The organism is Peribacillus deserti, from assembly GCF_016909175.1.
GTDB lineage: Bacteria > Bacillota > Bacilli > Bacillales > DSM-1321 > Paraperibacillus > Paraperibacillus deserti.
In genome coordinates this window covers 1-115,343 of record NZ_JAFBFI010000007.1, presented here as the reverse complement: position 1 = coordinate 115,343, position 115,343 = coordinate 1, and the positions used below count along the sequence as shown (strand labels likewise).

The following is a 115,343-nucleotide window of genomic DNA, read 5'->3' as shown; positions in this document are numbered from 1 at the left end:
TGATCAAGAAAGTAAGCAAAACCAGAAAATACAGCTGGCCAGCGAGCTTAACGATTTGAAGGCCTTCATAAATAAAGAAACCGGGAAGATGGATTTATCCAGAATAAAAAAGGAAATAGAAGAGCTTGCCTACTATAGTAAACAAAGAGTATTTCTTCGCTTTAATGACTTTTTTAAAGAATCGTTTAATCCCGCAGCCTTAAAGGACGATGGAAGAGACATGAAACAGGCATTGAACATGGCTCTTAAAAGCTTGCTGCTTTCGTTGGGCTTTGACTTCTCGCAGGAGATGCGGGCAACATCATTGCGGACAGAAAATTATATTAATAAACTGCTGAATGAGAAATATAGCAATTGGATATCCCGAATAAAAGAAAACCGGCAGGCGGTAGAAGCAGCTGCTTTTAGTCCTTCATCGTTTGATGTCTTAGAATTTAAACCTGCATTTGAAGGACTGAATGAAGGGAGCTTTAAAAGAGAACTATCTTATTTTAAGAACCCTAAGAGCTTTTTTGAAAAGAACGAGAAAACAAAAATGAACAGCGCTCTTCGTGATTCCCTTGACCAACCTGCATCTGAATATATATTGAAACATGGCAGCAGGCTTTTCGATTATTACGGGCAGAAATATGTGCAAACGCAGGATGAATTAAAGCAGAAGCTGATAAGGGAAGTTGAAGATATTTATAACGGATACAAGAATGCTCTAGATGACACCGGAAATGCTTCAGCTTATGAAGATTGCTTACAGGAGCTATTGAAGCTAACTGTACCGAATTAATTCTGGGGGGATTTGGAATGAAGTTTCTGATGGAGATTGAAGAACTTTTTGAGAATCTTGATCAATCCGAAATAAGAGTTGTTGATTGCAGGTTTACCCTGGGTCACAGGGATCAGGGTGAGTCAGCTTATAGGCTTAGCCATATTCCGGGTGCTGTCTATTTTCATTTAGAAAAAGATTTATCTGGTGAAGTAAAAGATCATGGCGGCCGTCATCCCCTGCCTGAGATGAGAAAGTTTGCTGAAAAACTTAAAACAGCAGGGATTGGCAATAATGACACCCTGGTTGTTTACGATGGCGGCGATTATGCTTTTGCGTCCCGATTTTATTGGATGATGAAGTATGCCGGGCATGAGAAAGTGTATTTGCTGAATGGCGGTTACCACGCCTGGGTGCAGGCCGGATATCCTGTTACTTCTGCAGTTCCCCAATATGCGGCCAAAGAATTTACTTTGGATCTGCAGGAAGACTTGCTGACAAATTATGAGACGATTAAACAGTTCACTGAAAAAAAAGCAGAGCTTATTTTAATAGATTCCAGAGAAGAAAAAAGGTTCCGGGGTGAAGAAGAGAAAATTGATAAGGCTTCGGGCCATATTCCAGGAGCGATTAATAAGGTCTGGCTCGATGCAATTGCAAATAACCGATTTAAATCAGCCGAAGAGCAGAAGGACAGATTTAGAGGAATAGATAAAAACCAAAAAATTGTGGTCTATTGCGGTTCGGGTGTAACGGCAGCACCTAACTATATTGCTTTAAAAATGGCAGGCTATCAATATGTGAGTGTGTATATAGGAAGCTTTAGTGATTACATTTCTTATGAAGGGAACCCTATAGAAACCGATTCCTGATTTTTGTACCTTTATAATTTCACAAACTATCTATACAGGTTAAAAGGACAAAACGAAAGCTAGATAGATCCCATTTGGCTGAGAGGCGTTTCTGGCGCAGTATAAGGCAGCAGCAATAAGAAAAAATATCCCCTTTATGATGTAAATATGTGTTAAAATAGATAGTGCCGTCTATTATTTAACTATAAAGAAACTGCCAGGCTGCCTTCTGTATGGATGGGCGGACGGCAGTTTTTAAAATTTATAAAGAGGTGTAAGGTATGGAAAATCGATTTATTGAAATAAAATCTGAGGAAAAGCTGCCTTCCCTTATGCTGGTTGACGGAATGGCATTGTTATTCCGTGCTTTTTATGCGACTGCTATGAGCGGACAGTTTATGATAAATTCTAAAGGAATGCCTACTAACGCGATCCAGGGATTCTTAAAACATCTGTTAACAGCAGTTAACCATTTTCAGCCTTCTCATGTTGCAGTTTGCTGGGATATGGGCAGCAAAACATTCCGATCTGAAATATTTACAGAATATAAAGCCAATCGTCCTGAAGCTCCTGTAGAGCTGCTTCCACAGTTTGATGCTGTAAAAGAGGCAGTAAAAGCTTTTGATATTCCTAATATAGGGCTGCATGGATACGAAGCGGATGATTGCATAGGGACCTTAGCAAAGGAAGCGAAAGCGTCAAGCAGGGTTTTTATCCTTACAGGCGACCAGGATCTTTTGCAGCTGATTGAAGAAAACATTTCAGTAGTTCTGCTTAAAAAAGGTTTTGGCAACTATGAAGTTCACGATACACAGTCTTTTCTTGACTGGAAAGGTATAACACCAAGGCAGATGATCGATTTAAAAGCATTGATGGGTGATCCTTCAGATAACTATCCTGGAGTTAAAGGGATTGGCGAGAAAACGGCACTTAAACTTCTCCAGGCTTATCAAAATATCGAGGGAATCTTAGAAAACCTTCTTTCTCTGACGAAAACGCAGAGAGAGAAGATTGAAGCTGCGGTTGAGATGCTTCATTTATCCAGACAGCTTGCCGAAATCAAATGCGATGTTCCGGTTGCTTGCCCGCTTGAACATGCCAAATGGGAATACAACAAATCCACGGTGGCCGAAATGTTGAATGACTACGAAATTAGAGGGATGCATAGATATTTAGCCTAAAACAGGAAGCAGGGATGATATATATCAGCCCTGCCTGCCGTTTTATATTCTTGTATTGTCCTTTTTGGCAGCGTTCTCAAGTTTTGTCTTAGGATCATGAGCCCTCTCGTCCTCAGCATAGCCCTGTGGGGTTACACCAAGACTTGCTTTTCCACGGTTTTTGTTATTTTTTTTAGTCATTTTATCCACCTCCTAAAACTTATTTATTCCTTATTTGTACTTTATTATGATAGATAGTGGAGCTGGTATATTATTCTCGAAGGGATTCACTCCAGAATGAAAACAGTTGAAGATTATTTATATGATCTAGAAGCAAAAGGCTTCTGCTTTGCCGATGACGCTATTGGCTTTATTTATTTTGGCAAGCATTATACAAATGCAAGTGATACTATTGTAAATATAGCCATTGAAATAACACTTAAAGCACAAAAAGGATTTGATGGGAGCTTTTACATCTCCCTGCTGGAATCACTTGTTCAAAATAAGATAACTTCTAAAAGAAGAGCAACAAACTTTGCTGTTGAACGAAAATTAATTTAATACATAAAGAAACCGGGAAAAGGGATTCCCGGTTTTTTAATATTTTATTTACATAAGATCCTTTGCTGGTCAGCCAATAAGAGCAATTTCATACCCCTCGAAAATATCTAATATGCCCATAATATTTGGATTTCCCCTCCTAAATGGTAAAGTACCCCCATAAAATATAGGATGAACACTTCAGAAGAAGGGATTACCAGAAAAAATGGTGTAGTGACACCTTAAAAGTAGCCTAATTAAGAATTGTTCTCTAGCTCATTTATAGCCGTTGACTAAATGAGCGGGTACTTTTCGCTGGCCTTTGCCATTAGCCTGCTATTTTTACCAAACGGGTTTTGGCTTTTTTAAGTCTATTCTTAGTTGTCAGCTGATCTTTTACGTGGGCTTTCTAAAATACTGCTGTCTCTTGGCTTCTTCTTTATAGGAAGCTCTGATAAAATGATCCCTGAAAATATCAGGATACAGCCAATGATGGCATAAACAGATAAGATCTCATGAATCCATATATATGATGTAATGGCCGCAAATACCGGTTCAGTTGAAAGCGTAAGAGCAACTCTTGTTGGCGAAGTGAATTGCTGCGCATGAGTCTGAACGAGGAAGGCCGCCGCTGTTGCAAAAATACTGGTTATAAAGAGAGCCTGCCATACCTCCGGGCGAAATAGTGTCGAAAAACTAAAATTATGTGCGGGTTCTTCAAAAAACAAACCGCACACAATTGAAAGCAAGGCCACAACGGAAAGCTGAATAATCGTCAGCGGGAAGACCGGGTAATCTTTTGCATATTTACCAGTGGTCACCACATGCATGGCAAAGCTGAAGGATGCGATTAATATCAGCATATCACTTTTTGTGAAGCTCGCTTCCCCGAGCATGGTCATCATATATAGGCCTGCAGTTGCTGCGATCACTCCAGCAGCTGTGTTTATAGAAGGCATTTGCTTCATCAGGATCAGTGATAGAATTGGTACAATAACTATACTAAGGCCTGTTATAAAACCAGCTTTTGCAGGGGATGTGTATAAAAGGCCAATCGTTTGGAGTGCGTAGCCTAAGAAAAGCCAGAAACCAATCTTCATCCCGGCTGATAAAATATCTTTGGAAAATAATTGGAGTATAGTTTGTTTTTTCAACAGCTGCCAGATGATTAAAAAAATGGCTGCAATAAGAAACCGAATGGCATTAAAGCTAAAAGGCTCCAGATGGCTGATTGCATTTTGAACCAATACAAAAGAAACTCCCCATATTAGTGCTACCAGCAGAAGGGAGATGTCGGCGTATAGTGACTTTTTCATGATGAAGATTCCTCTAATTCTCCAGGATGGCTTTACGTGCTAATGCGTCGGCTTTATTTTCACTTCTCGGGACCCATTTAATAAAAAACAAATTGAGCTTCTTAGATAAGGTTAAGGCCTTTTCGAGCAGGGGAGTATATTTTCGGTTTTTTACAAACTCATTCTCCATAGAACGAAAGATAAGATCAGAGTCTGTTCTAAAAGATACAAAGCTGTATTCTCGTTCAATACAGATTTCCAGGCCCTTTATTAAAGCCCAATATTCAGCTTCATGATTTTCCATTATTCCAAGGGGAATGGAGAAAATTTCTGTCTGGCCCTCATTTTTAATAAAGATTCCTGCTCCGCTTGGCCCAGGGTTGCCTGCACTTGCACCGTCAATATAAATTTCAACCAAAGTGAGTCATCCTCCTATGTAAATTCTGATTAGAGTGTAACATACTGGCCGAATGAATAACATTTCTTGTCTTTTGAAATCATTTACGCTAAAAGGGTTAAATTAATAGAAACAGTGATATATAAATGAGATATGCAAAAAAGCTCTGTTAATTGTCCCGGAATGAGGAGGCCTGAATATGAAAGTGATTATTCATTGGAATTATAAAAACCCCAAAAAAGGAAATGCCGTCTTTCACTCAGATTACGTCGGAGCAGATGATGCCCTAAGGATCACCGACGATCTCGAAAAGTCAGGGAGGGCTTTTGAGTTTGAATTTGAAGACGAATCAGGAACGGTATGGTCAAAAAAGGAATTGAAAAAGCTAATGGAAGAGATTGTAGATGAGCCTCAGGATATCACTGTATATTTTGATGGAGGTTTCTTAAAGGAAGAAGGTTTAGCCGGAGCAGGTGTAGTCATATACTTTACACAGAGCAGAAAAAAGTGGAGAATAAGGGCCAATAAAATACTTGAAGCTCTTGAATCTAATAATGAAGCAGAGTATGCTGCTTTGTACTATTCTCTGCAGGAACTTCAAGAACTTGGAGTCCGTAATATGCCTTGCACTTTTAAAGGGGATTCTCAGGTTGTGCTGAATCAGCTTTCAGGAGAGTGGCCATGCTTTGAAGAGAATTTAAACAGGTGGCTCGACCGGGTGGAGCAAAAAATACGTGAACTTGGGATTCATCCAACATACAGTGTAATAGGCAGAAAAGAAAACCAGGAAGCTGATAAACTGGCTACTCAAGCCCTTGGCCGTACCTTCATATCAAGTAAAATAGAGATAATTTAAAGTATAAGGAGATAATTTATGGATCGGAAACAAATATTTTCTGAGGTAGATGAGATTTTGGAATCTTACTGTGCAGGATGCTTTCTAAAGTCCCATCACAGAAAAGAAAAGGGAAAAGCTTATGCCCATAAATTTTGTATTTCAGAATGTACGGTGGGTGAAAAGCTGAAGGAAGCAGGAAAAAAGCTCCGTACAGCAAAAATATAAAATTTCAGGGTTTTATGGCTTGAAGGTGCTTACTAAAATGGCTTCTGCAATTATATGCAGAAGCCACAGAGTGTAGACAAAATCAATTTCAAACAAACTTTGTCGCGAAAAATGAGGTTTGTCAATTTATTTCTTGCATATATGGTGGCTTTTCTTAAAGTTAAGCACTATATATTGAGGGTTAAATATTATTAAAAAAAATAGCTGTCGACTTTGTCGACAGCCTGTGGCTTCTGCAATTATATGCAGAAGCCATTATTTTTTTCCTAATGTTTGTCTCCGTCAACGTATTTCCCATGAGATGGAACTGCAATCTGATCAAATTGCGCTGCTAAATCCTTTAAGCCTGCTTTCAATTCTTCTCCGAACACAGGCATTCCATGCCCTGTAACAGCTGTTTCAGGTTCTAGCTCCGCAAGGGTTTTTACAGATTGTTTTGCTGCTTTCCAGTCCGTTGTAAGATACCTTGGCGGCCCCGTTATTTCCTTCTTCTGTGTTAGTACTTTATATAGTTCATCCTGACGTACTGTAACAAAGGCATCTCCGGCTATAAGTGTCCGGTCTGCCACTCTAAAAAGCGAGATATGGCCGGGGGAGTGGCCGGGTGTATGGATCCATTTCCAGTCAGGCAGTTCAGGCACATGCCCATTCTCTGGAACCATTTGTACCTTCCCGGATAAATCTATGGCTTGGTTTGGAAACATCTTAGACATTTTTGCTACCATGCCCCCTTCTACAGTCGGATCCGGCTCTGGATAATTCTGTACGCCGGTTAAAAAGGGAAGCTCTAAGGCATGAGCATAAACAGGCACGTCCCACTCGCTTAGCAAATCCCCGAGCCCTCCCACATGATCAAAATGTCCATGGGTGAGTACGATGGCCTTTGGGCAGGTGTTTTCCCCAAACAGATCCCGGGCCGCTTTCATTATTTCATCACCGGACCTTGGCATGCCGGCATCCACCAAAACCCATTCGCTGCTTGAAGGGTTGACTTTAACGAAAAATAAGTTAACAACCTGGTTTGTATAAGAGAACACGTCAGGCACTACGGACTCAATCGTCCCGCTTGAAATGGATGTTACAGGTATAAATCTTTTTAAAGGTTCATCAGTCATAAAAGCTCCTCCTTTTATAGAAAGCATATCTATTCAATTTCCCTATTTTTACGGTAAATATGCAGCGCTGGCCCAATCCGAAAGAAATTATGCCGTTTTTACTTGTTTTTAAAATGAATGTCAAAATTCGAGGTTTATCTACAAAAAAACTGGGTATTTAACAATTAGACACACGCGTGCGTAATAGCACAAAACAAAAAATATTGTCGGGGGTTTTTGGTGAAGATGAAAAAGAAAAAGAAAAAGAAATTATCCATTTTATTATCTGCAATTATGCTGATAAGTTTGATCCTGTCTGGCTGTTCTGGACAAAATTCTTCTGGATCCGCTGCAGACAGCAACGGGAAAGTTACCTTGAAATTCTGGTCTTTCTGGGGTTCTGAAACAAGAAGACCTGTCATTGAGAAAATGATTGATGATTATAATAAATCGCAGGATAAAGTGGTTGTGAAACACACGTTTGTTCCATGGGGAGATATCTGGACAAAAAACCTTGCGGCTGTTGCAGCTGGCAACCCGGCTGACGTCGTCGTTACTGATATTAACGATGTTTCGCATAGAGCGAAGAATAACCAGAGTACCGATTTATCGAAGTATTTTGATGACAATATGAAGGATAGATTTTATCCGCATTTATGGGATACCGTTCTATATGATGGCAAGCCTTATGCTGCGCCGTTTAATACAGATACCCGCCTCCTTTACTACAATAAAAAAGCCTTCAAAGAGGCCGGCCTTGATCCGAACAAGCCGCCTCAAACATGGAAAGAGCTTGAGGAATACGCTAAGAAGCTTGATGTTAAAAAAGGCAGCAGCTATGAAAGAATCGGCTTTTACCCGCTCTGGGGCGGTTATGGGGCTCCGAGCTGGATGAGAAACGCAGATGAAGGCAAAAACTTCTTTGATGGAGATAAGCTATCTATTAATACACCAGCAAAAGCAGAAGCTCTAACCTGGCTCGCTGATTGGAAGAAACGCTACGGCAAGAAGACCATTGAAAAATGGGATGCAGAATTTGCGAACGGCCAGACAAATCCATTTGTAGCCGAAAAAGTAGCTATGTACACAGATACAGGAACATTCTATACCCAAATTCGTGATTCAGGAAAAGAATTAGATTTCGGAGTAGCGCCTATCCCTGCTTATAAAGAAGGAGCCAGAAACTGGAGTGATGGCGGAGGTTTCGTTCTTGAGGTGCCAAAAGGATCTAAACATCCGAAAGAAGCAGCAGAATTCATCAAGTATTTGACTGATGTAAAAGCACAGAAGTACTGGGCAGTCAAAAACTATGACAATGTTGCAAATAAAGAGGCCGCAGAAAGTGTTGCTGAAGGTATGAAGGGGCAGGAGAAGATGGTTTATTCCGAATCCCTGAAAAATCTTAAAGATACACAATTAGCACCGATACCAATTAACTACCCAGATTTCATGAGCAGAATTAACCCGCAGATAGATGCAGTAATGCTGGGTAAATCAGATGCTAAAGCTGCATTGAAAAAAGCTGAAGCTGACGTCAAAAAGATTAAGAGAAAATAAAGAGAAAATAATGGAAAGAAGGGGAAGTCTTAGCGGCTTCTCTTTCTTTTAACAAATTAGGGGGAAAGAAAATGCAACAGCAAGGAGCTAGGGAAAACATACTGCATGGAATTGACAGCGGCACGGAAACTATTTCCGGAAAGCCTGTATCATTAACAAAGACTAAAACCGCTGAAAAGCATATAACCTTGGCCGTCAATAAAACAGCTGGAAAACCTGTATCAAAATTAAATCGATTTAAGTCAAAATCCTTCAGAGAAAACCTCATAGGGTACGGTTTTATATCTCCCTGGCTAATTGGATTCTTCTTATTAACCGCAGGGCCGCTTCTATTTTCCCTCGTTGTAAGCTTCTCGGATTATAATATTACTTCCGAAATGACTTTTACGGGCCTGGACAATTATAAAAAAATGTTTACCGCCGACGACTTATTTTGGACTTCTCTTTGGAACACTGTGTATTTTGTTTTATTTTCAGTTCCAATGACAACCGCGGGAGCTATTTTCATTGCAGTTCTTCTTAATTCAAAGATCAAGGGAATGAAAATTTTCCGTACAATCTATTATTTGCCGGCTGTTTTATCAGGGGTAGCGGTATACTTCCTATGGATGCAGCTGTTAAGCCCGGGAACAGGCCTTGTTAATCTAGTTCTTAGCTGGGTGGGAATTGAAGGGCCGGCATGGCTGTTTGATCCAAATTGGACAAAGCCTGCATTAATTTTCATGAAGCTCTGGAGTGTAGGAGGCGGTATGCTCTTATACCTTGCTAGTTTACAGGGGGTGTCAACCACCTTATATGAAGCAGCTGATTTAGATGGAGCAAACATCTTTCAAAAGTTCTTCCATATCACTCTGCCAATGATTACACCTATTATTTTCTTTGACATTATCACTAGTACGATTGGTGCTTTTCAAATTTTCCAGGAAGCCTATGTAATGTCGAAGGACGGAGACGGTGGCCCGGCCCATTCACTACTATTCTATAATCTTCATATGTGGAACAATGCGTTTGAAGTATTTGACATGGGTTACGCATCAGCCATGGCATGGGTATTATTCATCATTATTATGATTCTTACGATATTTAATCTGAAGTTCGGAAAACGCTGGGTCCATTACGAGGGAGGAGACAACAAGTGAAAGCAGCCGCAGAAACACCTAAATTCTATCAGACTATGAAATTTAGACGACGTATCAAAAATAGCATCATTTTATTTTTCCTGCTTGCAGGAAGTATAGCCTTGCTGACTCCATTATGGTGGATGATTTCCACCTCCCTAAAATCACCGGAAGAAATAGCGCAATTCCCGCCCACGTTTATTCCGGAGAAGTTTCACTTTTCTAATTATGTAGAAGCTTGGACTACCGGCCCTTTCACCAGATGGGCATTAAATTCTGTGTTCCTTGCAGTTGTTGGCACGATTGGAAGTGTTTTTGTCAATTCATTAGTAGCTTATGGCTTTGCGAAAATGAAATTTAAAGGATGTAATTTCTGGTTTATTGTGGTATTATCAACGATGCTGCTGCCAGGATTTGTTACAATGGTCCCGCAGTATATGCTTTTTTCTAAACTGGGCTGGATCAATACCTATCTTCCACTGCTTGTACCATCATTTTTGGGAAGTGCATTTTTCATATTCCTTTTAAGGCAGTTTATGATGACCATTCCAAATGAATTTATTGAAGCAGCGATTATGGATGGTGCCGGCCATTTGAAAATTTGGTGGCATATTATGCTGCCGCTGACAAAACCTGCACTTATTACTGTAGCTATTTTCTCTTTTAATGGTTCATGGAATGACCTCCTAGGACCGCTGCTTTATTTGAATGAAGAAAGTTTATATACCATTCAATTAGGTTTACAGACCTTTAAAGGTTCCGTACAGACACAATGGAATTACCTGATGGCCATGTCAGTTATGATCCTGCTGCCAACGGTGCTAATCTTCTTCTTATTTCAAAAGTTCTTTATTGAAGGATCCAATATTTCTTCAGGTACTAAAGGATAAAAATAAACAAACAGTATTTTCAAAAACGGAGTGAGTTCATCACTCCGTTTTTTTGATTTGATGTTAAAATAGAAACAGAAAATCAGAAACAGGAAGTGCTTCAATGACAAAAGTAATCATAGCTGAAAAACCATCGGTCGCCAAAAATATTGCCGATGCTTTAAAAATAAAGAACCGGAATGACGGATATTATGAAGGTCAGAATTATATTATTACCTGGGCTTTTGGACATTTGCTTCAGCTCTTTGATGCAAAAGACTATGACAGCAGAATGGCACGCTGGAAGATGGAGAATTTCCCGTTTATTCCTGGCAATTTTCAATATAAAGTCAAATCCAGTCCGAAGAATAAAGATTACAAGGATCCAGGAGCGGTAAAACAATTAAACATTATCAGCAGCCTCATTAAAAGAAACGATGTAGATGCAGTCATTTCTGCCTGTGATTTTGACCGGGAAGGCCAAATTATTGGAGATACCATTATTGATTCTATCCACACACATAAGAAGGTATATCGGCTTCTGTTAAATGAATGGACACAGGAAGAAGTTCTAAAAGGGCTGAATAGCATTATATTAAATAAGGAAATGAAGCCTCTGAAAGATGCCGGGATCAGCAGGCAGTGGGCTGACTGGATTATTGGCATTAACTTAACGTCTGTGGCAACCTTAAAATACCAGTCTGGCAGAGGACAGGCTCTGAATGTGGGACGGGTATTAATGCCTACACTAAAAATTATTTATGACAGGGACAAGGAAATCGAGAGTTTCGTTCCAGAAATTTATTATAAGCTGGGTGCAGTTTTTGAAACCCGTGATGGACAGAAATACGAAGGGAATTATTTTGAAGACGGTGAGGATAAATTCAAAAGTGATGAATCTCTTAAAGCTATAGAAAAAATCCTAAAGACAGAAACCGGATTTGTCTCCGATAAAAAGGTAGAAAAAAAGAAAGAATATCCTCCGTATTTATTCAATCTTACAGGGCTCCAAGGCTATATCACGAGTAAATTTAAAGGATGGACCTCTGATAAGGTTCTGCGCACAGCACAGTCTCTCTATGAAAAAAAGTTTATTACCTATCCAAGGACATCCAGCACTGCATTAGAGGAAAGCCTTAAAGGGAGAACAGCTAAAGTATTAGACGTTATGAAAAAAGGGCTGCCATTTGAAGAAGAAATTAAATTTACAGCATCTAAAAGAATATTTGATAATTCAAAAGTCGAAAGCCATAGTGCTATTATTCCTACCTATGTAGTGCCGAAAAAAATCACAGGGGATGAGCAGCTTGTATACACAGCCATCAAGAATCGATTTCTTATGCAGTTTATGCCTATTGCGGAGTTTGAAGAAACAAAATTAACAACTAAAATTCATTCAAACGAAATAAAAGGTGAATTTATTTCTAAAGGGAGAGTCCAGCTGGTAGAAGGGTGGAAAAAGCTGGAGAATACCGAAATGAAAGAAATCATACTTCCGCAGGTTAGTGTTAGTGAGGATGTTGCGATACATGAGTATAAGATTTCTCAGCATAAAACTACCCCTCCTAAACAGCATACGGAACGAACCCTTTTAAGAATAATGGAAACGTGCGGCAGGAAGCTGGATGATAAAAGCGAAGAACGTGTTAATGCAATATTAAGCGGGTACAGCATAGGAACGCCTGCCACAAGGGCGGATACGATTAAGAAGCTTAAGGATATAGGTTATATAGAATACCATAATAAAAATTTAGTCTGTACAGAATTAGGCAGAAGAGTGGTTGAAACACTGCCAGTCACAGAATTATTTGATTTGGATTTTACCGGAAAGATTGAAAAAAAGCTTTATGATATAGAAAAACAAAAATATTCGAGTGAAGAATTCTTAGAATTCATTAAGAGTTTTACCTTTACAGCTGTCAATAAGTTAAAAGCAGAAGAAACGGTAGTCTTGAAAAAAGTTGACTCTGTTAAAAAAGAGACAGAGGTATTAGGGAAGTGCCCTGTCTGCGGCCATGGTATTATAGAAGGACAAAAAGGGTTTGGATGTTCTAATTGGAAAAGCGGCTGCAAGTTTGTGATTTGGAAGAACGATAAGTATTTGGCAGCAATGAAGAAAAAGCCGACTAAAACAATGGTGAAGGCACTATTGAAAAATGGAAAAGCTTCAGTTAAAGGACTAACCAGCAAAAAAGGAAAGAAATTCAACGCCATCTTAAAATACGAGAAAAACCCTGACAATGCTTACTTTACCTGGAAGATGGAGTTTTCGGATTAGAATTTTAGAAGCATAAAAATATCCTCCCCTTGCCAAGCTAAGAAAAAGTGAGGGGAGAAATTATGGAATTCTTTTTTGGGCAAGATCAGCTTTCTATGTTTCAGTGGATAATGCGAGGTGTGATCGGGTATCTTTTTTTGGCTGCTGCAACAAAATTTATGGGGCAGAGATTTATATCCCAGCTTCGATTTATTGACTTTATTACGGCTTTAATAGTTGGAAGTATAATAGCAAAGCCTTTAGGAAGCTCTGCCGAAGGAATGGCAGGGCCTTTTATAACCACTGCTGTTATTTCGGTTCTGTATTATATCAACACGCTTCTTACTTTGAAATTTAATCCATGGCGAAAGCTTTTTGAGCCTAGTACTTTAATATTAATAAAAAATGGCAAAATCAATATAGCTAATTTAAAGAAAGCAAAAATAACGATGGAATACCTGCTTTCGGTGCTGCGAATGCAGCATATTTACTCTATAGAAAACATCGGAATCGCGCTATGGGAGCCAGGCGGTGCCATCACTGCGTTCCTGCACACTGAATATAACCCAGTATCTAAGAAAGATATGAACATTCCAACCGAGCCATTCAGACTTACTAAGATTGTTATTAAAGAAGGTCTTATAAAAGAAGATGCCCTGGAGCTGTTCGGGGTAAGCAGGGAATGGATTGAAGATCAAATGAAGAACAATTACAAGGTGCCTATCAAAGAGGTTATCCTGGCAACTCTGGATGAAGGGAAGACTCTGAAAGTAATTCAAACCACGGCAGACAAAGTGTAAATAGAAATACGCCAGACACTTTTTCTTGTGCCTCCCGAATAGGTATAGTAAACTTTTAATGATATGTGTTTGATTTGGGAGGATAATGTATGCCTACACCGAGCATGGAAGATTACATAGAGATCATTTACAAGCTGATAGAAGAAAAAGGATATGCGCGGGTATCTGATATCGCAGAAATGCTTTCTGTCCATCCTTCCTCTGTAACGAAAATGGTTCAGAAACTGGATCTGGAAGGATATTTAATATATGAAAAATACCGGGGCCTCATATTAACGCCTAAAGGGAAAAAAGTCGGGAAAAGATTAGTGTACAGGCATGACCTTCTTGAACAGCTCTTAAGAATAATAGGGGTAAAAGAGGAAAATATTTATACAGATGTTGAAGGGATCGAACATCATTTAAGCTGGGATTCTATAGACAGAATTGGCGATTTAGTCCAGCTGTTTGAAGAAAATCCTAAAATTATATCTGATCTAAAAGGAATTCAAAACAAAAATGAAGAACTAAACAATTAAGCTGCTTATGCAGCTTTTTTCGTGCTCTTACAATAGAAATCAAAGAAGTATCATTTTCTAGGGGGTTGAATCATGGATTCTGCTGATTGGCTTAAACAATTAGAAACCAGCTGGGATTCCTTCTCTGACAGCTGGAGCAGAAATGCAGAAAGCATGTGGGAAAAGGGGAGCAGAAAGGAAATTATTCCCTTTATTAAGCAGCATATACACGAACCTGGAAAGGTATGTGATCTAGGCTGCGGAGAAGGATATGGCTCCTGGAAATTAAGCCAGGAAGGATTTCATGTAACTGGAGTAGATATTTCAAAAGAAATGATTGATAAAGCAAACCAAAGGGCTGAAAGCTTGAGGAATCTTCACTTTGTTCAGGCGGATATTGGCAGACTTCCTTTTGAAGACGCTGAATTTGATGGTGTAATGGCGATTAACTCCTTTGAATGGACACAATCCCCTCTGGAAGTCCTTAATGAATCTAGCAGAATCTTAAAGCCTGGAGGATATGCGATTATAGGAATCCTGGGCCCTACAGCTGCACCAAGGCAGGCGCACAGCTATAGAAGGCTCTATGGAGAAGCAATTATTATGAATAGTATGCTTCCATGGGAATTTGAAAAGCTCGCATGCGAAAACGGGTGGATAAAGAGAGAAGAGATAGGTGTAGAGAAAAAGGGAGCAAAGTTAGATAAAATGGGATTTTTATCAACCGAACTTAAGCAAGCGCTTTCATTTATGTGGATTTTTCTGCTTGAAAAAAAGTAACGACATTTTTGCTTTGGAATAAAAGTACCTGATGATTATAAAACAAATCACTAGAGACAGTATTCGTTTACTTTCATGAAGTTCTATGGAGAGCGCCAAAACGACACCTAGCTAAAAACAAATTTATTATGAAAAGGACGGCAAAGGGAAAACTATCTCCATAGAGAATGTATAGATTACGATGAAAATTCTCTTTGGTGATAGACTTAATCGCCTCAGTGTGCAGGATGATGTTATTTCCACTTTAAAGAATGTACAATTTAAAGTCCCTCAAAGCATTGAGGGACTTTAAATACTCAGTCATCTTAATCCCATTTATAAGGAGTTTCCTGGTAAACATAATAATTGAGCCAGTTAGAAAATAATAAATTTGCATGGCTTCTCCAGCTTTGTACCGGCTTATTAGCCGGGTTGCCTTGCGGAAAATAGTTATGAGGAACCTGAATAGGTACTCCTTTCTTCAAATCACGTGCGTATTCTATTGCAAGTGTGTCCGCATCGTATTCTGGATGTCCAGTTACGAATATTTTTCTCCCGTCTTTCGATGCTGCCAGGAAAATTCCCGCTTCCTCTGATTGGGACAATACCATCAGATCAGGGTGATTCTTCATTTTTTCTGACTCAATATCTGTATGCCTGGAATGAGGAGCAAAAAATAGGTCATCGAAACCCCGGACCAATTTTTCAGTTTTATGTAATAATGTATGAGAAAATACCCCGAAGCATTTTTGAGACAATGACAGCTTGCCAATTCCGTAGTGAAAGAATAGCCCGGCCTGAGCTCCCCAGCAGATATGCAGACAGGATGTAACATTTGTATGGGACCATTCCATAATCTGTTTTAATTCCTCCCAATAATCTACAGCTTCAAATGGGAGATTTTCCACAGGCGCCCCTGTGATAATTAATCCGTCAAATCTTTTGTCCTGAATATCGCGGAACGTTGTATAAAACTGTTCCAAATGAAATTTGCTTGTATTCTTGGCTTCATGGGTTGCCATGGTCAGGAATGACACATTGACCTGAAGCGGGGTATTTCCCAGTAAGCGCAGGAGCTGAGCCTCCGTTTTTTCTTTTTCAGGCATTAAATTTAAAATCAGTATATTTAGAGGACGGATATCCTGCTGGTTTGCCCTTTCAAGATCCATGACAAATATATTTTCATTTTCGAGTATTTCAGCCGCCGGCATTTGGCGGGGGATTTTAATTGGCATTTACACCCTCCTAAAAAATGAATATTTACATTATAAAAATAATTTTGTATTTACTGCAATATATTTTCAAATTAAGAAGAAAAAATTTAGAATAAACAATGGCCATATATTAAGTAAAAGTTTATTTCAAGGAGGACTTTTTATGGATATACAAACAAAAAAGATGAAAAGCGATATCGACATCGCTAATGAATCATACATAAAACCAATAATGGAAATTGCAGATGAACTGGATATCTTAGATGATGAGATAGAACTCTATGGCAAGTATAAAGCCAAATTGTCGCTTAATATTCTTGAAAGGCTTCAAAAAAAGCCAGACGGAAAATTAATTTTAGTAACAGCTATTAACCCAACGAAAGCTGGTGAAGGGAAAACCACTGTTACAGTAGGTCTTGCCGATGCTTTTACTTCTCTAGGAGAAAAAGCAATGATTGCGATGAGGGAGCCTTCCTTAGGGCCAGTAATGGGCATTAAAGGAGGTGCAGCCGGCGGCGGATATTCACAGGTTCTGCCAATGACTGAAATCAACCTGCATTTTAATGGAGATATTCATGCCATAACAGCCGCAAATAATACTTTAGCAGCTCTAATTGATAACCACCTGCATCAAGGCAATACTCTTGGAATCGATCCGAGAAAGATTGTATGGAAAAGGGTAATGGACATTAATGACCGTGCACTCAGAAATGTGGTAGTGGGACTTGGAGGACCTATGCAGGGAATTCCCCGTGAAGACGGCTTTGATATTTCTGTCGCTTCTGAAATTATGGCAGTTGTCTGCCTGGCAGAAGACCTTCAAGATATGAAAGAGAGACTGGCGAGGATGGTTGTTGCCTGGACCTATAATGACCAGCCGGTAACAGTTCAGGATTTAGGTGTGGAAGGCGCTCTTGCCCTGCTGTTGAAAGATGCAATAAAGCCTAATATTGTCCAGACGATCGCACATACGCCTGCCTTAATACATGGAGGTCCGTTTGCAAACATTGCACATGGCTGCAATAGTGCGATTGCTACACGGACTGCACTTAAGCTGGCAGATTATGTGGTAACAGAAGCGGGCTTTGGAGCAGATCTAGGCGCAGAAAAATTCTTGAATATAAAATCGAGAATTGCAGGATTAAAACCTGATGCTGTAGTAATCGTTGCGACAATAAGGGCACTTAAGATGCATGGCGGAGTCAATAAAAACGAGCTTAGCAATGAAAATATTGGCGCGTTAAAGAAAGGAATCGAAAATCTTAAGAAACACAGAGATACGATTTCATCATTTGGTCTCCCATATGTTGTGGCTTTAAATCGTTTTGTTACAGATACTCAATTAGAGCTGGAAATCTTTAAGGAGTTAATGGAAGAAGAAGACATACCCTTTGCACTCACAGAGGTCTGGGAAAAAGGCGGTTCAGGCGGAACAGACCTGGCCGAATCCATTAAGCTGCTCATCGACGAAAAGGAAAATAAGTATGCTCCTTTATATGAATTAACTCACGGTCTCGAAGACAAGATAACAATCATTGCAAAAAAAGTATATGGTGCAGAAGCAGTTGATTTTACACCTCAAGCCCGGAAAAAATTAGTAAAGTTTATAGAACAAGGCTGGGACCACCTGCCGGTTTGTATGGCTAAAACGCAATACTCACTCAGTGATAATCCAGAAGCTTCAGGCCGTCCGTCCGGTTTCACAATTACTATAAGGGATATGAAGCCTTCTATAGGTGCCGGATTTATTGTTGCCTTAACCGGAGAAATCATGACCATGCCGGGGCTGCCCAAACTTCCTGCAGCACTGAATATGGATGTAACAGAAGACGGAAAGGCGATAGGCTTATTCTAAGGGATTAGTGAGTCCCCTTTAAGAAATAAAATTCCGGCAGCTGTTTAAAAAAAACCAAACAAGAAGCTGACCCTAATGTAAAATAGGTGATAGGATGTTTGACCCAACTGCATTTGAAAACATGAAAGTTGTACTAGAAGGATTAATCTATGACCGGGATTTCGACGGGACTATTCTAGTGACGAACCGATGCGAATCTATAGATTTATCGAGGTTATCTCGATCTTTTCAAATGGAAATGAAAATAAGAGAGAATTCACCGGGACAAAATTCTACGATTAAGTGTCTGATCACGCTTACTGCTTCCCTGGAGAATTTAAGTGCAGAGCTGCTCAAATCTCAAAATGAGGCATTGGCTGGATGCCAGGTAGAAACTTCCTACCATTTATCCGTAAAAAAGGAAGCTGAACCATATATCAGTAGCTTATTCCACACCCTGTCCAACATATGGGGAGAAAACCGAGAAATCGAAATAAGGGAACAGCTTATTTATAACAGCCCATATCAGTTTAAAAGGGAGATAGAAGCACGAGTATTGTTTGGACGACTGGTAACTGAAGATCAGATTCCTGATTTCAGAGGACTGGTGGACCATTCTATTTCTTCAATAAAGCAGCTCAAGGAATTTTATAGCTCTAATACCTGAAATTATTAAAAGGAGTGATACGCTTGAATAACATCTATCGTTTTGAGGCTAAAAGTATTACTGGTGAAAGCATTTCAATGGATTCTTATAACAACCAGGTTCTGCTCATCGTAAATACAGCCAGTAAGTGCGGCTTCACCCCTCAGTACTCTGAACTGGAACATCTCTACCAGACATATAAAGACCAGGGATTTACCGTCCTGGGCTTTCCATGCAATCAATTCATGAGCCAGGAGCCAGGTGACGAACTCGAAATCCAGTCTTTTTGCAAACTTACCTACGGCGTCACCTTTCCTATGTTTTCAAAGGTAGATGTAAAAGGCGAAGACGCACATCCTTTGTTTACCTACCTTGCTGAACAGGCACCGGGTGTCCTTGGTTCCAAGGCAATAAAATGGAATTTCACGAAATTTTTGGTAAATAAAGAAGGGCAAGTGGTAAAAAGATTTGCACCGCAGACAAAACCGGCTGAAATAGAAGAGGATATTAAGAGTTTACTATAGAACCTAGGCAATAGAGAGATAGGGAAAGGAGCAGTTCTATGAAAATAGCTTGGGTTACCGACAGTACAGTAAGTCTTGATGAAGATTTACTGCGTAATGAGGATCTTTATGTTATTCCGCTTCATGTGCTTTTGTCTGGAAAGGAATACCGCGATGGGATTGATCTTGCACCTTCAGAACTTTTTGCCCTTATGAAAACAAAAGGGGCAGTCCCGACGACATCTCAGCCTTCTATAGGAACTTTCGTAAATTTGTATAACGATCTAAAAGAAAGATATGATTGTATCATTTGCTTTCATGTTTCCAGTGCACTTAGCGGGACCTATTCCGCAAGTCTTCAGGCAAGCCAGATGGTTGAAGCCAGAATACATGTAATTGATTCCTTAATACTTACTTATCCTATGGCAGCACTAATAAAGACAGCAATGAAAATGGCTGGTGAAGGAATGGATATCAACGATATTATAGATAGAATTGATTCCATCAAAGAATCGAATCATACCTATGTTTTAATCGGCAGTCTTGAACAGCTGCATAGAAGCGGACGGATGAGCGGTTCTCAATATTATATTGGGAATATGCTTAACATAAAGCCGATTATATCCATAGAAAATGGCAGGCTTATAGTGAAGGAAAAAGTCCGCAGTGAAAAAAGAGCAAAACAAAAAATCCTTTCCTATCTTCAGGCCGACATGGAGAAGCATCTTATTAAAGAGATATATATTTTATATGGATTACATAAAGAAGAGTCTGATTCTTTTAGGGAAGAAGTTAGCCGCATGTACCCAGAGCTCTCTGTTAGTTCCTACCCTCTTGGAACAACAATAGGGGTTCATGCTGGTGAAAAGACAATTGGAATCAGCTGGTTTAATCATATGTACTGAAAAAAACTAGTGAAAGCTAGTTTTTTTTATTGCTTAGGCAGCCGAGTAAGTATTGTTTTAAGCTTGTAGGGGTTTCATGTTAAACTAAGAGCACAGATAAAAGGAGTCATGCAATGATGAATCAACTAATACATGAGTGTGAAGCTTTTGTAAAAGAACAATTACAGCATGATGCTTCCGGCCATGACTGGCATCATATTCGCAGAGTGCGGAGCCTTGCCATTCAAATTGCGGAAAAGGAAAAATCGGGAGATCCTTTTTTAATAGAGCTGGCCGCCCTTCTGCATGATATTCCCGATGAAAAGCTAAACGAAAGTGAAGAAGCCGGGTATGCAAAGCTGAATCGCTGGTTCAACGGGAGAGATGTACCTGACACATTGGCCCGCCAAATTGAGGATATAATCCGAGCTATTCCCTATAAGGGAGGAAATAATGCAAGGACCTTATCGATTGAGGCCAAAATCGTACAGGATGCGGACAGGCTGGATGCTATTGGAGCGATTGGGATTGCCAGGACTTTTGCATATGGCGGAAAAAAAGGCCAGCCTCTTTATAAACCCGATCTAGCGATCAGAACCGATATGACTCTAGAAGAATATCGCAACGGTAAATCGTCCACACTGCATCACTTTTATGAAAAACTTCTAAAACTAAAAGATCTGCTTCATACAACAGCTGCCAAACAGCTTGCAGAAGAACGGCAGGAATTTATGGAAGCTTTTCTTAAGCAATTTTATAAAGAATGGAATGTATAGCATGAAGGTTTATTCTTATACAGATTTAACGAAACACCAGGGAGAAAAACTCCTTTTTTCAAATATAGATTTTTCAATTACTCAAGGAGATAAAATTGGGGTAATTGGAGTAAATGGCACAGGTAAATCTACACTGCTGCATATTATTGGCGGTACCGAAGAAGGAGACAGCGGAGCCAAAGATCATCCAAATGATTATAAAATCTCTTTGTTGGAGCAGGATCCATCCTTTGATGAAAACACGGGGCTGCTTGATTACATGTACAGTAGTCCGTCGGAAGTATTTGAACTGATCCGTGAATACGAAAAAGCTCTGGAACGGCTTCAAACATCCTCTGATGATAGGGCAGTCCAGGAAAAGGTCATGATGCTGCAGCAGAAAATGGATGCAATGGATGCCTGGGATGTTAGTGCAAATTCAAAGGCGATTTTATCTAAACTCGGTTTGACTGATTTCAACAAAAAATTAGGAGAGCTTTCAGGAGGTCAAAAAAAGCGGGCAGCACTGGCACGCACTCTTATAGAGAATCCAGACCTGCTTATTTTAGATGAGCCGACCAACCATCTTGATTATCAAAGCATCCGCTGGCTTGAAGATTACCTAGCAAAGTATCAGGGAGCTGTATTGTTCGTTACACATGACCGCTATTTTCTAGATCGTGTTTCAACTAAAATCTGGGAGCTATCAGGCGGAAATTTGTACGAATACCTTGGGAATTATTCAAGCTTTCTCGAAGGAAAAGCGATTCGAGAAGAAAATGAAAGCTCACAGGCATCGAAAAAACAAAATCTCTATCGAAAAGAGCTTGCCTGGATTAGAAGAGGCGCCAAGGCAAGATCAACTAAACAAAAGGCTCGAATCCAACGGTTTGAAGAGTTAGAGGGAACAGTCAATAAAAATTCGCAGCAAAGTTCCTTAACAATGGACTTGACCGGTACCCGTCTTGGAAAAAAAGTTATAGAGCTAACTGATGTTACTAAAGAGTATGGAAAACAAACCGTTTTAAAGGATTTTTCCTTTCTGTTTAAACCTGGAGACCGAATTGGAATCGTAGGTAAAAACGGTACAGGAAAATCAACGCTCCTAAATATTATAGAGGGTCAAATCACCCCAGATTCAGGTTCTATAGATAAGGGTCAAACCGTAAAGATTGGCTATTATAAACAGGAGAACGAAGATATGGACGGGAATATGAGGATGATCGCGTATCTTCGTGAAACGGCTGAAGTGATCTCTTTAAAAGACGGATCATCTATATCGGCAGCACAAATGCTGGAAAGATTCTTGTTCCCGATGAATACTCATGGAACACCCATCAGAAAACTATCTGGAGGAGAAAAGCGCAGATTATACCTGCTGAAAATTTTAATGTCATCTCCAAATCTCCTCCTTATGGATGAACCTACCAATGACCTGGATACCCAGACCCTGACAGTACTTGAGGATTTTATCGATAACTTTTCTGGAGTTGTGATAACCGTATCCCATGACCGTTACTTCCTGGATAAATGTACTGAACAATTATTTGTTTTTCAAGGTGAAGGCAGAATTGATAAATACTACGGCTCATACAGCGAATACTTGGAAGAAGAAGCTGGACAAAAGGCAAAGGCAAATGCTCCTATTTCTTCTCCAGTCCAAGAATCAAAGCCAAAACCAAAGAAGAAGAAATTGACTTACAGCGAACAGAAAGAGTGGGACGGGATTGAAGGTCGAATGAATGACCTTGAAAACCGGATCACCGAGGTTCAGGCGGCCATGGCCGGCACTGGAAGTAATTTTGAAAAAGCCAATGACTTAATGAAAGAGGAACAAGCTTTAAATCAGGAACTGGAAGAATTAATTGAAAGATGGACCGAGCTGTCTGACAAGCTGGAAGGAAACGAATAAAAAAGGAGGTATAAGCGTTGAAAATTAAATCCATTGAACCCACTCCAAGCCCTAACACCATGAAGATTATCCTTGATGAAGAACTGCCATTTGGGAAAAGCAATAATTATAAAGAAAATAATGCAGCGGATGCACCTGAAATCATACAGCAGATTCTAAAAGTGGATGGTGTAAAAGGTGTCTACCATGTAGCTGATTTTCTGGCTCTGGAACGAAACGCAAAATATGACTGGAGAGACATCTTGCAAAACGTCCGGTCAGTATTTGGCGAAAGTGAAAACAGGGCGGAAAATCAGGAAGTCACACAAGGCTTTGGGGAAGTCGCGGTTCAAGTCCAGATGTTTAAAGATATTCCCATGCAGGTTAAATTAAAGGATGCGTTAACGGAAAAACGATTCGGCCTACCTGAACAATTTGGCAGAGCCCTGGCTGCGGCCCAAACGGAAAATGACAATGTAGTCCTTCTCCGTAAATGGAAGGATTTCGGCTCCAGATACGGAGAACTCGATGAAATCGGAAAAGAAGTAGTCGATGAACTGGTTTCTTCCTACACAGAGGCAAGATTAAATGATTTAGCAGAAATCGCTATACACCCCGAAAAGAAAACAGATATCCAGAATAAGCGTGACAAAAAGAAACTAACGCTTGAAGACCTTAACCACCCAGATTGGGAACACAGATACCGTGCGCTCGAAGCGATGGATGACCCGTCTGAAAATGATATACCGCTGCTTGAAAAGGCCCTGCAGGATGAAAAAGTATCTGTCCGCAGGCTTGCAGTTGTTTATTTAGGGATGATTGAAAATAAGCAGGTGCTGCCTGCCTTATATCTTGCACTTAAAGATAAAACCGTGACAGTGAGAAGAACAGCAGGAGACTGTTTATCAGATCTGGGCTTCCCAGAGGCTATGGATGAAATGGCTGAAGCTCTTAAAGATAAAAACAAACTTGTCAGATGGAGAGCAGCTATGTTCCTCTATGAAACCGGAGACCAAAGTGTCCTGCCAGCCCTTAAAGCCGCTGAAGATGATCCTGAATTTGAAGTGGCTCTGCAAGTAAGAATGGCAATAGACCGCATCGAAAACGGAGAAGAAGCCAAAGGATCGGTTTGGAAACAAATGACCGAGGCGCGTGGAAAATAGCACGCACCACTTATATGGTGAAAAGAGAAGGAGAGATAAGGTGATGACTCGCTTTATCTCTCCTTTTTTTTAGATAGGAAGAAAAAACTGCTGGACGGAGCAGGAACAATTTAAAGTAAAGACAATTTGATAAATACGCCTTAAACTCTTCATTTTACAAGTGTGCAGCACACCTTAAGAGGCCTTTTTGTTGCAGGTGACTCGCCTTAATTATTTTTGCAGGCTATTCCGGAAACACTGCTGGTACTTGAGAAGGATAACAAAGAAACATAGGAGCACTAAATAAAAGAGGCGGCTGCAGCTGCTAAATAATTATCATGTTTTAGCTGAAATATGAGTGCTTGCCCGCCTCTTTTAACTTACTGATTTCACTCAAGCCAGCTATTCTTGCATAAGCCAGGACTGTAGCTGCGCAGGTAGGCAAGCTGCCAGTTATTGATGTGATTTTTTCTTTACCAAATAGGCAATTTCCCCCTTAAATTTGAGCTATGTTAAAGTACACTGTTGGTTTTTTGCACTATGTTGATTGTAGCGAAAGGTGCGAGACTCCTGCGGGATAAGCGGGTCAAGGGAGACCCCACAGGCGCAAAGCGCCGAGGAGGCTCCCGGACCGCCCCACGAAAACGAGTGCCTGCAGTGGAAATCAACAGTCACGTTTAACAGAACTTAAATTTTAAATCCCCTCTTAAATTTCAACTTTCACTCTTAAATTTGAAAAATCCCACTTAAATCACATTCTACACTCTTTAAATCGCCGCTTTTAAATTTTCAAATCTTAAAATGTTGTAAACCTCTAAAAATACATTAAAGAAACGATGGAAATATCAATATCCTTTCGCTTTTTTGGTAGTAGCTATTCTTGAGGAAACTAACAGCAGTTTTGGATAAGAAATAGCTTTCACAGAGTGAGTAGCTGGTAACCATTCTTGGATTAAAAGCCAGCGGACAAAATCCGCTTCCTACAGCAAAGAAAGATTTCGTAACCTCAAATACCTAAGTAAAACCAGATTGCGGGTAATTTTAAATTGAACTTACTTCGACTATGGCCGAATTCCAGAAGGTTGAGAGCCAATTTCAAGAATTAATCTTTCAATCCCAAATCTTATCAATATAAAGAGATAACATAAAAATAATCTAAATTATGTGAAAATTGTTGAAATTTACTCAATCTAATACTATAGTGGTAAGAAAAACATTAAGGGGAGACAACCATGCCAAAAGATTTAAGAATCCGAAGCAAAGTTTTTAGTGAAAGTGAAACCAAGATGCCGAATAGGGCGATGCTTAGGGCTGTTGGTTTTTCCGATGAAGATTTTAAAAAACCGATGATCGGGATAGCCAGCACCTGGAGTGAGGTTACTCCATGTAATATACATATTGATGAATTAGCTAGGAAAGCCAAGCAGGGAGCAAGAGAAGCTGGCGGAGCACCTATGATCTTTAATACCATTACGGTATCTGATGGTATTTCAATGGGCACTGATGGAATGAGATATTCATTGCCGAGCCGTGACTTAATTGCTGATTCGATTGAAACCGTCGTTGGCGGGGAGAGCCTTGATGGGTTTGTTGCAATCGGGGGATGTGATAAGAATATGCCGGGCTGTATGATGGCCATCGCAAGAATAAATCTGCCGGCCGTTTTTGTTTATGGTGGTACGATAAAGCCTGGGAAATTAAAAGGAGAAGACATTGATATTGTATCTGCTTTTGAAGGGGTAGGGCAATTCAACAGCGGATCGCTGGATAAAGAAGGCTTGCATAAGATTGAATGCCATGCCTGCCCGGGGTCCGGTTCCTGCGGCGGAATGTATACCGCGAATACTATGGCAAGTGCTATTGAAGCCCTCGGAATGAGTCTGCCGGGCAGCTCTTCCAACCCAGCTGAAACACCTGAAAAGCATGAAGATTGCTTCCAGGCTGGACAAGCTGTTTATCAATTGCTGGAAAAAGATATTTATCCAAGGGATATCCTCACAAAAAAAGCTTTTGAGAATGCAATTACGGTTGTTATGGCACTGGGCGGGTCTACTAACGCCATTCTTCATTTGATGGCCATCGCCCATTCAGCTGAGGTTGATTTATCCCTGGACGATTTTAACAGACTTCAGAAGAAGGTCCCGCATATTGCCGACTTAAAACCGAGCGGCAGATATGTTATGCAGGATCTTCATGATGCTGGCGGAGTTTCAGCAGTAATGAAGGAATTGTTAAGAGCAGGGCTTTTGCATGGTGATTGTTTAACGGTAACCGGGAAGACCCTCGCGGAAAACCTTGAAGAGGCACCTGAACTGAAGGAAGGGCAGAAAGTCATCCACCCAATTAATGCTCCTCTTCGAGAAACAGGGCATCTGGTCGTGCTGAAAGGGAACCTGGCTCCAGCGGGCGCAGTTGCAAAGGTATCTGGACTGAAGGTTACAAACATGACTGGTCCGGCAAAGGTTTTTGATGATGAACCGAGTGCAGCTGAAGCGATTCTAAACGGGGATATCCAGGCCGGTGATATCGTGGTCATTCGTTATGAAGGTCCAAAAGGCGGACCGGGAATGCCGGAGATGCTGTCCATTTCAGGTATTTTAGTCGGGAAAGGACTTGGAGAATCTGTTGCATTATTAACAGATGGACGTTTCTCGGGTGGTTCTCATGGATTTGTTATCGGGCATATTGCCCCAGAGGCGCAAGCTGGAGGGCCGATCGCATTTATTAAAACAGGGGATGTTATCACGATCGACAGCGAAACACAAGAACTGACAGTTAATCTTTCAGAAGAGGAGTTTGCTGATAGACGATCAAAATGGACTGCGCCTCCCCTAACGTCAAGAGGTGCTCTGGCCAAGTATGCGCGATTGGTTTCCTGTTCCTCAGTAGGTGCGGTTACGGATTACTTTGAAGACCAAAAGGTTTATGAGCCTCAAATAACTGTGAAGTCATAAATTCGATTCATTGATATCCCTGCCCTGAATATAGTATCCTAAGGATATTAACATTCCGGGAGGGATTTTTTTATGTCTATGGCATATGAAGAATATATGAAGCAGCTGGTAAAACCAATGCGTGAAGAGTTAAGCAGCCAGGGATTTAAAGAATTGGTTACTCCAGAACAAGTGAAAGACTTTATGAACCAGAATGAAGGGACTGCGCTTGTTGTAGTGAACTCAGTCTGTGGCTGTGCTGCAGGTCTTGCAAGACCCTCTGCCGTACAGGCAGTCGCTCAAGCTGAGAAGAAACCTGAAAAGCTGGCTGCCGTTTTTGCTGGCCAGGACAAAGAGGCAACGGCTGCCATGCGTGAGTATTTCACTGGAATCGAGCCATCTTCCCCTTCAATGGCGTTAATAAAAGGAAAAGAAGTGGTACACTTTATTCCGCGTCATGATATTGAGGATCATTCAGTTGAAGAAATAACGGCTAATCTGCTACAAGCATTTGAAAAACATTGTAAGTAAAAGAATGCGCTGCATTCTTTTTTTCTTAGGCTCTTTTTTTAAAGATTGTTGTTATTTAATAAGTTTTACAAAGTCATATCATTGTTAAATAAGGTTGAATTGAGCGTAAGGTGCGAGACTCCTGCGGGAGCAGCGGGACAGGTGAGACCCCGCAGGCAAAGCCGAGGAGGCTCCCCGCCCGCCCCGCGGAAAGCGAGCAATCTGGAGAGGAAATCAACCCCTCCTGTCCGATTGCAACAAAGTTTGCGAAAACAGCCTTTTCTTATTACAAAGTTTCCTTCCTTTAATGAGGGGAGGGGGTCCTCAGTTTAATAAGGAAAAAAGAATCTTAAGGAGATAAAATATGCTAGTTACGACTGGAGGCAGAACCGATAAAGAATGGATGGAAACAGCCATTCAAATTGCTGCAGATTTAAAGGTTCCATTTGTTCCGAGAAGGAAAAGATCCATTGCCGCGATGCAGCAGGAATATCAAGAAGACTGCCTGGTAGTGGGGAAGAATAGAATTGAACTGTATGAAATGACTCAAGATTCTCCATTTTTCTTCCATCCTAATGCAGCTATGCTTAGATTAAAACGGATAAAAAAGGGTGAAAACGATCCTCTCATAGAAGCAGCAGATTTAAAGGCAGGAATGAGTTTCCTGGACTGCACACTTGGCCTTGCTTCTGATTCTATTGTTGCAAGCTTTATTGCAGGCGAAACAGGGAGTGTTTCGGGAATAGAAGCGAACCCAAATCTTGCTTTTATTGTGAAAAGAGGTTTGCTGCAATGGGATAGTGCGAATACCGATTTTAATAAGGCAATGAGGCGGATTAATATACAGAGCGGCAATCATGTAGAAATTCTTAAATCGATGGATAGCAAAAGTGTGGATGTTATATATTTTGATCCCATGTTTGAGGAAACGATTAAGGAATCAAATGGCATTCGGGCTCTTGCGGGCCTTGCCTTACACGAGACTTTAACAAATGAAGCGATTCACGAAGCTAAGAGAGTCTGCTCTAAAAGAGTGATACTGAAGGATCATTTTAAAAGTCATCGCTTTAATGAATTTGGTTTTAAGGTTTTTAAAAGAAAGTCATCCAAATTCCATTTTGGAGTGATCGAATTAAAAGAGTAAGGCATGAAAAAATCCCTGTCACTTAAATGACAGGGAAAACCACTTTCAAACCACTTAATCAGTAACTGATAGAAAACAGAAATATAGCAGCATTAAAATGCTTAATGCCCCAATTGCAAACTCCATGAGTATCCTCCTGACTTAGGCATGCAAATATGTATATTATTTGAAATGTGCTTATAGCCTTTTCTTCTTTTTTACCAATTTTCTAATTTTTAAAACCTTTTTTCTCTTTCTTGGTTTATAATACAAGTATCTATCAACCAGGCATTCATTTTATTCTTACATCTAAACAAACCTTTATATATTAATCAAAGGAAGGAGATTCTGTATGCAGTTTAAAAAGTGGATAAAAAAGAGTCTCGTCATCCTTATTTCACTGCTTACGTTCGGTACCATTACACCAGCGGAATTTCATTGGCTTGATGAAGCCAATGCAAATAAAAGACAGGATAATGACTCATTCGCTCACAGTAATAGAAAAGCAGAAATTGAAGCTCCTAAATACTCTAGGGAACAAATTCTGCAATCTTTTAACGGACAGGCAGAGATGGTGAGCTACAAAAAATTTGGAGATAAAATTAGGCCAAAGATTGAAAAAGAGTTCAAAGAGATGATCCTCCCAAAAATGGAAGAAGCTATTGGCCAGCTTTCCATGACTCTTACGGATGAAGAACTAAGCCAGCTTGAGGTGACTGAAAACCCAGCAGGCGGCAGCGGCGAAAGGATCTTTAACATTACCAATAACATTACGGGTAAGCCTGTGATAAAGTTCCACGTCCGCAGAGAGCAGCCTCCGCTTGAGGGTTTCTGGTTTAATTTTCATTACCATACTGCTGCCGACCAATTTATGTCCCACCATGATCTCGGTAAAATCTATTGGGACAAAAATACTCCTCCGAATTGGAGAGCCTCTTTACATTGAAAAAAGGATACATGCTCACAGCAGCATGTATCCTTTTTTCTTTCTAAAGAAGATTTTGGATGGCAGTTTGTAAAAAGTTCTTTCACGTTTGTGGACTGTCTTTGGAACACAGCAATAGTTTGTAAACAACCGTAAAAGCGGCAAAAAAAATAGCAGGCACACCTACTGTTACATATAAAGGCCGGCCAGTGGCAAGCAGCATAAGACTAAAAAGCACAGAGAACATCATTAAATCAAGATAAACGAAGATATTGGATTCCCATACACCGAATACCTCTCTAATTAAATCCGGATGGCGCTGCAGCACTTCTTGTTTGTTATATATTCTCATATGATCACCTTTATTTGTCGAGTATTCAATTATATGAAACACAAGGTGAAGGTGACACAACGATTAGTAAATTGGGTTCCTTTCCACAAATTGCAGCGAGTGCCGGGGTAATCTCTGTCTTCTTGCTATGCTATAATTAGTCTCATCAAGGTGTTCGACAGCCTTTTCCTGAGGTGGGGAAATCATGAGGAAAATCCAGACTTTTTCTGCAATATTTTTGATATTTTTTATTTTAGCCGGTACAGCCCTTTATACAAGAGCTGCTGTCACAGAGGATGGGAAAACCTGGGCTGAGCTTTCGCAGAATCATGAACTTCAATTTGAAACACCATTGAATTCTGCTTCCTATTTAAAGGGAATTTTCTTATTCCCTAAGGGGGAGTTTGATAGGAAGGAAGCTGCAGCTATCATAATGCGGGTCGATCATATTCCTCCAAGGTTACTTGAAAAAATAGTAGAACATAAGATTAAGATAAAGCTTTTCAATGGAAAACTAACAGATAATCGTACAGCAGCCGATTTAAAAGGCAAACTCCCCAGGGGTTATGGTAATGCAGAAACAACATGGGATGATGTTCCCGGCCTTGGCGGTTCTAGAAATGTGTTAATTAAAATTGGCTTCAGTGAACGCGGAAATAACCATGGATCTGTGAATTTAGAGCTGCATGAGCTTGGGCATTCAGTGGATGCAGTTGTTTATGAAAAGCTTAGAAACGAAGCTTCCTTTAAAGCGATCTGGGAAAAGGAGAGAAATCTATTGTTTCCCGACAGCCGTTACCTAAACACGTACCCGGAAGAATATTTTGCTGAAGCATTTGCCATGTTTTATAAACGAAATTTCAAAGGTGCATCTAAAACAAAGAGCGCCTCTAACCTATGAATACATTAAAAAATTACAATAATAGTATGGTAAAATAGTAGAAACTAAAAAGGGTAATGTTGAGTTCCCTTTTTTCAGCTTGAAAGGAGAAGCAAATGAGCGAGAGCGAAAAAGTATATTTGGATTTATGCCAATATATATTACAAAATGGCGTAAAGAAAGAGGATCGGACAGGAACAGGCACTATTTCCACCTTTGGGGCACAAATGAGGTTTGACCTTGAAAAGGGCTTCCCTCTATTGACAACAAAAAAAATTCCGTTCAGGCTGATTGCAAGCGAGCTTCTCTGGTTCATTAAAGGTGATACTAATATTCGATATTTGCTAAAACACAATAATAATATTTGGAACGAATGGGCCTTCAAGGCCTGGATTGAAAGTGATGTATACACAGGTCCTGATATGACTAATTTTGGATTAAGGGCTCAGAACGATCAAGAGTTTCACCTTCTCTATCAGGAACAAATGGAGCTTTTCAAGAAACGGATTTTGGATGATGCTGATTTTGCAGCCCAATTTGGAGAATTGGGAAATGTATATGGGAAGCAGTGGAGAGATTGGACTGCTTCTAATGGTCAATCCATTGATCAGCTGAAGGAAGTTATCGAAACTATTAAGACAAATCCTTCCTCCAGGAGGCTTATTGTGTCTGCCTGGAATCCCGAAGATCTGCCAAACATGGCGCTTCCGCCATGTCATACCATGTTTCAGTTTTACGTAACAGAAGGCAGGCTGTCTTGCCAGCTTTATCAGCGGAGCGGTGATGTTTTTCTTGGAATTCCCTTCAATATCGCGAGCTACGCCCTATTAACTCATTTAATCGCCCATGAGTGCGGTTTGAAGGCCGGAGAATTTATTCATACACTTGGTGATGCCCATATTTATTTAAATCATCTAGAACAAGTAGAAGAGCAGCTTAACCGGACGCCTAAAGCACTTCCTGAACTGCTGCTAAATAAAAACGTTACCTCAGTTTTTGATTTTGAAATGGAAGATATTAATATTGAAAATTATTTGCCGCATCCTGCTATAAAGGCCCCTGTGGCAGTGTAACAGGAATTATATATAAGACTATCGACCAAAAACTCAGGATCCTCTAAAGGAACCTGAGTTTTCTTTCTACACTTCTATAATTTGACTAATTTCTGCCCTAAAGGTGAACAATTACATAGCTTCTCAAAAGTATTGTTCCTGATATTCTTTAAGCTGCTTAAGCATTCCATGGAATTCTTCGGGGGTACAAAATTGCTCCTCGGTGAAATTTTGCTTAATCCAGTCTATCAGCTCATCTGCTGTATTAAAAAACTCACCGCTCGTATCACTTTTCCTTACCATATACCGGCCATTGTCTTCGTCTAAGGTTACCTCAACCGGGATTGCACAATCTAAAGCGCATAATAAAAATTCCATACATTCTCCCCCATTTCTTGATTTGTTGTCTAGAGTTTCCTATCTCTCTTTCACTGTATAAGCAGCATACTAAGAGACCGAGTTCTTCTAACCTGTTCTATAATATTTCTAAAATCACTCCTAATATACAGAAATTGATAAGTTAATTAAATTTTTAGAAAAATCAGTTGATTTATTTGTTTTGCATGTTATAATTTACGGATTAATAAGACTATATTAGTTTAAAGTAATGAAATGAAATGGGAAATGAGGAGAATAAATGAACCAAACGGCTGAAAAGAGGAGATTACTGCAAGTGGAGGACATTCTTATAGCACACCAGAATCTAAAAGATATCGTGGCCCATACACCCTTGCAAAAGAATGACCGCCTCTCCGAAAAATACGCCTGCAATGTTTTCTTAAAGCGGGAGGATATGCAGCATGTGCGTTCATTTAAGCTCCGGGGTGCTTTTTACCATATGAAAACACTGACCCCTGAAGAGTTAGTCAATGGGGTGGTATGTGCAAGTGCAGGAAACCATGCACAGGGAGTTGCCTATGCATGCCGTCAATTAGGTGTTCACGGGAAAATATTTATGCCGGCAACCACACCGCGGCAGAAGGTTAACCAAGTCTTGATGTTCGGTAAGGAAGATATTGAAGTGATTCTGACAGGAGACACTTTTGATGACTCCTTTGATAAGGCGGCCAAATGTGCAGAAGACGAAAACAGAGCTTTTATACATCCGTTTGACGATGAACGAGTCATGGCCGGACAAGGTACTGTTGCTGTGGAAATACTGAATGACTGTGAAGAGGAGCTTCATTATGTCTTCGCTGGAATCGGCGGCGGAGGGCTTATTGCTGGAGTTAGTACATATCTGAAAAGCATTACCCCATTAACTAAATGTATCGGGGTAGAACCGGAAGGAGCAGCTTCCATGAAGGCAGCTTTTAAACAGGGGAAAGCTGTCGTTCTTCCAGATATAGATAAGTTTGTAGACGGTGCAGCGGTTAAGTGTGTGGGCAGAAAAACATTCGAAATAGCGAGGCAGAATGTTGATGATATCATTGTTGTACCGGAGGGAAAGATTTGTTCCACGATATTGGAGCTGTATAATGAACATGCGATTGTTGCAGAACCGGCAGGGGCTTTATCTATTGCAGCACTAGAATTATATAAAGAAGAAATTAAAGGGAAAAACGTAGTCTGTATTATTAGCGGCGGGAACAACGACATAGGGCGGATGCAGGAAATTAAAGAGAGGTCATTGCAATATGAAGGCCTCCTATACTACTTTATAGTGAATTTCCCGCAGCGTGCAGGAGCACTCCGGGAATTCCTGGATGAAGTGTTAGGGCCTACCGACGATATAACAAGATTTGAGTATACAAAAAAGAATAATAAAGACAGCGGACCAGCCCTGGTGGGAATTGAGCTTAAGAAAAAAGAAGATTATCAGGGGCTGATCCAGCGAATGAGCAAAAAGAGCTTTCCTTATACAGAAGTTAATAAGGATAGCAATCTATTTAACTTATTGATTTAGATTGATAATTTTTCATGGTTTCGTTACAATGTAAAGGCAGGATCATTTCAGAAAAAATGATCGGTTACTGGTCTTTTGGCAAGCTTAAATAAAATAGTATACCTGAGTTAGTTTTCATCTAAAGGGGATGTATCCATGTTTTCAAACATTGGTGTACCAGGATTAATATTAATTCTTGTACTAGCTTTAATTATTTTCGGACCGAAAAAACTGCCGGAAATTGGACGTGCTTTTGGAGATACCTTAAGAGAATTCAAAAAGTCTACACGTGAACTTACCAGTGATGTTATGGACGATATAAAAGAGGAAGCTAAGCCTCGTAAGTAAGCAGCGTCAGCCGTCGGCATAACTCACGCTGATCATTAGGTGAATGGACTTGTTCCGGTGGTGGAATGAATGAATATTGTCCATGTTAGGAGTATACGTACAAGCGGCTGGGTGTGAGATGAAGCGATCTTACACCTTTTTGCAGTTATTTTAGACGCTTTAGTTTATTAAGGTTTGGTCGAATTAGAAAGGCGTGACCTCGTGATGCAAGATAAAGAACAGCACCTGGTTGAACATTTAGGGGAGCTTAGAAAACGGATTATTATTGTAGCAGCTTCATTTATATTGTTCTTTATACTGGGCTTTGTCTATGTAAAAGATATTTACCAATGGTTTGTCCGGGATTTGGATGTGAAGCTGACTGTTCTTGGTCCCAGTGATATTGTCTGGGTATATGTTTCCCTGGCAAGTGTTATCGCTGTTGCGGCTACGATTCCTGTTTTTGCTTTTCAGCTCTGGCTCTTTGTCAAACCTGCTTTAACAGCCAAGGAAAGAAGGATTACATTAAATTATATACCTTCTTTATTCATTCTTTTTATACTTGGTTTATCGTTTGGCTATTTTGTGATATTCCCAATCGTATTCCAATTCTTAATCGAGTTAAGCGGTGATATGGTCGTTACCCTCTTTACCGCCAGCAACTATTTTACTTTTATTCTGCATATGACGATTCCTTTTGGGGTTCTTTTTGAATTGCCAGTTGTTGTGATGTTTTTAACGTCCCTTGGTATCATTAATCCTTTTGTGCTTTCCAAGATCAGAAAATATGCATACTTTGTCTTAATCGTCGTGGCGATAACCATTACTCCGCCAGAAGTGACATCTGACATACTTGTTTCTATCCCTCTTCTTTTACTGTATGAGATCAGTATTTCTTTATCTAAAATTGTTTATAAAAGAAAATTAAAAAAACAGCATGAAAATAGAGTCCCGTCTGCTGCTGAGGAAGGCGTATAATTTAACCTTTGTATTCTTGCACCTCTAATCAGAGGTGTTTTTTTGGTTCTTTTTACCTAATTTCAAAAATAATCTATTTATTAAGCAGAATATGACATGATTAGACCTTTTCATTCGTGTATAATATAGTCAAACGGTGAAAAAGAGGATTGATATTTTGCTATTTAAAAGCCTGGAGTTCAAAAATGACATTGGACAGAAGGTAAAGATTATTGATATTCCTGTATTGGAGGAAGATAGCACCTTTCATTTTATGATTTCAGCACGCTTGGAAGTATTCATCAAAACCGTTTATTATGAAAGTAAATGGACCAGGAACTATTCTTTTAGAGAGTATTTGAAGAAAGAATTAAAATGGCCGGTTTACCAAAAATTATTCCAGAAAAATGAATTAAAAAATAATGCTTAAAAGGATCCGTAACTGGTTCCTTTTTCTTTTTGCAAAAAAGATAGGAAAATAGATGTAATAGACCGAATTTTGGCTGTATATCCTTTGAAAGTAGTTTGATTCCCGTCCTTGAGAAGGTATAATAAATAGAAGTGTTTTGAACAGGGATGTGAACAGATGCAGAAAATAAAAATAGTCACCGATTCCACGGCTGATCTTTCAGAGGAAATAGTTAGGAAGTACGATATAGAGGTAGTTCCTCTTACCATCTCCATTGATGGGGAAACCTTTATAGACAGGGTGGATATTACACCGTCAGAATTCATAAAAAAAATGGAAACATCAAAAGAGCTGCCTAAAAGCTCACAGCCATCCCCAGGTTCTTTTCTAGAAGTTTATAATCGGCTTGGGAAAGACGGAAGTCATATCATTTCGATACATATGACAGGCGGGATGAGCGGGACGGTCCGTTCAGCAGAAAGCGCTGCCACTATGACAGATGTCAAGGTAACGGTCCTGGATTCAAAGTTTATTTCCAAGGGATTGGCTTTTCAAGTGATCGAAGCCGCTCAGATGGCTGAAAAGGGACATCCTGTAGAGGAAATAATGGACCGCCTGGAAAAAATAAAAGAAAATACAAAGCTTATAATTATGGTAGATACGATGGAAAACCTGGTTAAAGGCGGCCGGGTTGGCAAGGTGAATGCGTTTCTAGGTTCGTTATTAAATATTAAGCCGATAGCTTCTCTTGTGGATGGAGTGCTGGAGCCTATTACAAAGGCTAGAAGCCATAATCAGGTGATTAAGTATATGACCAAACTTTTTGTTGAAGACTTCAATACCCATCATATTATCGGGGCAGGAATAGCCCAGGTTGAAGCAATTGAGGCAGCATCAAAGGTTAAAGAAGCGATTATTAAAAATACTGGCTTTAAAGATATTTCCATTGATTATACAACTCCTATTATAAGCACCCATACGGGAAAAGGGGCATTTGCATTAATTTATTATTACGAATAATAAGAAACGGCTTTTAAGCATAACATGTGCTGAAAAGCCGTTTTTTATAGTCTTTACTTTGGCATGGGAGTTGGTGTCGGCTTCTTAAACCCTTTTTTGTAGCGGTCTTCGATTATTTTGCGTACCTCAGTGAGAGACTTGCCTTCTTTAGATTGTAAGATAGCTGTAGAGGCAGTATCCAGACAAATACCGCACATCGCAGCGTGATTATCCCATACAATTGAGCCATCAGCGTGATTCTCGTACACAAAGCATTGATAGGTATCCATATGGCCAGCAGATTCCCCGCATCCGCAATAGCAGGGAATGAACTTCAGAATATTTTTATGCTTTGCAGCATTTAGGTAGATCTTTCTAATATGTTCGGGCTTACCATATAAGAAATGAGGCAATATCTCTGCCGAAGGCGTTTTTTCTTTGATATCTGCAATTCCCTTCCTTTCATGAAAATGGCAGTCTTTTTGTGAATTCTTCACGACAGCTGCTTCGGCTTGGGGAATACTGTCAGGCATTATTAAACAAAAAGAAAATAAAAGGAAAAGCGCCTTAATAATATTGTCTTTATTCATATTCTTCTCCATTCTGTAGAGTTCTCTTTATCTTCTAATAGGCCGCCTATTTTTATGTATGGGGTGTCTTTTGAAAAAAATTGTATAATCAGTGACAATGGTTTTAACTAAAACTTTCTTTTGCTAAAATAAAACAGAATAAGTAGATTAAAGGGTGGACTCAATGATAAGAAAAAACCATATCGCAATAATCATTTTACTATTAACCACTTTCTTGCTTGCTTCTTGCGGTCCTAAAGAAGTGCCAAATGCCAGGAATTGGCCGGTTGGAGATTTTAAGGCTGTAGACCAGGAGAACAAGGAGTTTACAAGGAAAGATTTAAAAGGAAAGATCTGGGTTGCGAATTTTATTTTTACTAACTGTACAACGGTTTGTCCGCCCATGACGGCCAATATGGCTAAATTACAACAGGAACTAAAAAAAGAGAAGCTTACTGATGTGCAGCTTGTCTCTTTCAGTATTGATCCTGAAATTGATTCCCCGCAAGTTATGAAAACTTATGGACAGAAGTTTAACGCCGACCATGAAAACTGGCATTTTATTACGGGCTATTCACAGAGCTTTATTGAAAAATTTTCAGCCGACAGTTTTCATATGCTTGTAAAAAAGCCTCAAAATGAAGACCAGGTTATACATGGAACAGAATTTGCTTTAGTGAATGAAGAGGGAAAAGTTATTCAAATGTATAAGGGAAATACTGACTTCCCTCTTGAAACAATAATTGAGCATGTAAAAATTCTTAAAAACAACTGAGCAGGCAGAAAATAGCCTGTTTTTTTTGTTTTTAATTTTTAACAGGGCTAACGTACCGATTATTATTCTGACATACCAGCAGATTTTTACTTCGTTCAGGTCTTGATTTTTCAAAAAGGTTTGAATTATTTTTTTCGTGTTATAATAAACATAATTTAAAGGCGGGTGAGGCTATGGTAAAAAAATTCACCTATCTTTTGTTCTGCTTGCTACTTCTGAGTTCCTGCAAATTAAAGGAAGTCGGCTTTTTTGAAATGAAAAAGCAGCCAAAGGAATCAACTGAAAACCGTCAACTGATAAAAGAGGATCAGCCAGCCGGGCTTATGAATGAAGATATAAAAATTACAGCAGCTGGTGATTCTTTAACGCAGGGAGTGGGAGACAGCACCAAAAATGGAGGTTACCTTCCCTATCTGCAAAAAGATATAGAAGAAAACGGCATGATCCGCCCTCAAATTTATAATTTTGGTGTTAAGGGCCATCGGACAGAACAATTGCTGAAAAGGCTGAACAAAAAGGAACTAAAAGACTCGATTCAAAAATCAGATGCAGTTATCCTCACTATTGGCGGAAACGATGTGATGAAAGTTTTCCGGGAAAATATAACCAATCTTAAACTTCAGGATTTTAACCGCGAAAAAGAAGCTTACCGTATGCGCCTTTTTCAAATCTTAGCCAAAATAAAGGCAATCAATAGTGAAGCTGAAGTTTATATCGTCGGATTGTATAACCCTTTTTATAAGTGGACTTCGAACGTAAAAGAATTGAAAATGATCTTGGATGAGTGGAATAAAGCAACTGAAGAATCTGCTAATGAGTTTAGCAAATGCTACTTTGTAAAAATTGAGGATATTTTTATTTCCACAAAAGAGGAGCTTCTTTTTCAAGACGATTACTTCCACCCCAATGACCGCGGCTATGAGCACATGGGAAATAGAATATACCAGGCTTTGAATCAGTATACCTTAAAGAGATTATTACTTAACTGACTTTCAAAGGGATAGGAGAGGTTATGCAGAAAAAAGATAAGTGGAAAATCTTATTTTTCCTTCTCCTGAGTTTTGTCATACTGACTCTGGCTTCACTGTTAATCCTAGTAAACCTGCCTGTTAAAGATAATAAAGATATAAAAAATATCAACAGAGATGAAATTGCAGGATTTAATATTCAAACGAATAAAGAAGATTTAAATGTTTTAATCAATCGTTATCTGAATCAAGAAGGCTTCAAAGGATCCATTAACTACGATGTGCTGCTAAAAGATGATGTAGAGCTGTATGGCACACTTCCAGCTTTTGGAAATGATCTAGAGCTTAAATTAACTTTCGAGCCAAAGGCATTAAAGAATGGTGACTTATTGCTGAAACAAAAGTCCATTTCCGTTGGACAAATGAAGCTTCCGGTTTCTTATGTGTTAAATATAGTAAACAATAGGTTTAAGACTCCGGAATGGGTCATTATCCAGCCAAATGATAAATTAATCTATGTGTCTCTTCAAAATATGGAGCTTGATAGCGGCCTCCAAGTTAAAGCAAAGAAATTTGATCTTAAACATGATGATATTTCGTTTCGATTGATGGTTCCTCCAGAAAAGTAAAAACCAAAAATCCTAAACAGATTTTTGGTTTTTTTTTTATGGATTAATAATTAATGCTTCTAATTCCGGATTGCCTTCTGCTAACCCTAATATAAGGATGGTGTAGGCTGTATTAGGATTCATCCGGATATTGGGAAGCGGCAGGACAACAGTGCTTGTTCCAGTAAGCCTGACTTCCAAATCAACAGTCATGGGTGTTAGCCCGACATAATCCGTCATTTTTCTAAACGTTGCATTGGGGAATATAACATCACCGTTTTTCACGGCAATATCTACAGATGGCGCATCCGGGGAGAAGTGAGCAATTCGTAATTTTGTTTCACTGGAAGGAACAAACAAATGATCTTCAATAGGCATTAACCGCAGGTTTGCGCCCGGACCAATTGCTGCCAGAGTGTAATATCTTCCGCTTTCAATATTTACTTTTCTGCTAATAACAGTCGATACCATTGTGCCGGCAGGATACATATCAATTTGATATCTGCCCGTCGGCAGTGATAAATAGTCACTCACATGCTTATATGACACATCCCTCAGCGTCCGCATTCCATTAATATATACATCTACGCTGGGGCTGTCGGGTGATGCATGTATGACTCTGACTCTTGCGGCCGCAGGGCGCATTTCATTTCCATTACCTAAATTCTGAACGGCTTTCTGAAGGTTGCTCAAGTGTTTGCTATAATATTGAACATGCAAATTAGGATTTGTATATTTATAGTAGTTCGCAAGCAGATCATACTTAGCAGCTTTTTCAAAATAATGATCGGCATTCCTCTTTATCAAAAAAATCGCTCCTCTCTTTGTAATGCCCAGTAAAAAAGGTACCTGTATATTTCAAGATTATCTACAGTCAATTTTTATCACTTACATACCATATGCATCGTTATTTGGGCTGGTGCTGGAAAAAAAGAGTTTCTTTTTTTGAAAACTTGTATATAATAAATATGTAATATTCTAAAAACTTGAATCGAAAGGCGGGATGTATGATGAAAACATTATTTGTTACCACAACGAATACAAGTATTTTCATATGTGCAGCCCATGCCAACTTCAAGGGATAAGTCTCTTTCCTGATTGAAATAGTCAAACCATGGGCTGCCTACAGTCCATGGTTTTTTTATTACATTATAATCAGGAGGAAACACATTGAATTCCATCTTAAAAAGTATCCATGAGGAAGCATTAGCCGAATATGAGCTTCATTATAAAAAGGAATATACAATAGGACGTGTAATCACCGAATACAAACATATTTATAGGGTGTTGACTGCAAATGGAGAATTTTTATGTGAACTATCTGGCAGATTCAGATTTAATTCATGTTCTCAAGAAGATTATCCAGCCGTAGGGGACTGGGTTGTACTCAGTGAACGAAGTAGAGAAAGTAAAGGCACCCTGCACGCGGTACTTCCCCGGAAAAGTAAGTTCTCACGGCTTAAAGCAGGTACAGAACCAGGCGAGCAGATTATCGCCGTTAATGTTGATTATATATTTATAGTCCTTTCATTAAATGTCGACTTTAATATAAGAAGGCTGGAAAGATACCTGATTTCAGTTTGGGAAAGCGGAGCATCACCAGTCATCGTTTTAAATAAAGCAGATTTATGCGAAGATATTGGCCAAAAGCTGATCGAGTTAGAGGCCGTAACGTTTGGAGTTCCTATTATGGTTATGAGTGCGTTATTCGAAGAAGGCCACGTGAAAATTCTAGAATTCCTTAAAGAAGGTAAAACTGGGGTGTTCACAGGTTCCTCTGGAGTAGGTAAATCTACCTTAATAAATGCTCTTGTCGGTGACAGCATACAAAAAATTGGCAGCATCAGGTGTGATGATGATAAAGGAAAACATGCAACCACACACAGGGAATTATTCATATTGCAAAATGGAGCTAATATCATCGATATTCCTGGAATGAGAGAGTTTGGACTTTGGGAATCGGAAGAGGGTCTTACTGAAAGCTTTAAAGATATCGAGGAGCTGGCAGGCAGCTGTTATTACAGCGATTGTCAGCATAAACAAGAACCAGGCTGTGCGGTGATCCATGCAATCGAAACAGGCACTATAGAAGAAGGACGTCTGAAAAATTATCAGAAGCTGCAGAGGGAAAAAGAATATCTGGAACGAAAAACGAATAAAAGCCGTCAAATTGCCGAGAAAAATAAATACAAAAAGCTGAATAAAGATCTAAGAAATAAACCTTATAAAAAGCGATAGCCTCTGGGAGTGAAGAAATTCACTCTTTTTTTGTTCCTGGGAAAGTTTTTGAGCATATAGGTTTACTCTAAAAATAATAGGCTATAAAATTTCAGATAAGGGAAGATTGTAAGTAAGGGACCCGAATGAAAGGGCAGGTGATGACTGTGGAAAAAGCCACTTTTGCAGGAGGCTGTTTTTGGTGTATGGTAAAGCCTTTTGATCAGCAGCCAGGAATTGAATCAGTTACATCCGGTTACACAGGCGGACATAAGGAAAATCCATCATATAGAGAAGTTTGTTCTGAAACGACGGGACACTATGAAGCTGTCCAAATCGTGTTTGATCCAGAGATATTTCCATATGAAAAATTGTTAGAGATCTATTGGATGCAGATAGATCCAACAGATCCAGGCGGTCAGTTTCATGACCGGGGCCAGTCTTACCAGACAGCGATCTTCTACCATAACGACACACAAAAAAAGCTTGCTGAAAAGTCCAAAGAAAAATTAGCTGCAAGCGGCAAGTTCAACAAGCCTATTGCAACAAAAATTTTAGAAGCAAAAGAATTTTATTCTGCCGAGGAATATCATCAGGATTATTACAAAAAAGAACCTTTGCATTATAATGGATACAGACTCGGCTCAGGACGGGCAGCTTTTATCGAGCATCATTGGGGGAATCAAAATGAACCAAAATAAAGAGGATTTAAAGAAAAAGCTGACACCCATCCAGTATGAAGTGACTCAAAACAACGGAACGGAGCCTCCATTTCAAAATGAATACTGGAACCATAGAGAACCGGGAATGTACGTTGATATTGTTTCAGGGAAACCTTTGTTTTCTTCACTGGACAAGTTTGACTCATCATGCGGCTGGCCAAGCTTTACTAAGCCTGTTGAGGATGAAGAGGTGAAAGAGCATGCCGATTACAGCTACGGAATGACCCGTGTGGAAGTTCGAAGCAAAACGGCTGACTCTCATCTAGGCCATGTGTTCAATGACGGACCCGGACCATCGGGCCTTCGCTATTGTATCAACTCTGCAGCGATCAGATTTATTCCCGTTAGTGAGCTCGAAAAGGAAGGGTACGGAGAATACCTGAAATTGTTTGAAAAAAACCATTAAGTCAGTCAGCGGAAGGTGATAGCATGTTTAAGAAATTATTTGGAAAAAAAGAAAAAAATCAAATTAAAGAAGAAGTATTAGCAGCGCCGGCAACAGGTAAGGTTGTTCCTCTTGATCAGGTCCCAGATCCGGTTTTTGCTGAAAAAATGATGGGGGACGGCCTGGCAATAGATCCATCAGAGGGAGTCATTGCTGCTCCAGCTGATGCGGAAGTGCTCCAGGTATTCCCTACTAAGCATGCGGTCGGCTTAAAAACAGCAACAGGCGCGGAAATATTGATTCATATCGGTTTAGAAACAGTTTCCATGAACGGAGAAGGATTCGAAACACATGTTTCAGCCGGTGATAAAGTAAAAAAAGGGCAGAAACTTGTTTCCTTTGATTTAAATTTAATCCGTGAAAAAGCAAAAAGCACAATTACTCCTATCATTGTTACCAACGGAGACTCATTTGAAGAACTTGATAAAACTTCAGAAACACAGGCTGTTTTAGGAGAAACCAACTTAATTACTTTGAAGGTTAAATAATAGCGAAAAAACCAGCCGGATATGGCTGGTTTTTTTGTTTTACTTTTTTGAGGTCATGCCGCCTGAAAGAACAAACTTCATGGCATCCTCTGGTTTAATATCAACGACTTCCACATCTTCCTTAGGTACTAAGAAAGTAAATCCTGCTACCTGGAAGGTTTGAGGAATATATACTGCAACATGCCCATTCAATGGTTGATAAAAAGTCTCAAGATTTTCTGAAGTGATAAAACCTATACTTTTCATTTGAGTCCCAGGGAGAGTGACCATAACAACCTTCGAAAAGGAAAGAATGGACCGTATCTTTTACCACTGAATAGATGGTCTTTACAATGGGTATCTTTTCGAGCAGGCGGTCGATTAACTTAATGATTTTTCCTGTTACGAACTGAGTGGAAAGCCAGCCTAGGAGGGTAATTAAAATCAAAGTAACCAAAAGACCGATTCCAGGAATATAATCTTCCTTAAATAAAGGCCTTAACAGATTGCCAAGAATACTGTCTAGAAAAGTAAAGGATTTGTAAATAACAAAGCCCGCGACAAGAATGGGGACAATCGTCAATACCCCATTAATAAAATTTTTAAGTATGGTTTTCATGTTTTACTCCTATATTATTTTTCGTAGCTTCCCGATAAGATAGAAGAAACTCGAAAGTACGCATCTCTGCTTTTATTAGCAGAAGGTTTTTCACCTGTAACCTCAAAGCGTACAGTGTGCGGTCCGTCTGATAAACCATTTGCAATGTACTGTATTCTTTCCCGTTTAAATGGCCACCAGGTATTCATCTTGGCCACAAAAATATTATCCACATACACGTTAACATAACCGCCGTCCGGCCCTCTGAGCAGTTTTACTCCAACTAAGTTTCCAGTAAATTCATATTCTGCTGAACTGCCAGCCTTTTTGCTCGTAAGATATCCATTTTTAGGATACAATCCGTTCTGCTGTCTATAGCGTGAGTTCACCTTCAATTTTAGTTCCCGAGCTTCAGGACTGATAGGTTTATTTAATTGAGCGATTGTTTTGTTATTCTTTTTATTGTTCTTGAGTAAATGATATAAAGTATCTGAGTAAAGAGAATAACCCTGGCCATTTGGATGGACGTTATCTCTAGTAAGCTCTTGATTGCTTTTACCGCTGTTCTTGAAAACAGGTCTCATATCTGCATTAGAGGCACCATAATGAGAGGAAAGGTCTTGAATTTTATTAGCAAAATCCTCAAATGTAAGACAGCTTTCTGTTATGGTAATGATTTCAGCAGCAGGATATTTGGCCTTACTCTGCCTGATTAATGACTCATACAGAATTCCAAAATCTCTCTCATTCATATACTTTCGATCATTTTCACCGAACACGATAAAAATAAGGTTAACCTGGTCCATTATTCTTTCGTTCTGCAATTTATACAGTCCCTCTAATGATGTAGCACCGCTTTGGACCAAAAAATCCCCCTTCATGCTGACACCATGCTGCTGGCTCATTTTCTTTTCGAGCTGTTTAAACCAGCGTCCATTTGGAGTTTCTGCACCAGAACCGCGACCAATGCTGTCCCCAATCACTAAATATGTAATGCGTTCTTTTTTTTCAATCTTTTCATATACAGATTCGTTTTTTTCAGAACCATAAGAGGTATTCAAAAAAAATAAACTGAACGAAAGGGCTGACAAAGTTAAAATAAAAATAAGGATGGTTGAAAAGTTCTTGGTCTTCAAATTCTTTCCTCCGTTATTTATATAAATCACACGACAAGAGGAACACACAAGAAACAAATAATTAATTATAAATACTATATTAACCCTTTTAAATTAAAGATAAAAGATGAATTTTAACATTTATTAATGAAAGCGTAATAAATGTCATATTCCGTAAAAATAGCAAAACTGGGCGAATGCACATACACACCTGTGCCCTCTTACATATTGTAAAAATGTAAACAGAAAAAGACGAATAGGAGTGAATTACATGTATTATGGTTGCGGATATGGCGGATACGGTTACGGCGGAGGCGGCGGCGGCGGTTTCGCTGGCGGATTTGCTTTGATCGTAGTTTTATTCATCTTATTAATTATTATTGGTGCTTCTTTCTCTGGAGGCTACTAAACCAACAAAGCTGCCGGAACCAGCAGGCTTACGGCGGAATAACAATTATGGAGAAAGCTGCAACAGAGCTGCCGAGTCTCATTGGCAGCTTTTTGTTGTGAAAATTTATATTTGGATTCAATATTCCAAGGGTAGTCCAAACCTAAACCGTATATTCAGTATATTCTAATTAAAAATAAAGCATGTTCCAGGATTGGTTATTGTAGAAGATAAAAGAAGTTTATATAGTAAAACACGAACATTGTTTTTATTTAATTGATAAAAGTTCGTATTTTTATTGACGAATTCTCTGCTCTTTGATATATTTTGTTAGGGATAAAAAATATATCAAGTTCTTCTTAGGAGGAAACGTTCATGAAAACGAATTACGATGTTATTGTTGTAGGAGCTGGTCCGGCCGGTATCTTTACATGTTATGAGCTGAATTTGAAAATGCCAGAAGCTAATATTTTATTAATTGATAAAGGTCACGACATATATAGAAGAAATTGTCCAATTCTTCAAAAGAAAATTGAAAAATGTCCTCCGGCTGTGGGAAGAAAGGAATTTGCAGGCTGTCTGCCCGCTTGCTCCATTACCAACGGTTTCGGGGGTGCGGGTGCCTATTCTGATGGAAAATTTAATATTACGAGCGAATTTGGAGGCTGGATGACTGACTATTTGTCCAATTCACAGGTTGAGGATTTAATTAACTATGTCGATGAAATCAATCTGAGCCACGGTGCTACAGACTCCATCACCGATCCTCTTACAGATGAAGTGCGTGATATTGAGCGCCGAGGCTATGCTGCAGGGCTTAAACTGCTTAGGGCAAAGGTCCGCCATTTGGGTACCGAGCAAAATCTAGAAATACTTAAGAGTATCTTTGAGTATTTAAAAGATAAAGTGGATATGGTCTTTAAAACAGAAGTGGAAGATTTAATAACGGAAAAAACGAGTGAAGGTCATATTATCCGCGGCATTTCCCTTAAAAATGGAGAGAACGTTTCTGCAGATAAAGTGGTAATCGCACCAGGACGGGACGGATCCAAATGGCTGACAGGCCTCATGAAAAAACGCAGACTGAAAATGCTCAACAATCAAGTGGATATAGGTGTGAGGGTAGAGACATCCAATATTGTTATGGAAGAGATCAATAAACATCTATATGAGGGTAAATTTGTTTTCAATACATCTGTCGGAACTAAGGTCCGTACGTTCTGTTCCAATCCCTCAGGACATGTTGTAGTTGAAAATCATTCTGGAATTATGCTGGCAAATGGGCATGCTTACAAGGACCCGAAATTAGGAAGCGGTAACACAAACTTTGCACTTCTTGTTTCTCACACTTTTTCAGAACCATTTGATAAACCAAACGAATATGCTCATGAAGTTTCCCGTCTAGCCAATGCACTATCTAACGGCGGACTGATCGTGCAAAAATATGGCGATATTTTAAAAGGACGGCGCTCCACTGAGAAACGCATCAAGGAAGGTTTCCTTGAGCCAACCTTAAAAGAAGCAGTACCTGGCGATCTCGGACTTGTACTTCCTTATAACACGTTAAGAAGCTTAATAGAAATGACCGAAGCCTTAAACAAGGTTTCACCTGGACTCGCGTCCGAGCATACATTGTTCTACGGAGTGGAGGCTAAATTTTATTCTGCACGCCCGAAACTGAATGACCGGTTCGAAACAGAAATTTCCGGACTTTATGTTGGCGGAGATGGCGGCGGTATCACCCGAGGACTTGCACAGGCCAGCGCCTGCGGAGTCTGGATTGCACGTGACATTATCCAAAAAATCAATAAACCTGTTATTGCTGAACCAGTTATGGTTTAGGTTAGAAGCTCTTTATATTTAGGAAAAGCGCTCGAATTGGCTCAACCTTAAGTGACACTTATTATCTCGATATCAGAGGTAATGGGTGTTTTTTTATTGTGGATAAGGTGTGGGAGAGAGTATTTGAAGTTACGAGGGAATTTAGGCATGCTGTGACTTTCATTTGGAGAGGCAAAAAATTCGCAGCTGAAGGAGACAACCGGTTTGAAGGAGTACGAACTATGGGGAAATGACTCAATAATAGACGAACGGATATCTATGAAGAATACCCTGTGACTAAGATATCTTAAAGAATTATTTTTATGCGATCCTGAAACTTTTCAGGAATAGCAGGATCAGCATAAGTGTCAAAGGTAAGCATGAATACCAGCGAATAAGCATAAGTTTAAAAGATAAGCATTAATCTAATAAGTCAAGCAAAGAAAACCAAGACTTAAGCATAAATTCCTCAAACTTAAGCGTAAATCTTCAAAACCCAAGCATAAACTTTAAAAACTTAAGCATAAACCGCCAAAATATAGCCTCAAGTTTGATTAACTTACGTATATGAAGCCATAATAAGAACCTTTTCACCCTAAAACCTCTTCTATAGCCACTTAAGAATATAATTTAGCCACCTAAAAACACGATTTAGCCACCTAAAATGCTTTTCACACCGCCTAACCAGCAATTAACAATCTCTGCCCCAGTATATCTGACTCCATCTGACTCCATCTGACTAGATGCATTGCCCTATATTAAATTTATGCGGTCCAGCTAGCTTGAATTTAGTTTTTTTTTAAAAGGTTCATTCATCTGGAAGCTGCTATTGAACTTTTAGCAAGTACACCTGCTCCAGTTAAATCTAATTAAATCAACTGCCGTATAAACCTCTAATATAAACATAAGATTGCGATTGGCCAGGATAAAATAACGATTTAACCACCAAACAGCTTAAAGGCAAACAACAGGGCCTTTTCATCAACACTCTGCCACATACACTTCAAATTAAGGATTGCATTTTTGTCAAATTAACTCCTTTAAAAAGGATTACATTTTTGCCACCCGTAAACTCATATTAATCAAATATTTAATTTTCCACAAAAAAGAAGGATTCAGCCACCAAATGCACCATTCAAGCAACCAACTACTAACACGGCAGCAGTTAGGTTCAGCTTTAAGTATCCTCTTCACCCATAAAAAAGCATAATTAAAAATTCGCAGGTTTTTAGCTGCATGCATATGCTACACCATGATAAAGGCACAGTCATGTGATAAATACCTGGGAGGCCGATAGTATGAACTCTAGCTTGTTTAAGCCTAACCGCCATTGGAATTCTATTGAGTTGTGGAAAAATGTTACTGAGGAACAATGGAACAACTGGCTGTGGCAGTTAACAAATACTGTCAGAAATCTTGAGGATTTACAAAAGGTTATTCAATTAACAGATGAAGAGATTGAAGGAGTCAAGATCTCGACTAAAACGATACCACTGAATATTACTCCCTACTATGCATCTTTAATGGATCCTGATGATCCAAGATGTCCTATTCGGATGCAGTCGGTTCCTGTGTCAAAAGAGATTCATAAAACGAAGTATGATATGGAGGATCCTTTACACGAAGATGAGGATTCTCCTGTACCCGGCCTGACTCACCGATACCCGGATAGAGTCTTGTTTCTGGTTACCAATCAGTGTTCCATGTATTGCCGCTATTGCACGAGAAGAAGATTTTCCGGGCAGATCGGCATGGGGGTTCCAAAAAAACAGCTGGATGCGGCTATAAATTATATTAAGGAAACACCTGAAGTCCGTGATGTACTGATATCCGGCGGAGACGGACTGCTCATCAATGATACTATCCTAGAGTATATTTTAAAAAATCTTCGTGAAATACCGCATGTTGAAATTATCAGAATCGGAACGAGGGCTCCTGTTGTTTTTCCTCAGAGAATAACTGAAAATCTGTGCAGCATTCTTAAGAAATATCATCCTGTCTGGCTTAACACCCATTTTAATACTTCCATTGAAATTACCGAGGAGTCGAAACAGGCCTGTGAAATGCTTGTAAATGCAGGGGTTCCAGTCGGCAATCAATCTGTTATTCTGGCAGGAATTAATGACAGCGTTCATATTATGAAAAAACTGATGCATGATCTGGTTAAAATCAGGGTCCGTCCTTATTATATCTATCAGTGTGATCTCTCCGAAGGTATCAGCCATTTTCGTGCTCCTGTTTCAAAAGGGATCGAAATTATTGAAGGGTTAAGAGGGCACACATCTGGTTATGCCGTTCCAACTTTCGTTGTGGATGCTCCTGGAGGAGGAGGGAAAATTTCTCTTCAGCCTAATTATTTAATTTCGCAAAGTCCATCCAAAACCATATTACGAAATTTTGAAGGAGTGATTACTTCTTATCCAGAACCAGAATCTTATACTCCGGGGAAAGCAGAATCCTTTTTTGAAAAAGTATATGGCAATCAACAAAGCATTAATTCCACTGCCGGTATAGCCGGAATTAATACAGACTTGCATTTTAATTTAGTGCCAGAGGGACTGGATAGAAACAGCAGGAGAAAGAAATATGAGGAAAATCCAGGACACACCTCCTTAAAGGATAAGAGGGGAAAAAGAGATGAACTAAAAGAAAAAAAGTTTCTTTCTCAGCAAAAGAATTTTCAGGAAACCAATATGAATGAAAAATTGAATCTGCCTGGAGGGGAAAAGGAATGAGTTCTGAGTGTGTTTGGTGCAATGAAAGAAGCATTGTTGACATAGAAGATCAGGTATACTGGGAGCTTCCCGATGGCTCACGTTCTATTGAAATAACAGCAACTCCTTCTCTTTTTTGCTCAAGCTGCCATGCTGTTTACCTGGATGAGAAGCTTGCTGCAGATTTAGAAGATCAATTGTTCTTAATAGATCGAAATGAGCTTAGTTCCTCGATAAGCTTCAGTAAATTGATGGCACTGCCGAAAATGTTGAAGAAGAACTATTTCAACTTTAAATCGGAATAGGAATTGGTATTTGGTCAATAAATAAAAAAGATGAATGATTATAACACCTGCCAATAAAAACTGGCAGGTGTTTTTCATTTTAAATAAAATCGAACTTAATACATAATGATAGACGGTTATAAATTGTTAGTTATATGATAAAAACAGAAAATAACACAAGGGGATTTGTGAATGAAATCTTTTTATCATTTTTTGATGAGGTATAGACAGCCAAAGGACTTGGATGAAATAACAAAATTCGCTAATTCCGCATACAAGGATCATAGCTTTCCAAAGCAATCCAGTGATTATCACGAGATAAGCAATTATCTAGAGCTGAATGTACATTATCTAGAGAGTATGGCTGTATTTGACAGGGCATGGGATCTTTATCTGGAAGAGGAACACCTGTAAAAAATATTATATGGTTAACACCGCGCTCGAGATAAAACTTATAGCAAAAAAGGGTTGATTGGAAGGGTTTATGCCTTCTTATCAGCCCTTTTTTATGTACAAGTATAGAGAGGGATTGTTGTCTATTTCTATGACGCACAGCTTAGAGACTGCATATAATATCCTAACTAATCAACCAAGAACTGTCTTGAGAGGATGGCTCTAATGGCTAATGAAAAAAAACCAAAATTCAAGATTGGAGACACTGTTGTCATCAATATATATGGAACAGTCGGGAAAATAACTGATTTAAAGCTTATGGATGGTGCCTATGTCTACGAAGTTAATCACAGTGAAGGACTTTATTTGGAATCCTCTCTTGAACACATATCAGACTATCAAGGAGAGATTGTTACCGAGTCCGAGCAGATTGATATAGTTTATAAATACTTCTTTGGTGACTTAGTCCAAGTGGACGGCTATGGTACAGAGTTGTTTAAGATCGTGGGATTTAGGACAGAAATATGGAGATATAAAGAAAATGCGTGGGAGGATGTCATTTACGAACTCTCTAAAATCACAGATGGTGAGTGGCTCGAGGCTCACGAAGATGAATTATCCCTCATAGCGGATTATGAAACCGCTGATACCTATATCCAAAAACTCGGGTTTTTGTATCCCATTTCCAAAAAAACAAATAAGGTAGAATTAAATAAAGCCCCTGCTGTTGCCAAGAAAAGTGAGAAAGAATGGCTGGATTGGAAAAAAGAAAAGGCGTTATTAATAGATGGTCTGCTTGACTTGTATAATGATTATAATTCCTTATTTCTATCCTTTAAAGATGAGGAGTATAAAAAGGTCATGCAGCTGGTGTTAAAAAAAATCCAGACCGTAGCAGATGAGATGTATAAAAAAACAACGTGAGACTCTTGGGATATTTCTGGTCAAGAAAGCTTGTATAAAATACTGGTATAAAAAACCTATACCATCATACATCTAAAACAAGGGGGCGATTCAGATGCGTGAAATTGAAGTATTTATTGATACGGAAGAAATCGCAGAATTCTTTTTTCATGAACTGGTGAAAAGAGGATTTGTTCCTTCCCAGGAAGAACTAGAAGAGATTGCAGACATTACATTTGAATACCTGATTGAAAAATCAATCATTGATGAAGAGGTTGAAGAATAGCCCCGTATCATGCCAGGAGCCAGCGGGAAAAGCAAAAACGGCGGATTTCCGTCGTTTCTTTAGTGTAAAAGAAAAATATTTTCGATAATTGAAACCTATGAGAATCATAGCCGTAGATAAACAAAGGAGTGAAATATATGTTTAAGAAAATATTAAAAAGTCTGTTAGGCGGCAAGTCGAATAGCCATTTTTCCTCCAGCGATAAATGGAAGCATAAACATTCCTATAAAAAAGAAATTGGCTATGGAGCTAAGCATTATAAGAAAAAGAAGCACTCCAGCCTGTTCTCCAGCTCAAAAGGATTTTTCAGCAGCTGAAGGTCCTCCTGAGCTAACATGAATTTTAAGAATATGCATCCGTTTAAAACTCTTATGCCAGAAAAAATCCTCGAAAAGCGATTTATCAAGGAACTAGAAAAACATCACAGCTTGGTGATTATGTCTGAAGCAGGTTCTGGAAGTTACGGGAAAGCGTATATCATACAGAATACAATCAACCAGGGGTCTTTTGTCTTAAAGCGGCTCAGAAAACGGAAATGGAGATCTAATGATGCGCTGCTGGCATTCCAATTAGAACAAAAGATTTTACAAACACTCAGCCATCCTGCGATTCCAAAATTTGTATCGAGCGGTGAATTATTAGGGATTCCCTTTTACATCATGGAGAGAAAGTATGGCTATACCCTTGAGGAAAACCTATTTACTGAACAAAAGGTCTTTTCTGAAGAGCAGTCTTTCCATCTCGCCTGTAAGCTGTTAAAAGTAATAACGTATATGCATGAGAAAGGAATTGTCCATAGGGACATACGTATTCCTAATGTCCTGTTGCAAGGCGATTCGATCAGTTTGATTGATTTTGGGCTTGGCAGTTTCATCGATAGGAACGAGGAATATGACTGCAATCAACATCCGAAACAGAGTAAAACCTATCTCAGCGATTTATATTGCCTTGGCCACTTTTTACTATTCTTATTATATTCAAACTTTAAAGGTGACAGTTGCTCTGGCCGAAGCTGGGAGGAAGAATTAAACATCAGCATGAAATCTAGAGAAATTATTAAAAAATTATTATTAGCAGCAGAACCATATCCATCAAGTAAGGCAGCTCTGGATCATGTAAACCGTCATATACAAATTCTTCGGGGGGATAAAAATGGCATTATTTAATAAAATGCTGGCGAGCATAGGCATCGGAACAGCAAAAGTGGACACCAGACTTGATTCTGACCGTTATCTGCCAGGACAGACTGTACAAGGGAAGGTAGAAATAAGAGGAGGATCAGTTGAGCAGAAAATTGAAGAAATATATCTTACTTTACATACCACTTATATAAAGGAACAGGATGACAAAAAATATACTCAAACAGCAGCACTAGAGAAACTACGGTTGAATGATCCATTTACGATAGCACCCGGCGAATTACGAACCATGCCTTTTTCCCTGGTACTCCCTAATGATACACCCCTTACCTATGGACGCACAAAGGTATGGATTTCAACAGGTTTGGAAATAAAAAACGCCGTAGATCCTTCAGATGAAGATTTCATTCAAATTCTCCCGGGGCCGATTGTACATGCAGCCCTGCTGGCACTGACAGATTTAGGGTTTAAGCTTAGGCAGGCAGAGTGTGAAGCCGTTTCATATAAACTGAATCATCATCGTCCATTTATTCAGGAATTTGAATTTATTCCAGTGACTGGGCCTTATCATGGAAAACTGGATGAACTTGAAATAAGCTTCCTTTCAGTCTCAGAAGAACGTGCAGAAATCCTTCTTGAAGTAGACCGGAAAGCCAAGGGGCTCGCAGGACTATTTGCTGAAGCAATGGAGATGGATGAAACAATGGTACGCGCTTTCATTACAAAACAGGATATTCCACAGATGAGAGAAAAACTAAATCAAATAATCAGCAGGTATATTTAATAAGTGTGAAAGACCTTTCTATAATGGAAGGTCTTTTTCATAAAGACTATTTTTCAATGGCCTTTCAGACGGCGGTGTGCGACAAAACTAGTGCTTTTTTGATGAAGGATTCGACGACCCCTTTATGTAATAGTATGTACTAGAATGAATAAAGGGGCTGAAAAATATGAAATGGCTGCAGCTGGTCTATCATAGCAGAAAAAAGTATGACATAACGATATTTCAGACACCGTTATTTGGGGAAAACAAAGGCTATCGGCAGGTTTACAGATTAACAATTGGAGGACATTCACACCAGGATGTGATCAAAAGGGTATTTTCTACATTTAATGTGCTAGACCGCTTGCCAAAGGATTTTAAAGCAAGATACATATTTACAGGAGATATAATATTAATTGATGAAGGATTGCGCGGAATGAGCTATTACCAGCTTCAATCTGGAGGATGGGTGAAAATTAACAGAATGCAAGTTTGCTGAAATAGCCGCCGGATGGCGGTTTTTTTAGTGACGTCCCAATAAGGATGTGGTTCATCAGGTTCCTATTTAATATTAATTCACTCATACACTAAGTTTCCTTTTTAGGAGTGTATATTAATTGTACTGGATTTTAAAAATAAGCTATAAACGTTTTAATTGACGATGAAAATTATGGTATACTAAATCAGTCGTCAGACCTTTTAAAATAGGAGGAATCTCATATGAGTATACATATTGGGGCAAAAGAAAATGAAATTGCGGAAACTGTCCTGCTGCCGGGTGACCCGCTTCGTGCCAAGTATATCGCAGAAACTTTTTTAGAAGATCCGAAACTTTATAATGAAGTTCGAAATATGTTTGGATACACGGGAACATATAAAGGAAAGAAAATTTCTGTACAAGGAACAGGTATGGGAGTTCCATCTATCTCTATTTATATTAATGAACTTATGCAAAGCTATAATGTTCAAAATTTAATCCGTGTAGGAACTTGCGGAGCTATTCAAAAGGATGTAAAAGTCCGGGACGTTATTTTGGCTATGACTGCCTCAACAGACTCTACCATTAACAGAACGATATTTGGCGGTTCTATAGATTATGCTCCGACTGCTGATTTTGATTTATTAAAAAAAGCTTATGATCAAGGGGTAGAAAAAGGACTCGCCATAAAAGCAGGAAATGTTTTTACGGCTGATTTATTCTATTCAGAAAACCCGCAATTTGAGAAATTTGCCAAGTTCAATATTCTAGCTGTTGAAATGGAAACAGCAGCGTTATATACTCTGGCTGCCAAATTCGGCCGCAAGGCGCTTTCTGTATTAACAGTAAGCGATCACATTATTACAGGTGAAGAAACGACTGCTGAAGAACGACAAACCACTTTTAACGATATGATTGAAATTGCACTAGAGGCAGCAATTAAATAACTTCTTTCAAAACGTATCCCTGTTCAAAAATTGACGGGGATATCTTTTTGTTTAGCTTTGTTAAACCTGCCTGTTGATTGGAGCGAGAGGCACTCGCTTACCACGGGCGGGTCAGGGAGCATCCTCTCACGTTTACGCCTATGGGGGCTCCTTGACCCTTTTCTGCGATAGGAATCTCGCGCCTGCAGGGAAGATCAACATAGTGCAAAAAAATCAACACTGAACCTCATAGACTTTTGTTTAAATAAATATTAATTCGGGAAAAACGCTAGGAATCAGGTGAATGTATACCAAAAAGGAGTGGTTCCTTTATTCTATCTCACTCATGTTTTCATTTTTTACATACGTGTTAAAATGGTAATACTGCTAAGAATGACGAAAGGTGTCTTTAATGATGAAAAGAAAATTAATAACTTTTTCCCTATTGGGTTCCATATTCCTTGGCGGCTGCCAGGCAGGAGATCTGCCCTTTATGAAGAAAAATAAAGAGGAACAAGAGGAAAAACAAAGTAAATCGAAAACTGATCAAAAACAGGAAGACCTCCAGGCAAGCAGTGAAATGACGATTCCTGAAGGCTCTTATAATGTAACTAAAGAATTGAATGGGAAAAATGTGATTCAAAACTCTAATAATCTTCTTATTCTAGTGAACAAAGAATTTACACTTCCTAGAGATTATGCTCCCGCAGATTTAGTTAAACCTAATGTCAATTTTTCATTTCGAGAATCGGACGAAGAAAAATCATTTCTTAGACAAGAAGCAGCCAAAGCTCTTGAAGATATGTTTCAGGCAGCATTGGCAGATGGCATAGAACTATACGCGGTATCCGGCTACCGCTCTTACCAGCGACAGGAACTTTTGTTTGAAGCAGAGATTCAGCAGGTAGGCCGGGAAAAAGCTGTACAAGCTGTGGCATATCCAGGAACAAGTGAACACCAGACAGGGCTTTCCATGGACATATCCAGTAAAAGTTCAGATCTCCTGTTAACAGAATCCTTTGAATCCGTACCGGAAGGAATCTGGCTGGCGGAAAACGCCTACAAATTTGGCTACATCTTGCGGTATCCGAAAGGGCAGGAAAATAGTACAGGCTATCAATACGAACCATGGCACTATCGATACGTAGGAAAAGAAACAGCCAAAAACCTGCACGAAAAAAACTACACACTCGAACAATACTTCAAAACAGGAAAAAAAATATAAAATTTGATACAATAAGAAAAACGCAACGCCTTGGGGTGCGGTTTCCTTCCCATGGACTGATGGCTTATGACACGAGGGAGTCAGTTGGACAATAAGAAAAGCGGAAAACGGTCCGGGGCAAAGCGGATGTGCCTCTCGAGCAGGAGCGAAATATCTTCTTTGATTCTTTTATTCAAATGCAATTAAAAACAAAGACAAATAATATGGCACTAAGCTAGACGCACGGCATTTCAGCGGGCGCCGCAGCTGAAAACATATCATATGATAACTGTCCCTGAAAGTGGTGAAGGAAGTGGAACACGAAGAAAAACAGCAGGAAGATCAGCAAGAACAACCAGAGCAGAAACAAGAAAGTCACTCGAAATATATTCGAATGAAAAAGTTCCCTTTTATTATGGGGATATTTTTGCTGATTTTTGTTACAGCAGGCATCACATTGCTTGCCTTAACCTTTGGTGATGAAAAACAAGTTCAGCCAATAAGCAGGGAACGCCAGGAATTTGAAAAATTATATTCAACTTATGACACGTTAAACAAGGATTATTATACTAAAATTGATCAGGAGAAAATCATAGACGGTGCGATTAAGGGGATGATTAGTTCTCTTGATGATCCTTATACGGATTATATGGATGAAAAACAAGCAGAAAGCTTTCACGAGAATATATCATCGAGCTTTGAAGGTATCGGAGCAGAAGTCCAGCAGAAGGATAACCAAATTACGATTGTGTCTCCAATAAAAGGTTCCCCAGCGGAAAAGGCTGGAATCAAGCCGCGTGATATCGTTTTAAGTGTAAATGGCAAGAGTCTTGAAGGAATGAGTGCTAATGAAGCTGTTCTGTTGATCCGCGGGAAAAAAGGTACGAAGGTTAATCTGGTTATTCAGCGGGAAGGCAATACACAGCCCATTAATGTGACGATTGTCAGGGACACGATTCCGATTGAAACAGTGTATGCAAAAATGATGAAAGACAAAATTGCCCGAATCCAAGTCACAAGCTTCTCAGAAAGAACGGGCAGTGAATTGGAACAATCTATGAAAGAAATGAAGGCACAGGGGATGAAGGGAATGGTTCTTGATCTCCGTCAGAATCCAGGCGGTTTATTGGATCAGGCTATGAAAATTGCAAGTCTCTTTGTGCCAAAAGATGAGATAGTGTTCCAGGTTGAATACCGCAATGGTAAAAAGGAAATTGCTAAATCAGAAAACACAGGCGGAAAGCCCGAGTTTCCGGTTGTAGTATTAGTAGACGAGGGCAGTGCCAGTGCATCTGAAATAGTGGCTGCTGCTTTAAGTGAATCAGCTGATATACCTCTGGTTGGAGTTAAAACATATGGTAAGGGTACTGTTCAGACAACTGAGCAATTTAAAGATGGCTCCAACGTGAAATATACCATGGCTAAATGGCTTACTCCTGATGGCAATTGGATTCATAAAAAAGGCATTAAGCCGAACGTTGAGGCGAAGCTTCCTGAATATGCGAATCTGCCATTTATCTCACCTGATAAAGCTTTACGCATTAACAGTTCATCTGAAGAAGTAAAAGCTGGAGAAAAAATGCTTGCCGCCCTAGGATACAAACCAGGTACTGTGGATGGATATTTTGATCAAAACCTTCAAGGAGCTGTTAATCAATTCCAGAAGGATGTGAAACTGCAGCAGACTGGTACCATAGAAGGCAAAACAACTATGGCATTAATGGATAAAATAAGAGAAAAAATTCAAAAACATGATGTGCAGCTGGATAAAGCAATCGAAACAGTCAAGAAAGATTTATCCAAATAACGCTTGTTTTAAGACTCTGTCATTTGATGACAGAGTCTTTTTATTTCTGAGTTTCTCATATAAGAGGATGAAAACTTGAGGGCAGCAGGTATTTTCTTAGAGCAGATTTTTCAAGAATGCAGGCAAGTGACATGATCAAAACCCTTCTATGCAGCACTGATGTTTAATTTCGAGTCATTCAAGCGGTTGATGAGGGACAAAATGCCTTAAGTGGAGAAAAGTCCTTCATCCGGTTAATGAAGGACAAATATGCCTTAAGTGGATTAGAGAAAAGTTCTACATACAATGATGAAGGACAAAAAGCCTTACGATTAGAAAAAAGCCCCTCATCCAGCAGCGGCTGACCCCTTTTAGCAGCAATTAAAATCTATATTACAAAAAAGTATAGAAGGTATGGTACTATTTAAAGATAAATGAAGAGCTAAAGGTGAATAAATGATGAAAAAAATAGATGTATTTATATTAAGCGGTTTTTTAGGCAGTGGAAAAACTACATTGCTTGGCAATATTATTAAACAGGAAAAAGCAGCTGAAAGGCGGATTGCGGTCCTCATGAACGAGCTTGGCCGGATCTCGCTTGATTCGTACTTGATTGAAGAGGGAATCCCATTGAAGGAGCTGTACGACGGTTGTATTTGCTGTACTCTGCAGGATAAGGTGGAGGTTCAGCTTCATGATTTATTAGCAGATCCCAACCTGGATGCTATCTATATAGAGACCACTGGAGCAGCACATCCAGTTGAAGTTCTTGATGCCATCATGTCTCCTCTGTTAGCTGATAAACTAAATTATAAAGGGATCCTGACGGTGGTTGACCTTCTTCGCTGGAGCAGCAGGGATACTTTAAGTCCGCAGATCCGTCAGCTGCTGCTGGAGCAAATTTATCATGCGGATCTCATTCTGCTAAATAAAACCGATCTTGTGAGTGAACTTGAAGCAGCACAAAGGCTGTTTGAAATTCAATCATTAAATTCGAAAGCCTCTATATTACTAACGAAGAATGCGGAAATGTCTTTAAAACAAATTAGTCAAATGAATTTACATCCGAAAGAAGAACATTCCATGGCGAACATGGGTCATCAGCTCAAGCTGCAAACCATTTTATATGAATTTACAAATGAAATCAGCCAGACATCTTTTGAAGACTGGATTAAAGAGCTGCCTCAAACCGTTTACCGGATGAAAGGTTTCATACAGCTAAAGCAATATCAGAAACCTGTATTGTTTCAATATTCATATGGGACTCCTTTATATATGCCTCAGGAAATGAAGCTCCCGTTAAAACTGGTGATAATAGGAGAGGAATTAGATACTGAAAGAATTCATCAAAACCTTCAGAAGATAGAAAATCAATCCTGAGCTTCTGAATAGCAGATAGTTTGTGATTTTTTAAAGTAGGGAATAACTGAAATATGCTCTATAAAAGGAGGTATTCTTGTATGCCCTGGAATAAAAATGACTACCCGAATTCCATGAAAAATCTAGATGCACCTGTAAGGGAAAAAGCTATTGAAATAGCAAATGCCCTTTTAGAGGAAGGCTATGAAGATGGACGTGCAATCCCAATTGCCATTGATAAGGCAAAAGAGTATGTTAAAGACCATGAAGCTTCGAGCAAAAAGGAAAAATAGTTTTTCAAATATATTTCAATAAATATAGATCCGGCTATTGGCCGGGTTATTTTTTTGTTACTATTAAGAGAAATATCATTGGGCTTTTTGAAGGGAAGATAAATCTTGAGGAAAGATAAAATAAACGAATTAGTTGCCTATCATAGGAATTTTTATAGAACGATAAGAAGCGAGCTTCAGCACATATATGGAAATGCGATTAATGGAAATGAATTTAGTGTGTTAAGATTTTTATATATTGCAGGACCCCAAAAGGCATCAGCTATTTCCCAGGATCTGAAAGTATCAGCCAGTCACATCACCAATGTGACCGATATACTTGTCAAAAAGGGGTATATTACAAGAAAAAGAACGGATAATGACCGCCGTATCGTCAAAATAGCTCTAACTAAAGAAGGAGAAGAGCTATATCAGGAAATGGCCGAAAAGAGGTCAGTTTACTTTAACGATCGGTTTAAAATCTATTCCGAAGACGAACTTAATACTTTTATTCAATTATATAAAAAGATGGAGCAGTAGTCAGTTGTTTAATTAAGTGCTCCCAAATATAAACGCTGCTCGCAAAATACAACTACGATTTTTGTTGAATCTAAAAAAAGGCCTGTCTGCTGATCAGGCCTTACATTGTATTCAAGGCTGCTGTTTCATAGCGCCAAAAGCGGCAAAAGTGGCTTCATCTCCGACTGAACCGCATGTTCCGCATTGAATTTTAAATTGTGGTCCATTGTACCGGAAATGAAAGGGACTAAGATTCTCGCTTGCAATCTCTTCCAGCAGGTTTCCGGAAACAGGGTCGATTTTTACATACGAAGGAATTTGTTCAATGAAATTAAAGCGTGATCTGTTTGTTTTACAATTTGGACATCTATATGGCCGCGGCATAAGCTACCTCCAAGTGTCTTTTTAACTTGTAGTATTTGTTTTTAGGGACAGAGATATGCACTAACAAAATAAATTGGATTGGAGAAATAAAATGGAAGAAATGGGATCCTATAAGCGACTATTAAACAGCTACTTGTCTCTTTGGAATAATCGCAGCTATCAAAACGGCAGCGGGAGTGAGGAAGAACAACTAGTGGAATTGGTGAAGCGGGAGTTATTAGATGAGAATTCCCATCCAAGAATTAGAAAGACTAAGCACGAGAAATTCTATCTAAGTACCTCAAGAATTATTGAATCTGATTTAGATGACTCTGCCAAGGTAGCATTAATTCGGCTGTATACAGAACTATTCAATGACATTTAGACTGAAGGACAGGACAAAAAAAGATCTTTTATCAGGAATGCCCTTATTCTATTATGAAATATTCTTTATCTTTTGTAATATAAATGAAATATAGATTACAGGAGAGGCTCCTTTAAAAAACTGTCAATAGTAGTTTTATAGCAGGTATTGGTATAACCTCTATAACTGTCCAATATAAGATATTTTTAAGAAATAGGCCAAGATTAACCAAAGTTAGTAAAACCCTTTATATTAAAGGGTTTTTTTGTTCTGTGTAAATAGTCCGAACTATAATATACCCATATATGATCGATTTCAAACCAATTGGTAAAGAGTGGGGCAAATATTACATAAATTCCGTGTTATGATGATTTTGCAAGAGAGACAAACAAATATACAGCACCTAAGGGAGGAAATAATAGAATGAAAAAGAAATTCCTATTATCAATCGCAGCAGCTGCAGCTGTTACATTTTCTGGAGCAGCAACTAAACAAGCGGATGCATCTACAATTACTTATGCAAAACCAACAGTTATGCAATTTAATAACTATCAAGACTTTAATAACTATGTAAAATCTTATCTAGCAAAATACAATGTTAATTGCAACATTGCACCAGCACCAGCTAAGCAAGCGGCACCAGCACCAGCTAAGCAAGCGGCACCAGCTAAGCAAGCGGCACCAGCGCCAGCTAAGCAAGCGGCACCAGCTAAGCAAGCGGCACCAGCGCCGGCTAAGCAAGCGGCACCAGCTAAGCAAGCGGCACCAGCTAAGCAAGCGGCACCAGCACCAGCACCAGCTAAGCAGGCAGCACCAGCACCAACAGCTTCTACTGGACAGTTAAGCGCTTATGAGCAAAAAGTGGTTGAATTAACAAATGCTGAACGTTCTAAGCAAGGACTTGCTGCACTAAAAGCTGATGCAGAACTAAGTAAAGTAGCTCGTGTTAAATCTCAAGATATGCATGATAAAAACTACTTCGATCACAACAGCCCAACTTACGGATCTCCGTTTGATATGATGAAGAAATTCGGCATTACTTATAAATCAGCTGGAGAAAACATTGCTCAAGGGCAGCCAACTCCAGAAGAAGTAGTAAAAGCATGGATGAATAGCTCAGGCCACCGTGCTAACATCTTAAACAGCGGTTATACTCACATCGGTGTAGGCTATGTAGCAGATAAGCACTACTGGACACAACAATTTATCTCAAAATAAGCCTTATTTAAAGAAGGACTAAGTCTATGATATGGACTTAGTCCTTTTTCTATCCTTCAGATACATCAATCTGGGAAAACTGCAGATCCTGGCTTTTTTGTATTCTGATTTCTAGGATGCCTTCTTTATATACGGCATGAGCTCCTTTTTTCTTAACAATTGCAGGCAGAGTGATTACTTCCCGTTCCTTCTTGCCAGGCAGCCCTTCCAAGAACACTTGATTTGAGGTGTGAAAGATTTTTATCTCTTTTAATTGATCTGCATCTTTTACTTGAATTCTAATAAAGACATGTTCATGGGTTTCAAATACAGCTAAACCTTTATTGTTACCGATCATAGAAGTTCCAGGCGCAGGAGACATAAAACTGAAGGCAGGGTTTGTTGGTTGTTCTGAGAAAAATTTTTGGGTCTGAGGAATAAATTGGGAGAAAAATTTTTCGATATACGGTTCCATATCGTTTAAATTCAATTTTCCCAGCATTTCACCAGCATTCTTGTTAAATGGAAAAAGCAAATTCCATGGAGACATCGTTGTTCTCCTTCCTATAACGTAAGCAGATTTAGTTATACATCATATGCAGACGCCTGCCCAATCGTTATTATAATTCTTGCTGATCACTCTTCTTTTAAAAGTAGGCTCAGTTAAAGCTCAATGTAGGTTTAGGCACTATGTTGATTGGAACGGAAACGCGAGACTCCTCGAAAATGTAGTCGCATTTACTTCGTGCGGTGTTAATTCGAGGAAGCTAATTCAATGTCATGCGGGAAAAGCGAGTCAAGGGAGACCCCGCAGGCGCGTCATGCGCCGAGAAGGCTCCGAGACCGCCCGTGGAAAGCAAGCACCGATCGAAGTACAGGAAACAAATGATAAATAAAGAGCCTGCCTAATGGGAGGCTCTTCTTATGATACTTTCTCTGTCTCGGAGTATTTCCTGCGCTGAACAGAAATGAGCCGGAAGGAAAGGGTAGTAGCTCCAGCTGCAAGGCCGGTAATTAATCCAATCCAATAGCCAAAAGCTCCAAATGGGGTATAGACTGCAAATAGGTAACCAGTCGGCAGGCCGATGACCCAGTACGAAATTAATGACATAAATAAGGTTACATTAACATCCTTGTAGCCTCTAAGTGCTCCCTGAATGGGCGCCTGAAGAGCATCTGACAGCTGAAAGAACAAAGCGAAAATTAAAAAATGCGAGGTCAAGCGCAAGACTTCCGGGTCATTGGTATAGAGTGAAGCGATTTGTTCCCTTAAGGCAAAGAGGACAATGCCGCATAAAAAGGCTAAGCCAACTGCAGTGCCTATTCCAATATAAGCATATTGCACCGCATCTTTTATCCGTCTGGCCCCCGCTTCAAACCCTACAACAATGGTTAAGCTCATGGATATAGATAAAGGAATCATATAAAGAAATGAAGCAAAATTTAATGCAGCCTGGTGTGATGCGATAATGGTAGTGCTATAGTTGCTCATCAACAGTGTGACTGCTGAAAAAATGCTTGTTTCAAAGAAAATGGAAAAACCAATCGGTACACCGATTTTTAAGATAGAAAGCCATTCTTTAATTGAAATGGGATAAAAAACTTTTAATACTCTATATGAAGTGAAAGGTGTATTGCGATAAATAACTAGTATGGCCACAATAGTAATAATCCAGTAAGTAATGGCGGATGCATAGCCTGACCCAACGCCGCCAAGCTCGGGAAAACCAAAGTTTCCGAAAATAAGCACATAGTTCAAAACAACATTAATAGGCAGTGAAAGCATTGTAATGAACATAGAAACCTTTGTCTGGCCAAGAGCGTCCATATAGGCTCTTAAAGCGTTATAAACAAATAGGGGCACTATCCCGTAAGATAAGGCACACAGAAAATCGTGGGCAATAGTTCGGACTTCATTGGTTAATTTCATAACATTTAGAACTGGATTAAGAATAAGCGAACCCGCCAAAATGACAAAAAGGGCCATGAAAAAGGAAAGATAAATTCCCTGTGTGACAGAATAGGGTACATCCTTATATTTTTTTGCACCTACCTGCTGAGCGACTATAGGTGTAATCGCAAGCAAAATTCCACTGAGCCCGGTAAAAACCGGTGTCCACAATGAGCTTCCGATCGCTACACCCGCAAGATCGGAGGGACTCGCATTTCCTGACATCATCGTATCGAAAAAAGTCATGGAAAACAGACCTAGCTGCGTTAATAAGATTGGCAGCAAAATATTAATAAACTGCCTTATTTTTTCTTGTCTGGTGAATGTCTGGATCATAAATTACCTCTATTTGATAAATTTGCATGAATGAGAACGATTATAGCACAATTTTCTTGTTTTAAGCGATAAAATGTATGTAGATAAGTATTCAATAACTATTAAAAGTGGGTATAACATGAAAAGAAAAATTGTATTTACAGGTGGAGGGTCTGCCGGGCATGTGTCAGTAAATGCTGCCTTAATTCCAGAATTCCAGAAAAAGGGGTGGGACATCTTTTATATAGGATCTTACGAAGGAATCGAAAGATCCATCATTAACACAAATTTTCCTGAAGTGAAGTACCTTAGTGTACCTGTCGGAAAATTAAGGCGGTATTTTGCCTGGAAGAATCTTAGTGACCCTATACTGGTCATCAAAGGATTTCTAGAGTCGAGAAGTATTTTACAAGAAATAAATCCTGATTTTATTTTTTCAAAAGGAGGATTTGTTTCAGTACCAGTAGTCTCTGCAGGCAGATCTTTAAAAATTCCGGTCATCATTCATGAATCAGACTATACACCTGGCCTTGCAAACAAACTGGTCTTTCCTTTTTCAAAAGCGATATGCACAACCTTTAAGGAAACCGGGCAGTTTTTAAAAGGCAGTAAGAGCCTCCATGTTGGCGCTGTCCTAAGAGAAGGCATTTTCCAAGGAGAAGCGCGTAAGGGTCTTGAAATATGTGGATTCACTGGCTTAAAGCCCATTTTAGCTGTAATGGGGGGAAGCCTGGGCTCAGCTAAAATAAATAAATTGATCGAGCGTAATCTTCCAGTGCTTTTGGAAAAGTATGATATTATTCACTTTTGCGGGAAGGGAAATATAAATGAAGCACTGAGACAAGCCGGATATGCACCTTTTGAATTCGTCAACAAAGGTTTGTTTGACTTAGTTACTGCTTCTTCAGTAGTTGTTTCCCGTGCAGGGTCTAATTCTATTTTTGAATTCCTTGCACTAGAAAAGCCGATGCTTCTAATCCCGCTGAGTTCAAAAGCATCGAGAGGAGACCAGATTATTAACGCAAAAAGTTTTGAAAAGGCCGGTTATAGCAGGGTCATTGAGGAAGAACAGCTAACAGACGAATTGTTTTTGAAGGAAATAGCTTATCTTGCACAAAATAGAGAACAAATACAAAATAGGATGTCTCGGAATAAAGAATTTAAACGTTCAAATGAAATGTATGAGCTGCTCGTAAAGCAGATTGACAAAATCTCAGCAGCTCAATAATAAAGAGGGGGGCCGGCTCAGCGTTAAAATCCAAGATTCTTTCGTGAAACCAAGCCAATCCAATCCTGCGCGATAAATCCCATTCTTAGCTAAACAATAGTTATTTTTTTCTTCCTTCTATCATAGTCTCATAATAGTCAAGCTGATAGGGGGAAGCAGTATGGCATATACATATTCAAAAGGCTGGTTTATTCAACAATTAAAAGAAATGGGTGTTTCAAAACATCCTGTGGAAAGAAAAAAACTGGAGTTGTACCGAACGCACATTCTGAGAAATCTGTACTCAGAGCTGGGAGAAAAAAAGAGACAGGATTAGAAACCGAAAAAAGGGCGGTATCGAAGTTCAAATGACTTCAATACCGCCTTTTTGTTCTGGTAAAACCATATGTTCTTGTTATGCTTCAAGAAGCTGCTGATCGGAATCTCCAGCTTGATTATCCTGCCGCAGCATGTGGAAAGTATATAAATCCTTGGAGATTTCAAATAGATCAAATATAACTTCAGGAGAGTTTAATTTATCATATAAATGTTTACGAGTTTCGTTAGCCAGCATAGCATAAGGAAGTTTCTTAGCTGCATGTACAGAGCGCTGGTTAAGCTTCCGGATTCTTAGAAAAATATGGTCCACTCCGAGTTCATAAAAAACTTCGTTGAAGAAAGCTTCTTTTGCGAGCTTGTTGTATCCTTTGCCGTGGTAATCTTTACCTAGCCAGGTGCCGAGAAATCCGGCGTTTTCTTCTATATCGAACAGAGAAATGGTCCCGATCGGGGTACCCCATTCATCTGTAATGGTCCGGGAAATCAGCTCGCCGCGTTCTTCTGCTTCAATAGTTTGCTTTGTAACGAATAAGTATTCGTCATACGATTGGACTTTTTGGCGTACAAACGGGAAAACATCCGGATGGGTCATTAATTCATAAAGAGCATGGCAGTCTGTTAACTCTCTTTTTTTAAGCATTGAACAATCCCTCCGTCTTCTGAGGGCAGATTTTGCTCTTTGAGCCCACCCTCGAAATTTTTCAACAAATTCAGCATTAAAAAATTTCGGGGTGGGAATCGAACCCACTAGAACCGGACGCACCGATGGCTCACCATTTGCCTTCCCTAGCGAGGCATGATTAACGAACAAGCGTTAATTCGCCTCATAAATCGGACAGTTAACTGTCGGTGTAAGGCATAAAGTAAAATACCATACGAACGTATAATACTAGAAAAAAGTAAAAAAGAAAATAGGAATTTTAACTATTTTTTTCGTCAAATTTCATTTTCTTTTTTAAAGACGATTCTGCCATCTATCATCGTGAATAAAGGCTTGGATAGAAAATGGAAGGGATGGTGGGACCATAGGGTAAGATCAGCATCCTTTCCCGGTTCAATGCTTCCGATACGACTTTCAAGACCCAGATTTTTGGCAGGAAGAATCGTGATTCCCTCTATAGCTTTTTGTTCGGACAGCCCTTCCCGTACCGCAATGGCAGCACATATATTTAAATAGTGAATGGGAGTATAGGGGTGGTCTGTAGTTATCGAAACCTCTACACCATGCTTAGTCAAAATATCATAAGTACTCCAGCTTTTATTTTTCAGCTCTACTTTAGACCTTCTTGTCAGGGTAGGGCCGACTGAAACCATTAAGCCGAGCGGAGATAGTTCTTCAGCAATCAAATGCCCCTCTGTACAATGTTCAATTCTTAAGTCTAAGTCAAATTCTTCGGCAAGGCGGATTGCAGAAATAATATCATCAGCGCGATGGGCATGTATCCTGACGGGTAATTCCCTTTTAAGGGCCTTCACTAAAGGAGCTGCCCTCATAGAATCAGGATTGTCACAATACTTTGCTGCATTGAACGTTTCGCGCAACATCCCCATGATTCCCATTCGGGTAATGGAGTCTTTATTCGAATTGCTATGAGTCCTTTTGGGATTTTCCCCCAGTGCAATCTTAAGTCCGGCAGTTTCATTTATAATCATGTTTTTAATATTTTTGCCAAATGTTTTGATAACCGAAGTGGTGCCTCCTATAACATTTGAGCTGCCTGGCATAACATGAGCAGTAGTGATGCCGTATTTGATAGCTTCAGTAAAAGCTTGATCAAGAGGATAAACTCCATCCAAAGCCCGGATATGGGGAGTCATAGCTTCAATAGATTCATTAGCATCATTGCCCGCCCAGCCGGTGCCTTCATCATATAGCCCTAAGTGGGTATGGACATCAATAAACCCAGGAAACAGATAAGCCTTTTTGCAATCAATGAATTCGATGGACGGGTCTAAAACCTGTTTCTCCAATCCAAAACCAACATCTTTGATAAGTCCATTTTCTATCAGGACATCAGCCCCCAGAAGCGGCGGGCTGGTTACCCCATGCACAAATGCATTTTTTAATAATATTTTTTTCATACAGGCGTCCTCTCTGTGTAGATTAACATCAATGAAGATCTGATGCGGAAATTTTAAATATGCAAATCAACTGTGACATATATTAAACAGTACAAAATAAAAAAAGTTTACTTAAAATAGTAGTTTATGTGACAGTTCCTCTCTCAATAATTCTAGTTAATCGACATAAATCCTTTTACAATGGCAAATTGATATAAAAAAATTCACAAGTAAGAATTGTTAAGCGTGAAATTTGTTGGAATTTTTGTTGTTTCATTTATTGGAAATGACGGTATAAAAAGGTTAAATACTAGTAGATAAAATTTTTTCCTTTTCGATTGAAGCATAAAAAATAAAGGGAGTGTTTAGATTATGGTAATCAAAGCTGGAAGCTGGAGAATGCTGACTCTTCAAGATAAAATGTTTATACTGAGAGCAATTAGTGATCGGTCCAAGCGAAAAAAACAGGAAGGAATGGAGAATTTATGACAAGTTAAAGGTGACTGATAAGTCTAATTGAGGGTTTATCGGTCATCTTTTTGCTTGTGCCGCTACAACTCCAATATGTTTTGGGTTCAAATCGTTTAATCAGCTTAAATGGATTGCCGGCAGCATTTAACCATATGTGCCAGAGATATAATGATATCCAGTGAGGAACACGATTTGGTATGTATGTAGAAAAAAGAATGTCCCTGGCTGTGTCTAAGGCGGTAGCTTTTAACCAGTTAACTTCTTTATGTATTCAAGTGAAAATAGGTGGTGCCGGCCTTAACGAAAAAACACGCCTTCTGCTGTATTTGCACTACGAAGCGCTGCGTAAATCTGTTATTTATCAGTGCTGGGCACCCACAAATTGTAAAAAATGGATTCAAATCTCCTCATAAAGTGACTAGACCTGCTTCTTAACCACGGCTAATCTTTCCCCTGTCAAACTCATCCTTCTAAAAAAATTTTCTGCACATATAATCTTTTCTTCCACACTATAAATAAAAGAAGTAGTTTTTTTTATGCGGAATAAAAGGGGCTTTTTAATGAACATCCAAAATTATTATAAAACTTCCTCAAGAATTAATTTCTATACCTCATGGGTTTCATTAGTGTTTGCTGCTGCATTTTTTGTGTTGCATATAACAAAAATAATCAACGGAAATATCCTTTATATAACCGGACCCTTTCTCCTAATAAGCTTAGCAGCTTTTTGGCGTTCTAGAATAAATGAAAACAGAGGAAGAGAACTTTACTGTTATTCTTCGTCGTTAGGTTTGTTTGAAGAAAGCAATATTCTATTAGCCTTCATGCCTGCACCTACCCTTAGAATCCTGCTTTTTGAACCTGGAGGAAATGTAATAGGAGAAATTAGAGATATGAATATGAAAAGCTATTTGTGGTTCATACCATATCCATTCACCGGGCTTATTCCAAGGCGGTATGGCCTTTATGACAGCAATGGAAGTCTCATTTCAATGTATACAGTGAAGGGGATTTTTACTGAAAAAATGGTCATCCAGAATAAAAATGGCGCAATTATTGGAATATATAAGGAGGGAGCACCCGAATCTGCCTTTAAGATGCAGGGGATGGTTTTTGATAGCAGCCAGAATCCATGGATTCCTCTTAGGACAGAAGCGTGGCAGAACGGTTTTACATTGGAAAATTGTGACGGAAAGAAAATTGGTTCTTTGCAAAAGGGGATTATGCCGCTGGAATGGGGAGCTAGATTTAAAGAACCTAATACACCGGTCTTAAGGTTCCAGGAGCTTGCGGAGGAATCAGAAAAAATTGCAGCATTTGGTATTTGTGCTTCTATTTTTAATAGTGAATCAAACTGAATGCGTTTTGCTGTCCTTTTTAATATATTATTTGGTATAATTTTAAAAAAAACAACAGATGAGGTTACTATGTCACTCTTAAAAGAAATATTAAATCATAATGAACAATTCGTAGAAAAGAAAGAATATGAAACATTCCAGACAGACAAGTTTCCAGATAAAAAGCTTGTCATTTTAAGCTGTATGGATACTCGATTGGTTGAATTGCTCCCTAAAGCTCTGAACTTTAAAAATGGGGATGTTAAAATAATAAAAAATGCAGGCGCTGTGATCGCCCATCCCTTCGGATCTATTGTCCGTTCATTGATTGTTGCCGTGTATGAGCTTGGAGCTGAGGAAATTATCGTAGTAGGCCACCATGACTGCGGAATGTCAGGGATGGACCCGCAAAGAACTATTCAATCGATGAAGGAAAGAGGAATTTCCGAAGATACCCTGAGTACCCTCGAGCACTCAGGTATCAATCTGCATACATGGCTGGAAGGGTTTAAAGATGTAAGCCAAAATGTTGCTCATAGTGTTTCCATTATTCAAAATCATCCTTTGATGCCTAGAGAGGTGCCGGTCCATGGGCTTGTTATCGACCCAGGTACTGGAAAACTTGATGTAGTAGTGAATGGGTATAAGTAAAGAATTAAGCCAGGGACCGATGTAATCTGTTCCTGGTTTTTTATGTATGGGGTTAAGTTGTTACAAACTAATAGTGAAATTCATAAGATTAAAATATTCATCTTTAATTAACGGCAGTTTATAGGATAAACAATAGTTAGGAACTTTTTTAGCGCATTTGTGCGGTTTCATGTAAATTGCTTTAGCATAGACGCAGTCCCTGATTCATGAGGATGTGAACCATTTTATAGGTGTTATTTTAATGTAAAGGGGCAAAATTATCTTTGGAGGGGTAATTGGATCTTTATGCGGGAAACAAGCGTTATTTGGGGATTTGGATTGGAACCCCTTGATCCCAATAACAAAACCCCTAAAGATTCGGTAAAACCTTTTCACGCCTATTACTGCTAAACCTTTATAAATAGTATGCAAGCTGCCAGCCCATGACTTATAAGAATGGTTTTTGAGGTTTGATATACCGCCGCAGTTCAATAACGAGCATCTTCAAGACTGAACCTGGGAGCCCTATTCCACTTAAGTCCTCAGGAATAGGATATATACCAAATTCATTTAACTTTACCCTGATTTTGCCTTTCCATAAAAGCTGCTTGTCTTTTGTATAAATTCCCGTCTTCACAGCTGCAATTTTTGTTATTTGATCTTCTTGTAGATTGGAAATCTCCTCAATAAAGAAATCAAATAAATAAGTGGAATTTTTCCAGGTGGAATACACTTTCAAACAAACACACTTCCTTTTCGAAGGGAGTTTTTTCTTTTATAATAGTATCATGAATAGAGATTAGTAAAATAATTGGATGTAATAAGCCATAATTTTATGACTGCTCATATTATGGAAGATACCGGAGGAGAGTTTTTATGAATATTGAAATAATAAAATGCCATGGATCGGGGAACGATTTTATTCTTATAGATGAAATGGACACTTTACTGCCTTTGACGGAGGACGAGAGAGCAAGTCTGGCGGTAGCTATATGCAGCCGGGGCAGTGAAATTGGAGGCGACGGAATTCTATTTGTACAAGGCAGTGCCCATGCTGATGCTAAAATGCGAATTTTTAATTCAGACGGTTCTGAAGCTTCCATGTGCGGAAATGGACTCCGCTGTGTCGCCAGATATGCATGTGAGAAATTAGGCAGTGATAAACTGGTCATTGAAACAATGAAGGCAGATTTAGAGGTAGAAAGAACGGAAGATATATTTGATGGAATTCCCACCTTTAGAGTGGAAATTTCACCAGTATCCTTCCAGCTGAAGGATTTGCCGCTTCATTTAGAACAGGACGTTTTACTTAACGAGAAAATACCCCAGCTTTCCAATGACCTGTATTTTACAGCAGTTGCCGTTCCTAACCCACACCTCATCGCCATTGTGGATCAAGGAATCCTCGCTTCGGATGTCCAGGAAACCCTTTCGATTGGGGTAAACAAACCAAACACATTGTTCCCGGACGGTGTAAATGTCAGCTTTGTTCGCCTGCTGGAAAAGAATCATATTTTTGTGCGAACGTTTGAGAGAGGTGTTGGGTACACCAACGCGTGCGGAACGGCCATGTCAGCTTCCAGCCTTGTTACCTGCCTGCATGCAGGGAATGAGCCTGAAAAAGAAATCTCTGTTTATAATAATGGCGGAAAAGTGAAATGTGTGGTTCACCATATGGATGGAGAAACAAAAATAGATTTAATCGGAAATGGCACGTATGAATACAAGGCAGCCCTTCAGTTCGATTCAATGGATTTCACTTCAGTGGCAGTTCTTAATAAAGAGGAATTTAATACAGAAAAGGAGCTGTATGCCAAGCTGCAGGATGAGGTTGCTGCCTATTTAACTTCCTTTAACTAATTAACTTTAAAAGGCTTAACACAGAAGTTGTCATCTGGTTAAGCCTTTTTAAGCGGTTGGCTATGTTAAAGTTCATTGTTGATATTCGTACTATGTTGATGGGAGATAATGGCGCGAGACTCCTGCGGGAAAAGCGAGTCAAGGGAGACCCCACAGGCGTTTCACGCCGAGGAGGCTCCCGGACCGCCCGCGGAAAGCGAGTGGCAGGAACGGAAATCAACAGGCTAGTTTAACAGAGCTAAGCGGTTTTATAATTTGCCTCCGGATTTTAAAAACTCGATGATGTCATGGAATGGTTGTTTTCCCCTCGCTTCATCATAGCCTTTAAAAGGACAGCCTGTTGTTCTGATCCGGTCTGGAACGGTTTGGATCGTATAATTACGAATATCTAGATTTTCATTTACTTCATCCCAGAAAAGCGGGGTAGCTACACCCCCAAAACTATTTGCCCTGGCTGAATAGGGAGCAATAATCGTTTTGCCTGGTGCATGCTGTACAAAATCAAGATAAAGCCGGTCTTCTCTTTGTTTTTTCATGCGTTCGACCGTAAACTCATCAGGATACATATTGATTAAAATGCTGGCTAAGAAATTAGTAAACAACCTGGTATCCTTATAGCTGAAAGTATCCTTTTGCAAAGGAATATGCAGCTGGATTCCTCTATTACCGGATGTTTTAATAAAAGAAGTTAGATGAAGCGAATCCATTACTCTCTTGATTTCCAATGCAGCTTTAACAGCCAGCTTAAATTGCTCAGGCTCTGCCGGGTCCAGATCCAGAACTAGCTCATCTGGATTCCGGCTTCCAGCTTCCTGGAATGGTATATGAAATTCTATGGAAGCAAGGTTTCCGAGCCATAATAATGTATCCATAGTATCACAAATAATATATTTGATATCCCCCTCGATGGTGGTTTTAACAAAAGCTGGTGCATAATCAGGGACATTTTTTTGGAAAAACCTTTCCTCCAAAATTCCGTCAGGGTACCTGATAACAGTCAAAGCTTTGTTTTTGCAAAATGGCAGAAGCCAGGAAGATACTGTTTGCAAGTAGGCCAAAAATTGAACTTTTGAAGCTCTTAATTCTTTGCTGTCCCAGAGCAGCTTTCCGCGGTTTGAAACTTTAATTTTTTCAGGAAAATGATAAGAATCCTCAATAAAGGCCTCCCAGGTACAATCCTTTGGTTCTGTGTCGAGCAGGAACGTTTCAAAATGCGGTTCCCTTAGTTCGTTTTCATACAAATGCAGGTATTTTACCGCCGCACATATTGATGGAGGTAGATAGTAAAAATCATTGTCTTCATATTGAAAGTTGCTTTTAAATATAGTCTCCAGTGTTCTTTTTTGTTCCTTCGTAAATCCGTCTTTTACAGTACCAATAGCGACTGTTTTCGATTCTTTGTAAAGTCCTATTTGAAAATATTGATTAGATTTATGATAAGCAAGAAAAAAACAGGATACCGTCTTTTTATTCTTAATCTTTACCCATTGGGAACTTCTTTTTGCCGAAATATACCTGCTGTCTTTGTGTTTAGCGATAAGACCTTCCCCATCATATAAAAGAATATTCTCCCACAGGGCATCGGCGTTTTTTGTTGCAGGAATATATTGAATGATTTTCTCAGATAAGGGCTCAGGCTCAAGAGGCCATTCTAAACTGCTGAAAAGGGTTTTCAATATGGTTTTTCGTTCGGAGAAAGGCAGCGAGGTCATATCTTTACCGGAAGTCATTAGGACATCGAAAACCATAAGGCGGCATGGAGAAACTTTGGAAATGGCATTTATTTTTGTTTTTGTACGTATTCTCCCTCTCAGCTGAATACTTTCAAAATGACCCTTTAATTGATTTTCCAGCCAGACTAATTCGGCATCAAGAGAAAGGGGAAGGTATGGTTCTAACAGATCTTTATTTTCCATAATAAAATCGGCCAGCTCCGGAAATTGCGGCATGAGCGGCTTGTTATTTCTGCTGGTTAGTTCAATGTTATCCATGGAAATATCTAAGATGGCACGAAAACCATCATATTTCACTTCATAAAACCATTCTGGCCCCTTTGGGATTTCTTGGGCCGGAGTAAGAAGCATCGGTTTCAATCTCCTTCTTCCTTTCTATCCATATTACCTGCTGGGTATTTTTTCTACCAGCGGCTTTTCTGTCAACTGTTCCATGCCTTACATTGATATTAGAATCTCCAAAAATAATCAATCAATGATTACCAATATTGTGCTCGTATTCTTCCTTGAACAGAGGAAACATTAATAAAAAACAGCGCAGGTGAAAAGAATGCATACAATATGGAAAGGAAGCATCAGCTTCGGACTTGTTAATATACCGATCAGATTACATTCAGCTACAGAAGATAAAGACATTTCGCTCCGGACACTTCATAAAGAGTGTCATACTCCAATTAAGTATGAGAAGGTGTGTCCAGTCTGCAACAAGCAGGTTGAAAAAGAAGAGCTTGTAAAAGCGTATGAATATACAAAAGGGAAGTTTGTTGTGGTAGACGATAAAGAGCTGGAAGAGCTGAAAAAGGCAAATGAAACGAAAGCAGTGGAAATTGTCGATTTTGTCAAAATAGAAGAAATCGATCCTATCTACTTTATGAAGAGCTATTATCTATCTCCCAATGAGGGAGGAGTTAAAGCTTATACATTACTTCGTAAAGCTCTTCAAGAGTCGCAAAAAGTCGGGATTGCAAAAATTGTGATCCGCTCTAAGGAACAGCTGGCAGTAGTCAGGGTATTTGAAAACACACTCCTGATGGAAACCATCTATTTTCCAGATGAAGTAAGGTCTGCAGGAGACGTACCCAATGTTCCAGCTGAGGAGGATATATCAAAAAGAGAGCTGGACACCGCAATCATGCTAATAGACCAGCTCACCACTGAGTTTGAGCCGGGCAAATATCATGATGCTTACCGGACAGCTTTAATGGAACTTATTGAATCTAAGAAAAATGGGAAGACCGTCACACCTAAAGAACGAGATGTTCCAGAATCAAATGTTATGGACCTTATGGCAGCTTTACAGGCTTCCATCGACAAAACGAAAGGCCCCGCAAAAAAACCAGCAGCAAAGAAAAAAAGGGCCGCACCGGCCAAAGAGAAGAAAAAAGCGTAGCACTCAAAACCCGGCATCTGCCGGGTTTTATTAAGTATGTGCGGACTCATAATATTGGACTCCCCTTGTGTTTTAAGGTATATTTCAGGGACTGAAAAAACAATGGACAGGTGATCACATGAATGAACAGAAGAAGTCTATATTAACAATCAGCCAAATTCTATACATTCTATTTGCGGCAATCATGATTATTGGATGTTCGGCCATTTTTATTGCAATAAGCAAAGAGTTAAACCGGAATGAACTCATCTGGTTTGATCAGCAATTTATTGATATGATACAAGGAATGATCTCGAATGAGGCAACTGTCATTATGAAATTCTTCACTTTTGGTGGATCTGTTTTATTTATTAGCATTGGTGTTCTTATACTTTTCATTTTGTTAATATGTTTAAAAAAGCCAAGGTACGCTCTTTATTTAATTCTATCATCTGGACTCGGCGGTCTGTTCAATTACTTTTTAAAATGGCTTTTCAAACGGGAAAGGCCGAGTATCCTGCCATTAATTCAGGAGCATGGCTTCAGCTTTCCAAGCGGACATTCAATGGGATCCTTTATTTTTTATGGCTCATTGGCCGTAATTGTAGCAAAATTATCACACCGGAAGGCGATGAACTGGGCAGCTGGAATTTCTTTTGCCATTGTTATCCTGTTGATTGGAATAAGCCGGATCTATCTAGGTGTACATTATCCCAGCGATGTGATCGCCGGGTTTGCTGCCGGCGGAGTGTGGCTGACAGTCTGCGGAGTGGGGCTGAATTATTATGAATTCCGCCAAAAAGTCATACATAACAAAATAGCCGTACTGCGTCAGAAATAAATAAGAATCCATACAGCTGTCTCTCTGGCTGTATGGATTTTTTCTGCAGCTAGAATAAATGACTTGTTTATGTAATAAAGGGTAATAAGAAGAAAAAAGCTCTTATTCAAAAAACTGGCTTTTTCATTCTTTTTGGGTTTACTTATATTAATAGGAATTATTTCTAGGGAGGATAAAGAGATGGAAAAATACATATTATCTCTTGACCAGGGAACGACCAGTTCGCGAGCAATCGTTTTTAATAAAAAAGGTGAAATCGTCCATATTGCGCAAAAAGAATTTACACAGCATTTTCCTAAGCCCGGCTGGGTAGAGCATGATGCCAATGAAATATGGGGTTCTATTCTTTCGGTTATTGCATCTGCTCTATCTGAATCCGGCATAAAGCCTCAGCAGATTGCGGGAATCGGAATCACCAATCAGCGGGAAACTGCGGTCGTATGGGATAAAGAAACAGGCCGGCCTATTTATCATGCGATTGTATGGCAGTCAAGGCAGACAAGTGACATCTGCAAAGAACTGAGAGACCAAGGATACAATAGTTTATTCCGGGATAAAACAGGATTATTAATTGATGCCTATTTTTCCGGAACAAAAGTAAAATGGATACTTGATCATACGGAGGGTGGCAGAGAGAGGGCGGAGCAAGGGAAATTATTGTTCGGGACCATTGACAGCTGGCTGATCTGGAAACTTTCCGGAGGGGCAGCACATGTTACCGATTATTCTAATGCCTCTAGAACTCTGATGTATAATATCTATGACTTGAAATGGGATGAAGAACTGTTAACAATTCTGGATGTTCCCCAGTCCATGCTGCCCGAGGTTAAACCCTCCTCTGCAATTTATGCGCATACAGATCCTCACCATTTCTTTGGTGAGAGTATACCTATTGCTTCAGCAGCTGGAGACCAGCAGGCGGCCTTGTTCGGCCAGGCTTGTTTTGAAAGCGGAATGGCTAAAAATACATACGGTACTGGCTGTTTTATGCTGATGAATACAGGAGATAAAGCAGTGAAGTCTAATCATGGACTGCTGACCACTCTTTGCTGGGGGCTTGATGGGAAAGTTGAATATGCATTAGAAGGCAGTATTTTTGCAGCAGGATCGGCCATCCAGTGGCTGAGAGATGGTCTGCGTATGCTAAAAAATTCTGGAGACAGTGAGAAATACGCAATTGGGGTCGACTCTTCGGATGGAGTTTATGTAGTGCCTGCTTTTGTAGGACTTGGGACACCTTATTGGGATTCAGAGGTCCGTGGAGCTGTATTTGGGTTAACCAGGGGTACTTCAAAGGAACACTTTGTCCGTGCCACGCTTGAGTCTCTTGCCTACCAGACAAAGGACGTATTGAGCGCAATGGAAGCAGATTCCGGAATCAGCCTTAAAAAGCTGAGAGTGGATGGCGGAGCAGTAATGAATAACTTTTTAATGCAGTTCCAAAGCGATATGCTGGGCGTACCTGTTGAAAGGCCCAGAATAAGTGAAACAACAGCACTGGGAGCGGCTTATCTTGCAGGTCTGGCAGTCGGATATTGGGAAAGCAAGGAAGAGATATCAGAGCAATGGAAACTGGATAGAGACTTTGAACCGGTTATGACGGAGGAAAACCGCACAAACCTCTATTCAGGATGGAAAAAAGCAGTGAAGGCAGCAATGGCATTTAAATAATGAATAACTCGGACCACATGCAGGCAGACTTTTGCAGCCAAAATGTGGTCTATATTTTTATCTTCCAGGAATAAATTAGGCATAAGTTAGGGTAAAGTCTAGTAGAAGTTTTCAGGCGAGGGAGAGGTTTGATGACATTTACCAATACAAAAAGAGCAATCATTCAAGACCAATTACAGAAAGAACATTTTGATCTGTTTATTATCGGCGGTGGTATTACAGGTACCGGTATTGCCCTTGACGCAGCGGCAAGGGGTATGAAAGCCGGCCTCGTCGATATGCAGGATTTTTCTGCCGGAACCTCAAGCCGTTCAACGAAGCTTGTACATGGCGGTTTACGGTACTTAAAACAATTTGAAATAGGAATGGTTGCAGAAGTAGGCAAAGAGCGTACGATTGTTTATGAAAACGGTCCTCACGTTACCACACCTGAAAAAATGCTCCTCCCGATCTATAAGGGCGGAACCTTTGGGAGGTTCACCACCTCAATCGGCTTGAGAGTGTATGATTTTCTTGCAGGAGTAAAAAAGCTGGAGAGAAGGACCATGCTGACGAAAGGGAAGGTGCTAAAACAAGAACCCCTCCTTAACAGTGAACATCTCAAAGGCGGCGGATATTATGTGGAATACCGGACGGATGATTCAAGATTAACAATAGAGGTTGCTAAAAAGGCAGTAGAAAAAGGGGCGGTACTATTAAACTATGTAAAAGCAATTGAATTTTTATATAACGAAAAAGGAGTAGTCAAAGGTGTTGTGCTAGAAGATCAGTTAACAAAAAAAAGGTATAAGGTATTTGCCAGGAAAATCATAAACGCTTCTGGTCCATGGGTGGATCTTATAAGAGAAAAAGATCATTCTAAGCTTGGCAAGACTTTGCAGCTTACAAAAGGTGTTCATCTGGTGTTCGACCAGAGCCGGTTTCCTTTAAAGCAGGCCATCTATTTTGATACCCCTGATAAGAGAATGATATTTGCCATACCGCGCCAGGGCAAAACATATGTGGGCACAACTGATACCTTCTATGAAGATGATCCGGTCTCTCCGGAAATAACTGAGATAGATGTACGATACTTACTCCAATCAATAAACGGTATATTTCCTAGTCTTAATTTATCTAAGGGAGATATAGATTCCGGCTGGGCTGGAGTCCGGCCGCTCATCCTCGAAGAAGGCAAAGGGCCATCCGAGATTTCCCGGAAAGATGAAATTTGGACATCTGATTCAGGACTGATTACAATTGCCGGAGGGAAACTCACCGGCTATCGGAAAATGGCCGAAACGGTGGTTGATTTTGTGTCTGCAGACTTAAAAGCGGAAGAAGGCCTCGTTTTTGGCGGCTGCCAAACCAGAAATCTGCCTATTTCTGGAGGGGATTTTGGCGGCTCATCCAAGTTTAAAGCTTTTTTAGATGATCAGGTAATAGCAGGAGTAAAAGCAGGACTGATGCCGGAAGATGCCAGACAGATTGCCTCTGTTTATGGAACCAATGCAGCAGCATTATTTGAAATTATTTCAAATAGAGGCCATGAAGACGGAAAATATCAATTACCGCTGAATATATATGCCCAATTAATATATGCAGTCGAAAAAGAATGCATTGCCAATGCAGTAGATTTCTTTTTAAGAAGAACAGGAGCCCTGCTCTTTAATATTTCCCTCGTGAAGAAATGGAAAGGAAATGTGATAAGGGCCCTGGCCGATATTTTTCATTGGTCAGAAAAAGAAAAAAGGCTGTATACATCACAATTAGATACAGAGATTGCAAAAACACAAATCGCTTTAGGATTTTTGAGTAAACAAACATAACGATTGGGTGTAGTAAAACTATTTCAAAAATATTGACAATTTTATTATGGAGGGTTATTATTTTCCTCAAGCAACCAAAACAAAATAAAACTCTTATCAAGAGTGGTGGAGGGACTGGCCCGATGAAGCCCGGCAACCATCAAGCATTTTGCTTGAACGGTGCTAATGCCAGTAAATCGTTATTTAGCCGATGAGAGAAAAATGCTATTGTATTCAACCAAAAGCGTTCTTCTCTGAAGGACGCTTTTATTTATGGAATGCAGCCAGAAAAGATTAGAAAGAGAGATGAATGGGATTGAAAATTGAAACTTTACTTGTAAGATCAGGACTTCAAAAGGATCCTACTACTGGATCGATCAGTACACCTATATACCAGAGTGCGACCTTCAGCCATCCGGAACTTGGGAAAAGTACAGGCTTTGATTACTCAAGAACGGCTAATCCGACCCGATCAGCCCTTGAGGAGGCGATCGCTAAGCTTGAAGGGGGACACCGAGGATTTGCCTTCTCTTCCGGTATGGCAGCGATCACATCTATACTCTTCTTGTTTAAACCAGGAGATCATTTAATCGTTTCTGATGATTTATACGGAGGAACTTACCGCCTGCTCGAAGAAGTGTTCAGCCATTACGGAATATCAGCTTCGTATATTGATACATCTTCATCTGACGCTATCTCGGAAGCCATAACCAGTTCAAGTAAAGGCATTTTTATTGAAACGCCCACTAATCCGCTTATGAAAGTTACGGATCTTGAGCAAACATTAAGAATTGCCAATAAGAATGGGTTAATTTCCATAGTAGATAATACATTTATGACGCCATATTTACAGCAGCCCATCTCATTTGGTGCCGATATCGTTATGCACAGTGCTACAAAGTACCTTGGAGGGCACAATGATGCAGTAGCTGGGCTGGTCGTAACAGCTTCTCAAGAGCTTTCAGAAAAAATGGCAAAAATTCATAACGGTGCAGGAGCCATTTTAGGACCTCAGGATTCCTGGCTCATACTAAGAGGATTAAAGACCCTTGCAATCAGGCTTGAACGGCAGCAGGAGAACACTCAAAAAATTGCCGAGTGGCTTTCAGAGCATCCATCTATAGAGCAGGTATACTATCCAGGCCTGAAAGATCATCCGCAATATGAAATCTCTTCAAGGCAGGCCAGCGGATATGGCGCTATGCTTTCCTTTACAGTAAAGAATACAAAGCTAGTCCCTATGATTCTAAAAAACTTGCAGGTAATCAGCTTCGCAGAAAGCCTTGGCGGAGTAGAAAGCTTAATAACATACCCGGTTACACAGACTCACGCAGATATTCCTGCGGAAATCCGCGAATCCAGAGGAATTACCGATAAGCTTCTACGACTCTCAGTCGGAATCGAAAATGCAGATGACCTGATTGATGACTTAAGAACGGTCCTTGAAGTACCAGCAAATATAGAAGCAGTGAGAACTTGAAGGATTATTTTTAGGTGGAACTCATTGTTATTGTTTCGAGTGACGGCAGCTCATAGAGAGCACTCAAACGGGATTCAAGAGAAAATATGCTGCCATTATATAAAGAGTTCCGTTTTTAGATGATAATTTCGACATTAGAAAAGACGTGTGAATGGATACACGTCTTTTTCTTTATTAAAAAGCTTCTTCTATTTATAAATTTTGCACTAAGTAATAGGCTTTATTGAACTAACTAACGGTGCCGGATTGTAAAAAAAATTGCCAATAAAGTTCAACCATACATTAAAGTGCATTTTGTGAAATTAAGAGAATATAGATATTTATATATTGGGAGGGGTAAATCATGGAACACGAATTAAAAGAGGTTATCAAGAAGTGTGACAATGCAATAAAGCGGGAAGATTTTGATGCACTGATAAATTACTATACTGATGATGCAATTTTAGTTGTAAAGCCTGGAATGATTGCACGAGGTAAAGAAGAAATCAAAAAAGCATTTATTGCTATTGCAAAATATTTCAATAATAGTCTTGTACCAACACAGGGAGAAATGCTTATTTTAGAAGCTGGAGACATTGCGTTAGTTATTTCCCAGACTCTGCTTGATGCCGATAAAAAGCAATCGGACTATTCTATGGATCGAAGGGCAACATATGTCTTTAAGAAAAATCCACAAGGTGAATGGCTTTGTGCAATCGACAACTCTTATGGTACAGACTTAATCAATGAGAAGTCAGTATAGATATAGATTATAAATATAATTGCATGAGCAGTTATGAAGCAGCTTTCTTCTTATAACTTAATAAATCTTTTACCTTTTCCCGGGCATGAATATTTCATAAACAAGCAGACGCTGATCGACGTATAGTTTGACATAATTATTGTCTTATAAAAAACTAACAACTCTCCACAATTTTTGTAATGTTGTCAGCCTATCATTACTGTTAATATGAGGAGAACCTATAAAAGCGGACCCCTATACATGCAAAGTGTCAGTTTTTTTCCGCATAAAAAAATCGCTCGTAAGGAGCGATCATTGAGGAGTTTTACCTAGGTTAATCAATATATAGGCCGATTTTTAAATATTCAGACTACATATTGTGAGTTGATTCTAGCATAACCCTTAAAATAATACAAGAAATTGCATCTTATTTAGTTTTAAAGAGCTGGAAGCTGCGGATACCGTGGCAAAAAAAGTAATCTACATGTACCGGAATGCAGAATAATTGTATCGTATAAAAAAATAATTGCCTCATATAAAAAAATAATTGCATTATATAACAAAATAATTGCGCCAATGCTATTTTGTTAGATAAATATAGAGATATGATATTTATGAGCAGTTTTTCAGAATAAATGAGCCAAAATTTAAAAAATATGAACCGTCTCGGATTGTGCAGGTTTCATATATTCCGCAGTTGATAAGATTGCTCCCTAACGCCGATAAAGCCCAAAACCTATATATTTACTAACATTGAATGATATTTTACCAATTCTTCTATGTCAGACCTCCCTTTATTTACCACTAACACCCTGGCCGCGTTATAATATGATAAAAACCTGATCGGAGTGTAAAAGTTGAACAGTAAAAACATTATTTCTCTCCATACTGGCAGACCTCAGATAAGAAAATTTAGTGACTATGTAATGAAAACGGCGATCGGCAAAGAAGCCCAGGACTTCGCGGAATTAAGGGTTGAAGGTTTTTCGGGGGATGGACAGGCTAATTTAAAACATCATGGCGGCCCGGATCGGGCTGTATGTTTTTATCCGTTTGAGCACTATTCTTACTGGGAAAAGATGTTTGAGCAAGCATTATCTCTGCCTGCTTTTGGGGAAAATGCTACGGTGTCAGGTATGCTTGAGGATGATATGTATATAGGAGATGTGATAAGCATGGGGGATGCGGTTGTTCAGATTTGTGAGGGCAGAATTCCCTGTGCTACGGTATCGATGCAGAACAACCAGCCTAATTTTCTGAAAAAGCTGTTGGACACCGGATATACCGGCTATTTTGCCAGGGTATTAAAGGCAGGAATAGTTGAAAAAGGGTCAGAGGTTGTTTTGCTTGAGCGAAAGCAGGAGACCGTTTCCGTTCTGTATGCGAACTTAGTGATGTTCCAGGATCGTGACGGAGAACAAGGGGCAAGAACAGTTCTAGAGGCTGAAGGGCTCTCGGATGAATGGAGAAATAAGCTCCAAAAAAGAATTCTGTAAAGATGAAAAACCTCTGAAACTATACTACCGCTGACAGTACTAGCATAGGTATAGTGGAAAGGAGGTTTTATATGTACAGAAAGAATTACAAAAGCAAACTTACCTTTCTTAGAGGTAAAGGACCTCTGCCTGCACGGCTTGTATTTTTATATTCGTTTATTCTCTTCATATGCTCTTGTCTATTTTCCATTATTCTGATTGACAGAGCGATAGAACCGATTATTATAAACATTGCCAAAAGCGAGATTAAGAGAGTTTCATCTGAAGTGATAAATGAATCAATCGATGAAAATATCGCAGAGCATGATATGGAAGACCTTATAATAGTCCATTTCAAGGATGAGGGTAAAACACCAGCCTTCAGCTTTAATCCGAAAATTTATAACAGTATACGGTCCTCTACAACGAAAGATATTCAGAGGAAACTGGGGATTAACGAGGATCAGCAGTTCTATGAAGGACAATCAGATAAAGTGGATTCCGATCAGTTTAAATCCTTGGTTTACCATATTCCTTTAGGCGTGGTTACCCACAATTCTTTGCTTGCCAATCTTGGCCCGAAAATTCCGGTGAGAATGTCGTTAATCGGCAATGTAGAGCCAGATTTTAAGACTAAATTTACGGATGCCGGGATAAATAATACGTACCTGGAGCTGTTTGCTCATTTTAAAATTAATGTTCAAATCGTTATTCCTTCTTATTCAGAGAAAATGCTTGTCGAGCAGCAAATCAGCTTGGGAGGGATATTTGTACCTGGAGATGTTCCTGATTACTATAGTGAAGATGGAGGGAAAACCCCCGCTCCGGCTATTGTGAAACCTGGCAGTCCAAAAAAATAAAATTCATACATGATTTGCCTTGATAAAAGGCAGGAATTAATGTAAATTAAGATAATAAGATTTTTGAATAGTTTGAAACTTCAGTGATAACATTGGATGTATCGCTTCTGCTGGTGCTGCCGGACGCAACGTTCCCAGGGCTTTAGCGAAAAAAATATAACATCTTATCCAGAGAGGTGGAGGGACTGGCCCGTAGAAACCTCAGCAACCAGCCATTAGGCATGGTGCTAAATCCAGCAAGCTTATGCTTGGAAGATAAGGAGATGCCTTGGTGAAAAGCCTTCTTCTTATAGAAGGCTTTTTTTATTCCGCTTAGGTCTGGTGCATCTCCATCAAATGGAGGCAGATAAAATGAATTTTAAAGAGGAAATACAAAAAAGAATCCTCGTTGGCGAAGGGGCGATGGGGACGCAGTTATATTCACACGGAATTGACGCCTGCTATGAGGAATTAAATATCCTGAATCCCGAACAGGTTGAAAGGATTCATGAAGCATATGTCAAAGCTGGAGCAGATATTCTGCAGTCCAATACATATGGTGCCAATTATTTTAAACTAAAGAGATACGGCCTTGAAGACGAGGTAAGCAGAATTAATAGAAAAGGGATTCAAATAACGAGGAAAGCTGCAAAGGAAAATACCTTTGTATTCGGAACGATAGGTGCCACTAGAAGCTTTCGAAAATCGGACTTAAGCCTTGATGAAATTAAACGGGGCTTTCGTGAACAGCTATATAGTCTTCTGATGGAGAATCCTGATGGGATATTGCTTGAAACTTATTATGACTTTGAAGAGCTACATGCCGTCCTTACGATCGCCAAGAGAGAAACCGCTTTGCCGATTATTTCTAATGTTTCTCTGCATGAAATTGGGTATTTGCAAAATGGAATGCATTTAGGGGAAGCCTTGCTACGGCTGCAAGATGCCGGTGCGGATGTAGTGGGTGTGAACTGTCGTCTTGGCCCGCATCATATGCTGAGTTCCTTAGAGGAAGTTCCGATTCCGGATCGTTCTTTTTTAGCCGTGTATCCAAATGCGAGCCTGCCGGATTTTGAAGATGGGAAATTGGTATATCAGGCAAATCCTGATTATTTCGGCCAAAAGGCCCTGGAATTAAGATTAGAGGGTGCCAGAATTATCGGAGGCTGCTGCGGGACGACCCCTCTTCATATACAAAGCGTCAAGAAGGCTGTCGAAGGGCTGGAGCCAATAGTTAAGAAAAAAGTCAAATATAGAAAAATTGAGGTGAATGAGCTTCAAGACCGCAAGCCTGAACAATCACTCAGCAAGCAGGCATTAGAAAAACGGACAATTTTGGTTGAGCTTGATCCACCAAAAAAACTGGGCATTGCTAAATTTATGGAGGGTGCAGAAGCACTGAGGAAGGCGGGTGCTGACTCTGTTACGCTGGCAGATAACTCACTTGCTACACCTAGAATCAGCAATATCTCTTTAGGATCTCTTTTAAAAGAGAAAAGCAATATTAATCCAATGATTCATCTTACCTGCAGAGACAGAAACTTAATCGGCCTGCAGTCACACTTAATGGGTTTATCCACACTCGGATTAAATGAAGTGCTCGTTGTTACAGGAGATCCATCAAAAATCGGGGATTTCCCCGGCGCAACATCTGTATATGACCTTTCTTCTTTCGATTTAATAGCCTTAATTAAGCAGTTTAATGAAGGTCTGTCGTATTCAGGGAAGCCATTAGGTCAGAAAACAAACTTTAATATATCGGCGGCTTTCAATCCTAATGTCCGCTATTTACACAAAGCTGTAGAACGAATGGAAAAGAAAATTTCCTTTGGTGCGCAATCTTTCCTCACTCAGCCGATTTATTCTGAAAACCAGATTGATGAAGTTTATGAAGCTACCAAACATTTAAAAACACCTATCTTTCTAGGAATTATGCCGCTGACAAGTTCTAGGAACGCTGAATTTATTCATCATGAAGTGCCTGGTATTACACTTCCAGATTCTGTTCGGAAAGCAATGGCTTCTGCTGGAGGAGATCCTGCGCAGGCAGCTAAAGAAGGAATCGCAATTGCGAAGGCCTTGACTGAAAAAGCAATGGAAAAATTTAATGGAATATATCTAATTACACCGTTTTTGCGATTTGAGCTAACTGCCGAAATAACAAAGCATGTGCATAAAATAGATGCATCCAGAAGAGTAGAGGTGACTGTGAATGACTAGTAAAGATGTTAACAGCCGGTTAAAAGAAAAAATATTAATCCTCGATGGGGCGATGGGAACTATGATTCAAGATGCAGACCTATCAGCTGAGGATTTTGGGGGAGAAGAATATGAAGGCTGCAATGAATACCTTTCGTTGACTTCACCTCATACAATAGAAAAAATACATAAGGCGTATCTCGATGCTGGAGCCGATATCATTGAAACAAATACCTTCGGTGCGACAAGTATTGTTCTTGATGAATATAACCTGGGGCAGAAGGCTTATGAATTAAACTTTGTATCAGCCCAAATTGCAAGAAAAGCAGCAGATGAATTCACATCTGCTGACTTCCCGAGGTTTGTAGCAGGTTCCATAGGGCCGACAACGAAAACTCTTTCTGTTACGGGCGGTACTACCTTTGATATTTTAGCTCAGTCTTATGAGGAGCAAGTACAGGGGCTCATAAAAGGGGGCGTCGATCTTCTTCTTGTTGAAACTTCACAGGATATGCTGAACGTTAAGGCTGCTTTTTTAGGGATTAAAAGAGCGTTTGCTGACAATGGCAGAGAGCTTCCCATTATTATTTCCGGAACCATTGAACCAATGGGTACAACCCTGGCTGGCCAGTCCATTGAAGCTTTTTATCTTTCGTGTGAACATATGAAACCGGCTGCTGTTGGATTAAATTGCGCAACGGGTCCAGAGTTTATGACCGATCATATCCGAAGTTTATCCACTATTTCCAAATCAGCAGTCAGCTGTTATCCGAATGCGGGCCTCCCGGATGAAGAGGGTCATTATCATGAATCTCCCTCTTCCCTTGCAGGAAAAGTAAAGCAATTTGCTGAAAAGGGCTGGCTTAATATCGCAGGCGGCTGCTGCGGAACTACCCCTGCCCATATTGAGGCAATGGCAGATGCACTAAAAGACATCACACCAAGAGAAATCAAGGCAGAAGGCGGCCAGCATGCTGTTTCTGGTATTGAACCGCTTATATACGATGAGTCTATGAGGCCGCTGTTTGTAGGCGAAAGAACAAATGTAATCGGATCACGAAAATTCAAAGAGCTGATCCGCGAAAAGCACTATGAAGAGGCTTCGGAAATTGCAAGGGCTCAAGTAAAAAAAGGTGCACATGTAATTGACATCTGCCTGGCTGATCCTGATGGCGACGAGCTTGGTGATATGGAAGTATTTATTCAGGAAGTTGTCAAAAAAGTGAAAGTACCACTCGTGATTGATTCCACAGATGAAGAGGTCATTGAGATGGCTCTTAAGCATTCTCAAGGAAAAGGAATTATTAATTCTATTAATTTAGAAGATGGGGAAGAACGGTTTGAAAAAGTCATCCCATTGGTTCATAAATATGGCGCTGCCGTTGTGGCGGGTACCATTGATGAAATAGGAATGGCTGTTGATGCCGAGCGGAAGCTTGAGATTGCTGCAAGGACATTAGATATTTTAGTCAGCAAATATGGGTTATCGCCAAGCGATATTATTTTTGATCCGTTAGTTTTTCCCGTTGGAACGGGAGATGAACAGTATATCGGGGCAGCAGCAGAAACAGTAAATGGCATTAAGAAAATAAAGGAAGCTTTTCCTGAAACGCTGACCATATTGGGAATCAGCAACGTGAGCTTCGGTCTACCGCCGAGAGGCAGAGAAATTTTAAATGCCGTATACCTGTACCATTGTACGAAGGCAGGACTCGATTATGCTATTGTAAATACCGAAAAACTTGAACGCTTTGCAAGTATTCCTGAAGAAGAAATTAAACTGGCTGAAGAGCTTCTTTTTCAAACATCTAAAGAAACTCTTCAAAAGTTTACTGATTTTTACAGAGATAAGAAGGCTGAAAAAAAACAAGATAATAAAAAACTTCCGGTTGAACAGCGGCTTGCACAATACATTATTGAAGGAACGAAACAGGGCCTTGTAGAAGATTTAAACGAAGTGCTGTCCCGAGGTGATGAACCGCTTGAAATTATCAACGGTCCGCTAATGAGTGGGATGAGTGAAGTAGGGAGGCTGTTCAATGACAACCAGCTGATCGTCGCTGAAGTTCTTCAAAGTGCTGAGGCGATGAAAGCAGCAGTAGCACACCTTGAGCCATTAATGGAAAAGTCCGCTCAAAAATCAGTGAAGGGTAAAGTGCTCCTGGCTACAGTTAAAGGGGACGTTCACGATATCGGAAAAAACCTTGTAGACATTATCTTAACAAATAACGGCTATGATGTAGTGGATTTAGGGATAAAGGTGACTTCCCAGCAGATTATAGATGCGGTAAGAACACACTCTCCTTCTGTAATCGGCCTCTCAGGACTGCTTGTTAAGTCAGCTCAGCAAATGGTGCTCACTGCCCAGGACCTTAAACAGGCAGACATAAACCTTCCGATCATGGTTGGTGGTGCAGCGCTGTCGAGGAAATTTACAGATTTTAAAATTGCTCCGGAATATGAAGGGACTGTGCTGTACGCAAAAGATGCTATGGATGGCTTGAGCCTTGCCAATACCCTTCATGATGAGGAAAAAAGAGAGGCTCTCGTTTTACAGGTGAAAGAGAAACGACAGCAATCTGCAGGAGGTGCTGCGACGGCTGTCCTTGTTCGTAAAGAAACAACTATAAAAAGGTCTGCAGTAACTACACAAAACCCGGTAGTAGTTCCACGAGACCTCAAGCGCCATGTTCTAAAAAACTATCCGCTAAAGCAGATTATTCCCTATATCAACAAACAAATGTTGATTGGCCACCATCTCGGATTAAAAGGGAAAGTTGATGAGCTGATAAAAAAGAAAGAAGAGAAGGCGCTCTTCCTGAATGAATTAGTTGATTCACTTCTTCTGAAGATGTCACAAAGTCCTGAGTATACAGTCAATGGAATCTACCGGTTCTATCCTGCTCAAAGCGAAGGAAATAAAGTTTACATTTACAATCCGGAAAATCATTCCGAAATTCTGGAGACTCTGGATTTCCCGCGTCAGCAGTCCCAGCCTTATTTATGCCTGGCTGACTATGTTAAAAGCGTAAAATCAGAAAAAATGGATTATATCGGCATGTTTGTGGTTTCAGCAGGAAAGGAAATAAGATCATGGGCATCCCGCTGGAAAGAGCATGGAGATTTCCTGAAGAGCCATGCAATCCAGGCAGCTGCGCTTGAAACCGCGGAAGCATTTGCAGAAAGAATGCACCATGTAATGAGAGACGCATGGGGTATACCAGATTCTATTGACATGACTATGAAAGAAAGATTTTCAGCCAAATATACAGGACAGAGATATTCATTCGGTTATCCCGCATGTCCAAATTTAGAGGACCAGGAAAAACTGTTCAGGCTGCTAAAGCCAGAAGAAATAGGCATAACACTTACAGATGGTTTCATGATGGAGCCTGAAGCGTCTGTTTCTGCTTTTGTAGTATCACACCCAGAAGCAAGATATTTTAATGTGGACAGGTAAGTAATACAAATGCTCATGGAAATCCTGGTGCGCAGTCAAATGCATATTGCTTACTTTTATGGTCAAGGTTAAACTTCGGCGTATGAATCAATAGTTAAAATTTATAGTTACAGGAAGATGGACTGTCGAAACAAAAGCAGGAGCTATTATAAAGATTTTAACTTAAAGTATGATTTATTAAGCAGAAACCTAGATCTTGTAGTTAAAAATAGTGTGGAGATGCAAAAAATGATTTCTTGACCAAAGCAGCTGACAATGAGGATGACTTTTAAAACCGATAACAACCTCTACAAGTAATAAATTAATTGTTTTTTAGAAAAGGAGCCTATTAGGCTCCTTTCAGAGTGTAGACAAAATCAATTTCAAACAAACTTTGTCGCGAAAAATGAGGTTTGTCAATTTGTTTCTTGCATATATGGTGGCTTTTCTTAAAGTTAAGCACTATATATTGAGGGTTAAATATTATTAAAAAATAGCTGTCGACTTTGTCGACAGCCTGAGCAGAGGAATTATCCTCTGCTTTTTGTCTATATTTTACAATCTTTCTTGTTTGATAAGAACTTATATATTCTTCAGTATCTTTGCTGGGTTTCCTGCGACAATTACATTATCGGGTACATCTTTCGTAACAACAGAACCAGCAGCAATAATTGAATTATCACCGATTGTGATTCCAGGTAGGATGACACAACTACCACCAATCCAAACATCATTTCCAATCGTAATTGGAATGGCATAACCACTCTTGTTCCTGTCTTTTGGTTCGATTGAATGACCAGCCGTATATAGTCCAACATTTGGACCAATCATACAGTTGTCACCAATCCTTACTTCAACCATATCTAAAATCGTACAGTTATAACCAGCATAGAAATTATCTTCAACGCGAATGTGATATCCTAAGTCACAACAACAAATAATAGAAGACCAATTCATATGAGAATTAGTCTTCAAATTGAATTGCTATTTTTAATTTTTGTACTCGAAAACCGAACCCTTTATTTTCCAAGGTCCCTTTTTTTAATTGCTATTCGCAAGTATTGCGAAATTCAATCTTGTACTAAAGCTAATTACTTTAATTTGTTAAAAACACTCAAACATCCATCTTGTAGAATGCAAAATGTATTCTCGGGATTACAGTTTCTCTATGAATTATTATGCTCTCTTCATATGAGCCTGATTGTGCAATAGATTTTTAGTGTTTTTTTTAATAAGATTTTACTATAAAATGAAAAAATAATACCTTTGGCTTCCAAAACCCACAGGGAACAGAGAACAAAATAGAGGTGGCCAATGAATACGAGACAAAGACAGATTATGCATTTACTATCGGAAAAAAAAGATAAAGAGTTTATTACAATAAATGAAATCGCAAAAATGCTAAATTGTTCGGATAAAACTGTAAGGAATGATTTTAAACAAATTGATGACTGGCTAAAAAAAGAATTTCAAGCAACTATTATTAGAAAACCGAACATCGGGGTCAGAATCGATATTTCCAAAGATGAGAAAAAGAGACTGTTGTCCCTTATGGAAGATGGAAAAAGAAACAATCATGGAAATGACATAAATAGAAAAATAAAAATATTATCATGGTTAATAAAAGATGATAAAACTTTGTCTCTTCTTGATTTAAGCGAACGGTTTTTTGTCAGTAAGCACGTAATCAAACAGGATTTAAAAGAAATAGAATCCTGGCTGGAATTATTCGACCTCTCGATTGAATCCAGAAAAAAAGTAGGTATTCGTCTGATTGGTGATGAAAAGCATAAAAGAGCGGCTCTTTCGCGCATACACCACTTAGGAAAAGATGAAAAATTAAAAGATTTGTATGAAACTTGGTTTGCGAATTACGAAATAACCAACGTAAAGCAGCAAATAAAAAAGATAGAAAAAGAATTAAATAAAGAATTTACAAAGGAATCTATTAATAATTTAATTTTACATCTTCTGATCACTGTAAAAAGAATCAAAGAAAAACAGATCATTAGCATGACAAAACATGATTGGAAATCCTGAAAAGTAAAAAACAGTACGAGGTAGTAAAAAAACATTTAAACGAACTGGAAAGAACATTTGTTATGAGGTTTCCAGAAACAGAAATAGGCTACTTCTTGTTGCATATATTGGGATCAAAAGAAAAAAATACTTCAATCCCGAAACACGGCGATTTACCGCCAAAAATGTCTTCTTTTATAACCGCCCTCATTAAGAAAATGTCCTATCACACAAATGTTGAACATGAAAAAGATGAACAACTACTTCAAAACTTGGCCGTTCACATGCAGTCGGCATTCGAGAGAGTTGAACATGGACTGTATTATAGAAACCCGCTTTTAAACGACATCAAAAAAACATATCCTTATATGTTTGATACACTTTTTCATGTAACTAAGGAAATTGAAGAGATTGTCGGATTTGGTTTTCCTGAAGACGAAATCGGTTATTTAGTGCTTCATTTTGAAGCTTCAAAAGAACGCCTGAATAAAATTAATGGAAAAAATAAAAGAGCCGTGGTTGTATGTTCATTGGGAATCGGGATGTCCCAATTGCTAACAACAAAGATGGAAAGAAAGTTCCATTCATTGGACATTATTAACTGTGTGGCAGCGGAAGATCTAGATGATGCGATAACAGAGAATCGTCCTGATTTTATCATCAGCACCATCCCCTTAAAAGGAATTGACCTGCCTGTTGTCACGGTTTCTCCCTTGCTTCCTAAAGAGGAGGAAGAAAAAATTAAAGCGTTCATCTCTGGCCTCGAAGCCATACAAGTATCGAAGTTCGCCACTCTGAAAAAATATGTGGATGAAGATTTGATGTTATTAAAAAATAAAGTGGAAGAACCTAGTGAAATTTTAGAATCACTATGTAAATTACTAGAAGAAAAGGGGCATGTGAACAAAAAGTACATAATCGATGTGCACGAGAGAGAAAAAATAGCCCCTACAACCATTGGAGGAGAAATTGCCATTCCCCACGGCCATCCAAAAAATGTCCTAAAACAAGGGGTAGCAATGGCGGTATTGAAAGAACCTGTCCTTTGGAAGCGGGAATATGTTTCCGTTGTATTCATGTTAGCCATAAAGGAAACAAAAGGTGAAGACATCAAGCATTTGTTTGAGGAAATAAGTTTTTTAGGAGAAAACAAAGAATTAGTAGAACGATGGAAAGTGTTGGATTCAAAAGACGGAATTTTCCGCAATATGCGGTAAAAATCCGTCTCTTTTTTTATGGTTTTGTGCCGTACTATATAAATACAAGAACATCATGAAATATACCAGAGAGGGGGGCGAAAAAGATGCTTCGATCAAAACTGACGGACGAAATGGTTCAATTTATACAAGGTGCAAAAGACTGGGAAGAAGCCATACGTGTTGCTTCTGAACCATTGTTAAAGCAAGGGTACATTGAAGCCAGATACGTAGAGGCGATTATTTCTAATGTAAAGAACTTTGGGCCTTACATAGTATTGATGCCTAAAGTAGCCATGCCTCACGCCAGACCTGAAGATGGGGTAAATCAAATGGGGATCAGTCTCTTGTTAACAGAAAAAAGTGTTTCCTTTGACGAGGAAAAAGCGGCGAATATCTTCTTTGTATTAGCCGCCGATGATGAATCTTCACACTTAGATTTACTAAAAGAAATTTCGGAATTTCTTACAAACGAAGAAAAAGTCAGCGCGCTTTTATCAGCAAAAAAATATGAGGATGTAATCAAATTACTTTAGGAGGGTATATTAATGAAAATTTTAGCGGTGTGTGGAAACGGATTAGGAACGAGCTTCATGCTTTCATTGAATGTTAACAAGGCTTTGAAGGAACTCGGTATTGATGGGGAATGCAAGAATATGGATCTTGCGAGTGCCAAAACAGAGAGTGCTGACTATTACATCGGATCACCTGAAATCATGGAGCAATTGAACGATGGAAAGAAAAAAGTCATCAGTGTAGTCAATATGGTGAATCTGAATGAAATCAAAGAAGTATTAAGGAAACAGATTTTGGAGGTGAAATAATATGTACGATTTAATTATGAAGGATATTCTAGGTACGCCTGCCATTTTAGTTGGATTGTTTGCCTTGTTCGGTCTCTTGCTTCAGAAGAAAGGGATTGCTGACGTTATCTCAGGAACATTGAAGACTATCATGGGATTCATCATTTTAGGAGCGGGCGCGACCGTATTGATTGGTTCATTGAACCATTTTGGTTCGATGTTCGAAAAAGCGTTTAACATTGAAGGAGTCATTCCGAATAATGAAGCGATCGTGGCATTGGCACAAAACAGCTTCGGAGCCGAAACGGCCATGATTATGCTGATAGGGATGCTCGTGAACATCCTTCTTGCCAGGTTCACAAAATTCAAATACATATTTTTGACAGGCCATCACACCATGTTTATGGCATGTTTACTTGCAGCGGTTCTATCCACATCAGGATTAAATGGCTTCGCTTTGGTTGCTATTGGTTCATTGATTCTTGGGGCACTCATGGTATTGCTTCCAGCCCTTTTGCAGCCAACTGTCAGAGAAATCACAGGAAGTGATGACATTGCTGTCGGTCATTTTGGTTCAATTGGCTATTTTGCGGCTGCTAAGATCGGTAAATTAACTGGAAACAAAGCAAAATCAACGGAAGAAGTGAAGGTTCCAAAATCTCTTGGTTTCCTTCGCGATTCATCGGTTGCGCTTGCGTTAACAATGACTATTATGTTCTTTGTTGTGGCACTTGTGGCAGGAAAAGATTTCATCGAAAAAGATTTGAGCGGAGGTACAAACTTCCTTGTGTTCTCTCTCTTGCAAGCTATCACATTCGCAGCTGGAGTATTCATCATTTTAGCGGGTGTGCGGATGCTGATTGCCGAGATTGTTCCTGCATTTAAAGGGATAGCCGATAAAGTGGTGCCAAATGCAAAACCAGCACTGGATTGCCCGATCGTTTTCCCGTTCGCTCCAAATGCCGTTATCATAGGTTTCTTATCCAGTTTCGTAGCGGGTCTAATCAGCATGTTCCTTCTTCCAGTATTTGGTTTGGCTGTTATCGTTCCAGGGTTAGTGCCGCATTTCTTTACAGGTGCAGCGGCTGGTGTATTCGGTAACGCAACTGGGGGTAGAAGAGGAGCTGTTATCGGTGCATTCGTAAACGGCTTACTTATCAGTTTCCTTCCAGCCCTGTTGCTTCCAGTTCTAGGGTCGCTAGGATTTAAAGGAACAACATTTGGTGATTCAGATTTCGGTGTTGTCGGAATATTGATCGGTTATATCATCAAACTGTTTTCTTAAAAAGAACACTCCATCTGGAGTGTTTTTATTTTTGTTAACGATGGAACATAAGCGATCGAACGTAGAGTAATCTAAATAAATCGTAGATGCTTTTTTTACCGTAATTTTTTTTAATGTTTCATAGTTTTTGAATATAAATCCTGCTATTAATAGGCTTACAATTAAAATTTTATCGTATATGACAGAGAATGTTGGAATTATTACGATTTTTTATGGAGAATTTTTCAACTTGAGTTATGTTAAAGGTATATTTAAGAACCCGTTATAAATAGTAAAATATATTATAAAGAGGCAGGAAAATTAATGTTCATTAGCCTTTTCAAGAGGAAGAAAGACGAAAAAGAATCTGGAGGAAATAAATCCATTGGCACAAGAGGAGAAAAGGAACGAGTTGCCCTTAGAAAAGGAGAAATCGGAGAATATAAAATTGACATACAATTAGCCCAATTTCCTAAGAGCTACTACTATCTGAATGACATTCTTATAAAAAATTCGAAATCATCTTCGGGGTATTCCCAAATCGACCATGTGGTCTTCACCCCGTACGGAATATTCGTGATCGAGACGAAGAATTACCAAGGGACAATATACGGGGCAAAGGAGCGCAAAACATGGATTGTGAATGGAAAATTTAAGATGATGAATCCGCTTATGCAGAATTTCGGCCATATCCAGGCCCTTAAACGCCTGATTAACGAGCTGTATCATGATTATTTTATTAATGTGGTCAGCTTTAGCAAACGATGCACATTAAAAATAGAAGGTGAAGTAAGAAAAGTATCGTCCAATGAATTGGTTATTTATGATATTGAATTCACTGAATATATAGAGAGAAAAATAGCTGTTTTAAAGTTACAAAATAGGGAGCCAATCATTAGAGAAGCGGAATTACTGGGAATCTATAATGCAATAAGTGATGCGAATATTACTGCCGCCCAAGCGAGAGACATACATAAGACAAGACTTCAAAACAAACAACGTGTGAATTTATGTGTGACATGTAACCAGCCAGTATCAGATAAAGTCGCGGCTTTCTGCCGTTCAAATAAGAAATTCAATCGACAGATATATTGCTATGATCATCAGAAAATGATTTAAACGGAATAGAGTTTAGCAGGAGGCAGCAGAATGAAAGTTTTTGTTGTTATAAAGGACGAGTATCATCGCCATGCCTTTTTAAGTGAAGAATTAGCTATACAATACATTGAAAAAGTGTGTAATAGACCATACCAAGATTCTGAATATAGTATTACTCCAATGGAAGTGGCGGACACACTAATGAAGGATTTTGATATAGTTACAAGATACTGGTTCCATTATGATCTGTCCAACAGAAACACAGCTACCTTTTTCTTAATGATGTCTGAAGCAAATTCGCTCGACTATGACTTTTCTCAATTGAAAAAAGAAATACGATATAAAGAAGCACAATATTCTAAATCCTCAAAACCAAGAATCCGATCCATCCATGGAGAGTCTTATACAAGCAAAAGAAAACATGAGATCGATCAAAAGGAATATAAGGAGATCTTCAGGAGTATTTGCAAGGAAATGATGGATGAACTTGTTCGGTTGAAAGATGAAGAAAATTGGGACATGGAACAGGTAGATCACTTCCTAAGTAAAGAAACTTTTGAAATCGTATGAGTGCGTCCCTTTGTTGTACATTAATATTGTTCATAACTATGAAAAAAATAAGGGCTTAAAATAGGTCCCTTATTTTTTCATCTTTAATAAAACACACCTGTTTATTGAAAAACTTATGAGAGCTCATAGTAATTTTCAGCAGTATGTAGAGACCACCACCAAAATTTTGCACCTTGGCTAGTCACAAATCGGTCAAGCCATAGCTCAAAATTCATCTTTAACGGTAGAGCTTCCTTAAATTGGTCTATATGGCCTTTCCATAAAAGATAGTTTTTTTGGTTTTCTGAATAAACTTTGGAATTTATCACAATGTTATCTTGATAGATATATGCGATAACATAACACCCTTCAAATTGATCGTAATGTTCATTCAATTCGATGATTTGTTCCAAACTGAAAAGTTCAATCTCGCCCCCGTATTCTATATCGTCAAATAAACGGCAGCCATTGGCTATCTTTAGAAAAGCTTTATAATCTGATGGCAATAGTAAGCCTGTTTGCCTTTCAAAATTAGTTATTTCCTCGTCACTTGCTGGAGGATTAAAAGTGCATGTCGCTTTGTAGACATGCCCATGTTCGCTTTGAACAGGAATGATGTCCCCGCCTTCCTCTAGACGCTTTTTTAAAGAATTCAATGTTTGTTTAACTATACTTCCTTCTGTTTGCATTTGTATTCTCCGTTCTCTATTTTCGCATAACCACTGTCAGACCAGGCTAATCTGTCAGAGGTAGATCCTTTTAGTTAAAAGGGAACTCGCTCTAAATTCACAATACTCCTTAGCTGATCGTATTCAGTTTTTTCAAGTATATCTACCTCATTGTTAGTTGCCAGTAATATTTGGTCTCTGCATTTAGTTATCCTTTCAATCATGGGATGGATATTTAAGCTAGCTATGTTAACAAAGTCGTACAGATCCTCAATACAGACAGGCAACTTATACCCTTTGTTACTGCTTGCAATTAATAGCCCACGATCCCTTAGTTTTGAAACAATGTTGGATCTGAAGTAGTGTTCATTAATTTTCTGTTTACTAAATGCATTTAGGTTATCAAGGATTTCGTGTGAATAGACATATTCTGTTGGGTTTTCTTGAAGTTTAAATAAGAGGAATTTAGCGAAATTTACTCTGTCTCTTTCATCTGCTTCCTGAACAGGTTCATATTGCTCAATGTATTGATATGCTAAATTCACTGCTTGCTTTATAATAACTTCATTGTAGCGTCCATCAGATGATTCCTTGGCATGTTCCAAATAGGAAGGTCTTGTAGTCTTTTGGCCAATAATTAATCCTAATAATGCGATTCTTTAAAATAGAATGAAAGGATTTGTATTCATCAGTTAATTGCTGCTTATCATATCCTTTTGCAATGGTCCCAGCCAATAGGTCTGCCAGCTGGAGGAGTATGTCGGATTTACTATCATTAAAACCGAACGTTGAAAAGTTAAAAAGATCTGGGATACTTTTTCTTTTGACATAAGTCTTGAATTCTTGCATAAACTCCTTGCTTCCATGTTCATCGGCTACTAGCTGAAGTTCCTCAAATGTCTTATATAAGTCCTTGTATAATAAGTTATTTAAGTATTTAAAAAATGACTTTTTATATCCTAATCCGCCCGTTTCCCTAATTTTTGTTTTGTCGATAACATACGCATACAATTGAAAAGGGAGCTCTTTGATTTCGCTTAAAATTTGGATTCTTCGTCTATGACTATTTTTTATTTTGCTGGATTTCATTTCTCCTGTCTGAAAATATTTACGCCTAATGATCTCAATCTTTTGCTCTAACATTTCTTTGTTAGATACTTCAACAAGTATGGCAGCTATAATGAAGTGTGTTGAAACGTCCTTTTTTTCAAAATCAAATCCATAGTTACCAAATTCATCTATAAAGGCATAGAGAACTCCGTTTGACAAGTTCACTCACTCCAGCTCTCAAAATCATTTTAATCCTTTAATTTCGACAAGATTGATTCTATAACCTCCTTGTTTTTGGAAAAAGTAAAGGTTGAATAAAAATCCACAAATTTCCAATTTTATAAACAGGAAAGTTATTATCTTTAGATTTGCCACAGCATGAATTTACATTTGAAGAGTGTGAGCATAACACACACATTCTAAAGGAGAATATGGAATGTCAGAGTTAAATACAGAAACTCCAGTTGTCAAAAAGAAAAAGCGTGGAAAACTCTATGGACTGGCCATAGGAAGCAGCATGAGAAGAGACTTTGGCGCACTCTACAACAGATTAATAGCGGAAATTCAATTATATGGTGAAGACGGAGCTCAGATTATGATACACAATGGATGGTTGGAGTCCCCGCCTCAAATAAGTGAAGATTAAACGGCAAACGAAGTCCGCTAAATAGGACATAAATAAAACAAGCGGATGAACTTGATAAGTGCATCCGCTTGTTTATGGGCATTCATTAAAAGTTTTTGGTAAGTTGCATTTCATGCAGTGCCTGACTCAGGTTTGCTTTTGTATTGATATTGGCTAAGTTTAATCCAAGACTTACCATGGTTTGGGATACCTCTGGACGAATTCCAGTTATGATGCTCTTAACCCCAGTTAGTGATAAGGCATCCATGACATTAAATAACTGATGGGCTACCATCGTATCAACCAATAGCACTCCAGAAACATCGATTATCAGGTGAGATAACTGTAATTCAGCTGAGCGGTTAAGTGTGGTTTCCATAAGCAACTGGGCTCTTTCTGTATCTAAATTTCCGATTAAGGGCAGGACGCCTATACCTTTAGTAAGAGGAATAACAGGCACTGAAAGTTCCATAAATGCACTTTTCGCATTTTCCAGCGTTTTTTGATGGAATTCCACATACGTGAGGCTAAAACTATATACTGCTCGGTCTAAGAGGGGATCGATAATATGAATGACGTCAAATACAGTCGATGCAGATAGATTTCTTTCTTTTACTGCATTTTCAATCGCTTTCCATATATAAGTTCGATAATAGCTCGTGTCTTTTAGCGCTTCGTCCAAAGGTACTCCAAGCTTATAAAAGTACTCCCCTGTTTCCCTTCCCCATTTAAAAGTTTGGTTATCCGATTTTTCTTTGTCTTCGTGTCCAATTAGTGCTTCACCAAATAAGCTGATGAAATTCATTCTAATCTCCATGATGTGAGGCTCTAGTTGTTGAAACTCCCTTTTTTCCTGTTCTGTCATAGGGACGCCTGCCATTCTGTCTGAATGAACAGTGCGAGCGATTTCATGTTTTTTTTCTATTATAAATTCGCCTAATGTTTGTAATTCATTGTTCAAAGTGCTTCCTCCAAATACAAAAACAAGAATTTTTTTTATGTGCTCTTTTAATATAGTCTGTTCCTGTTACATTTGAAAAGATAAATATTATTAATATCGCTTACACAGGATAGAAATTAATGCATTAAAATATTTGAATTGTTATTAGTAAATTTGACTGTATGCTACTTGAAAATTGTTATTTAAAAGATTTCTTATACAGGATATAATATTACGTGCACGAAAATACAAAGCTTGGTTCTTTAAAGGATGTCGGTCTATGGATTATAAGCAGAAAGAAAGAGAATTAGGGAGTTATATTGGCAGGCTGCTAAGGGATTTTTCTCCCCAAAAACAAATGAATACTATTCATTGTTATTGGAGGAAAGATAAATGAGAATACCGATATTAAAATTACATGATTTGTTACTGGTTTCCATACAAGTCGTGCTTGATGATAAGAGTGCTTTAGAGCTTCAAGAGGATTTATTGCAAAAGATTCACGCGACTAACGCAGAAGGGGTGGTACTGGATCTGACTTCTCTAGACATGATCGATTCGTTTATCGCAAAAGTACTTGGAGACATGGTGAGCATGGCAGAATTAATGGGTGCGAAAGTAGTATTAACTGGAATACAGCCAGCTGTTGCTATTACCTTAATCGAGTTAGGTATAAGCCTTCCTCATATAATGACTGCCCTGGATTTGGAAAAAGGGATTGAATTATTGAAGGATAACGGCGTTGTTCATCCATGATTAAAGTGGAGATTGTTAAAATCCAACAAGAATTAGATATCGTAATGGCACGCCAAAAGGGTAGGGAAATGTCAAAGCTAATTGGATTTGGTGCGGTGGATCAGGCTCGTATAACAACAGCGGTATCTGAACTAGCTAGGAATATCTATTTATACGCGGGAACTGGTGAAATCACATTTGAACCGATTGAAGAGAACAATAAAATTGGTGTGAAAATCTCAGCCATTGATAAAGGGCCAGGGATTGAAGATATTAAAAAAGCGTTAGAAGATGGATATACCACATCTGGAGGACTAGGTGCTGGAGTACCTGGTGTAAAACGGTTAATGGATGAGTTTTTTATTGATTCTACTGTTGGAGTGGGAACGACCGTTATAGTAAAAAAGTGGCATAAGAAATAGTCGTATGACTATGATGAAAAGGACCAGACACTGAAAGACGTTGTCTGGTCCTTTTTTAAACCAATAAAAATAGTTGATTTGAAGATGGGAGTCCTTTATGTATAGGTACCGATACAATCTTTAAGATACATTTCAACAGGGAAAGCATTTGTTTACGGAACAAGTTAGTCGGATTTAAAAGAATGCTTATTCTAGAGCCTTGTCATTATACATAAACCATTATAAATTATGGATATATATGACTTTCACCATTGAACACAACCAGGAGGACATCGATGAGTGAACAAATGTATTCCAATATTGAAGTAGACCGAAATACACTTAATTCAAAAGTACAAGAGCTTGTCCGCTTGATGAATAAACGCGGTTATGAAGATTACACCAGGGGCGGTCTGGGAGCACTTAGACAAAAAAAGACCGCTGTTAACGGTCAATAATATTATTTATTCAAAAGATATTCTTCAATGTTTCCTGAAGTGAACCTTTTGTTTCAACATCTTCTTCAAAACGGACTCCCGCGGGCACCATTTTTCTTACAAGATCAGGACGAAGACCAGTAAGAACCGTTTTGCAGCCCATCATTTTAACTCCAGCCAATACCTTTTCTAAATTATTTATGACATCCCGTTACATCATGGCAATACCTGAAAGGTCCATAACCAGTGTGTGAATTTTTGAGTCAGCTATGTTGATTAAAACTTTTTCCTCAATTATTTGAATCCTGTATGAGTCTACTGTCCCACTTAGTGGCAAAACAGAAACGCTTTCACTTACGGGAATAATTGGAACTGGCAAGTGCTGCACCATTTCTCTTTGTTTTAAAAACATTGTATCTTTATAACTTGTATAGTTAAGGAAAAAGTTATTAAGGAACTTGTCAATATTATCGTTGATAGTTTTTGCTATTTCGTAAAATTCTGTACGGTCATTCGTAATATTTTTTTCCTCGTCAAGAATACATACAAAATGCCATAAAGTTCTTCTTATCGCTTGTACCCACTCTAATTTTAACTCAAGTGTTAATGCGTGCTCCGCCAAAGCGATGCCTTCCTGTTTAGCGAACGCAACTAACTCGTCTTCTTTTTGATCAACTACATAATAAATCAATGTCCGAGCATTTTTTAACAAATCAATGTTTACTTGATTTAGAATGTCTGAAATTTTTGATGAGACATTTACTGCTTCGGTATGCAATTTGTCCTCAAACAGTTCCCCGTTCTCTTTAATAAATGACTTTATTTCTTTGCCCAGTATCTGTATCGGTCTCATTGCCACCACCGATGCTTTTGTATTAATAGTAACTTTCAACTCATAAAATAGCAGAGGTAAAAATTTATTTATTTTTCAAATCAAAACGAGCTATTTCTTTATCATCTAACAATACTATTAAAGTGGCATCTAAAGCATTATCCTTGAGTTTCTTTAATTGTTCTTTTGACGGTACAAGAAACGGGACTTGGGGATTATCTTCACTCACACCTAAATCGTAGTGTAGAGTATATTTTTCCTCTTGGTCAGGTTCAAGAATATATGCAGAAGTATGTCCGTATCCCAAACCACTTGCTTCATATTCGGATGGATTAAAAATATTAAAACCAATTATTTCTTTGGATGAAGCAACTAAATTATCATTAGGTTCAATTTTTATTTGTATACCTTTCTCACCTATGTCACCGATTTTTTTGTTCCCAGTATTCTTAATTGCAAACTCATAATATAATGCGGTTGGTACAAGTTCTTTCCCCTTTTTATCACCTTCGGTTATACCTATTGCACCAACTTTATCTTTATCGTTTACAATATCAACATTTGTATTTACAAGTTCCAAAGAAGGTTTAGACGAACAAGCAGTTAAAAGCGTTAACAACGAAATGAAACATATAAGAACCATAAATCGTTTCAATAACTTCTCCCCCTTTTTAATTAGGTTTTTTAAAATTTTATCATAGAACCCTCTTTAAACTTGAAATATTTACCTTTAATACAAAATATTTCAAATTTGACAATTGGTTCTGTTATCATTTAACAAAGCTTACATAATAAGAGAAAATGGTGTTTTATTAAGGGGGAGAGAATGATGAAGAAGGCATTATTAATTATTGATGTACAAAATGGAATGTTTACAGAAGGCAATGAAGTATATAAGAGTGTTACTCTACTTGAAAATTTAAACCAATTAATAAACCAAGCTCGTTCTACAAATACATCTATTTTTTATATCCAACACAATGGACCTGTTGGACATCCTCTGGAATATGGAACAAAAGGATGGGGAATTCATCCCAATATTTCTCCCCAAAATCAAGATGTTATTATACAAAAAACAACTCCAGATTCGTTTTTAAACACCACTTTAGAGGAGGAATTGAAAAAACATGGAATTAAGCATGTATTTATAACGGGCATTCAAACAGAAGCGTGTGTTGATACAACGTGTCGAAGGGCTTTTAGTGCTGGATATCAAGTCACTTTAGCTTCTGATACACATAGTACATGGAGTTCCAATGAAATTACCGCTCAACAAATTATTAACCATCACAATACCGTACTCCGTTGGTTTGCAACTGTTTGTCCGAGTCATGAGATTATATTTAATACATAACTGAATCCTACAAATGTGAAAAATGTACTTCAACTATCGGAGGCGTTAGTTCTAGAAGGTGTTGCTTATTAAAAAAGTATTAAAGAAGACGTAGCCAATGGGCAACGTCTTCTTTAATATTTTCTATTATATTCTTTTAGCCCCGATATAACGTGGCTTCCAATATGTGTTGTTTGTACTTGCAATTGATACTCCATAAGATGATGCAGATTGAATCATCTTTCCGCTTCCCATATAGATGGAAACATGTGTTGGTCTTGATGCCTTGTTCGGTGCGTAGAACATCAAATCTCCCATTGCCAATGAAGAAACTCGCGTGCCTTTTCCGTACATTTCCGCAGCTGTTCTAGGAAGGGTTTTCCCTGCTTTGCTGTAAGAATATTTTACTAAACCTGAACAATCAAATCCGCTTGGGGTAATGCCGCCCCATTTATAAGGCACTCCTAAATTGGTTTTTGCCACCGAGATAGCTTTTGTATGATAAGTAGCCGCTTCACTCATGATCGGGGAAGCAGTACCAATGACCGTTGCAACAGAAAGAATAGCAAAAAACTTTTTTAACAAGCGTGTTTACCCCCAGTTGTAAGTTTCTAAACCTAATATAATGGATAAACTTGTCCCCATGGTTACAGGAATATTACAGTTTATTTACAAAAAGTAGGGAAGTGCGGTAGAAAATAGAATACCATGTAGAAATTTGTATAAGGGTGAGCTTTAAGAAGTAAGGGAACTATACAGCATGCAAACCTTTTAAAGTTTTTTATCAAAACCCTTAACATAGGGTAGGGGGGTATTGTATAATATAGTCAGGGAGGCGATCTAATGGGTTCAAGCATTCAAGATGACCATTGTGAAAACCCTTCAGGGGGCAGAAAAAGTCATCATTCCGAACAAGTGAAAAAGAATCTGGTTACCCGACTAAATCGAATTGAGGGTCAAATTCGCGGAATTAGAGGGATGATTGAAAAAGATACGTATTGTGACGATGTTATCACACAAATAGCATCTACCCAATCAGCTCTAAATAGCGTAGCAAAAATCCTTCTTGAGGGACATCTGAAAAGCTGCATCTTAGAGCGAATCAATGAAGGTGATACAGAAGCAATCGATGAAGTACTCGTTACGATAGAGAAGTTAATGAAAAAATAAAGGAGCGATTATTATGGAAAAAACAATTCTAAAAGTTCAAGGCATGTCATGTGGTCACTGTGTAATAGCTGTTGAAGGCAGTGTTGGTGAATTATCTGGTGTGGAACGTGTTCTTGTAGATTTAAAAGTTGGAGAAGTGGCAGTGGAATACAATCCAGGAACCGTAACTCTTGATAAAATTAAAGAAACCATCGATGATCAAGGGTATGATGTAGAATAAACCAAAAAACGTGCTTTAAGCACGTTATATTTATCAAAAATTTATACCCCCCACCCCTATTATATGAGAGAAAGGTGTTTTTAATGACTGAAGCGAAAGCTAAGGAGCTGAAAGAAACGAATTACCAGATAACAGGAATGACGTGTGCGGCTTGTGCAAATCGGATTGAAAAAGGACTAAAGAAAATGGAAGGGATCAAAGACGCCAACGTAAATCTGGCCCTTGAGAGTTCTAAGATTGTGTATGACCCGAACATTGTCTCCGAAGACGATTTCCAAAAGAAAATCAAGGGTCTCGGGTACGATGTTGTGTTGGAAAAAAGGGAGTTTGTCATCACAGGGATGACCTGTGCAGCCTGTGCAAACAGGATTGAAAAAGGATTAAACAAACTGGAAGGCGTTAGTAAAGCGAGTGTGAACCTGGCGTTAGAAAATGCCACCGTTGAATACAACCCTTCATTAGTAAGCACCCAGGAAATCGTGGGAAGGGTACAAAAGTTAGGATACAACGCCATATCTAAAGAAGAGAATGCTGATCATGTGGATTACCGAGAAAAAGAGATAAAGAGGCAGCAAACGAAGTTTATCATCTCTGCTATTCTTTCTATCCCGTTACTATGGGCAATGGTCATCCATTTTTCCTTTACGTCATTTATTTATCTTCCTGAGGCTCTCATGAATCCATGGGTGCAGCTCGCACTAGCCACGCCCGTACAGTTCATCATCGGATGGCAGTTCTATGTGGGTGCCTATAAAGCGCTGCGGAACAAGAGCGCTAACATGGATGTCCTTGTCGCCCTTGGAACGTCGGCCGCTTATTTTTACAGTCTATATGTGACAATCAAGTCTATTGGTACACATGCACATATGCTTGAATTGTATTATGAAACAAGTGCCATCCTCATTACCTTGATTCTTCTTGGAAAACTGTTTGAAGCAAGAGCAAAAGGCCGTTCATCAGAAGCAATCAAGAAGCTTATGGGCCTCCAGGCTAAAACGGCTACTGTTGTGAAAGACGGAGTAGAGAAAGAAATTCCCCTTGAAGAAGTACTGGTCGGGGATATCGTGTATATCAAGCCAGGTGAGAAAGTGCCTGTCGACGGAGAGATCTTGGAAGGCCGTTCCGCATTGGACGAATCGATGCTGACAGGAGAAAGTGTGCCCGTTGATAAAAAGATTGGAGACTCCGTTATCGGGGCAACCGTCAATAAGAACGGATTCTTGAAAATTAAGGCTACAAAAGTGGGAAGAGACACGGCCCTTGCCCAGATCATCAAGGTGGTCGAAGAAGCTCAAGGCTCTAAGGCGCCTATCCAGCGTTTGGCTGATCAGATATCAGGAATATTCGTCCCAATCGTGGTGGGAATAGCAGTGGTAACATTCCTGATTTGGTTTATCTGGGTAAGCCCTGGCGAGTTTGCAGAGGCGCTTGAAAAACTGATTGCCGTACTTGTTATCGCTTGTCCTTGCGCCCTCGGCCTTGCAACACCGACATCCATTATGGCAGGTTCTGGAAGGGCTGCTGAAATCGGCATACTATTCAAGGGCGGGGAACACCTGGAGGGAACCCACCAGATTGATACGGTTGTATTAGACAAGACAGGAACCGTTACAAAAGGGACTCCTCAGTTAACGGATGTCATCGTTGATGCGAAAATGAGTGAGACAGAATTCTTATCCCTGATCGGTTCTGCTGAAAACCAATCCGAACATCCACTGGCTCAGGCCATTGTTCAAGGCATCAAAGAGAAAGAAATCGCGCTTAAAGAGGTTCAGGAGTTCGAAGCGATACCAGGTTACGGAATCAAAGCCACTGTCGAGGACAAAACCATTTTAATTGGAACCAGAAGGCTGATGAACCGTGAAAATATTGACATAGCGGATACCACTACAACAATGGAACAGCTTGAGGATAACGGAAAAACAGCTATGCTTGTTGCCATCGACGGCACATATGCTGGGATTATAGCAGTAGCGGATACTATTAAAGAAACATCTAAAGAAGCCATCCGCCGACTAAAAGACCTAAACATCGATGTGGTCATGATCACGGGCGATAACTCAAGAACAGCAACGTCTATCGGTAGAGAAGTTGGTATTGATCGCGTGATTGCTGAAGTCCTCCCAGAAGGAAAAGCAGAAGAAGTGAAAAAGCTTCAAAGTGAAGGTAGAAAAGTGGCTATGGTCGGAGACGGCATAAACGATGCTCCAGCCCTTGCTGTTGCGGATATTGGAATGGCTCTCGGAACAGGTACCGATGTAGCGATGGAAGCTGCGGATATCACGTTGATCAGCGGCGATTTAAACAACATTGCGGATGCCATTTTAATGAGCAAGAAAACGATACGGAACATTAAGCAAAATCTTTTCTGGGCATTTGCGTACAACGTGATAGGCATACCGATTGCTGCGGTCGGCCTATTGGCTCCATGGCTCGCTGGTGCTGCGATGGCATTCAGCTCCGTATCCGTTGTATTGAACGCCCTGCGTCTGCAAAGAGTGAAGCGGGCAAGAGGCAATAAAGGTTCCCGACAAATTTGATTCTTCTTATGTGTTCGCATAAATAAAATGACAGGAGAGGGGAAACGTATGGAATCTCAGGTGAAGAAAATCAAGATAGCGGTGAACTCAGGAATAGGCTTCGGGTCAAAGCTGAATGCGAAGCAATTGATCACCATAGCAAAATATATAGATGATGAAGAGATTGAGTTAACGACATTCCAGCAGTTGTATATCGAAATTCCCGAAGACCAAAAGGATCAAGTGACAGAGGAGTTTAAGCGGGTCGGACTTCATTGTTATCCTGTTGGAAACTTCGTTAAAAGTCTTAGGACCTGTAACTTCTGTAAAGGAGAACTGGAGGAGGGGATGCCTGTTGCGAAGGAACTTAATCGAAGAATAGCGGGTAAACCCGTTCCCTTTACCTTAAAGGTCGCGTATACTGGATGCCCTGTTGGCTGCGGGGAACCGCTTCTAAGTGATTTCGGAGTCATGAAGGTTGGGGACGATTATTATGATTTATATATAGGCGGGAAGGCTAAAGGAAAAGACGCTCAAATCGGGCAATTGTATAAGGAGAAGCTTACTCCAGAGTCCCTTTATGACGAAGTGGAAACCATAATAGATCAATACGCTAAAGAGGGGAAGAAAAGAGAAAACTTTTCCAGATATCTAAAGAGAACTCAACTAGTCGTCCAATAATTCAAAAACAGCTGTGTTCAAAACACAGCTGTTTTTTTAGATAGTAATCATAAGTGAGAGTAATCCGTAAGGTGATTCAAAGAACATACGAAGATAATGCCCAAAACATGAGAAAAAAGGAAGCAACTATCACTGAGAAAGATTCTATACCGAAAATGTTTCCTTTTCTTTCAATTTTCTTATATTCTTTATACGTGATTTCCCCTCTGGCAAACTGAAGACCACTTTCATTCGGTTCCACAAAATAGGAAGTTCCATTGCTGTCACGAAGGATCACTTTTGCAACAAACGGATTGTCGCCTGTTGAGGATACAGCCGTTACCGATGGAAAAATGGAATGAAGTCGAATCTCTTCAAACATTTCCTTTGTTCGCTGCTCAATGGAATCAGTAGAAAAACACATGGAACCCCGCCTTTTTATCCTCTGCTTACGTGTTAAATCGAAGTAAAGGACAGTTTATGTAAGTGCCCATCAGATCAAGGATACGTAGATGCCTGTTGATTTCGTCCACAAAGTGAATAAAACCTGTTATGGAATTCATATGCTTATTTTTATAATACTGTATGACCAGTGGAAAGGTGAATTCCATGGATTCTGCAATTAAGTTATTCACATCCTCAAACTGCTGCTCATCGATAATGGGTTCCGATTCCTCGTAATATTCTTCATTTGCATACTTCCTTAGCATACTTACATGTTCGGGAAGCATCAAACTGGTCCATTTTATGTTTCCGCGGTCGTATCATATGATCACTCCTCATAACTAGTATATACGAACATGTGTTCCCGTGTAAAAGAAACCGTGTTAATGCTTAATCAAATTCTCGGAATTCTTTTCATTATTTGTAACGTACACTATCGAACAATCCGACTATAAAATTAAGAGGAGGATCCTGTTGGAGAGTGGATGTCCTTGCTGGTATTTTTCCAATAGTTAAGTTGCCGAGCCGTACAATGGGTTGAAAAAAGGAAGCAAACGCTAGAAGACGGGATTATTTCATAGATAATGCTTAAGATTGGCTTTTAAACACTGATTTTAAAATAAGTCTTTATAGGGGGAATGAGATTAAATGAAAAATAATGCTTTTATTAAAGTGATTCTAAGCGGCATATTTGTGTGTTTAGCCATCATTGCATTCAAATTGAATTCCGACGATCCTGCTCAATTACCTGCGCCAAACGTTAAAGATGAAAACCAGGGCGGGAGGGTTGTTCAAATTGCACCTAACAGGGTTGGAGTGGTTGATACAGGTAGCGGAAGTGGGTGGGAGCAACTCGTCATTTTTGAATACAATGAAGCTGCAAAAAAGTTTGAGGTCGTAAGTACCATACCTTATGAAGATATATTTAATCACCCTGAGGAAAATGGGATTCCAGTCAGGAAAGATAAATATGGAAATTAGCTTTTTTAGGATTATTACAGGTAACCAGGATGAATAATGGTTGTTAATGGAACAAAAAGTTGTTGGATTATTTCTTAAGTTGAAGGCTCAACAAAAAGAGAACCCATATCTTACTAGAGGTTCTCTTGTTGATTATAAAAGGTTAATTAAATGGCTCCTCAACAAGTCTGCCAATAAAGTTTTCTATCATATCATATGCTAATTCAGCTGTTTTTGGATTGTCGTTTTGCAGGTTATGTAAATGTTCTAAAACCCGTAGCAGCGTCCTTCGGCTTGTCGGATCCAAATTTTCAACGATCTGTATGATCTTCTGTGTTTCTTTGGCCAACACGGGTCTCCTTTTCATTGTTTTTTAAATGGTTACGCCTGATAAATAAGAACAAGATGATGATAAGGGATAAGATACCTAACACGATCTTACTTTGAAAATCCCAAACTAATATCTGCTTAACGGTATAAGCCTCAATCAAAAGAGCTGGAATTTTACCGATTGTACTGGAAACAGCAAAATTAATGGTGTGTATTTTGCTTGCAGCGCCTGCCAGAGTCACGGCTCCTGACGGAATAAAAGGGAAAATGCGTAATGCAATAATAAGAAAGAATGCTTCCATTCCTTTTGTAAGCTGAAGTTTTTTTATCCATTTGTTTTTTGTTGAAAATGTATGGCTGATTCCTTTTCTATAAAGGTAGAAGCTTACAACCGCCCCTAGGGCTTCGCCAGCTATTGAAAGATAGAGCCCTTGGGCAAAGCCGAAATATGAGATATTGGCGGCGGTAATAAATACGCTAGGAACAACTCCCAGTATGCTTACCACTATACTCAGGGCCAAACTTATAAGATAAGCAAAAGCCCCACTTTCAGAAAATAAGGTAACAACAAAATATTCCATTCTTTCCCCCGTATGCTATAAATTAGGGACTTGTTCTACATGGAAACCGAGCAAAATCTTACATTATGCTCGGTCTTATTTGTATTAAGAATTAATGATTGATTAATGACCGCTGTGTCCTCCTGATCCTGTACTTGAAAGCTCTTCTTCTGTCACCCATTTGTGGTTTTTAACAGGTTCTCCGCATGTTGTCGGAGTGAAATCAACCATGTAAACGGTGGTCTGTTTAGCAGTATCGATAGTCGCTTCTGCGCCTTTCATTCCTTCCATATGATCAGCGTTTAATTCTGCTTTATCGCCAGGTTTTAGAGGGGTGTCACCAGCGTCTTTCAGCTCTTCTTGAATGACCCATTTATGATTTTTAACTGGTTCTCCACCTGTTGAGGGGGTGTAAGTAACCGTATAAACCGTTGTATCAAATGCCCCTGAAATGGTTGCCTCGGCACCTTTCATGCCTTCCATATGGTCGGACTGGATGATTGCTTTGCTTCCTACTTCATATTTAGGGTTTGCTGCTTCTTTTAATCCTTCAGGAACTTTACCAGAACTGGAATGGTTCATGTCTCCATGGTTCATCTCTGAGTGGTTTGTTTCTTCTTGTTTAGGTTCCTTATTTTTGCTTTCATTTTTATCACTGTCTGGATTTCCACAGGCACTTAGAACAAGTACGAAAGCAGCACTTAAAAAAGCTAATCTCTTTTTCATGTCATGACCTCCTAAGGTTTATAAGGTCAGTGTACTCTATACTTTTGAAGAACTTATGAAGATGACTCCTGTTTCATTAATTTTTTGGTAACTGAATATATACTATCGTACCCATACCTTCTGTGCTTTCTATCCATACAGTACCTTGGTGGGCTTCAACCAGCCTCCTTACTATGGTTAACCCGATACCGCTTCCTCCTGTGTCGCGACTTCGGGAGCGATCCTCCCTATAAAAACGGTCAAATACCTTCTCCAATGATTTTTTCCTCATACCAGTCCCATTGTCTTTAACACTGATTAATACATGGTCACCCTTATTTTCAGCGGATACACGTACCAATCCGCCAGCAGGTGTATATTTCAGTGAGTTCGATAATAAGTTGAAAAGAATTTGTTTCATCCGTTCTTCGTCGAAAGGAAAGTTCAAATTATCCGAGCTGTTGGCTTGAACGTCGACGTTTTTTTGTAAATAAGCACTTGTAACAGAAACGATACAATGTTTGATTACGCCCCCTAAATTATTTTCTTTAAAATTCATCCTGAACTCAGGTGACTCAATTGTATTTAACTGTTCTAAATCCTGAATGAGGTGAATCAATCGATTTATTTCTTCAGTGCAGTCCTTAATTCGCTCAAGGGTGGGTTCCCAAATACCGTCCTCAAATGCCTCCATGTGGCTCTTTAATGTGGTAAGTGGCTTACGGAGTTCATGGGCGATGTCCGCCGTCATATTCTTACGGGCAATTTCCTGGTTCTCTAATTCTAATGCTAATTGATTGAGGGAATGGCCGAGCTCGCTTAATTCGTCATTACCTGAGATTTTTACTCGTGTTTTCCATTGTCCTTTGGTCATCTTTTCTGCCGCTTCTCTCATTTGCAACAAAGGATTCGAGAGCCTTTTCGCAACAAAGTAACTAACAATAAAGACAAGGATGATTGCTGCAATCGCGGTGAAGAGGATTGACTCAAGCATCGCCCTTTCAAGGTGAGAACTTAAGGGATCTAAGTGTTGAATCGTGGCTGATTCATGCTGAAACATGGTGAAATGATAATGGATTTCCAATGCATAAATGATACTTGTCAATATTAAGACAGCGGAAGCGATAAGTGTGAAAATGAGTGCCAGCCTTGCATGCAACCCTTTTCTCATAAACGCTCACCCGAAAATTTATACCCCATCCCATACACCGTTTCCAGGTAATGAGGAACTTTTGGATTGTCCTTAATTTTATAGCGTAGATTTTTAATATGCTGGTCAATAATTCTTGAATCACCAACAAAATCATCCCCTAATACATAGAACACCAATTCATCTCTTGTATAGGTCCGCTGAGGGTATCTAGCCATAACCAGCAATAATTTATATTCGCTTGGGGTTAGATCAATCTTTTTCCCTTTTAGTCGTACTTCCTTATAACTTTGGTCTATTACTAGCTCATCTTGGTTAAAGGAAATCGTTTCAGCTAACAGCTGATCAGGATTAGATCTCCTTAAGATCGTTTTAACCCGCATAACCAGTTCACGCGGGCTGAAAGGCTTCACCATGTAATCGTCGGCCCCGATGGTCAGGCCATATATTCGGTCATTCTCCCTCACCTTTGCAGTCAGCATTAATATGGGGGTAGCAAACTTCCGTCTAATTTGTAAACAAATTTCTTCGCCCGACATATCAGGCAGCATTAAATCCAGGATAATAAAATCCACGGACTTTTTATCTATAATCTCCAGTGCATCTTTTCCGTTCTCTGCTTCCTTAATTAGAAATCCCTCATTTTGTAAATAAGAAGAGATCACTTCTCTTATTTTGTATTCATCATCTACAACCAATATTGTTTTCAATCAACATTCCTCCAATAATCGCTTACTTACATTCTAATATTGAGAGTTTATGATTTCAAAAAGGGATGTATGGAATATGCATTCATTACTAACCTTCTTTAAAATGAAGATGAAAAAAGGCACGGGATGTTTACAAGTTGCGTAGTTTTCAGGCAATAAAAAGACGCTGCCCCAAATGGACAACGTTTTAATTTTGTTGGTCAGCTTGGAACCTTAAAAGGATTACAGAAAACACTAACGCTTTTCTAAGACTTGTTGAACATTGCCATACGCTTCAATATCTGAAATGTTGATCCCTAACTGTACAGCTGTATGAGCTAACGCTGGTTTTACTTATGGGGAGGTTAGTTAAAGAAGGATTTCATGTTGAAAGGGCGAATACTAAAATAGAATCGTATTGTTTATTATTGACTATTTTTAAAACTGGGGAGCATTTAAAGCCCGCATTCCTTGCATACCGTATATGTATTCAAAACGAGCAGGTTTATTTAAGATCGGGTATTGTTGAAAAGGGGATGAAGCGCCGTTTGAGTATTGAAGAAGGATTAAAAATAATGGAATGGGTGGCTTTTTATTTAATGCCTTTCTTATGTATTGTTTTTGTTTTAAATTGTGTGAGTTTGGCAAAAAAAATAAGAATAGGTGAGAATACAGCTAAGAATACGGTTTGGATAACAATTACGTTTATATTGATAATTTACTCAATAATGAGTGTAGCAGCTTTGAGTTATTAAACTAAAGAGTGCGTTAGTTAAAGATCGTTCGGCTACTTCGGTAGCCTTTTTGTTGTTTCACTAACGAGCAGGTTAGTTCAATAAGAGGATTTCATCGAGGTATCAATAAAATTAATTCCTTTTGAATTGATGTTATATGAACCTAGTTTAAAACAGTTAAAATCAATTTGTTGAAAGTAGGTAGGGTGTATTCTATGCTTGATGAGAAAACAATACAAATTGTTCAGTCAACTGCTCCTGTCTTAAAAGAACATAGTAAAGTAATTGGAAAAAGATTTTACGAACTATTATTTGAAAAAGCCCCTAATTTATACAATATCTTCAATCAAACCAATCAAAAAAGAGGTCTTCAGCAAGAAGCTTTGGGGTATGCCGTTTATGCAGCTGGAGAGCATATTACCAATCTTGAAGCTATATTGCCCGTGATTGAAAGAATTTCTCAAAAACACCGGGCTATCGGCATTAAAGCGGAACAATATCCCGTAGTAGGAGAAACCTTGCTTCAAGCGGTAAAAGATGTTCTTGGAGATGCTGCAACAGACGAAATTATTGAGGCATGGGGAAAAGCATATGGCTATATTTCAGATGCCTTTATTGAGCTTGAAAAGAAGCTCTACGAAGAAACAGAAAGTCAGCCAGGAGGATGGGAAGGCTATCGAAACTTTATTGTGGAGAAAAAAGTCAAAGAAAGTGAAGAAGTTACTTCTTTATATCTAAAACCTGAAGATGGAAAAGCAATAGCAACCTATAAGGCTGGACAATACCTTACCATTAAAGCTAAAGTTCCTGGAGAAAAATATACCCATATTCGCCATTACAGTCTATCGGAAGCACCAGGTAAAGATTATTATAAGCGTAAAACGAGAAGACGAACACGATACCTCACCTGAAGGAATTGTATCTAACTTCTTACATAAACAGATTCAAACAGGTGATCCCCTCCCATTTTCTGCTCCAGCAGGAGACTTTGTAATGCAGCATGATGACTTGCCTGTTGTATTAATAAGTGGAGGCATCGGTATCACTCCTTTATTCAGCATGTTACAAACACTTGTAAAGGAACAAATGAAACAGAAAGTCACGTTTATTCATTCCACTCGAAATAGTAAAACACATGCTTTTCGAAAGGATGTAAACCAAATGGCTATCGATAATGAGAATATAAAGTCATTGGTTTGTTATGACCGACTGAGGAGGACAAAATAGCCAAAAACTTTGATAAAGAAGGATTTATTGATTTAAACTTTTTAAAATCAAACATTGCGACCAAGGATGCAAATTTTTATTTTTGCGGTTCCCTCCCGTTTATGGATGCTATTATTAAAGCCTTACAGGAATGGGATGTTCCAAAGGAACGAATTCATTATGAGTCGTTTAGCCCTTTAGCAATTTTAGGTGAATAACGTTTTATTGTTTTCGCGTTAGGAATTATTATTATTTTAAGGAATAATATTCTAAAAAAATCCACTGGTAAAATTAAAAAGACGCTTTATTTAGGCTTCGTCCTTTCTTTACTCAGCAAATTAGGAGTATGTGAAGAAGTGTACTTAAACTCCCATGAAAATTAATTCTGAGATACAGTCAAAAAGGCAATACTAAAGAAGACAGCTCATTCTGTATTTTTAAAAGAGTGCCTGGTTGCTTGT

The 115,343-nt window shown here is 39.1% G+C and carries 120 protein-coding genes, 5 pseudogenes and 2 riboswitches (1 of these 127 running past the window's edge); of the genes and pseudogenes, 91 read left to right on the top strand and 34 right to left on the bottom strand.

The window, feature by feature from the left end; all coding sequences use genetic code 11:
- The 3 genes from JOC77_RS09610 to JOC77_RS09600 all read left to right on the top strand — a co-directional run.
- A protein-coding gene (locus tag JOC77_RS09610) for a dynamin family protein (protein ID WP_204542382.1) crosses the window boundary here: on the top strand, positions 1-781 show its end. 2,906 nt of this gene lie to the left of the window's left edge; the window shows 781 of its 3,687 coding nt (coding positions 2,907-3,687); its start codon lies off the left edge, out of view; the stop codon is at positions 779-781.
- 17 nt (positions 782-798) lie between these two features.
- Positions 799-1,632: a sulfurtransferase gene (locus JOC77_RS09605; protein WP_204542380.1), complete on the top strand. Its 834-nt coding sequence runs from the start codon at positions 799-801 to the stop codon at positions 1,630-1,632.
- A 260-nt stretch (positions 1,633-1,892) separates the two neighbouring features.
- On the top strand, positions 1,893-2,792 hold the full coding sequence (locus tag JOC77_RS09600) for a 5'-3' exonuclease (RefSeq protein ID WP_204542378.1): 900 nt from the start codon (positions 1,893-1,895) through the stop codon (positions 2,790-2,792).
- Between the two features lie 42 nt (positions 2,793-2,834).
- Here the strand turns inward: JOC77_RS09600 and sspL are convergent, their stop codons facing one another.
- Entirely contained in the window at positions 2,835-2,972 is a 138-nt protein-coding gene (sspL, locus tag JOC77_RS09595) for a small, acid-soluble spore protein L (protein WP_101645056.1), read from the bottom strand.
- Between the two features lie 96 nt (positions 2,973-3,068).
- Here sspL and JOC77_RS09590 point away from each other — a divergent pair, with 96 nt between their 5' ends.
- Positions 3,069-3,332, top strand: coding sequence for a DUF6123 family protein (locus JOC77_RS09590; RefSeq protein ID WP_204542376.1), 264 nt, complete (start codon positions 3,069-3,071; stop codon positions 3,330-3,332).
- A 356-nt stretch (positions 3,333-3,688) separates the two neighbouring features.
- Here the strand turns inward: JOC77_RS09590 and JOC77_RS09585 are convergent, their stop codons facing one another.
- Positions 3,689-4,627 carry a DMT family transporter gene (locus tag JOC77_RS09585; protein WP_204542374.1) on the bottom strand — a complete coding sequence of 313 codons (939 nt, stop codon included), beginning with the start codon at positions 4,625-4,627 and terminating at the stop codon, positions 3,689-3,691.
- A 13-nt stretch (positions 4,628-4,640) separates the two neighbouring features.
- Positions 4,641-5,024, bottom strand: coding sequence for a reverse transcriptase-like protein (locus tag JOC77_RS09580; RefSeq protein ID WP_204542373.1), 384 nt, complete (start codon positions 5,022-5,024; stop codon positions 4,641-4,643).
- Positions 5,025-5,202: 178 nt separating this feature from the next.
- Here JOC77_RS09580 and JOC77_RS09575 point away from each other — a divergent pair, with 178 nt between their 5' ends.
- Positions 5,203-5,859, top strand: coding sequence for a ribonuclease H family protein (locus JOC77_RS09575; protein WP_204542370.1), 657 nt, complete (start codon positions 5,203-5,205; stop codon positions 5,857-5,859).
- Positions 5,860-5,877: 18 nt separating this feature from the next.
- On the top strand, positions 5,878-6,066 hold the full coding sequence (locus JOC77_RS09570) for a zinc-finger domain-containing protein (RefSeq protein WP_204542368.1): 189 nt from the start codon (positions 5,878-5,880) through the stop codon (positions 6,064-6,066).
- Positions 6,067-6,332: 266 nt separating this feature from the next.
- Here the strand turns inward: JOC77_RS09570 and JOC77_RS09565 are convergent, their stop codons facing one another.
- Positions 6,333-7,181, bottom strand: a complete 849-nt coding sequence (locus JOC77_RS09565; RefSeq protein WP_204542365.1) for an MBL fold metallo-hydrolase — start codon at positions 7,179-7,181, stop codon at positions 6,333-6,335.
- A gap of 225 nt (positions 7,182-7,406) precedes the next feature.
- Here JOC77_RS09565 and JOC77_RS09560 point away from each other — a divergent pair, with 225 nt between their 5' ends.
- From JOC77_RS09560 to JOC77_RS09530, 7 genes are all read left to right on the top strand, one after another.
- A complete protein-coding gene (locus tag JOC77_RS09560; protein WP_204542626.1) occupies positions 7,407-8,717 on the top strand; it encodes an ABC transporter substrate-binding protein in 1,311 nt (436 codons plus the stop codon).
- 71 nt (positions 8,718-8,788) lie between these two features.
- Positions 8,789-9,856, top strand: a complete 1,068-nt coding sequence (locus JOC77_RS09555; protein ID WP_239558692.1) for a carbohydrate ABC transporter permease — start codon at positions 8,789-8,791, stop codon at positions 9,854-9,856.
- A gap of 35 nt (positions 9,857-9,891) precedes the next feature.
- Entirely contained in the window at positions 9,892-10,725 is an 834-nt protein-coding gene (locus JOC77_RS09550; RefSeq protein WP_204542622.1) for a carbohydrate ABC transporter permease, read from the top strand.
- A 103-nt stretch (positions 10,726-10,828) separates the two neighbouring features.
- The gene (locus JOC77_RS09545) at positions 10,829-12,982 is read left to right on the top strand and encodes a type IA DNA topoisomerase (protein WP_204542362.1); all 2,154 of its coding nucleotides are present in this window, start codon (positions 10,829-10,831) and stop codon (positions 12,980-12,982) included.
- 62 nt (positions 12,983-13,044) lie between these two features.
- Positions 13,045-13,761 (top strand): DUF421 domain-containing protein, encoded by a 717-nt coding sequence (locus JOC77_RS09540; protein ID WP_204542359.1) that lies wholly within the window; start codon positions 13,045-13,047, stop codon positions 13,759-13,761.
- Between the two features lie 89 nt (positions 13,762-13,850).
- Complete coding sequence (gene mntR, locus JOC77_RS09535) at positions 13,851-14,279, top strand: transcriptional regulator MntR (protein ID WP_204542356.1); 429 nt, start codon at positions 13,851-13,853, stop codon at positions 14,277-14,279.
- Between the two features lie 72 nt (positions 14,280-14,351).
- Positions 14,352-15,038, top strand: coding sequence for a class I SAM-dependent methyltransferase (locus JOC77_RS09530; RefSeq protein WP_204542353.1), 687 nt, complete (start codon positions 14,352-14,354; stop codon positions 15,036-15,038).
- A 305-nt stretch (positions 15,039-15,343) separates the two neighbouring features.
- Here JOC77_RS09530 and metA read toward each other — a convergent pair whose 3' ends face one another.
- Positions 15,344-16,252: a homoserine O-acetyltransferase MetA gene (gene metA / locus JOC77_RS09525; protein ID WP_204542351.1), complete on the bottom strand. Its 909-nt coding sequence runs from the start codon at positions 16,250-16,252 to the stop codon at positions 15,344-15,346.
- Positions 16,253-16,394: 142 nt separating this feature from the next.
- Between metA and JOC77_RS09520 the strand changes: the two genes are divergently transcribed.
- The 11 genes from JOC77_RS09520 (at position 16,395) to JOC77_RS09470 (ending at position 29,398) form a co-directional block, all read left to right on the top strand.
- Positions 16,395-18,086 carry a formate--tetrahydrofolate ligase gene (locus tag JOC77_RS09520; RefSeq protein WP_204542349.1) on the top strand — a complete coding sequence of 564 codons (1,692 nt, stop codon included), beginning with the start codon at positions 16,395-16,397 and terminating at the stop codon, positions 18,084-18,086.
- A 94-nt stretch (positions 18,087-18,180) separates the two neighbouring features.
- Positions 18,181-18,732, top strand: a complete 552-nt coding sequence (locus JOC77_RS09515; protein ID WP_204542347.1) for a hypothetical protein — start codon at positions 18,181-18,183, stop codon at positions 18,730-18,732.
- A gap of 23 nt (positions 18,733-18,755) precedes the next feature.
- Positions 18,756-19,235, top strand: coding sequence for a glutathione peroxidase (locus tag JOC77_RS09510; RefSeq protein ID WP_275585064.1), 480 nt, complete (start codon positions 18,756-18,758; stop codon positions 19,233-19,235).
- Positions 19,236-19,273: 38 nt separating this feature from the next.
- Positions 19,274-20,119 carry a DegV family protein gene (locus JOC77_RS09505; RefSeq protein ID WP_204542340.1) on the top strand — a complete coding sequence of 282 codons (846 nt, stop codon included), beginning with the start codon at positions 19,274-19,276 and terminating at the stop codon, positions 20,117-20,119.
- 113 nt (positions 20,120-20,232) lie between these two features.
- A complete protein-coding gene (locus tag JOC77_RS09500; RefSeq protein ID WP_204542339.1) occupies positions 20,233-20,874 on the top strand; it encodes an HD domain-containing protein in 642 nt (213 codons plus the stop codon).
- A 1-nt stretch (position 20,875) separates the two neighbouring features.
- Positions 20,876-22,765, top strand: a complete 1,890-nt coding sequence (locus JOC77_RS09495; protein WP_204542338.1) for an ABC-F family ATP-binding cassette domain-containing protein — start codon at positions 20,876-20,878, stop codon at positions 22,763-22,765.
- A 17-nt stretch (positions 22,766-22,782) separates the two neighbouring features.
- Positions 22,783-23,907, top strand: coding sequence for a conserved virulence factor C family protein (locus JOC77_RS09490; RefSeq protein ID WP_204542336.1), 1,125 nt, complete (start codon positions 22,783-22,785; stop codon positions 23,905-23,907).
- 1,211 nt (positions 23,908-25,118) lie between these two features.
- Positions 25,119-26,840: a dihydroxy-acid dehydratase gene (ilvD, locus tag JOC77_RS09485; protein ID WP_204542334.1), complete on the top strand. Its 1,722-nt coding sequence runs from the start codon at positions 25,119-25,121 to the stop codon at positions 26,838-26,840.
- Positions 26,841-26,912: 72 nt separating this feature from the next.
- Positions 26,913-27,350 (top strand): BrxA/BrxB family bacilliredoxin, encoded by a 438-nt coding sequence (locus JOC77_RS09480; RefSeq protein ID WP_204542332.1) that lies wholly within the window; start codon positions 26,913-26,915, stop codon positions 27,348-27,350.
- A 343-nt stretch (positions 27,351-27,693) separates the two neighbouring features.
- Positions 27,694-28,473, top strand: coding sequence for a class I SAM-dependent methyltransferase (locus JOC77_RS09475; RefSeq protein ID WP_204542330.1), 780 nt, complete (start codon positions 27,694-27,696; stop codon positions 28,471-28,473).
- Positions 28,474-28,804: 331 nt separating this feature from the next.
- Positions 28,805-29,398, top strand: coding sequence for a YpjP family protein (locus tag JOC77_RS09470; protein WP_204542328.1), 594 nt, complete (start codon positions 28,805-28,807; stop codon positions 29,396-29,398).
- A gap of 82 nt (positions 29,399-29,480) precedes the next feature.
- On the opposite strand, the gene JOC77_RS09465 is transcribed toward JOC77_RS09470, so the two are convergent.
- Positions 29,481-29,729 carry a hypothetical protein gene (locus JOC77_RS09465; RefSeq protein WP_204542326.1) on the bottom strand — a complete coding sequence of 83 codons (249 nt, stop codon included), beginning with the start codon at positions 29,727-29,729 and terminating at the stop codon, positions 29,481-29,483.
- Between the two features lie 184 nt (positions 29,730-29,913).
- On the opposite strand from JOC77_RS09465, the gene JOC77_RS09460 reads away from it, so the two are divergent.
- Entirely contained in the window at positions 29,914-30,609 is a 696-nt protein-coding gene (locus JOC77_RS09460; RefSeq protein ID WP_204542324.1) for an anthrax toxin lethal factor-related metalloendopeptidase, read from the top strand.
- 95 nt (positions 30,610-30,704) lie between these two features.
- Positions 30,705-31,661, top strand: a complete 957-nt coding sequence (locus JOC77_RS09455; RefSeq protein WP_204542323.1) for a thymidylate synthase — start codon at positions 30,705-30,707, stop codon at positions 31,659-31,661.
- 123 nt (positions 31,662-31,784) lie between these two features.
- On the opposite strand, the gene JOC77_RS09450 is transcribed toward JOC77_RS09455, so the two are convergent.
- Positions 31,785-32,018 carry a hypothetical protein gene (locus JOC77_RS09450; RefSeq protein ID WP_204542321.1) on the bottom strand — a complete coding sequence of 78 codons (234 nt, stop codon included), beginning with the start codon at positions 32,016-32,018 and terminating at the stop codon, positions 31,785-31,787.
- A 259-nt stretch (positions 32,019-32,277) separates the two neighbouring features.
- Here JOC77_RS09450 and ilvA point away from each other — a divergent pair, with 259 nt between their 5' ends.
- The 5 genes from ilvA to JOC77_RS09425 all read left to right on the top strand — a co-directional run bounded on the left by ilvA (position 32,278) and on the right by JOC77_RS09425 (position 36,238).
- Positions 32,278-33,546 carry a threonine ammonia-lyase IlvA gene (gene ilvA / locus JOC77_RS09445; protein ID WP_204542319.1) on the top strand — a complete coding sequence of 423 codons (1,269 nt, stop codon included), beginning with the start codon at positions 32,278-32,280 and terminating at the stop codon, positions 33,544-33,546.
- Between the two features lie 135 nt (positions 33,547-33,681).
- Positions 33,682-33,873, top strand: a complete 192-nt coding sequence (locus JOC77_RS09440; RefSeq protein ID WP_204542317.1) for a twin-arginine translocase TatA/TatE family subunit — start codon at positions 33,682-33,684, stop codon at positions 33,871-33,873.
- 204 nt (positions 33,874-34,077) lie between these two features.
- A complete protein-coding gene (gene tatC / locus JOC77_RS09435) occupies positions 34,078-34,830 on the top strand; it encodes a twin-arginine translocase subunit TatC (protein WP_204542618.1) in 753 nt (250 codons plus the stop codon).
- A 157-nt stretch (positions 34,831-34,987) separates the two neighbouring features.
- A complete protein-coding gene (locus JOC77_RS09430; protein ID WP_204542315.1) occupies positions 34,988-35,239 on the top strand; it encodes a DUF2535 family protein in 252 nt (83 codons plus the stop codon).
- A 156-nt stretch (positions 35,240-35,395) separates the two neighbouring features.
- Complete coding sequence (locus JOC77_RS09425; RefSeq protein ID WP_204542314.1) at positions 35,396-36,238, top strand: DegV family protein; 843 nt, start codon at positions 35,396-35,398, stop codon at positions 36,236-36,238.
- Positions 36,239-36,291: 53 nt separating this feature from the next.
- Here the strand turns inward: JOC77_RS09425 and JOC77_RS09420 are convergent, their stop codons facing one another.
- Positions 36,292-36,807, bottom strand: coding sequence for a PCYCGC motif-containing (lipo)protein (locus tag JOC77_RS09420; protein WP_204542312.1), 516 nt, complete (start codon positions 36,805-36,807; stop codon positions 36,292-36,294).
- Between the two features lie 163 nt (positions 36,808-36,970).
- Between JOC77_RS09420 and JOC77_RS09415 the strand changes: the two genes are divergently transcribed.
- The 3 genes from JOC77_RS09415 (at position 36,971) to JOC77_RS09405 (ending at position 39,158) form a co-directional block, all read left to right on the top strand.
- The gene (locus JOC77_RS09415) at positions 36,971-37,561 is read left to right on the top strand and encodes an SCO family protein (protein ID WP_204542310.1); all 591 of its coding nucleotides are present in this window, start codon (positions 36,971-36,973) and stop codon (positions 37,559-37,561) included.
- A 173-nt stretch (positions 37,562-37,734) separates the two neighbouring features.
- Positions 37,735-38,550: an SGNH/GDSL hydrolase family protein gene (locus JOC77_RS09410; RefSeq protein ID WP_204542308.1), complete on the top strand. Its 816-nt coding sequence runs from the start codon at positions 37,735-37,737 to the stop codon at positions 38,548-38,550.
- 23 nt (positions 38,551-38,573) lie between these two features.
- Positions 38,574-39,158, top strand: a complete 585-nt coding sequence (locus JOC77_RS09405; protein ID WP_204542306.1) for a YpmS family protein — start codon at positions 38,574-38,576, stop codon at positions 39,156-39,158.
- A 36-nt stretch (positions 39,159-39,194) separates the two neighbouring features.
- Here the strand turns inward: JOC77_RS09405 and JOC77_RS09400 are convergent, their stop codons facing one another.
- The gene (locus tag JOC77_RS09400) at positions 39,195-39,944 is read right to left on the bottom strand and encodes a DUF4397 domain-containing protein (RefSeq protein WP_239558691.1); all 750 of its coding nucleotides are present in this window, start codon (positions 39,942-39,944) and stop codon (positions 39,195-39,197) included.
- 363 nt (positions 39,945-40,307) lie between these two features.
- On the opposite strand from JOC77_RS09400, the gene rsgA reads away from it, so the two are divergent.
- The 4 genes from rsgA (at position 40,308) to JOC77_RS09380 (ending at position 43,009) form a co-directional block, all read left to right on the top strand.
- On the top strand, positions 40,308-41,375 hold the full coding sequence (gene rsgA / locus JOC77_RS09395; protein ID WP_204542303.1) for a ribosome small subunit-dependent GTPase A: 1,068 nt from the start codon (positions 40,308-40,310) through the stop codon (positions 41,373-41,375).
- A 140-nt stretch (positions 41,376-41,515) separates the two neighbouring features.
- Positions 41,516-42,055: a peptide-methionine (S)-S-oxide reductase MsrA gene (gene msrA, locus JOC77_RS09390; RefSeq protein ID WP_204542296.1), complete on the top strand. Its 540-nt coding sequence runs from the start codon at positions 41,516-41,518 to the stop codon at positions 42,053-42,055.
- On the top strand, positions 42,042-42,482 hold the full coding sequence (gene msrB, locus JOC77_RS09385) for a peptide-methionine (R)-S-oxide reductase MsrB (protein ID WP_204542289.1): 441 nt from the start codon (positions 42,042-42,044) through the stop codon (positions 42,480-42,482). The genes msrA and msrB overlap by 14 nt, the downstream gene beginning before the upstream one ends.
- 23 nt (positions 42,483-42,505) lie before the next feature.
- Positions 42,506-43,009 carry a PTS sugar transporter subunit IIA gene (locus JOC77_RS09380; protein WP_204542282.1) on the top strand — a complete coding sequence of 168 codons (504 nt, stop codon included), beginning with the start codon at positions 42,506-42,508 and terminating at the stop codon, positions 43,007-43,009.
- Positions 43,010-43,048: 39 nt separating this feature from the next.
- Here the strand turns inward: JOC77_RS09380 and JOC77_RS09375 are convergent.
- Together JOC77_RS09375 and JOC77_RS09370 are read right to left on the bottom strand one after the other, a co-directional pair.
- Positions 43,049-43,607, bottom strand: a pseudogene (locus JOC77_RS09375) (DUF502 domain-containing protein).
- Between the two features lie 14 nt (positions 43,608-43,621).
- Positions 43,622-44,722, bottom strand: a complete 1,101-nt coding sequence (locus JOC77_RS09370) for an SGNH/GDSL hydrolase family protein (RefSeq protein WP_204542280.1) — start codon at positions 44,720-44,722, stop codon at positions 43,622-43,624.
- Between the two features lie 298 nt (positions 44,723-45,020).
- Between JOC77_RS09370 and JOC77_RS21255 the strand changes: the two are divergent.
- The 17 genes and pseudogenes from JOC77_RS21255 to JOC77_RS09285 all read left to right on the top strand — a co-directional run.
- Positions 45,021-45,110, top strand: a pseudogene (locus JOC77_RS21255) (YjcZ family sporulation protein); the annotation flags it as partial.
- 354 nt (positions 45,111-45,464) lie between these two features.
- Positions 45,465-46,931 (top strand): NAD(P)/FAD-dependent oxidoreductase, encoded by a 1,467-nt coding sequence (locus tag JOC77_RS09360; RefSeq protein WP_204542270.1) that lies wholly within the window; start codon positions 45,465-45,467, stop codon positions 46,929-46,931.
- Between the two features lie 1,277 nt (positions 46,932-48,208).
- The gene (gene kamA, locus JOC77_RS09355; protein ID WP_204542269.1) at positions 48,209-49,645 is read left to right on the top strand and encodes a lysine 2,3-aminomutase; all 1,437 of its coding nucleotides are present in this window, start codon (positions 48,209-48,211) and stop codon (positions 49,643-49,645) included.
- The gene (locus tag JOC77_RS09350) at positions 49,642-49,929 is read left to right on the top strand and encodes a YokU family protein (RefSeq protein WP_204542267.1); all 288 of its coding nucleotides are present in this window, start codon (positions 49,642-49,644) and stop codon (positions 49,927-49,929) included. Before kamA ends, JOC77_RS09350 begins: the two co-directional genes overlap by 4 nt.
- A 171-nt stretch (positions 49,930-50,100) precedes the next feature.
- Positions 50,101-50,322: a YozE family protein gene (locus tag JOC77_RS09345; RefSeq protein ID WP_204542265.1), complete on the top strand. Its 222-nt coding sequence runs from the start codon at positions 50,101-50,103 to the stop codon at positions 50,320-50,322.
- 204 nt (positions 50,323-50,526) lie between these two features.
- On the top strand, positions 50,527-51,225 hold the full coding sequence (locus JOC77_RS09340) for a hypothetical protein (protein ID WP_204542263.1): 699 nt from the start codon (positions 50,527-50,529) through the stop codon (positions 51,223-51,225).
- 94 nt (positions 51,226-51,319) lie between these two features.
- Complete coding sequence (locus tag JOC77_RS09335) at positions 51,320-51,490, top strand: YozD family protein (RefSeq protein ID WP_101644352.1); 171 nt, start codon at positions 51,320-51,322, stop codon at positions 51,488-51,490.
- A 137-nt stretch (positions 51,491-51,627) separates the two neighbouring features.
- The gene (locus JOC77_RS09330; RefSeq protein WP_204542261.1) at positions 51,628-51,807 is read left to right on the top strand and encodes a hypothetical protein; all 180 of its coding nucleotides are present in this window, start codon (positions 51,628-51,630) and stop codon (positions 51,805-51,807) included.
- Between the two features lie 18 nt (positions 51,808-51,825).
- Positions 51,826-52,656, top strand: coding sequence for a protein kinase domain-containing protein (locus JOC77_RS09325; RefSeq protein WP_204542259.1), 831 nt, complete (start codon positions 51,826-51,828; stop codon positions 52,654-52,656).
- Positions 52,643-53,413, top strand: a complete 771-nt coding sequence (locus JOC77_RS09320) for a sporulation protein (RefSeq protein ID WP_204542252.1) — start codon at positions 52,643-52,645, stop codon at positions 53,411-53,413. The genes JOC77_RS09325 and JOC77_RS09320 overlap by 14 nt, the downstream gene beginning before the upstream one ends.
- A 166-nt stretch (positions 53,414-53,579) precedes the next feature.
- Entirely contained in the window at positions 53,580-53,891 is a 312-nt protein-coding gene (locus JOC77_RS09315) for a hypothetical protein (RefSeq protein WP_204542250.1), read from the top strand.
- Between the two features lie 221 nt (positions 53,892-54,112).
- Positions 54,113-54,817 carry a purine-nucleoside phosphorylase gene (deoD, locus tag JOC77_RS09310; RefSeq protein ID WP_204542248.1) on the top strand — a complete coding sequence of 235 codons (705 nt, stop codon included), beginning with the start codon at positions 54,113-54,115 and terminating at the stop codon, positions 54,815-54,817.
- Positions 54,818-55,208: 391 nt separating this feature from the next.
- Positions 55,209-56,021 carry a M15 family metallopeptidase gene (locus JOC77_RS09305; RefSeq protein WP_338047208.1) on the top strand — a complete coding sequence of 271 codons (813 nt, stop codon included), beginning with the start codon at positions 55,209-55,211 and terminating at the stop codon, positions 56,019-56,021.
- Between the two features lie 292 nt (positions 56,022-56,313).
- Complete coding sequence (locus tag JOC77_RS09300; RefSeq protein ID WP_338047207.1) at positions 56,314-57,807, top strand: lmo1851 family serine protease; 1,494 nt, start codon at positions 56,314-56,316, stop codon at positions 57,805-57,807.
- Between the two features lie 435 nt (positions 57,808-58,242).
- Entirely contained in the window at positions 58,243-59,166 is a 924-nt protein-coding gene (locus JOC77_RS09295; RefSeq protein ID WP_338047206.1) for a CobW family GTP-binding protein, read from the top strand.
- An 80-nt stretch (positions 59,167-59,246) separates the two neighbouring features.
- Positions 59,247-59,432 (top strand): annotated as a pseudogene (locus JOC77_RS09290) (DUF2188 domain-containing protein); the annotation flags it as partial.
- A 111-nt stretch (positions 59,433-59,543) separates the two neighbouring features.
- Positions 59,544-59,957: a MarR family transcriptional regulator gene (locus JOC77_RS09285; RefSeq protein WP_204542244.1), complete on the top strand. Its 414-nt coding sequence runs from the start codon at positions 59,544-59,546 to the stop codon at positions 59,955-59,957.
- Positions 59,958-60,068: 111 nt separating this feature from the next.
- Here JOC77_RS09285 and JOC77_RS09280 read toward each other — a convergent pair whose 3' ends face one another.
- A complete protein-coding gene (locus JOC77_RS09280) occupies positions 60,069-60,320 on the bottom strand; it encodes a DNA alkylation repair protein (RefSeq protein WP_204542242.1) in 252 nt (83 codons plus the stop codon).
- Positions 60,321-60,411: 91 nt separating this feature from the next.
- Here JOC77_RS09280 and JOC77_RS09275 point away from each other — a divergent pair, with 91 nt between their 5' ends.
- Together JOC77_RS09275 and JOC77_RS09270 are read left to right on the top strand one after the other, a co-directional pair.
- Positions 60,412-60,684: a hypothetical protein gene (locus JOC77_RS09275; protein WP_239558690.1), complete on the top strand. Its 273-nt coding sequence runs from the start codon at positions 60,412-60,414 to the stop codon at positions 60,682-60,684.
- A 402-nt stretch (positions 60,685-61,086) separates the two neighbouring features.
- Positions 61,087-61,881, top strand: a complete 795-nt coding sequence (locus tag JOC77_RS09270) for a CAP domain-containing protein (protein ID WP_204542240.1) — start codon at positions 61,087-61,089, stop codon at positions 61,879-61,881.
- 49 nt (positions 61,882-61,930) lie between these two features.
- On the opposite strand, the gene JOC77_RS09265 is transcribed toward JOC77_RS09270, so the two are convergent.
- Both JOC77_RS09265 and JOC77_RS09260 read right to left on the bottom strand, forming a co-directional pair.
- Positions 61,931-62,410 (bottom strand): Hsp20/alpha crystallin family protein, encoded by a 480-nt coding sequence (locus JOC77_RS09265; RefSeq protein ID WP_204542238.1) that lies wholly within the window; start codon positions 62,408-62,410, stop codon positions 61,931-61,933.
- A 372-nt stretch (positions 62,411-62,782) separates the two neighbouring features.
- Positions 62,783-64,147 (bottom strand): MATE family efflux transporter, encoded by a 1,365-nt coding sequence (locus JOC77_RS09260; RefSeq protein WP_204542236.1) that lies wholly within the window; start codon positions 64,145-64,147, stop codon positions 62,783-62,785.
- A 118-nt stretch (positions 64,148-64,265) separates the two neighbouring features.
- Here JOC77_RS09260 and JOC77_RS09255 point away from each other — a divergent pair, with 118 nt between their 5' ends.
- Both JOC77_RS09255 and JOC77_RS09250 read left to right on the top strand, forming a co-directional pair.
- Positions 64,266-65,354: an undecaprenyldiphospho-muramoylpentapeptide beta-N-acetylglucosaminyltransferase gene (locus tag JOC77_RS09255; protein ID WP_204542234.1), complete on the top strand. Its 1,089-nt coding sequence runs from the start codon at positions 64,266-64,268 to the stop codon at positions 65,352-65,354.
- A 160-nt stretch (positions 65,355-65,514) separates the two neighbouring features.
- Complete coding sequence (locus tag JOC77_RS09250) at positions 65,515-65,670, top strand: YflJ family protein (protein ID WP_204542232.1); 156 nt, start codon at positions 65,515-65,517, stop codon at positions 65,668-65,670.
- 78 nt (positions 65,671-65,748) lie between these two features.
- On the opposite strand, the gene JOC77_RS09245 is transcribed toward JOC77_RS09250, so the two are convergent.
- Both JOC77_RS09245 and JOC77_RS09240 read right to left on the bottom strand, forming a co-directional pair.
- Positions 65,749-66,312, bottom strand: a complete 564-nt coding sequence (locus JOC77_RS09245) for a GNAT family N-acetyltransferase (RefSeq protein ID WP_204542230.1) — start codon at positions 66,310-66,312, stop codon at positions 65,749-65,751.
- Positions 66,313-66,608: 296 nt separating this feature from the next.
- On the bottom strand, positions 66,609-67,754 hold the full coding sequence (locus JOC77_RS09240) for an amidohydrolase (RefSeq protein WP_204542228.1): 1,146 nt from the start codon (positions 67,752-67,754) through the stop codon (positions 66,609-66,611).
- A gap of 1,010 nt (positions 67,755-68,764) precedes the next feature.
- Between JOC77_RS09240 and JOC77_RS09235 the strand changes: the two genes are divergently transcribed.
- Together JOC77_RS09235 and JOC77_RS09230 are read left to right on the top strand one after the other, a co-directional pair.
- Complete coding sequence (locus JOC77_RS09235; protein WP_204542226.1) at positions 68,765-69,562, top strand: hypothetical protein; 798 nt, start codon at positions 68,765-68,767, stop codon at positions 69,560-69,562.
- 69 nt (positions 69,563-69,631) lie between these two features.
- Positions 69,632-70,192, top strand: coding sequence for a beta-class carbonic anhydrase (locus JOC77_RS09230; RefSeq protein WP_204542224.1), 561 nt, complete (start codon positions 69,632-69,634; stop codon positions 70,190-70,192).
- 427 nt (positions 70,193-70,619) lie between these two features.
- Here JOC77_RS09230 and JOC77_RS09225 read toward each other — a convergent pair whose 3' ends face one another.
- A complete protein-coding gene (locus tag JOC77_RS09225; RefSeq protein WP_204542222.1) occupies positions 70,620-70,910 on the bottom strand; it encodes a hypothetical protein in 291 nt (96 codons plus the stop codon).
- A gap of 137 nt (positions 70,911-71,047) precedes the next feature.
- On the opposite strand from JOC77_RS09225, the gene dapF reads away from it, so the two are divergent.
- Positions 71,048-72,031, top strand: a complete 984-nt coding sequence (gene dapF, locus JOC77_RS09220) for a diaminopimelate epimerase (RefSeq protein WP_204542220.1) — start codon at positions 71,048-71,050, stop codon at positions 72,029-72,031.
- Positions 72,032-72,279: 248 nt separating this feature from the next.
- Here dapF and ligD read toward each other — a convergent pair whose 3' ends face one another.
- A complete protein-coding gene (gene ligD / locus JOC77_RS09215) occupies positions 72,280-74,115 on the bottom strand; it encodes a DNA ligase D (protein ID WP_239558699.1) in 1,836 nt (611 codons plus the stop codon).
- Positions 74,116-74,314: 199 nt separating this feature from the next.
- On the opposite strand from ligD, the gene ku reads away from it, so the two are divergent.
- The 10 genes from ku to metH all read left to right on the top strand — a co-directional run bounded on the left by ku (position 74,315) and on the right by metH (position 89,606).
- Complete coding sequence (gene ku, locus JOC77_RS09210; RefSeq protein WP_204542216.1) at positions 74,315-75,154, top strand: non-homologous end joining protein Ku; 840 nt, start codon at positions 74,315-74,317, stop codon at positions 75,152-75,154.
- A gap of 118 nt (positions 75,155-75,272) precedes the next feature.
- A complete protein-coding gene (locus JOC77_RS09205; protein WP_204542210.1) occupies positions 75,273-75,974 on the top strand; it encodes a phosphatase PAP2 family protein in 702 nt (233 codons plus the stop codon).
- Positions 75,975-76,154: 180 nt separating this feature from the next.
- On the top strand, positions 76,155-77,645 hold the full coding sequence (glpK, locus tag JOC77_RS09200; RefSeq protein WP_204542208.1) for a glycerol kinase GlpK: 1,491 nt from the start codon (positions 76,155-76,157) through the stop codon (positions 77,643-77,645).
- 131 nt (positions 77,646-77,776) lie between these two features.
- Positions 77,777-79,453 carry a glycerol-3-phosphate dehydrogenase/oxidase gene (locus JOC77_RS09195; protein ID WP_204542201.1) on the top strand — a complete coding sequence of 559 codons (1,677 nt, stop codon included), beginning with the start codon at positions 77,777-77,779 and terminating at the stop codon, positions 79,451-79,453.
- Between the two features lie 90 nt (positions 79,454-79,543).
- Positions 79,544-79,650: riboswitch (SAM riboswitch) on the top strand.
- A gap of 98 nt (positions 79,651-79,748) precedes the next feature.
- On the top strand, positions 79,749-80,912 hold the full coding sequence (locus tag JOC77_RS09190) for a trans-sulfuration enzyme family protein (RefSeq protein WP_275585066.1): 1,164 nt from the start codon (positions 79,749-79,751) through the stop codon (positions 80,910-80,912).
- Positions 80,913-81,255: 343 nt separating this feature from the next.
- The gene (locus tag JOC77_RS09185; protein WP_204542187.1) at positions 81,256-81,654 is read left to right on the top strand and encodes a YybH family protein; all 399 of its coding nucleotides are present in this window, start codon (positions 81,256-81,258) and stop codon (positions 81,652-81,654) included.
- 836 nt (positions 81,655-82,490) lie between these two features.
- Positions 82,491-83,129, top strand: a complete 639-nt coding sequence (locus JOC77_RS09180) for an MOSC domain-containing protein (protein WP_204542184.1) — start codon at positions 82,491-82,493, stop codon at positions 83,127-83,129.
- A 71-nt stretch (positions 83,130-83,200) separates the two neighbouring features.
- Positions 83,201-83,968, top strand: coding sequence for a sporulation protein YunB (gene yunB, locus JOC77_RS09175; RefSeq protein ID WP_204542182.1), 768 nt, complete (start codon positions 83,201-83,203; stop codon positions 83,966-83,968).
- Between the two features lie 161 nt (positions 83,969-84,129).
- Positions 84,130-84,230, top strand: a riboswitch (SAM riboswitch).
- An 89-nt stretch (positions 84,231-84,319) separates the two neighbouring features.
- Positions 84,320-86,167 carry a bifunctional homocysteine S-methyltransferase/methylenetetrahydrofolate reductase gene (locus JOC77_RS09170; RefSeq protein ID WP_204542176.1) on the top strand — a complete coding sequence of 616 codons (1,848 nt, stop codon included), beginning with the start codon at positions 84,320-84,322 and terminating at the stop codon, positions 86,165-86,167.
- Entirely contained in the window at positions 86,160-89,606 is a 3,447-nt protein-coding gene (gene metH / locus JOC77_RS09165; RefSeq protein ID WP_204542174.1) for a methionine synthase, read from the top strand. The genes JOC77_RS09170 and metH overlap by 8 nt, the downstream gene beginning before the upstream one ends.
- 561 nt (positions 89,607-90,167) lie before the next feature.
- On the opposite strand, the pseudogene JOC77_RS09160 reads toward metH, so the two are convergent.
- Positions 90,168-90,512, bottom strand: a pseudogene (locus tag JOC77_RS09160) (sugar O-acetyltransferase); the annotation flags it as partial.
- Between the two features lie 387 nt (positions 90,513-90,899).
- On the opposite strand from JOC77_RS09160, the gene JOC77_RS09155 reads away from it, so the two are divergent.
- The 7 genes from JOC77_RS09155 (at position 90,900) to JOC77_RS09125 (ending at position 96,535) form a co-directional block, all read left to right on the top strand.
- Positions 90,900-91,625: a BglG family transcription antiterminator gene (locus JOC77_RS09155; protein ID WP_204542165.1), complete on the top strand. Its 726-nt coding sequence runs from the start codon at positions 90,900-90,902 to the stop codon at positions 91,623-91,625.
- Complete coding sequence (locus tag JOC77_RS09150; protein ID WP_204542163.1) at positions 91,613-92,821, top strand: BglG family transcription antiterminator; 1,209 nt, start codon at positions 91,613-91,615, stop codon at positions 92,819-92,821. Before JOC77_RS09155 ends, JOC77_RS09150 begins: the two co-directional genes overlap by 13 nt.
- 86 nt (positions 92,822-92,907) lie before the next feature.
- Entirely contained in the window at positions 92,908-93,336 is a 429-nt protein-coding gene (locus JOC77_RS09145) for a PTS sugar transporter subunit IIA (RefSeq protein WP_204542153.1), read from the top strand.
- A 12-nt stretch (positions 93,337-93,348) separates the two neighbouring features.
- Positions 93,349-93,624, top strand: coding sequence for a PTS sugar transporter subunit IIB (locus JOC77_RS09140; RefSeq protein WP_204542150.1), 276 nt, complete (start codon positions 93,349-93,351; stop codon positions 93,622-93,624).
- A gap of 1 nt (position 93,625) precedes the next feature.
- A complete protein-coding gene (locus JOC77_RS09135) occupies positions 93,626-94,888 on the top strand; it encodes a PTS ascorbate transporter subunit IIC (protein WP_204542147.1) in 1,263 nt (420 codons plus the stop codon).
- A gap of 303 nt (positions 94,889-95,191) precedes the next feature.
- Positions 95,192-95,986, top strand: a complete 795-nt coding sequence (locus JOC77_RS09130) for a nuclease-related domain-containing protein (RefSeq protein WP_204542144.1) — start codon at positions 95,192-95,194, stop codon at positions 95,984-95,986.
- A 30-nt stretch (positions 95,987-96,016) separates the two neighbouring features.
- Positions 96,017-96,535 (top strand): hypothetical protein, encoded by a 519-nt coding sequence (locus tag JOC77_RS09125; RefSeq protein ID WP_204542141.1) that lies wholly within the window; start codon positions 96,017-96,019, stop codon positions 96,533-96,535.
- 113 nt (positions 96,536-96,648) lie between these two features.
- Here JOC77_RS09125 and JOC77_RS09120 read toward each other — a convergent pair whose 3' ends face one another.
- The 3 genes from JOC77_RS09120 to JOC77_RS09110 form a co-directional block, all read right to left on the bottom strand.
- Entirely contained in the window at positions 96,649-97,203 is a 555-nt protein-coding gene (locus JOC77_RS09120) for an SMI1/KNR4 family protein (protein ID WP_204542127.1), read from the bottom strand.
- Between the two features lie 74 nt (positions 97,204-97,277).
- Entirely contained in the window at positions 97,278-97,787 is a 510-nt protein-coding gene (locus JOC77_RS09115) for a hypothetical protein (RefSeq protein WP_204542124.1), read from the bottom strand.
- On the bottom strand, positions 97,762-98,451 hold the full coding sequence (locus tag JOC77_RS09110; RefSeq protein WP_204542121.1) for a DUF3800 domain-containing protein: 690 nt from the start codon (positions 98,449-98,451) through the stop codon (positions 97,762-97,764). Before JOC77_RS09110 ends, JOC77_RS09115 begins: the two co-directional genes overlap by 26 nt.
- Positions 98,452-98,668: 217 nt before the next feature.
- Here JOC77_RS09110 and JOC77_RS09105 point away from each other — a divergent pair, with 217 nt between their 5' ends.
- Positions 98,669-98,878: a DUF3231 family protein gene (locus tag JOC77_RS09105; RefSeq protein ID WP_204542118.1), complete on the top strand. Its 210-nt coding sequence runs from the start codon at positions 98,669-98,671 to the stop codon at positions 98,876-98,878.
- A gap of 85 nt (positions 98,879-98,963) precedes the next feature.
- Here JOC77_RS09105 and JOC77_RS09100 read toward each other — a convergent pair whose 3' ends face one another.
- On the bottom strand, positions 98,964-99,818 hold the full coding sequence (locus JOC77_RS09100; RefSeq protein WP_204542115.1) for an STAS domain-containing protein: 855 nt from the start codon (positions 99,816-99,818) through the stop codon (positions 98,964-98,966).
- 372 nt (positions 99,819-100,190) lie between these two features.
- On the opposite strand from JOC77_RS09100, the gene JOC77_RS09095 reads away from it, so the two are divergent.
- From JOC77_RS09095 to JOC77_RS09085, 3 genes are all read left to right on the top strand, one after another.
- Positions 100,191-100,553 carry an STAS domain-containing protein gene (locus JOC77_RS09095; protein WP_204542112.1) on the top strand — a complete coding sequence of 121 codons (363 nt, stop codon included), beginning with the start codon at positions 100,191-100,193 and terminating at the stop codon, positions 100,551-100,553.
- The gene (locus tag JOC77_RS09090; protein ID WP_204542109.1) at positions 100,550-100,954 is read left to right on the top strand and encodes an anti-sigma regulatory factor; all 405 of its coding nucleotides are present in this window, start codon (positions 100,550-100,552) and stop codon (positions 100,952-100,954) included. The genes JOC77_RS09095 and JOC77_RS09090 overlap by 4 nt, the downstream gene beginning before the upstream one ends.
- Before the next feature lie 275 nt (positions 100,955-101,229).
- Positions 101,230-101,391: a hypothetical protein gene (locus JOC77_RS09085; RefSeq protein ID WP_204542106.1), complete on the top strand. Its 162-nt coding sequence runs from the start codon at positions 101,230-101,232 to the stop codon at positions 101,389-101,391.
- Between the two features lie 10 nt (positions 101,392-101,401).
- On the opposite strand, the gene JOC77_RS21725 is transcribed toward JOC77_RS09085, so the two are convergent.
- The 3 genes from JOC77_RS21725 to JOC77_RS09075 all read right to left on the bottom strand — a co-directional run bounded on the left by JOC77_RS21725 (position 101,402) and on the right by JOC77_RS09075 (position 102,857).
- The gene (locus JOC77_RS21725; protein ID WP_338047205.1) at positions 101,402-101,536 is read right to left on the bottom strand and encodes an STAS domain-containing protein; all 135 of its coding nucleotides are present in this window, start codon (positions 101,534-101,536) and stop codon (positions 101,402-101,404) included.
- 45 nt (positions 101,537-101,581) lie between these two features.
- Entirely contained in the window at positions 101,582-102,223 is a 642-nt protein-coding gene (locus tag JOC77_RS09080) for an STAS domain-containing protein (RefSeq protein WP_338047204.1), read from the bottom strand.
- Between the two features lie 64 nt (positions 102,224-102,287).
- Positions 102,288-102,857, bottom strand: coding sequence for a hypothetical protein (locus tag JOC77_RS09075; RefSeq protein ID WP_239558689.1), 570 nt, complete (start codon positions 102,855-102,857; stop codon positions 102,288-102,290).
- 174 nt (positions 102,858-103,031) lie between these two features.
- Here JOC77_RS09075 and JOC77_RS09070 point away from each other — a divergent pair, with 174 nt between their 5' ends.
- The gene (locus JOC77_RS09070; protein ID WP_204542604.1) at positions 103,032-103,556 is read left to right on the top strand and encodes a cysteine hydrolase family protein; all 525 of its coding nucleotides are present in this window, start codon (positions 103,032-103,034) and stop codon (positions 103,554-103,556) included.
- 126 nt (positions 103,557-103,682) lie between these two features.
- Here the strand turns inward: JOC77_RS09070 and JOC77_RS09065 are convergent, their stop codons facing one another.
- Entirely contained in the window at positions 103,683-104,120 is a 438-nt protein-coding gene (locus JOC77_RS09065) for a C40 family peptidase (protein ID WP_239558688.1), read from the bottom strand.
- 258 nt (positions 104,121-104,378) lie between these two features.
- Between JOC77_RS09065 and JOC77_RS09060 the strand changes: the two genes are divergently transcribed.
- From JOC77_RS09060 to JOC77_RS09045, 4 genes are all read left to right on the top strand, one after another.
- Positions 104,379-104,705 (top strand): metal-sensitive transcriptional regulator, encoded by a 327-nt coding sequence (locus tag JOC77_RS09060; protein ID WP_204542104.1) that lies wholly within the window; start codon positions 104,379-104,381, stop codon positions 104,703-104,705.
- A 13-nt stretch (positions 104,706-104,718) separates the two neighbouring features.
- The gene (copZ, locus tag JOC77_RS09055) at positions 104,719-104,925 is read left to right on the top strand and encodes a copper chaperone CopZ (RefSeq protein ID WP_204542101.1); all 207 of its coding nucleotides are present in this window, start codon (positions 104,719-104,721) and stop codon (positions 104,923-104,925) included.
- 83 nt (positions 104,926-105,008) lie between these two features.
- Complete coding sequence (locus JOC77_RS09050; RefSeq protein ID WP_204542098.1) at positions 105,009-107,465, top strand: heavy metal translocating P-type ATPase; 2,457 nt, start codon at positions 105,009-105,011, stop codon at positions 107,463-107,465.
- A 48-nt stretch (positions 107,466-107,513) separates the two neighbouring features.
- Entirely contained in the window at positions 107,514-108,125 is a 612-nt protein-coding gene (locus tag JOC77_RS09045; RefSeq protein ID WP_204542095.1) for a nitrite reductase, read from the top strand.
- 76 nt (positions 108,126-108,201) lie between these two features.
- On the opposite strand, the gene JOC77_RS09040 is transcribed toward JOC77_RS09045, so the two are convergent.
- Both JOC77_RS09040 and JOC77_RS09035 read right to left on the bottom strand, forming a co-directional pair.
- A complete protein-coding gene (locus JOC77_RS09040) occupies positions 108,202-108,528 on the bottom strand; it encodes a hypothetical protein (protein ID WP_204542092.1) in 327 nt (108 codons plus the stop codon).
- 25 nt (positions 108,529-108,553) lie between these two features.
- Positions 108,554-108,835, bottom strand: a complete 282-nt coding sequence (locus JOC77_RS09035; protein ID WP_239558698.1) for a YolD-like family protein — start codon at positions 108,833-108,835, stop codon at positions 108,554-108,556.
- Between the two features lie 361 nt (positions 108,836-109,196).
- Here JOC77_RS09035 and JOC77_RS09030 point away from each other — a divergent pair, with 361 nt between their 5' ends.
- A complete protein-coding gene (locus tag JOC77_RS09030) occupies positions 109,197-109,529 on the top strand; it encodes a hypothetical protein (RefSeq protein WP_204542085.1) in 333 nt (110 codons plus the stop codon).
- Between the two features lie 142 nt (positions 109,530-109,671).
- Here the strand turns inward: JOC77_RS09030 and JOC77_RS09025 are convergent, their stop codons facing one another.
- From JOC77_RS09025 to JOC77_RS09005, 5 genes are all read right to left on the bottom strand, one after another.
- Complete coding sequence (locus JOC77_RS09025; RefSeq protein ID WP_204542082.1) at positions 109,672-109,857, bottom strand: hypothetical protein; 186 nt, start codon at positions 109,855-109,857, stop codon at positions 109,672-109,674.
- Positions 109,820-110,419 (bottom strand): TVP38/TMEM64 family protein, encoded by a 600-nt coding sequence (locus JOC77_RS09020; protein WP_204542079.1) that lies wholly within the window; start codon positions 110,417-110,419, stop codon positions 109,820-109,822. Before JOC77_RS09020 ends, JOC77_RS09025 begins: the two co-directional genes overlap by 38 nt.
- 102 nt (positions 110,420-110,521) lie before the next feature.
- Positions 110,522-111,124: a YdhK family protein gene (locus JOC77_RS09015; RefSeq protein ID WP_204542076.1), complete on the bottom strand. Its 603-nt coding sequence runs from the start codon at positions 111,122-111,124 to the stop codon at positions 110,522-110,524.
- A gap of 76 nt (positions 111,125-111,200) precedes the next feature.
- Positions 111,201-112,274, bottom strand: a complete 1,074-nt coding sequence (locus JOC77_RS09010) for a sensor histidine kinase (protein ID WP_204542073.1) — start codon at positions 112,272-112,274, stop codon at positions 111,201-111,203.
- Positions 112,271-112,963 carry a response regulator transcription factor gene (locus JOC77_RS09005; RefSeq protein ID WP_204542070.1) on the bottom strand — a complete coding sequence of 231 codons (693 nt, stop codon included), beginning with the start codon at positions 112,961-112,963 and terminating at the stop codon, positions 112,271-112,273. The genes JOC77_RS09010 and JOC77_RS09005 overlap by 4 nt, the downstream gene beginning before the upstream one ends.
- A gap of 335 nt (positions 112,964-113,298) precedes the next feature.
- Between JOC77_RS09005 and JOC77_RS09000 the strand changes: the two genes are divergently transcribed.
- Positions 113,299-113,697, top strand: a complete 399-nt coding sequence (locus JOC77_RS09000; RefSeq protein ID WP_204542067.1) for a hypothetical protein — start codon at positions 113,299-113,301, stop codon at positions 113,695-113,697.
- 194 nt (positions 113,698-113,891) lie between these two features.
- A pseudogene (gene hmpA / locus JOC77_RS08995) lies at positions 113,892-115,100 on the top strand (NO-inducible flavohemoprotein).
- Positions 115,101-115,343 lie beyond the last annotated feature (243 nt).

Excerpts from the sequence above, each read along its gene's own strand:
- JOC77_RS09280 (WP_204542242.1), bottom strand. The coding sequence starts at position 60,320 with ATGCCGCGGCCATATAGATGTCCAAATTGTAAAACAAACAGATCACGC.
- JOC77_RS09500 (WP_204542339.1), top strand. The coding sequence starts at position 20,233 with ATGATGAATCAACTAATACATGAGTGTGAAGCTTTTGTAAAAGAACAA.
- msrA (WP_204542296.1), top strand. The coding sequence starts at position 41,516 with ATGACTGTGGAAAAAGCCACTTTTGCAGGAGGCTGTTTTTGGTGTATG.
- JOC77_RS09325 (WP_204542259.1), top strand. The coding sequence starts at position 51,826 with ATGAATTTTAAGAATATGCATCCGTTTAAAACTCTTATGCCAGAAAAA.
- JOC77_RS09440 (WP_204542317.1), top strand. The coding sequence starts at position 33,682 with ATGTTTTCAAACATTGGTGTACCAGGATTAATATTAATTCTTGTACTA.
- JOC77_RS09575 (WP_204542370.1), top strand. The coding sequence starts at position 5,203 with ATGAAAGTGATTATTCATTGGAATTATAAAAACCCCAAAAAAGGAAAT.
- JOC77_RS09080 (WP_338047204.1), bottom strand. The coding sequence starts at position 102,223 with ATGAGACCGATACAGATACTGGGCAAAGAAATAAAGTCATTTATTAAA.
- ligD (WP_239558699.1), bottom strand. The coding sequence starts at position 74,115 with ATGCTTCTTACTCCGGCCCAAGAAATCCCAAAGGGGCCAGAATGGTTT.
- copZ (WP_204542101.1), top strand. The coding sequence starts at position 104,719 with ATGGAAAAAACAATTCTAAAAGTTCAAGGCATGTCATGTGGTCACTGT.
- JOC77_RS09330 (WP_204542261.1), top strand. The coding sequence starts at position 51,628 with ATGTTTAAGAAAATATTAAAAAGTCTGTTAGGCGGCAAGTCGAATAGC.
- ku (WP_204542216.1), top strand. The coding sequence starts at position 74,315 with ATGCATACAATATGGAAAGGAAGCATCAGCTTCGGACTTGTTAATATA.
- metA (WP_204542351.1), bottom strand. The coding sequence starts at position 16,252 with ATGCCAATTAAAATCCCCCGCCAAATGCCGGCGGCTGAAATACTCGAA.
- JOC77_RS09255 (WP_204542234.1), top strand. The coding sequence starts at position 64,266 with ATGAAAAGAAAAATTGTATTTACAGGTGGAGGGTCTGCCGGGCATGTG.
- JOC77_RS09420 (WP_204542312.1), bottom strand. The coding sequence starts at position 36,807 with ATGAATAAAGACAATATTATTAAGGCGCTTTTCCTTTTATTTTCTTTT.
- JOC77_RS09555 (WP_239558692.1), top strand. The coding sequence starts at position 8,789 with ATGCAACAGCAAGGAGCTAGGGAAAACATACTGCATGGAATTGACAGC.
- dapF (WP_204542220.1), top strand. The coding sequence starts at position 71,048 with ATGAATATTGAAATAATAAAATGCCATGGATCGGGGAACGATTTTATT.
- JOC77_RS09260 (WP_204542236.1), bottom strand. The coding sequence starts at position 64,147 with ATGATCCAGACATTCACCAGACAAGAAAAAATAAGGCAGTTTATTAAT.
- deoD (WP_204542248.1), top strand. The coding sequence starts at position 54,113 with ATGAGTATACATATTGGGGCAAAAGAAAATGAAATTGCGGAAACTGTC.
- JOC77_RS09450 (WP_204542321.1), bottom strand. The coding sequence starts at position 32,018 with ATGGAATTTTTATTATGCGCTTTAGATTGTGCAATCCCGGTTGAGGTA.
- JOC77_RS09345 (WP_204542265.1), top strand. The coding sequence starts at position 50,101 with ATGAAATCTTTTTATCATTTTTTGATGAGGTATAGACAGCCAAAGGAC.
- JOC77_RS09170 (WP_204542176.1), top strand. The coding sequence starts at position 84,320 with ATGAATTTTAAAGAGGAAATACAAAAAAGAATCCTCGTTGGCGAAGGG.
- JOC77_RS09030 (WP_204542085.1), top strand. The coding sequence starts at position 109,197 with ATGAAAAATAATGCTTTTATTAAAGTGATTCTAAGCGGCATATTTGTG.
- metH (WP_204542174.1), top strand. The coding sequence starts at position 86,160 with ATGACTAGTAAAGATGTTAACAGCCGGTTAAAAGAAAAAATATTAATC.
- JOC77_RS21725 (WP_338047205.1), bottom strand. The coding sequence starts at position 101,536 with ATGATGGGCTGCAAAACGGTTCTTACTGGTCTTCGTCCTGATCTTGTA.
- JOC77_RS09205 (WP_204542210.1), top strand. The coding sequence starts at position 75,273 with ATGAATGAACAGAAGAAGTCTATATTAACAATCAGCCAAATTCTATAC.
- JOC77_RS09380 (WP_204542282.1), top strand. The coding sequence starts at position 42,506 with ATGTTTAAGAAATTATTTGGAAAAAAAGAAAAAAATCAAATTAAAGAA.
- mntR (WP_204542356.1), top strand. The coding sequence starts at position 13,851 with ATGCCTACACCGAGCATGGAAGATTACATAGAGATCATTTACAAGCTG.
- JOC77_RS09240 (WP_204542228.1), bottom strand. The coding sequence starts at position 67,754 with ATGAAAAAAATATTATTAAAAAATGCATTTGTGCATGGGGTAACCAGC.
- JOC77_RS09230 (WP_204542224.1), top strand. The coding sequence starts at position 69,632 with ATGTCACTCTTAAAAGAAATATTAAATCATAATGAACAATTCGTAGAA.
- JOC77_RS09520 (WP_204542349.1), top strand. The coding sequence starts at position 16,395 with ATGGATATACAAACAAAAAAGATGAAAAGCGATATCGACATCGCTAAT.
- JOC77_RS09105 (WP_204542118.1), top strand. The coding sequence starts at position 98,669 with ATGTCAGAGTTAAATACAGAAACTCCAGTTGTCAAAAAGAAAAAGCGT.
- JOC77_RS09545 (WP_204542362.1), top strand. The coding sequence starts at position 10,829 with ATGACAAAAGTAATCATAGCTGAAAAACCATCGGTCGCCAAAAATATT.
- JOC77_RS09320 (WP_204542252.1), top strand. The coding sequence starts at position 52,643 with ATGGCATTATTTAATAAAATGCTGGCGAGCATAGGCATCGGAACAGCA.
- JOC77_RS09340 (WP_204542263.1), top strand. The coding sequence starts at position 50,527 with ATGGCTAATGAAAAAAAACCAAAATTCAAGATTGGAGACACTGTTGTC.
- JOC77_RS09085 (WP_204542106.1), top strand. The coding sequence starts at position 101,230 with ATGAGTGAACAAATGTATTCCAATATTGAAGTAGACCGAAATACACTT.
- JOC77_RS09460 (WP_204542324.1), top strand. The coding sequence starts at position 29,914 with ATGAGGAAAATCCAGACTTTTTCTGCAATATTTTTGATATTTTTTATT.
- JOC77_RS09550 (WP_204542622.1), top strand. The coding sequence starts at position 9,892 with ATGAAATTTAGACGACGTATCAAAAATAGCATCATTTTATTTTTCCTG.
- JOC77_RS09560 (WP_204542626.1), top strand. The coding sequence starts at position 7,407 with ATGAAAAAGAAAAAGAAAAAGAAATTATCCATTTTATTATCTGCAATT.
- JOC77_RS09060 (WP_204542104.1), top strand. The coding sequence starts at position 104,379 with ATGGGTTCAAGCATTCAAGATGACCATTGTGAAAACCCTTCAGGGGGC.
- JOC77_RS09415 (WP_204542310.1), top strand. The coding sequence starts at position 36,971 with ATGATAAGAAAAAACCATATCGCAATAATCATTTTACTATTAACCACT.
- JOC77_RS09040 (WP_204542092.1), bottom strand. The coding sequence starts at position 108,528 with ATGTGTTTTTCTACTGATTCCATTGAGCAGCGAACAAAGGAAATGTTT.
- JOC77_RS09495 (WP_204542338.1), top strand. The coding sequence starts at position 20,876 with ATGAAGGTTTATTCTTATACAGATTTAACGAAACACCAGGGAGAAAAA.
- JOC77_RS09235 (WP_204542226.1), top strand. The coding sequence starts at position 68,765 with ATGAACATCCAAAATTATTATAAAACTTCCTCAAGAATTAATTTCTAT.
- ilvD (WP_204542334.1), top strand. The coding sequence starts at position 25,119 with ATGCCAAAAGATTTAAGAATCCGAAGCAAAGTTTTTAGTGAAAGTGAA.
- JOC77_RS09130 (WP_204542144.1), top strand. The coding sequence starts at position 95,192 with ATGTTCATTAGCCTTTTCAAGAGGAAGAAAGACGAAAAAGAATCTGGA.
- JOC77_RS09470 (WP_204542328.1), top strand. The coding sequence starts at position 28,805 with ATGCAGTTTAAAAAGTGGATAAAAAAGAGTCTCGTCATCCTTATTTCA.
- JOC77_RS09570 (WP_204542368.1), top strand. The coding sequence starts at position 5,878 with ATGGATCGGAAACAAATATTTTCTGAGGTAGATGAGATTTTGGAATCT.
- tatC (WP_204542618.1), top strand. The coding sequence starts at position 34,078 with ATGCAAGATAAAGAACAGCACCTGGTTGAACATTTAGGGGAGCTTAGA.
- JOC77_RS09350 (WP_204542267.1), top strand. The coding sequence starts at position 49,642 with ATGAGTTCTGAGTGTGTTTGGTGCAATGAAAGAAGCATTGTTGACATA.
- JOC77_RS09245 (WP_204542230.1), bottom strand. The coding sequence starts at position 66,312 with ATGCTTAAAAAAAGAGAGTTAACAGACTGCCATGCTCTTTATGAATTA.
- JOC77_RS09410 (WP_204542308.1), top strand. The coding sequence starts at position 37,735 with ATGGTAAAAAAATTCACCTATCTTTTGTTCTGCTTGCTACTTCTGAGT.
- JOC77_RS09530 (WP_204542353.1), top strand. The coding sequence starts at position 14,352 with ATGGATTCTGCTGATTGGCTTAAACAATTAGAAACCAGCTGGGATTCC.
- JOC77_RS09145 (WP_204542153.1), top strand. The coding sequence starts at position 92,908 with ATGCTTCGATCAAAACTGACGGACGAAATGGTTCAATTTATACAAGGT.
- JOC77_RS09315 (WP_204542250.1), top strand. The coding sequence starts at position 53,580 with ATGAAATGGCTGCAGCTGGTCTATCATAGCAGAAAAAAGTATGACATA.
- JOC77_RS09125 (WP_204542141.1), top strand. The coding sequence starts at position 96,017 with ATGAAAGTTTTTGTTGTTATAAAGGACGAGTATCATCGCCATGCCTTT.
- JOC77_RS09335 (WP_101644352.1), top strand. The coding sequence starts at position 51,320 with ATGCGTGAAATTGAAGTATTTATTGATACGGAAGAAATCGCAGAATTC.
- JOC77_RS09015 (WP_204542076.1), bottom strand. The coding sequence starts at position 111,124 with ATGAAAAAGAGATTAGCTTTTTTAAGTGCTGCTTTCGTACTTGTTCTA.
- JOC77_RS09305 (WP_338047208.1), top strand. The coding sequence starts at position 55,209 with ATGATGAAAAGAAAATTAATAACTTTTTCCCTATTGGGTTCCATATTC.
- JOC77_RS09090 (WP_204542109.1), top strand. The coding sequence starts at position 100,550 with ATGATTAAAGTGGAGATTGTTAAAATCCAACAAGAATTAGATATCGTA.
- JOC77_RS09140 (WP_204542150.1), top strand. The coding sequence starts at position 93,349 with ATGAAAATTTTAGCGGTGTGTGGAAACGGATTAGGAACGAGCTTCATG.
- JOC77_RS09155 (WP_204542165.1), top strand. The coding sequence starts at position 90,900 with ATGAATACGAGACAAAGACAGATTATGCATTTACTATCGGAAAAAAAA.
- JOC77_RS09050 (WP_204542098.1), top strand. The coding sequence starts at position 105,009 with ATGACTGAAGCGAAAGCTAAGGAGCTGAAAGAAACGAATTACCAGATA.
- JOC77_RS09135 (WP_204542147.1), top strand. The coding sequence starts at position 93,626 with ATGTACGATTTAATTATGAAGGATATTCTAGGTACGCCTGCCATTTTA.
- JOC77_RS09425 (WP_204542314.1), top strand. The coding sequence starts at position 35,396 with ATGCAGAAAATAAAAATAGTCACCGATTCCACGGCTGATCTTTCAGAG.
- JOC77_RS09010 (WP_204542073.1), bottom strand. The coding sequence starts at position 112,274 with ATGAGAAAAGGGTTGCATGCAAGGCTGGCACTCATTTTCACACTTATC.
- JOC77_RS09120 (WP_204542127.1), bottom strand. The coding sequence starts at position 97,203 with ATGCAAACAGAAGGAAGTATAGTTAAACAAACATTGAATTCTTTAAAA.
- JOC77_RS09035 (WP_239558698.1), bottom strand. The coding sequence starts at position 108,835 with ATGCTTCCCGAACATGTAAGTATGCTAAGGAAGTATGCAAATGAAGAA.
- JOC77_RS09565 (WP_204542365.1), bottom strand. The coding sequence starts at position 7,181 with ATGACTGATGAACCTTTAAAAAGATTTATACCTGTAACATCCATTTCA.
- JOC77_RS09295 (WP_338047206.1), top strand. The coding sequence starts at position 58,243 with ATGATGAAAAAAATAGATGTATTTATATTAAGCGGTTTTTTAGGCAGT.
- JOC77_RS09095 (WP_204542112.1), top strand. The coding sequence starts at position 100,191 with ATGAGAATACCGATATTAAAATTACATGATTTGTTACTGGTTTCCATA.
- JOC77_RS09000 (WP_204542067.1), top strand. The coding sequence starts at position 113,299 with ATGGGGAGGTTAGTTAAAGAAGGATTTCATGTTGAAAGGGCGAATACT.
- JOC77_RS09540 (WP_204542359.1), top strand. The coding sequence starts at position 13,045 with ATGGAATTCTTTTTTGGGCAAGATCAGCTTTCTATGTTTCAGTGGATA.
- JOC77_RS09455 (WP_204542323.1), top strand. The coding sequence starts at position 30,705 with ATGAGCGAGAGCGAAAAAGTATATTTGGATTTATGCCAATATATATTA.
- JOC77_RS09590 (WP_204542376.1), top strand. The coding sequence starts at position 3,069 with ATGAAAACAGTTGAAGATTATTTATATGATCTAGAAGCAAAAGGCTTC.
- JOC77_RS09475 (WP_204542330.1), top strand. The coding sequence starts at position 27,694 with ATGCTAGTTACGACTGGAGGCAGAACCGATAAAGAATGGATGGAAACA.
- sspL (WP_101645056.1), bottom strand. The coding sequence starts at position 2,972 with ATGACTAAAAAAAATAACAAAAACCGTGGAAAAGCAAGTCTTGGTGTA.
- JOC77_RS09250 (WP_204542232.1), top strand. The coding sequence starts at position 65,515 with ATGGCATATACATATTCAAAAGGCTGGTTTATTCAACAATTAAAAGAA.
- JOC77_RS09515 (WP_204542347.1), top strand. The coding sequence starts at position 18,181 with ATGTTTGACCCAACTGCATTTGAAAACATGAAAGTTGTACTAGAAGGA.
- JOC77_RS09360 (WP_204542270.1), top strand. The coding sequence starts at position 45,465 with ATGAAAACGAATTACGATGTTATTGTTGTAGGAGCTGGTCCGGCCGGT.
- JOC77_RS09405 (WP_204542306.1), top strand. The coding sequence starts at position 38,574 with ATGCAGAAAAAAGATAAGTGGAAAATCTTATTTTTCCTTCTCCTGAGT.
- ilvA (WP_204542319.1), top strand. The coding sequence starts at position 32,278 with ATGAACCAAACGGCTGAAAAGAGGAGATTACTGCAAGTGGAGGACATT.
- JOC77_RS09465 (WP_204542326.1), bottom strand. The coding sequence starts at position 29,729 with ATGAGAATATATAACAAACAAGAAGTGCTGCAGCGCCATCCGGATTTA.
- JOC77_RS09020 (WP_204542079.1), bottom strand. The coding sequence starts at position 110,419 with ATGGAATATTTTGTTGTTACCTTATTTTCTGAAAGTGGGGCTTTTGCT.
- JOC77_RS09480 (WP_204542332.1), top strand. The coding sequence starts at position 26,913 with ATGTCTATGGCATATGAAGAATATATGAAGCAGCTGGTAAAACCAATG.
- JOC77_RS09045 (WP_204542095.1), top strand. The coding sequence starts at position 107,514 with ATGGAATCTCAGGTGAAGAAAATCAAGATAGCGGTGAACTCAGGAATA.
- JOC77_RS09585 (WP_204542374.1), bottom strand. The coding sequence starts at position 4,627 with ATGAAAAAGTCACTATACGCCGACATCTCCCTTCTGCTGGTAGCACTA.
- glpK (WP_204542208.1), top strand. The coding sequence starts at position 76,155 with ATGGAAAAATACATATTATCTCTTGACCAGGGAACGACCAGTTCGCGA.
- JOC77_RS09185 (WP_204542187.1), top strand. The coding sequence starts at position 81,256 with ATGGAACACGAATTAAAAGAGGTTATCAAGAAGTGTGACAATGCAATA.
- JOC77_RS09600 (WP_204542378.1), top strand. The coding sequence starts at position 1,893 with ATGGAAAATCGATTTATTGAAATAAAATCTGAGGAAAAGCTGCCTTCC.
- JOC77_RS09195 (WP_204542201.1), top strand. The coding sequence starts at position 77,777 with ATGACATTTACCAATACAAAAAGAGCAATCATTCAAGACCAATTACAG.
- JOC77_RS09275 (WP_239558690.1), top strand. The coding sequence starts at position 60,412 with ATGGAAGAAATGGGATCCTATAAGCGACTATTAAACAGCTACTTGTCT.
- JOC77_RS09265 (WP_204542238.1), bottom strand. The coding sequence starts at position 62,410 with ATGTCTCCATGGAATTTGCTTTTTCCATTTAACAAGAATGCTGGTGAA.
- JOC77_RS09270 (WP_204542240.1), top strand. The coding sequence starts at position 61,087 with ATGAAAAAGAAATTCCTATTATCAATCGCAGCAGCTGCAGCTGTTACA.
- JOC77_RS09605 (WP_204542380.1), top strand. The coding sequence starts at position 799 with ATGAAGTTTCTGATGGAGATTGAAGAACTTTTTGAGAATCTTGATCAA.
- yunB (WP_204542182.1), top strand. The coding sequence starts at position 83,201 with ATGTACAGAAAGAATTACAAAAGCAAACTTACCTTTCTTAGAGGTAAA.
- JOC77_RS09505 (WP_204542340.1), top strand. The coding sequence starts at position 19,274 with ATGAAAATAGCTTGGGTTACCGACAGTACAGTAAGTCTTGATGAAGAT.
- msrB (WP_204542289.1), top strand. The coding sequence starts at position 42,042 with ATGAACCAAAATAAAGAGGATTTAAAGAAAAAGCTGACACCCATCCAG.
- JOC77_RS09070 (WP_204542604.1), top strand. The coding sequence starts at position 103,032 with ATGAAGAAGGCATTATTAATTATTGATGTACAAAATGGAATGTTTACA.
- kamA (WP_204542269.1), top strand. The coding sequence starts at position 48,209 with ATGAACTCTAGCTTGTTTAAGCCTAACCGCCATTGGAATTCTATTGAG.